Source organism: Thermoflavifilum thermophilum (assembly GCF_900116565.1).
In the GTDB taxonomy this organism is placed as follows: Bacteria; Bacteroidota; Bacteroidia; order Chitinophagales; family Chitinophagaceae; genus Thermoflavifilum; species Thermoflavifilum thermophilum.
This window is the reverse complement of record NZ_FPCJ01000001.1, coordinates 2,206,896-2,322,238: the sequence shown is the minus strand read 5'-3', so window position 1 is coordinate 2,322,238 and position 115,343 is coordinate 2,206,896. Positions and strand designations below refer to the sequence as shown.

The 115,343-nt window shown below is 45.5% G+C and carries 93 protein-coding genes and 1 tRNA gene (2 of these 94 cut by a window edge); 53 read left to right on the top strand and 41 right to left on the bottom strand.

The features are described 5' to 3' along the window. From BM367_RS09910 to BM367_RS09900, 3 genes are all read right to left on the bottom strand, one after another. Positions 1 to 1,323, bottom strand: partial view of an LTA synthase family protein gene (locus BM367_RS09910; protein ID WP_143104002.1) — the 5' portion only. It extends 681 nt beyond the left edge of the window; the window shows 1,323 of its 2,004 coding nt (coding positions 1–1,323); its start codon is at positions 1,321 to 1,323; the stop codon falls past the left edge of the window. A 92-nt stretch (positions 1,324 to 1,415) separates the two neighbouring features. Then, a complete protein-coding gene (gene lipA / locus BM367_RS09905) occupies positions 1,416 to 2,309 on the bottom strand; it encodes a lipoyl synthase (RefSeq protein ID WP_092460161.1) in 894 nt (297 codons plus the stop codon). Positions 2,310 to 2,358: 49 nt separating this feature from the next. Further along, entirely contained in the window at positions 2,359 to 3,165 is an 807-nt protein-coding gene (locus BM367_RS09900; RefSeq protein ID WP_143104001.1) for a hypothetical protein, read from the bottom strand. A 390-nt stretch (positions 3,166 to 3,555) separates the two neighbouring features. Here BM367_RS09900 and BM367_RS09895 point away from each other — a divergent pair, with 390 nt between their 5' ends. Beyond that, entirely contained in the window at positions 3,556 to 3,981 is a 426-nt protein-coding gene (locus tag BM367_RS09895; protein ID WP_092460159.1) for an OsmC family protein, read from the top strand. Here BM367_RS09895 and BM367_RS09890 read toward each other — a convergent pair. Both BM367_RS09890 and BM367_RS09885 read right to left on the bottom strand, forming a co-directional pair. Beyond that, positions 3,966 to 5,315 carry a DUF2851 family protein gene (locus BM367_RS09890; protein WP_092460158.1) on the bottom strand — a complete coding sequence of 450 codons (1,350 nt, stop codon included), beginning with the start codon at positions 5,313 to 5,315 and terminating at the stop codon, positions 3,966 to 3,968. The two genes, BM367_RS09895 and BM367_RS09890, sit on opposite strands and share 16 nt — an antisense overlap. Before the next feature lie 64 nt (positions 5,316 to 5,379). After that, positions 5,380 to 6,273: an AraC family transcriptional regulator gene (locus BM367_RS09885; RefSeq protein WP_092460157.1), complete on the bottom strand. Its 894-nt coding sequence runs from the start codon at positions 6,271 to 6,273 to the stop codon at positions 5,380 to 5,382. Positions 6,274 to 6,379: 106 nt separating this feature from the next. Here BM367_RS09885 and BM367_RS09880 point away from each other — a divergent pair, with 106 nt between their 5' ends. From BM367_RS09880 to BM367_RS09870, 3 genes are read left to right on the top strand one after another with little or no spacing between them, the layout of a single operon-like run. Next, complete coding sequence (locus BM367_RS09880) at positions 6,380 to 7,516, top strand: glycoside hydrolase family 26 protein (RefSeq protein WP_092460156.1); 1,137 nt, start codon at positions 6,380 to 6,382, stop codon at positions 7,514 to 7,516. Between the two features lie 24 nt (positions 7,517 to 7,540). After that, complete coding sequence (locus BM367_RS09875; RefSeq protein ID WP_092460155.1) at positions 7,541 to 9,385, top strand: sodium:solute symporter family protein; 1,845 nt, start codon at positions 7,541 to 7,543, stop codon at positions 9,383 to 9,385. Beyond that, on the top strand, positions 9,372 to 10,544 hold the full coding sequence (locus tag BM367_RS09870) for an AGE family epimerase/isomerase (RefSeq protein ID WP_092460154.1): 1,173 nt from the start codon (positions 9,372 to 9,374) through the stop codon (positions 10,542 to 10,544). The genes BM367_RS09875 and BM367_RS09870 overlap by 14 nt, the downstream gene beginning before the upstream one ends. An 85-nt stretch (positions 10,545 to 10,629) precedes the next feature. Here BM367_RS09870 and BM367_RS09865 read toward each other — a convergent pair whose 3' ends face one another. Genes BM367_RS09865 through BM367_RS09855 form a run of 3 tightly spaced genes read right to left on the bottom strand, consistent with a single transcriptional unit; the run spans position 10,630 to position 16,531 of the window. Next, positions 10,630 to 11,658: an IPT/TIG domain-containing protein gene (locus tag BM367_RS09865; RefSeq protein ID WP_143104000.1), complete on the bottom strand. Its 1,029-nt coding sequence runs from the start codon at positions 11,656 to 11,658 to the stop codon at positions 10,630 to 10,632. 35 nt (positions 11,659 to 11,693) lie between these two features. Next, the gene (locus BM367_RS09860) at positions 11,694 to 13,313 is read right to left on the bottom strand and encodes a RagB/SusD family nutrient uptake outer membrane protein (RefSeq protein ID WP_245759959.1); all 1,620 of its coding nucleotides are present in this window, start codon (positions 13,311 to 13,313) and stop codon (positions 11,694 to 11,696) included. Positions 13,314 to 13,339: 26 nt separating this feature from the next. Then, positions 13,340 to 16,531 carry a SusC/RagA family TonB-linked outer membrane protein gene (locus tag BM367_RS09855; protein WP_092460151.1) on the bottom strand — a complete coding sequence of 1,064 codons (3,192 nt, stop codon included), beginning with the start codon at positions 16,529 to 16,531 and terminating at the stop codon, positions 13,340 to 13,342. A gap of 305 nt (positions 16,532 to 16,836) precedes the next feature. Between BM367_RS09855 and BM367_RS09850 the strand changes: the two genes are divergently transcribed. The 9 genes from BM367_RS09850 (at position 16,837) to BM367_RS09815 (ending at position 27,299) form a co-directional block, all read left to right on the top strand. After that, complete coding sequence (locus BM367_RS09850) at positions 16,837 to 17,880, top strand: LLM class flavin-dependent oxidoreductase (protein WP_092460150.1); 1,044 nt, start codon at positions 16,837 to 16,839, stop codon at positions 17,878 to 17,880. A 216-nt stretch (positions 17,881 to 18,096) separates the two neighbouring features. Further along, positions 18,097 to 20,172 (top strand): type I restriction-modification system subunit M, encoded by a 2,076-nt coding sequence (locus tag BM367_RS09845; protein WP_222842614.1) that lies wholly within the window; start codon positions 18,097 to 18,099, stop codon positions 20,170 to 20,172. A 37-nt stretch (positions 20,173 to 20,209) separates the two neighbouring features. Further along, positions 20,210 to 20,731: a transposase gene (locus BM367_RS09840; RefSeq protein WP_222842613.1), complete on the top strand. Its 522-nt coding sequence runs from the start codon at positions 20,210 to 20,212 to the stop codon at positions 20,729 to 20,731. Continuing rightward, positions 20,712 to 21,269, top strand: a complete 558-nt coding sequence (locus BM367_RS09835; RefSeq protein WP_092460148.1) for a transposase — start codon at positions 20,712 to 20,714, stop codon at positions 21,267 to 21,269. The genes BM367_RS09840 and BM367_RS09835 overlap by 20 nt, the downstream gene beginning before the upstream one ends. Continuing rightward, on the top strand, positions 21,250 to 21,441 hold the full coding sequence (locus BM367_RS12210; RefSeq protein WP_222842612.1) for a hypothetical protein: 192 nt from the start codon (positions 21,250 to 21,252) through the stop codon (positions 21,439 to 21,441). The genes BM367_RS09835 and BM367_RS12210 overlap by 20 nt, the downstream gene beginning before the upstream one ends. A gap of 195 nt (positions 21,442 to 21,636) precedes the next feature. Further along, positions 21,637 to 21,864, top strand: coding sequence for a hypothetical protein (locus tag BM367_RS12330; RefSeq protein ID WP_222842611.1), 228 nt, complete (start codon positions 21,637 to 21,639; stop codon positions 21,862 to 21,864). Next, on the top strand, positions 21,861 to 23,261 hold the full coding sequence (locus tag BM367_RS09825; RefSeq protein ID WP_092460147.1) for a restriction endonuclease subunit S: 1,401 nt from the start codon (positions 21,861 to 21,863) through the stop codon (positions 23,259 to 23,261). The genes BM367_RS12330 and BM367_RS09825 overlap by 4 nt, the downstream gene beginning before the upstream one ends. After that, complete coding sequence (rhuM, locus tag BM367_RS09820; RefSeq protein WP_222842610.1) at positions 23,254 to 24,288, top strand: virulence RhuM family protein/type II toxin-antitoxin system death-on-curing family toxin; 1,035 nt, start codon at positions 23,254 to 23,256, stop codon at positions 24,286 to 24,288. Before BM367_RS09825 ends, rhuM begins: the two co-directional genes overlap by 8 nt. 2 nt (positions 24,289 to 24,290) lie before the next feature. Then, the gene (locus tag BM367_RS09815; protein ID WP_092460146.1) at positions 24,291 to 27,299 is read left to right on the top strand and encodes a type I restriction endonuclease subunit R; all 3,009 of its coding nucleotides are present in this window, start codon (positions 24,291 to 24,293) and stop codon (positions 27,297 to 27,299) included. Between the two features lie 307 nt (positions 27,300 to 27,606). Here BM367_RS09815 and BM367_RS09810 read toward each other — a convergent pair whose 3' ends face one another. Then, a complete protein-coding gene (locus BM367_RS09810) occupies positions 27,607 to 28,467 on the bottom strand; it encodes a tyrosine-type recombinase/integrase (RefSeq protein WP_092460145.1) in 861 nt (286 codons plus the stop codon). 151 nt (positions 28,468 to 28,618) lie between these two features. Here BM367_RS09810 and BM367_RS09805 point away from each other — a divergent pair, with 151 nt between their 5' ends. The 5 genes from BM367_RS09805 (at position 28,619) to bglX (ending at position 34,733) form a co-directional block, all read left to right on the top strand. Next, positions 28,619 to 29,032, top strand: a complete 414-nt coding sequence (locus BM367_RS09805; RefSeq protein ID WP_092460144.1) for a hypothetical protein — start codon at positions 28,619 to 28,621, stop codon at positions 29,030 to 29,032. Between the two features lie 171 nt (positions 29,033 to 29,203). Next, the gene (locus BM367_RS09800; protein ID WP_092460143.1) at positions 29,204 to 30,166 is read left to right on the top strand and encodes a hypothetical protein; all 963 of its coding nucleotides are present in this window, start codon (positions 29,204 to 29,206) and stop codon (positions 30,164 to 30,166) included. Between the two features lie 773 nt (positions 30,167 to 30,939). After that, complete coding sequence (locus BM367_RS09790; protein ID WP_092460142.1) at positions 30,940 to 31,230, top strand: DUF6958 family protein; 291 nt, start codon at positions 30,940 to 30,942, stop codon at positions 31,228 to 31,230. Positions 31,231 to 31,399: 169 nt separating this feature from the next. Beyond that, positions 31,400 to 32,113, top strand: a complete 714-nt coding sequence (locus BM367_RS09785; RefSeq protein WP_092460141.1) for a nuclear transport factor 2 family protein — start codon at positions 31,400 to 31,402, stop codon at positions 32,111 to 32,113. 334 nt (positions 32,114 to 32,447) lie between these two features. Continuing rightward, the gene (gene bglX / locus BM367_RS09780; RefSeq protein WP_092461010.1) at positions 32,448 to 34,733 is read left to right on the top strand and encodes a beta-glucosidase BglX; all 2,286 of its coding nucleotides are present in this window, start codon (positions 32,448 to 32,450) and stop codon (positions 34,731 to 34,733) included. Between the two features lie 75 nt (positions 34,734 to 34,808). Here bglX and ilvA read toward each other — a convergent pair whose 3' ends face one another. From ilvA to ilvD, 5 genes are all read right to left on the bottom strand, one after another. Beyond that, positions 34,809 to 36,068 carry a threonine ammonia-lyase gene (gene ilvA / locus BM367_RS09775; protein ID WP_177224187.1) on the bottom strand — a complete coding sequence of 420 codons (1,260 nt, stop codon included), beginning with the start codon at positions 36,066 to 36,068 and terminating at the stop codon, positions 34,809 to 34,811. Between the two features lie 138 nt (positions 36,069 to 36,206). After that, entirely contained in the window at positions 36,207 to 37,247 is a 1,041-nt protein-coding gene (gene ilvC, locus BM367_RS09770) for a ketol-acid reductoisomerase (protein ID WP_092460140.1), read from the bottom strand. A 39-nt stretch (positions 37,248 to 37,286) separates the two neighbouring features. Beyond that, on the bottom strand, positions 37,287 to 37,577 hold the full coding sequence (locus tag BM367_RS09765; protein WP_092460139.1) for an ACT domain-containing protein: 291 nt from the start codon (positions 37,575 to 37,577) through the stop codon (positions 37,287 to 37,289). 18 nt (positions 37,578 to 37,595) lie between these two features. Beyond that, positions 37,596 to 39,335, bottom strand: a complete 1,740-nt coding sequence (gene ilvB, locus BM367_RS09760; protein ID WP_177224186.1) for a biosynthetic-type acetolactate synthase large subunit — start codon at positions 39,333 to 39,335, stop codon at positions 37,596 to 37,598. After that, a complete protein-coding gene (gene ilvD / locus BM367_RS09755) occupies positions 39,301 to 40,983 on the bottom strand; it encodes a dihydroxy-acid dehydratase (RefSeq protein WP_092460138.1) in 1,683 nt (560 codons plus the stop codon). The genes ilvB and ilvD overlap by 35 nt, the downstream gene beginning before the upstream one ends. A gap of 287 nt (positions 40,984 to 41,270) precedes the next feature. Here ilvD and BM367_RS09750 point away from each other — a divergent pair, with 287 nt between their 5' ends. After that, positions 41,271 to 43,691 carry a glycoside hydrolase family 31 protein gene (locus BM367_RS09750; protein WP_092460137.1) on the top strand — a complete coding sequence of 807 codons (2,421 nt, stop codon included), beginning with the start codon at positions 41,271 to 41,273 and terminating at the stop codon, positions 43,689 to 43,691. 145 nt (positions 43,692 to 43,836) lie between these two features. After that, entirely contained in the window at positions 43,837 to 44,883 is a 1,047-nt protein-coding gene (locus BM367_RS09745; RefSeq protein WP_092461007.1) for an NAD(P)-dependent alcohol dehydrogenase, read from the top strand. A gap of 75 nt (positions 44,884 to 44,958) precedes the next feature. Here BM367_RS09745 and BM367_RS09740 read toward each other — a convergent pair whose 3' ends face one another. From BM367_RS09740 to nhaA, 3 genes are all read right to left on the bottom strand, one after another. After that, the gene (locus BM367_RS09740; RefSeq protein ID WP_222842609.1) at positions 44,959 to 45,444 is read right to left on the bottom strand and encodes a hypothetical protein; all 486 of its coding nucleotides are present in this window, start codon (positions 45,442 to 45,444) and stop codon (positions 44,959 to 44,961) included. A gap of 89 nt (positions 45,445 to 45,533) precedes the next feature. Beyond that, complete coding sequence (locus BM367_RS09735; protein WP_092460136.1) at positions 45,534 to 46,040, bottom strand: hypothetical protein; 507 nt, start codon at positions 46,038 to 46,040, stop codon at positions 45,534 to 45,536. A gap of 56 nt (positions 46,041 to 46,096) precedes the next feature. Continuing rightward, positions 46,097 to 47,290 carry a Na+/H+ antiporter NhaA gene (gene nhaA, locus BM367_RS09730; protein WP_092460135.1) on the bottom strand — a complete coding sequence of 398 codons (1,194 nt, stop codon included), beginning with the start codon at positions 47,288 to 47,290 and terminating at the stop codon, positions 46,097 to 46,099. Between the two features lie 136 nt (positions 47,291 to 47,426). Between nhaA and BM367_RS09725 the strand changes: the two genes are divergently transcribed. Beyond that, positions 47,427 to 47,642 carry a YtxH domain-containing protein gene (locus tag BM367_RS09725; RefSeq protein WP_092460134.1) on the top strand — a complete coding sequence of 72 codons (216 nt, stop codon included), beginning with the start codon at positions 47,427 to 47,429 and terminating at the stop codon, positions 47,640 to 47,642. A 65-nt stretch (positions 47,643 to 47,707) separates the two neighbouring features. Here the strand turns inward: BM367_RS09725 and BM367_RS09720 are convergent, their stop codons facing one another. Next, a complete protein-coding gene (locus tag BM367_RS09720) occupies positions 47,708 to 48,784 on the bottom strand; it encodes a dipeptide epimerase (protein ID WP_092460133.1) in 1,077 nt (358 codons plus the stop codon). Between the two features lie 191 nt (positions 48,785 to 48,975). Here BM367_RS09720 and BM367_RS09715 point away from each other — a divergent pair, with 191 nt between their 5' ends. Next, positions 48,976 to 49,167 carry a cold-shock protein gene (locus tag BM367_RS09715; RefSeq protein WP_092460132.1) on the top strand — a complete coding sequence of 64 codons (192 nt, stop codon included), beginning with the start codon at positions 48,976 to 48,978 and terminating at the stop codon, positions 49,165 to 49,167. A gap of 79 nt (positions 49,168 to 49,246) precedes the next feature. On the opposite strand, the gene ribD is transcribed toward BM367_RS09715, so the two are convergent. Further along, complete coding sequence (gene ribD / locus BM367_RS09710; protein ID WP_245759958.1) at positions 49,247 to 50,350, bottom strand: bifunctional diaminohydroxyphosphoribosylaminopyrimidine deaminase/5-amino-6-(5-phosphoribosylamino)uracil reductase RibD; 1,104 nt, start codon at positions 50,348 to 50,350, stop codon at positions 49,247 to 49,249. Between the two features lie 43 nt (positions 50,351 to 50,393). On the opposite strand from ribD, the gene prmC reads away from it, so the two are divergent. Then, positions 50,394 to 51,257, top strand: a complete 864-nt coding sequence (prmC, locus tag BM367_RS09705; RefSeq protein ID WP_092460131.1) for a peptide chain release factor N(5)-glutamine methyltransferase — start codon at positions 50,394 to 50,396, stop codon at positions 51,255 to 51,257. Between the two features lie 54 nt (positions 51,258 to 51,311). Further along, entirely contained in the window at positions 51,312 to 52,256 is a 945-nt protein-coding gene (locus tag BM367_RS09700; RefSeq protein WP_092460130.1) for a bifunctional riboflavin kinase/FAD synthetase, read from the top strand. Positions 52,257 to 52,274: 18 nt separating this feature from the next. Here the strand turns inward: BM367_RS09700 and BM367_RS09695 are convergent, their stop codons facing one another. The 3 genes from BM367_RS09695 to galK are packed head-to-tail and all read right to left on the bottom strand — an operon-like array spanning position 52,275 to position 54,844. Next, positions 52,275 to 52,874, bottom strand: a complete 600-nt coding sequence (locus tag BM367_RS09695; protein ID WP_245759957.1) for an NUDIX hydrolase — start codon at positions 52,872 to 52,874, stop codon at positions 52,275 to 52,277. A gap of 36 nt (positions 52,875 to 52,910) precedes the next feature. Next, the gene (locus tag BM367_RS09690) at positions 52,911 to 53,672 is read right to left on the bottom strand and encodes a hypothetical protein (protein ID WP_143103999.1); all 762 of its coding nucleotides are present in this window, start codon (positions 53,670 to 53,672) and stop codon (positions 52,911 to 52,913) included. A 23-nt stretch (positions 53,673 to 53,695) separates the two neighbouring features. Continuing rightward, a complete protein-coding gene (galK, locus tag BM367_RS09685; RefSeq protein WP_092460128.1) occupies positions 53,696 to 54,844 on the bottom strand; it encodes a galactokinase in 1,149 nt (382 codons plus the stop codon). 178 nt (positions 54,845 to 55,022) lie between these two features. Here galK and BM367_RS12200 point away from each other — a divergent pair, with 178 nt between their 5' ends. The 5 genes from BM367_RS12200 (at position 55,023) to BM367_RS09660 (ending at position 59,557) form a co-directional block, all read left to right on the top strand. Continuing rightward, positions 55,023 to 56,933, top strand: coding sequence for an MFS transporter (locus BM367_RS12200; protein ID WP_092460127.1), 1,911 nt, complete (start codon positions 55,023 to 55,025; stop codon positions 56,931 to 56,933). Further along, positions 56,905 to 57,867, top strand: a complete 963-nt coding sequence (locus BM367_RS09675) for an ROK family protein (protein WP_092460126.1) — start codon at positions 56,905 to 56,907, stop codon at positions 57,865 to 57,867. The genes BM367_RS12200 and BM367_RS09675 overlap by 29 nt, the downstream gene beginning before the upstream one ends. Before the next feature lie 65 nt (positions 57,868 to 57,932). Then, on the top strand, positions 57,933 to 58,439 hold the full coding sequence (locus tag BM367_RS09670; protein ID WP_092460125.1) for a DUF1572 family protein: 507 nt from the start codon (positions 57,933 to 57,935) through the stop codon (positions 58,437 to 58,439). Continuing rightward, positions 58,436 to 58,870 (top strand): hypothetical protein, encoded by a 435-nt coding sequence (locus BM367_RS09665; RefSeq protein WP_092460124.1) that lies wholly within the window; start codon positions 58,436 to 58,438, stop codon positions 58,868 to 58,870. The genes BM367_RS09670 and BM367_RS09665 overlap by 4 nt, the downstream gene beginning before the upstream one ends. A 12-nt stretch (positions 58,871 to 58,882) precedes the next feature. Further along, positions 58,883 to 59,557: an HAD family hydrolase gene (locus tag BM367_RS09660; RefSeq protein ID WP_092460123.1), complete on the top strand. Its 675-nt coding sequence runs from the start codon at positions 58,883 to 58,885 to the stop codon at positions 59,555 to 59,557. A gap of 145 nt (positions 59,558 to 59,702) precedes the next feature. Here BM367_RS09660 and BM367_RS09655 read toward each other — a convergent pair whose 3' ends face one another. Then, a complete protein-coding gene (locus BM367_RS09655; RefSeq protein ID WP_092460122.1) occupies positions 59,703 to 60,731 on the bottom strand; it encodes an isoaspartyl peptidase/L-asparaginase family protein in 1,029 nt (342 codons plus the stop codon). Positions 60,732 to 60,787: 56 nt separating this feature from the next. On the opposite strand from BM367_RS09655, the gene BM367_RS09650 reads away from it, so the two are divergent. The 4 genes from BM367_RS09650 (at position 60,788) to BM367_RS09635 (ending at position 69,083) form a co-directional block, all read left to right on the top strand. Beyond that, entirely contained in the window at positions 60,788 to 62,443 is a 1,656-nt protein-coding gene (locus BM367_RS09650) for an amidase (RefSeq protein ID WP_092461003.1), read from the top strand. 91 nt (positions 62,444 to 62,534) lie between these two features. After that, positions 62,535 to 67,331 carry a translocation/assembly module TamB domain-containing protein gene (locus BM367_RS09645; RefSeq protein ID WP_092460121.1) on the top strand — a complete coding sequence of 1,599 codons (4,797 nt, stop codon included), beginning with the start codon at positions 62,535 to 62,537 and terminating at the stop codon, positions 67,329 to 67,331. After that, a complete protein-coding gene (gene pepT / locus BM367_RS09640) occupies positions 67,318 to 68,568 on the top strand; it encodes a peptidase T (RefSeq protein ID WP_092460120.1) in 1,251 nt (416 codons plus the stop codon). Before BM367_RS09645 ends, pepT begins: the two co-directional genes overlap by 14 nt. 116 nt (positions 68,569 to 68,684) lie before the next feature. Continuing rightward, positions 68,685 to 69,083: a hypothetical protein gene (locus BM367_RS09635; RefSeq protein WP_092460119.1), complete on the top strand. Its 399-nt coding sequence runs from the start codon at positions 68,685 to 68,687 to the stop codon at positions 69,081 to 69,083. Positions 69,084 to 69,094: 11 nt separating this feature from the next. Here the strand turns inward: BM367_RS09635 and BM367_RS09630 are convergent, their stop codons facing one another. The 4 genes from BM367_RS09630 to BM367_RS09615 all read right to left on the bottom strand — a co-directional run bounded on the left by BM367_RS09630 (position 69,095) and on the right by BM367_RS09615 (position 74,243). Continuing rightward, a complete protein-coding gene (locus BM367_RS09630) occupies positions 69,095 to 69,751 on the bottom strand; it encodes a hypothetical protein (protein WP_092460118.1) in 657 nt (218 codons plus the stop codon). Between the two features lie 44 nt (positions 69,752 to 69,795). Continuing rightward, the gene (locus BM367_RS09625; RefSeq protein WP_092460117.1) at positions 69,796 to 70,575 is read right to left on the bottom strand and encodes an enoyl-CoA hydratase/isomerase family protein; all 780 of its coding nucleotides are present in this window, start codon (positions 70,573 to 70,575) and stop codon (positions 69,796 to 69,798) included. 59 nt (positions 70,576 to 70,634) lie between these two features. Beyond that, positions 70,635 to 72,500, bottom strand: a complete 1,866-nt coding sequence (gene yidC / locus BM367_RS09620) for a membrane protein insertase YidC (protein WP_092460116.1) — start codon at positions 72,498 to 72,500, stop codon at positions 70,635 to 70,637. Positions 72,501 to 72,587: 87 nt separating this feature from the next. Further along, positions 72,588 to 74,243 carry a CTP synthase gene (locus tag BM367_RS09615; protein ID WP_092460115.1) on the bottom strand — a complete coding sequence of 552 codons (1,656 nt, stop codon included), beginning with the start codon at positions 74,241 to 74,243 and terminating at the stop codon, positions 72,588 to 72,590. Positions 74,244 to 74,442: 199 nt separating this feature from the next. Between BM367_RS09615 and BM367_RS09610 the strand changes: the two genes are divergently transcribed. Next, positions 74,443 to 74,997: an acyl-CoA thioesterase gene (locus BM367_RS09610; protein ID WP_092460114.1), complete on the top strand. Its 555-nt coding sequence runs from the start codon at positions 74,443 to 74,445 to the stop codon at positions 74,995 to 74,997. A gap of 13 nt (positions 74,998 to 75,010) precedes the next feature. Here the strand turns inward: BM367_RS09610 and BM367_RS09605 are convergent, their stop codons facing one another. Together BM367_RS09605 and rpsA are read right to left on the bottom strand one after the other, a co-directional pair. Further along, positions 75,011 to 75,676, bottom strand: a complete 666-nt coding sequence (locus BM367_RS09605) for an alpha/beta fold hydrolase (RefSeq protein WP_092460113.1) — start codon at positions 75,674 to 75,676, stop codon at positions 75,011 to 75,013. A gap of 151 nt (positions 75,677 to 75,827) precedes the next feature. Further along, positions 75,828 to 77,723, bottom strand: coding sequence for a 30S ribosomal protein S1 (gene rpsA, locus BM367_RS09600; protein ID WP_092461002.1), 1,896 nt, complete (start codon positions 77,721 to 77,723; stop codon positions 75,828 to 75,830). A gap of 140 nt (positions 77,724 to 77,863) precedes the next feature. Here rpsA and BM367_RS09595 point away from each other — a divergent pair, with 140 nt between their 5' ends. Further along, positions 77,864 to 79,099, top strand: a complete 1,236-nt coding sequence (locus tag BM367_RS09595) for a 4-hydroxy-3-methylbut-2-enyl diphosphate reductase (protein ID WP_092460112.1) — start codon at positions 77,864 to 77,866, stop codon at positions 79,097 to 79,099. Positions 79,100 to 79,291: 192 nt separating this feature from the next. Here BM367_RS09595 and BM367_RS09590 read toward each other — a convergent pair whose 3' ends face one another. The 4 genes from BM367_RS09590 to BM367_RS09575 all read right to left on the bottom strand — a co-directional run bounded on the left by BM367_RS09590 (position 79,292) and on the right by BM367_RS09575 (position 85,451). Beyond that, positions 79,292 to 80,062, bottom strand: a complete 771-nt coding sequence (locus BM367_RS09590; RefSeq protein WP_177224184.1) for a LytR/AlgR family response regulator transcription factor — start codon at positions 80,060 to 80,062, stop codon at positions 79,292 to 79,294. A gap of 4 nt (positions 80,063 to 80,066) precedes the next feature. Further along, positions 80,067 to 82,055, bottom strand: coding sequence for a tetratricopeptide repeat protein (locus tag BM367_RS09585; protein ID WP_092460110.1), 1,989 nt, complete (start codon positions 82,053 to 82,055; stop codon positions 80,067 to 80,069). Between the two features lie 39 nt (positions 82,056 to 82,094). Further along, positions 82,095 to 82,802 (bottom strand): (d)CMP kinase, encoded by a 708-nt coding sequence (cmk, locus tag BM367_RS09580; protein WP_092460109.1) that lies wholly within the window; start codon positions 82,800 to 82,802, stop codon positions 82,095 to 82,097. A 93-nt stretch (positions 82,803 to 82,895) separates the two neighbouring features. Next, positions 82,896 to 85,451, bottom strand: coding sequence for an ATP-dependent Clp protease ATP-binding subunit (locus BM367_RS09575; RefSeq protein WP_092460108.1), 2,556 nt, complete (start codon positions 85,449 to 85,451; stop codon positions 82,896 to 82,898). Between the two features lie 154 nt (positions 85,452 to 85,605). On the opposite strand from BM367_RS09575, the gene BM367_RS09570 reads away from it, so the two are divergent. Continuing rightward, on the top strand, positions 85,606 to 86,010 hold the full coding sequence (locus tag BM367_RS09570; protein WP_143103998.1) for an STAS domain-containing protein: 405 nt from the start codon (positions 85,606 to 85,608) through the stop codon (positions 86,008 to 86,010). Positions 86,011 to 86,014: 4 nt separating this feature from the next. Further along, positions 86,015 to 86,956 carry a ribonuclease Z gene (locus tag BM367_RS09565; RefSeq protein WP_092460106.1) on the top strand — a complete coding sequence of 314 codons (942 nt, stop codon included), beginning with the start codon at positions 86,015 to 86,017 and terminating at the stop codon, positions 86,954 to 86,956. Here BM367_RS09565 and dapA read toward each other — a convergent pair. Both dapA and BM367_RS09555 read right to left on the bottom strand, forming a co-directional pair. Then, a complete protein-coding gene (gene dapA, locus BM367_RS09560; protein ID WP_092460105.1) occupies positions 86,920 to 87,822 on the bottom strand; it encodes a 4-hydroxy-tetrahydrodipicolinate synthase in 903 nt (300 codons plus the stop codon). The genes BM367_RS09565 and dapA overlap by 37 nt on opposite strands. Before the next feature lie 51 nt (positions 87,823 to 87,873). After that, positions 87,874 to 88,830 carry an acetyl-CoA carboxylase carboxyltransferase subunit alpha gene (locus tag BM367_RS09555; RefSeq protein ID WP_092460104.1) on the bottom strand — a complete coding sequence of 319 codons (957 nt, stop codon included), beginning with the start codon at positions 88,828 to 88,830 and terminating at the stop codon, positions 87,874 to 87,876. A 213-nt stretch (positions 88,831 to 89,043) separates the two neighbouring features. Between BM367_RS09555 and BM367_RS09550 the strand changes: the two genes are divergently transcribed. Further along, a tRNA-Asp gene (locus BM367_RS09550) sits at positions 89,044 to 89,117 on the top strand. A 230-nt stretch (positions 89,118 to 89,347) separates the two neighbouring features. Here the strand turns inward: BM367_RS09550 and BM367_RS09545 are convergent. Continuing rightward, positions 89,348 to 90,709, bottom strand: a complete 1,362-nt coding sequence (locus tag BM367_RS09545; RefSeq protein ID WP_092460103.1) for a pyridoxal-phosphate dependent enzyme — start codon at positions 90,707 to 90,709, stop codon at positions 89,348 to 89,350. A 134-nt stretch (positions 90,710 to 90,843) separates the two neighbouring features. Here BM367_RS09545 and bioD point away from each other — a divergent pair, with 134 nt between their 5' ends. From bioD to BM367_RS09500, 9 genes are all read left to right on the top strand, one after another. Further along, positions 90,844 to 91,500: a dethiobiotin synthase gene (gene bioD / locus BM367_RS09540; RefSeq protein WP_092460102.1), complete on the top strand. Its 657-nt coding sequence runs from the start codon at positions 90,844 to 90,846 to the stop codon at positions 91,498 to 91,500. Then, complete coding sequence (ftcD, locus tag BM367_RS09535) at positions 91,497 to 92,642, top strand: glutamate formimidoyltransferase (protein WP_092460101.1); 1,146 nt, start codon at positions 91,497 to 91,499, stop codon at positions 92,640 to 92,642. The genes bioD and ftcD overlap by 4 nt, the downstream gene beginning before the upstream one ends. Positions 92,643 to 92,730: 88 nt before the next feature. Further along, a complete protein-coding gene (lpxK, locus tag BM367_RS09530) occupies positions 92,731 to 93,852 on the top strand; it encodes a tetraacyldisaccharide 4'-kinase (RefSeq protein WP_092460100.1) in 1,122 nt (373 codons plus the stop codon). A 56-nt stretch (positions 93,853 to 93,908) separates the two neighbouring features. After that, on the top strand, positions 93,909 to 95,951 hold the full coding sequence (gene rnr, locus BM367_RS09525; RefSeq protein WP_092460099.1) for a ribonuclease R: 2,043 nt from the start codon (positions 93,909 to 93,911) through the stop codon (positions 95,949 to 95,951). A 20-nt stretch (positions 95,952 to 95,971) separates the two neighbouring features. After that, entirely contained in the window at positions 95,972 to 96,943 is a 972-nt protein-coding gene (locus BM367_RS09520) for a polyprenyl synthetase family protein (RefSeq protein ID WP_092460098.1), read from the top strand. 7 nt (positions 96,944 to 96,950) lie between these two features. Then, positions 96,951 to 98,717: an amino acid permease gene (locus BM367_RS09515; RefSeq protein ID WP_092460097.1), complete on the top strand. Its 1,767-nt coding sequence runs from the start codon at positions 96,951 to 96,953 to the stop codon at positions 98,715 to 98,717. A 154-nt stretch (positions 98,718 to 98,871) separates the two neighbouring features. Then, positions 98,872 to 99,660 carry an ABC transporter substrate-binding protein gene (locus BM367_RS09510; protein ID WP_245759956.1) on the top strand — a complete coding sequence of 263 codons (789 nt, stop codon included), beginning with the start codon at positions 98,872 to 98,874 and terminating at the stop codon, positions 99,658 to 99,660. A 38-nt stretch (positions 99,661 to 99,698) separates the two neighbouring features. Continuing rightward, entirely contained in the window at positions 99,699 to 100,118 is a 420-nt protein-coding gene (locus BM367_RS09505; protein ID WP_092460096.1) for a QcrA and Rieske domain-containing protein, read from the top strand. A gap of 135 nt (positions 100,119 to 100,253) precedes the next feature. Further along, entirely contained in the window at positions 100,254 to 102,116 is a 1,863-nt protein-coding gene (locus BM367_RS09500) for an LTA synthase family protein (protein ID WP_092460095.1), read from the top strand. An 80-nt stretch (positions 102,117 to 102,196) separates the two neighbouring features. On the opposite strand, the gene BM367_RS09495 is transcribed toward BM367_RS09500, so the two are convergent. Next, a complete protein-coding gene (locus BM367_RS09495; RefSeq protein ID WP_177224183.1) occupies positions 102,197 to 103,354 on the bottom strand; it encodes an N-acetylmuramoyl-L-alanine amidase family protein in 1,158 nt (385 codons plus the stop codon). 139 nt (positions 103,355 to 103,493) lie between these two features. Here BM367_RS09495 and BM367_RS09490 point away from each other — a divergent pair, with 139 nt between their 5' ends. After that, positions 103,494 to 106,145 carry a putative LPS assembly protein LptD gene (locus BM367_RS09490; protein ID WP_092460093.1) on the top strand — a complete coding sequence of 884 codons (2,652 nt, stop codon included), beginning with the start codon at positions 103,494 to 103,496 and terminating at the stop codon, positions 106,143 to 106,145. Here BM367_RS09490 and BM367_RS09485 read toward each other — a convergent pair. Together BM367_RS09485 and ung are read right to left on the bottom strand one after the other, a co-directional pair. After that, entirely contained in the window at positions 106,127 to 106,915 is a 789-nt protein-coding gene (locus BM367_RS09485; protein WP_092460092.1) for a lysophospholipid acyltransferase family protein, read from the bottom strand. The two genes, BM367_RS09490 and BM367_RS09485, sit on opposite strands and share 19 nt — an antisense overlap. 19 nt (positions 106,916 to 106,934) lie before the next feature. After that, positions 106,935 to 107,609: a uracil-DNA glycosylase gene (ung, locus tag BM367_RS09480; protein WP_092460091.1), complete on the bottom strand. Its 675-nt coding sequence runs from the start codon at positions 107,607 to 107,609 to the stop codon at positions 106,935 to 106,937. Between the two features lie 157 nt (positions 107,610 to 107,766). On the opposite strand from ung, the gene BM367_RS09475 reads away from it, so the two are divergent. The 5 genes from BM367_RS09475 (at position 107,767) to BM367_RS09455 (ending at position 114,460) form a co-directional block, all read left to right on the top strand. Further along, a complete protein-coding gene (locus tag BM367_RS09475; protein WP_177224182.1) occupies positions 107,767 to 108,753 on the top strand; it encodes an MlaD family protein in 987 nt (328 codons plus the stop codon). Positions 108,754 to 108,884: 131 nt separating this feature from the next. Next, positions 108,885 to 110,516 carry an OstA-like protein gene (locus tag BM367_RS09470; RefSeq protein WP_177224181.1) on the top strand — a complete coding sequence of 544 codons (1,632 nt, stop codon included), beginning with the start codon at positions 108,885 to 108,887 and terminating at the stop codon, positions 110,514 to 110,516. A 32-nt stretch (positions 110,517 to 110,548) separates the two neighbouring features. Beyond that, positions 110,549 to 111,652, top strand: coding sequence for an AI-2E family transporter (locus BM367_RS09465; protein WP_092460088.1), 1,104 nt, complete (start codon positions 110,549 to 110,551; stop codon positions 111,650 to 111,652). A gap of 275 nt (positions 111,653 to 111,927) precedes the next feature. Next, a complete protein-coding gene (locus tag BM367_RS09460; RefSeq protein ID WP_092460087.1) occupies positions 111,928 to 112,596 on the top strand; it encodes a metal-dependent transcriptional regulator in 669 nt (222 codons plus the stop codon). After that, positions 112,583 to 114,460 (top strand): Nramp family divalent metal transporter, encoded by a 1,878-nt coding sequence (locus tag BM367_RS09455; RefSeq protein WP_245759955.1) that lies wholly within the window; start codon positions 112,583 to 112,585, stop codon positions 114,458 to 114,460. Before BM367_RS09460 ends, BM367_RS09455 begins: the two co-directional genes overlap by 14 nt. Here the strand turns inward: BM367_RS09455 and BM367_RS09450 are convergent, their stop codons facing one another. Continuing rightward, positions 114,461 to 114,736 (bottom strand): Rdx family protein, encoded by a 276-nt coding sequence (locus BM367_RS09450; RefSeq protein WP_092460085.1) that lies wholly within the window; start codon positions 114,734 to 114,736, stop codon positions 114,461 to 114,463. A 12-nt stretch (positions 114,737 to 114,748) separates the two neighbouring features. Continuing rightward, on the bottom strand, positions 114,749 to 115,343 hold the 3' portion of the coding sequence (locus BM367_RS09445) for an acyl-CoA dehydrogenase family protein (RefSeq protein ID WP_092460084.1). It continues 524 nt past the right edge of the window; 595 of the gene's 1,119 nt are visible here — the last part of the coding sequence; its start codon lies beyond the right edge, outside the window — the gene reads right to left on this strand; the stop codon is at positions 114,749 to 114,751.

The following is a 115,343-nucleotide window of genomic DNA, read 5'->3' as shown; positions in this document are numbered from 1 at the left end:
ATGATTGTCAGATGTTTGAATGATAGCAAAGAAAGGCTTTGTTTGTTGGCGCAATACTTTGTTGGCCTCTAAAAATAAATTCTTATCGCTAATGCCCCACACATCCAGCCGTGGTGAAGAATAATCTTTTTCTTCATAAATGTGCAAACTATCAATATTGTTATCAAGCAAGCCACGAATGTTTGCCCAACTGGTGCTTCCGCCAATAAAATAAAAGCGACGATATCCTTTGAATGCATTGATAATGGTGTGCTGATCTACAATCTGCGGGTTGCGGCTGGCTGTTTTATGTACTTCCACATCGGGCAATCCCGTGATTACAGCCCACACACCTCTTGCTGTACCAAAACTGGGGGTAAAACAATGATCGAAAAAGATTCCATGCTGCGCAATGCTGTCAATAAAGGGCGTTGTATTTAATGGATTCCCCCACAAGGAACTTTTATAACCGCTGAAACTTTCACAAATCACCAGCACAATATTGGGATGCCGTGCAGGTCGGGCGGTGTCTTCCGGAAAATAACGTTCATAGTTTAAATGCACACTATCGGGATGATCCACGCCCAGATAAGCAGCCATCATGCGATAATAGTATCTGGCTTTTTCCGTATCAAAGGTGGAATTGCGGAAAGCAAGCGTGCTGAAAAAACTTTGAAACGGGTTTAAAGCAATTTGTGCATTGAAATCACCTTTCAGCGTGAATGCATCACTCCAGCGGAGAGGAAATTGTCCTATGCGACCAAATATCCATCCTCCAAAAAACAGAAACAAGATTACAGATCGCACCCATCGGAAACGTTTTTCTACTTCGGGCTGAACTGCAATTTTGTGAAATGTATATCGAACATACGCAAAACATAACGCCACAAAAACAATCACACCCAATAACATCCATATAACCGGATACGTTTCCCAGACCATGCCCATCGAAGTACGGAAATTCTGCAGAAGATCCAGTACATGTGCATTTAACCGCACATGCAGGTAAGCAAAATGGGCAACATCAACCGTGTAGAAAACAGCAAAAACAATCAGCGCCAGTAACCATAATGCAAAGTGTAACCAACGGCCAAACCTGCTGTAAAAGGGATGCCAAGAGGGAATAGCACTGAGCAAAATCATCAAGACCGCCATGATACTTATTTCCCGCATATCATAGCGAATGCCCATCCACATCACACGCAGGAATTGTTGCTCACCGATGGAGATATGCCGGAAATACAGATACATGGCCAGCCTGGCCAGCGACATGATCAGCAAAAAAAATAGGGACAATGCAAAAATCCAGCGCTGCAGACGCGAGAACAGTGGCTTTCCTTTCATGAGTTCAAAAGCAGATGGTGCATCAAATGAAAACGGATGCAAAATACAACATTACCTGCTGAAAAGCAGATTGTTAACCAGATGAAAACAATTCAGGAATGAGGTGCCGACTTACGAGGATATACATGCCTTTCGGCGTGATAAGAAGAACGCACCAACGGGCCGCTTTCCACATAATCAAATCCCATCTGGTAACCAATTTCCCGATATTCAGCAAATTCATCCGGATGTACATATCGTTCCACTGGCAAATGATGTGGGGTGGGTTGCAGATATTGTCCCAATGTAAGTACATCGCAGCCATTGTTGAGCAAATCCTCCATAGCCTGCAGCACTTCATCCCTGGTTTCACCCAGGCCCAGCATAATGCCGCTTTTGGTACGCATGCCTGCCTGTTTCAGCCGGCGAATCACTTCCAGGCTCCGATGGTATTTGGCCTGAATGCGCACTTTCCGGGTAAGCCGTTCCACGGTTTCCAGATTATGGGAAACCACTTCAGGCGCAGCGTCAATAATGCGTTGCAGATTATCCCAATTGCCCTTGAAATCAGGAATCAGGGTTTCAAGCGTGGTTTCCGGATTCAATGCACGAATGGCGCGAATGGTATTGTACCAGATAATGGAACCACCGTCGGGCAATTCATCGCGATCTACAGAAGTGATAACGGCATGTTTGATCTTCATCAGATAAATGGCTTCCGCTACCCGTTGCGGTTCATCCCAATCTACCGGCAAAGGTCGGCCTGTGGCCACCGCACAAAATCCACAGCTGCGGGTGCAGATATTGCCCAAAATCATAAATGTGGCTGTACCTGCACCCCAGCATTCACCCATGTTCGGACAGTTGCCGCTTTCACAGATGGTGTGCAGTTTATGCGTATCCACAATTTGTCTGACACGACGGTAATTTTCACCCACAGGTAATTTCACCCGCAACCAGTCTGGTTTTTTCTTTTTAGGTTCTGCCTGTACTTGTGTTGTTTCCATATCTCCATGAGTTTAACCCATAACCTGCAGGCAAGCCTGCAGACAGTATTTACCATTTCTTTCCAAACATCAGTCCCACTGAAGCATTGAAAAAGAATTTCTGTGGCTTATTATCCACCATGATGCTTATATCCTGAAAATAATATTGCCCACTGACACTCACTTCCAGTGCACTGACAAGGGAATTGAATGCGGCCCAGTCAAACCGCATGCCCACCCGGGCATACAACCCAGGTACCCATTTCAATTCATCCCAACCCTTCTGCAAACCGGTTCCTCCCAGAATATTGTATGTATCGAGAAACTGGGTTTTATTGGAGCCTGTATAGCGGATATACTCCGTGGCATTGCTGGAAGAATCCACATATACCTGCAGATAGTAAGGCCGCAAAATGCCCATGGAAAAGCCTCCCAGATAAAGGGCCGATACTTCCACGCCATTTTTGTTGGCCTTGCTGCCAATCAGGTATCGCTGCCCAAGGCCCAGCCTTGCCTGATAAAATATATTTTGCTTGCCATACACATAAGGGTGAGTGGTATACACATTGCCAAAGAAGTCCACCCCGATGGGATTGGCCGATTTGCGTTCCTTGGGCGATTTGGTTTCGCCTACTTCAAATTGATAGATATTGGTAAACAGCTCGTTTTTCCGATGACCCAGTTCCAGAAAGGCATTCCAACCATTGGTATTCAGCCGAAAGCCTCCAGAAAATTCATGGATATAAACCTCCTGTCCGTCCCGGTTGTAAAGCAGATAATTTTTGCTGGGTTTCCCTACAATCGGAGCAGGATTATTCTGGGCATAAGCTGCTATGACCGGCAGTATGCTAAAAAGAATCAAAATGTATGTGCGCACTACAAAAAATTTTAACCCATCAAACGTGATTTTCGGGCTCCTATTGCTGCTACTAACCGATATTTTCATCGCCCATCCGAAGTTACTGAAATTTTTTATCTGCCACATCCTTCCATTTGAGTAGGATAAAACTGCAAGTTAGTGCATCGAAACTGAAGAAAAATGGGTTGCCTGTGGTCGATATAAAAATGATAAAACGGTGATGAAACGATACAAGAAAAAGCTTTCAAAAAGGAAGAAAAAATTTTTGGGAGTATCAGCTAATGTTGTTACACTTGCAATAATCTGAGATGCGGCGTGGAGAGACTTTCGTCGGCTACAAGCTTGCGGAGTTTTTTAAAAACTTATATCCTACCCTATCGATAGAAAGCTTCATTATTTGATACTATTATGGCTCATTTTCAGGTTTATTATCAGGGACATTTGCGATGTGTAGCCACCCATCTGGCTTCCGGCTCGGAAATCGAAACAGATGCACCTGTTGACAATCATGGTAAGGGTGAACGGTTTTCACCAACGGATCTGGTGGCTACAGCACTGGGCGTTTGTATGATGACTGTGATGGGTATTGCTGCAGAGGATAAACAAATTTCGCTAGAGGGGACGCGCCTGGATATTGAAAAAACAATGGCTGCCTCGCCTCGCAGGATTGTGAAAATCCGCGTGGAGATTTATTTCCCCGAGCAACTTCGCCTTTCTGAGGCCGATCGGGCTCATTTGGAGAGAGTTGCCCGCAATTGTCCTGTTGCCAAAAGCATTCATCCCGATATCGAACAGGATATTCATTTTCATTGGCCTTCTCAGGAAGTTGCATAAGCTTTCCTCAGCAGATGATGCCCAATCGCACAAGTCAGGCAGCGTCGGTGCAAACAATACTGCTGGTAAAGCTGGTATAACGCCTGGCTATCGGCCGCATGCAGAGCGGGAATGGCATGTTGTTTCCACATCCGGATGATCTGATTGTGCTCGGGCGGCAGAGCCTGCATCCAGTCCATGGCTTTTTGCTGCAAGTCATCCCGGAGTCGCAGCTTGCCATACCACCAAACCAGCGGCGCAATGGCATTCAGAATCAGATGATCCATCATATCTTTTCCGATAGCAGAAATTGCACTGGTGAGGCTTCTGCCGGATGGTGAGTCATGGTGGCCGAAAGTTTGTTCAACAGGCACATCAAAACGATAATGTTGTTGCCAGTAGTCGGGCAATTTGACCTGCAACAGACTTCGCAAATCTTCCACTGTAGAAGCTTCCAGCCAGCGGGAAAACAGGTGTACCGATTGCTCCATCAATGCTGCGAGCTGAGCCAGGCGAATAGTCGGAAAATTGGCTGGGCGCAAGCGCTTCCACTGCCAGCCGGATGGATCAAGAGGATGCAACCGATACTTGTATTGCAAGGCAGCATACAATTGTTGCAAATAACGCGGATAATCGTCCCGAAACCGGCCCCGCAAAAGGCCAGCCTGGCCAAACAGCAAGGCTGCCGTGGCGCCTGGTATATGGCGGTTACGGGCAAACAGGCGCCGCGGTGTGTGTACAGCAAGTGCTTCAAACATGTCAGCATTCCGGTTCATCCCAAAACTTCGCGCTGTGAGGATGTAGGCAACCTCTTCCCAGTCCTCCTGCGTATGGTGCAACCATTGACGAATGCGCCTTCCCTTATCCTCCTCCCATCGCTCTGCCAGCAATCTTTCCTTCCAGCTGGTCCAGATCAGCTGAGGTACATCGGCAGGACCTGTAAGCGAGCCGGCACAAACCACAGGCTGTAGCTGCTGCATCCAGGCTTCATACTGCCGAATCATGCTGCGGGATATCCTCCCCTTCAGCTCCACACAAGAAAAACGCTGCAACAAAGAATCTTCATCGGCCAAATCCTGTTCATATACCACATGTAAAATCAGTTTCTGATAATGCACATCCGCAGCATGCTGATGCCTGTACCAATCTGAACTCCGCACATGAATTTCCACATCACCTACCCACAAGGTAGATCCGATGCGAATCCGGGCTTCCTGAAAATCAGGCCCCTGCCCGTCCTGATTCCATATCCCCGGATGCAGAATCTCAACGACCTCTCCCTGTACCGTATGCAGCGATTGATGTTGAAAATAGCGATACAGCCAGATGAAATGCAGTAATTTTTCTGATATCATGATGCAAGGGTTTTCAACATAGGGCTATGCTTTTTTGAAAAGGGCATCCGGAAGGATATGATCATCAGATGAATATGCGGCTTACTTCACTGTATCGCTCCCGATACTCACGAGGGGTACAACCTTTCCTGCGTTTGAAAATACGATTAAAATTGGAAATATTGTTAAACCCGCATTTGTAGGCAATTTCCGCAATTGTGAGATTGGTTTCCATCAACAAGCGGCTGGCATGTGCAAGTCTCTTTTCCGTCAGGCTGTCAATAAACGTCATCCCCGTCTTGTTGCGAAAATAACGGCTGAAGGCCGTTTCTGTCATATTATTCAGCTTCGATACCTCGGCAAGTGTAATGGGCTTGTTAAAATGTTTATCAATGTATTCCAGTGTTCGTTCAATACGCGGTGGCGTGTGCTGTGAAAAACGCAGAGACTGAAAACTATCGCTCGATAGCAATCGCATGTTTCGCGAAGTGGATAAATCATGCAGTACAGACATAAGTTCCAGCACCGAATCAAATCCTTGTTTCTGATTCAGATGCATGATACGGGGCATAATGTGCTCAATGGTTTCCCGGGAAAACAAAATGCCTCTCAAGGATTTTTCAAACATCATCCGGATGAAACTTAATTGATTGCGCCGCAAAAACTTCTCATCAAACAAATCTTTATGAAATTGAATAGTTATCTCCCGAATTTCTTTACTGGTACAACGATGGGTAAACCATGCATGAGGCAAATTCGGCCCCACCAGCACCAGCTCCAGGTCATCAATTTCTTCGATATGATCGCCCACCACACGCTGCGCTCCTTTGGCATTCATAATGAAATTCAATTCATATTCTTCATGATAATGGAGAGGAAAATGAAAATTGGATTTCACCCGGATGGCAATGGTAAAACAATCCGTTTGCGTGAGCGGGGTAATTTCCTTCATGATCTGATCATACAAGCTGTCACGCATGCAAAGCGCATTTTGAATGTGTGTAAATATACTTAAAAATGATTTTTACCCAATCAAACCTATTTGCTCAACCAGATGCAGGTAAATATTATTTTTATGGTAAATTATGCGCATGAAACTATTCAACTCTGTTTTATCATGTTTTTGTATCATTTGCGGACTGATGATACAAGAGTTATATGCCCAGGTTGATAAACATTGTACCGCAGAGACGCGAAGTTTATATGTACACCTGAAGCAGATGAGCAATCGGGGTAAAATGCTTTTTGGTCACCAGGATGATGTGTATTATGGCGTGGGATGGGCTTATGTACCCGGACGAAGTGACGTGCGCGAAGTGGCGGGTGATTACCCGGCCTTACTGGGTGGCGATCTCAGCAGTGTGGAGCTGGGCGATAGCCTGAACATTGATCATGTACCCTTCCGGCTCATCAGACAAGCTGCAATTGAGCAATTTCAGGCAGGCGGAGTGGTTACTTTCAGCTGGCACATGCATAATCCGGTTACCGGTTCATCAGCCTGGGATACTACCGGTGGGAATGTGGTAGCTGCCATATTGCCCGGCGGACGGGATCATGCCCTGTATGTGCAATATCTGCAAAGAGGCGGTGCATTTCTGAATAGTTTGAAAACCTCAACCGGCAAACAAATTCCGGTTATTCTCCGGCTGTTTCACGAATTAAATGGAAACTGGTTCTGGTGGGGACGTTCCCATTGCACCGCTGCAGAAATGAAAGCCCTCTGGCAGTTTACCGTTCAATACCTTCGCGACAGCTTGCATCTGCATCATTTGCTATTTGCCTGGAATACTGACCGGTTTGCCGATGCCGATGCTTATCTGGAACGCTATCCAGGCGATGCATGGACAGACATTATCGGATTTGATATTTATCAGGCTTATGATATCACTTCCAACCAGGCTTTCAGCTATCAATTGAGCCATATGTGCCATCTGCTCGACAGTATTGCCATCAGCCATGACAAAATACCTGCCCTTACGGAATTCGGATACAACACCATTCCAGACAGTAGCTGGTGGACACAGGTGCTGGGGGCAACAATTAAACCTTATCATCTGGCCTACCTGCTCGCCTGGCGGAATGCGGGAAAAGAAGCGAATGGCAGGCAGGAATTTTATGTGCCTTATCCTGGACAAATTTCTGCAGATGATTTCCGGCAATTTGTTGCTTCGGGGCGTATTCTTTTGCGAAAACAGGCTGCTATGCTGCATCTTTATCCATAACGCATGTATTTGTAGAAAATTTCCATGGGATTGAAACCAGCCGATAGCCTGATTCTTATCACTTACCTAATGCTTACAGTCATTGTAGGCTGGCTGTTGCGTCATCGAGCGCGACGTAGCAAGGAAAGCTATCTCATGGCAGGGAAATCATTGCCCTGGTATTTACTGGGTTTGAGCAATGCATCCGATATGTTTGATGTATCGGGCACGATGTGGCTGGTGAGTGTGTGTTTTGTATATGGTTTTAAAAGTGTCTGGCTGCCCTGGCTCTGGCCGGTATTCAATCAGATTTTCATGATGATGTATTTATCAGGATGGCTGCGGAAATCCCATGCCACTACTGGTGCAGAATGGCTGCAGACCCGCTTTGGCAACCATGTACCTTATGCCCGGGCATCCCATCTCATCATCGTAATATTTGCGCTCATCACGTGTTTGGGTTATATGGCCTATGGCTTTATCGGCATGGGTAAATTTCTGGCTATTTTCTTCCCGTGGGAACAAATATCTGCTCATTTGCCAATACAAGTTCCGCTACACTGGGCAATGGCTGTTTATGGGCTGCTGTTTAGCCTGTTTGCCTTGTTTTATGCTGTGATGGGTGGCCTGCACAGCATTGTGATCAACGATGCCATTAAGTACGGAATCATGCTAACGGCCTGCACGGGATTAGGTATCCTGGTATTTCGTGAAACATCAGTGCATACCTTGCCCGTTCCCCGCGAATGGTTCAGCATCGGTTTTGGCTGGCATCTGCACATGCATTGGACTGATGCGTTATCGGCCGTGAATGAAAAAATACAATCCGATGGATATCAGTTATTCGGAATCTTTTTCATGCTCATGTTGCTGAAAGGTATATTGGCCAGCATGGCGGGACCTGCACCCAATTACGATATGCAAAAAATCCTCAGCACCCGAAATGCGCGGGATGCAGCCAAAATGAGTGGGTCTGTGAGCGTTATTTTATTGCCCCTTCGATATACACTGATCATGTCGCTTACACTCCTTGCCCTGATACACGATCGTGATTTAAACCTGCATTTGTTGGGTACAAAACAAATGGATTTTGAAGTAATATTGCCTGCTGTCATTCAGCATTTGCTCCCTGCCGGATTATCAGGTTTGTTGTTAACAGCCTTGCTGGGTTCATTCTTGGGTTCCTTCAGCAGTACCATCAATGCGGCTCAGGCATATCTGGTCAATGATATTTATTTGCGTTACATTCACCCACACGCATCCCGCAAAACAGTGATTCGCATCAGTTATGCATCTGGCATTTTAGTAGTAACTGCAGGCATCCTGCTCAGCTTAGTAATCAAAGATATCAACAACATTCTGCAATGGATTGTTTCCGCTCTATATGGCGGATATATTGCTGCCAATGTATTGAAATGGTACTGGTGGCGCATGAACGCAGGCGGATTTTTCTGGGGTATGCTGGCTGGTATTTGTACAGCTTTGCTGTTCAGTGTATTTTTTAAAAATGCTGGGTTTTTATATGCTTTCCCATTGCTGTTTCTCATCTCTCTTATCGCATGCATCATTGGTTCCTACAGCCTTCCGCCCACTCCTCAACCCGTGCTCACTTCATTTTACATCCAGGTGCGGCCCTGGGGTTTCTGGAAACCAGTGCACCAGCTTGCCATGCAACAGGCACATGATTTGCAGCCAAACAAAAATTTCAAACATGATATGATGAATGTGGCATTGGGCATAACAGCCCAGCAATGTCTGACCTTAATGCCCATGTATTTGCTGATTCATCGTATGCATGCCTTCATCATAACGGCGTTCATATTGATCATTATCTCAATTATTTTATGGAGAACCTGGTGGAAACCTTTGCATACCGATGCATACAACTGAAACATTTCAGCAATTAGCCGAAGAATGGGAAATGGCTTGCCAGCGTATTCTTCAATGGTGGATGGAATATGGCATCGATCCGTCAAAAAAATTCTTTTACGGGGAAGTCAGCAATTCCAACAAACCTAATCTTGCTGCATCCAAAGGATTGGTGATGCATGCCCGCATCATGTGGAGTTTTGCCGAAGCCTACTGCTTTTTTCAGCTAACTGATTATTTACAGATCGCCCTGCAAGTCGAACATATCATAGATCAGTTTTTTCATGATGCTGTGTATGATGGATATTACTGGAAAATAAACAGCATCCATCAGCCGGAAGATCATCGCAAAATGCTCTACGGACAGGCGTTTGTATTATATGCGTATGTGTCGCTGTACAAAGCCACACACGAATCCCGTTTTCTGCATCGGGCATTGTCTATTTTTCACTGCATAGAAACCCATGCACATGGTAACTATTATTACGAAGAAGCATTTGATCAACGTTGGAAATTGCTTCCTGATGCAAGGCTGGATGAACAAGAGCCGATTTTTGTTTATAGCCTAAATGCACATTTGCATTTGATGGAAGCTTATACTGCTTTATACACAGTTTACCATGATGCTTATCTTCTCTCGCGTTTGCTGCATATCGCCGCCATCATTCAGGAAAAATTCTATCAAAATGGTCATCTGATTCTGTGGATGCAGCAGCAGGATAAACCAGCTTCCTATCGTATTTCGCCCGGACATGAAATTGAAACCGCCTGGCTGATGTTGGATATGATGAAAATAACGAGTTATGAAAATGTCGAATGGCGTGATATGATCAATGAGCTTGGTCAGCAAGTGTTGAAACATTTTTATACACACAACGGATTGCTGGAACCCATGCATCCTCCTGAAAAACAATGGTGGGCACAGGCTGAGGCTATGACTGGATTTTTGTATGTATATTATTTTTCCCGAAATGAAATGTTTCTAAAAGCTTGCGTGGATATCTGGAAATGGATTCAGGAATATTTGATTGATGAACACCAGGGAGAATGGTTCTGGGGAACAGATGCGCACAATCGGATATTGATGCACCGCTACAAAGCTGGCTTCTGGAAAGGGCCCTATCATGCAGTGAGAGCCCTGATACAAAATATCACATTATCACAAAAATTACATACCTAATAAAAATGGCGGCTGAAAAGCCGCCATGGGGTGCAACCTTGTTGATTCCTTTACCCAATCAACAACCTGCCAATAGGCAGAAAAATTATTTGACCAGCAAAATATCATCCACATAAAGGGTAGCACTGTTGTTCCCATTGGGTCCATGAATCTGAAAATCCAAACGTTCAATTGGAAATCCGGAAATAAAATCGGTTTTCAACTTATAGTAAGTCCACACATTTGCAGGAACAGTGATGGTTTGTGTGGTGCCCCCATTTTCCGAACGCACATCCATCTGCACATCCTGATTGGGATCACCTTTAATCCAGAATGTGTAATAGGTATATTGTGAAGCATCTATTGTAGGATCGCAATGCAGGCTGATGGCTTGCCAGCTACCGGGTGCAAACACAGCTTTGATGGCATGTGTGCCCAGTACGGCGTAATCGGTTGACACACTCACCGTTGCCCAAGACCAGTTATAAATACCCGTTCCAAAATCCTCTGTGAACAATTGTTTTGCGTTATCAACACTTATCAGTTCCTGCTGCGTGGTTATGGTACCCGACGAGTTCGTAATATCCAACCGGGCACGGCTTACGGTGGTAGATGGCATTTGGATCACCAATGTTTTGCGGTCCTTCGACACAATGGTAGCCTGATCATTTGTGCCGTGCAGTATAACTTGTGTAACATCATCCAGATTATTTCCTGTAAGCGTAATCTTTGTGCCGGTTGTGAACTCGGGCAATGAAACACTGGTAATGGTTGGTAATGCAATTACAGTGAATGGAATCACCACAGAATCGCCTTTTGTATTTGTAATAATGATTTGCTGAGGGCCGCCAAAAGCCGTATCGGGCACACGAAAGATCAATGCATGATCTGTATTAAATTCCGGATTAAATGGTGCAGGTACTCTTCCTTTGTCAAAAATTATGGAACGAATACCCGACAAGCCTGATCCGGTAATGTACACCACATTATTGCCTGCTGCAGAATCGGGAAAAATCTTTGACACCACCGGTGTAGAGGCAGAATTTTTTTTACAGGATGAAAATAATATACCGCTTGCTGACAGCATGATGGCTATTAAAATCAGCTTATCGTGGAATAATTTAAAACTACGCATAGCAAACAGTTTTTGCAACTACAAATGATTTGAATTTAAAACGTATAATGCACGGGAGGCTTTGCCAGTTCAGGATCAGCCAGTACCTCATCAGAAGGAATAGGCATAAACAACTGATTCGGATTTTGCAGATTTCCACCCACATGATTGATGCTGCCATCACTATTCAGTGTGCCTCTTTCCTGTGCATTGATAATTTGCTGAGCTTTGGCAAAACCCTGACGCTGGATATCAAACCAGTAATCCCCTTCAAATGCAAATTCGACTCTTCTTTCATGCATAATCATATCTTTTGTTAAACTATTCACTGGAGGCAAACCGGCTCTTTCATGCACCGCATTAAATGCAGCCAGGGCTGAAGGATCGGAAGTGGATGCCTGTGTGCCCAACACAGCTTCTGCATAAATCAACAACACATCGGCATAACGCAAAATATAAATTGGCATGTCGTTGCCACCCTGGCTATCAAAATTGAATCCGGTACTCTTGGGACCTATCACGTATTTCAATGAGTTGGAACGCGTGCCTGTGGTGATGTGATAAGCATCATCGGGCTGGCCTCCCGGCATGGTATCGTAGGTAAATCCATTAGGGAAATTTACGTTTTTCCAATCCGGACGGTAAAATCCTTGTTGCATAACCGACCATGATTTCCGCAAATCGCCCGACTGATAGGCATTTAGTAAATCTAATGTAGGTATCACGGAAGAATATCCGGTATTGAAATCAGGTTTCAGCAAAGGTGCGGGAGCAGCATAAGCTTGAATGGCATTGGCATAGGAATAACCTCCCGATGCTACCCATTGCAGGGCAAACAAAGTCTCCTTGCTGGCTTTGGCAATATCGGGATTGGTAAACATGCCCAGATAATCGGGATTCAAAGCAATGTTTCCCGTTGCCTGTGCATAGTCAATTACCTGTTTTGCTTTGGCAGCCGCGCTATCGTAATATTGAGGCTGATTAAAAAACGTGGCAAGATATAAAAACAACTTAGCCTCCATGCCAATGGCCGAATATTTGGTTACCCGACCCGGCTGATAAGGTGTTTCCGGCAATCCAGCTTCTGCAGCTTCTAAATCAAGTAAAGCAAATTTTAATACATCTTCCTGATAATATCTGGGTACGTTGAAATTGCCTGAATCGGCTAAAGCCACCGGATCAGTTATAATAGGCGCATCACCATACACCCTGCCTATAAAAAAATAGGCAACACCACGAATAAAACGCGCTTCGGCAATGCCCTGATCCAGATAAGCCGAATTGCTTACCTGCGATTTTTTCTGCAGAAAGGTATTGATCAACACATTGGCATTACCCACCACTTTGTAAAATGCATTCCAGGCATTCAAATCCTGCCCGTCAGTAGCCTGCACGGTCATATACACATAAGTATTATTCCCATAATTCGGATCACCCGCTGAGGTCATCATATTGCCACTATACACTTCTCCAATACAGTGAAAAGCTTTATCAATGAAATTATACCACACCTGATTGTATAACAGGCTGGTAGCGCCATTCACTTCATCGGGGGTATTGTAATAGGTATCAAGTGTCGGATTATTCAATGAAGGGCGATCCAGAAAACTTTTATTACACGATGCAAACAAAAACGATATACAAAATGCTGCATATAAAAAATGAGTACGTTTCATATTCATCCGTTTTTAAAGAATCATTATTAAAATTGTATGCTGGCTCCTGCCGTAAATGAACGCGGAACCGGATAATGACCATAGTCCACATTCATCAGCAATACATTGTTGTTAAATGCACCCAATTCAGGGTCGTAGCCTGAATATCGAGTAAAAGTATACAGGTTATGGGCCGATAGATATACTCTTGCACTGCTCATTTTCAAATGCGCAATCCATTTTTCAGGAAAAGTATATCCGATAGTCAGATCCTGAATACGCAGATACGATCCGCTTTCAATGAAACGATCTGATATTTTCAGGTTATTGTTGTTCCATTGATTGTAACGCGGAAGTTTGCCATTGGGGTTGGATGCAGTGTACCGGTCCATCACCGTATTAAGTTGATTTTGGTAAACATTAAACAGCGATTCAGTAAGCATGCGAGAGTAATTATAAATCTGATCGCCATACACACCATTTAAAAACAAGGTCAGGTCAAATTGTTTGTATTGCAAGGTATTGCTGATACTATAGGTAAATTTCGGATTGGGATTTCCGATAAAAGTTTGATCAACATTGGTAATTTTTCCATCCCCATTTAAATCTTTATATCGAATATCGCCCAGCCAGGTACCTGTTGGACTGATGGGTAGCATAGGCTGAGGACCTTTATTCAGATCATCCATCGTACGATACAGGCCATCTGTGACAAACCCGTAAAAACTTCCCACGGGATGACCTGCTGTTGTCACCGTTAGTGTTTGCGGAGCAAAGTCCATGCTTTTCCCATACAATGCTGCTTGTTGCGTGGTTAAACTGTTCAGGATATTGTGATAATGACTAAAAATTAGTGTGGTATTCCATTTCAAGTTGGATGTTTGAATGTTATGCGAAGTGAGCGATACATCCACACCCGTATTGGTCATTTTACCTGCATTTACTACGGGCGGTTCTATATCCTGATAGCTGTTGTTGGGTGGATTGGGATCGAGTCCCGCAAAGCCAGGCAACACCACGGAAAGAATGGTTTTGGAAGTAGTTTTCTTATACACGTCTACCGTGAACTCAATTCTGTTTTGCAATAACCCACCATCCAGGCCGGCATTGTAGGTGATGACCGACTCCCAGGCCAGTGCCGGATTGCCGGCATTGGCAGGCACGCCAGGTGCGCTGCTTTGCCCGAACAGACCAATGGCATTGGTAGCCAGCCGAATGTTGGTGCTATACGCATTTTGCACAGGAGAGTTTTGATTGCCTACTGCACCACATCCTGCACGCAGCTTTAGATAACTCAGCATTTTCCAACTGCGGGCAAAAGATTCATTGGTAACAGTCCAGGCTGCCGACACGGCCGGGAAATTGCCCCAACGCTTTTCCGGGCCAAATGAAGAAGAACCATCTCTTCGCAACGACAAGCTCACGCTGTAACGATTATCATACGTATAATTTGCACGAGCAAAATAGGATTCCATGGCCCATTGATACTTACCTCCACCCGTTTGCGAGGGATCGATGGTTCCTGCAGCCAGCGATTCAATATTGAGCGTAAGATCCGTAACTGTTACCCACGAACCATCGTAGTTTGACTCCTGGGCTTCATGCCCGGCTACAATATTCACCTGATGTTTGCCAAATGCATGATTGTAGGTAAGATAGCTTTGCAAGCCCCAGTACAGGCTCACACCACGATCTTCTCTCAGGCGGCTGGGACCAATAATTAAATTGCCATACGGATTAAAGATATTGGGCTGGAAAGCCGTATTTTGGGTCAGTTGATAATCGTAATTGAATTGATTGCGAAAACCCAAATCGGGTGTAAACTGAATATCTACATACGCATTTCCGAATGCTTTCTGCTGGCGGGCACGCACATCGCGCAATAAAGCCAATGCTACCGGATTGATCTGGTCGCCGAAAGGAACTCCCTGAATATTGGTAGTAGTGAGATAATTCCCATTCAAATCTTTTACAGGCGTTGCCGGACTGTTGTATAACATTACACTTATTACTGACTGTTGCCCATCGGTGAGTGTTACTTTTTGTTCTGTTTTGGAAAGATTGCTGCTAAAACCAGCTTTCAACCAGCTTTTCACCTGCTGATCAATACTGATGCGGCCCGCATAGCGCCTGAACCAGGAGCCAATTACTGTGCCGGTTTGATTAAAATAATTACCGGAAAAGAAATAAGTAGTGCGATTATGGCTTCCGGAAAATGACAATTGATGATTTTGTACATGTCCGGTTTGAAAAATGGCATCCTGCCAGTTGGTCCCTTCACCCAGCAATTCAGGATATTTGAATTCCCCAATTGAATCCAGCGTGCCCACCTGGCTGGGCGCTACCTGATGCATATAGTTAAAATCGGCAATCACGGAATTGTAATAACGAGCGTATTCCTGCAAATTCATCAAGGGAAGTTTTTTCGCGACATCATTCCATCCGGTATAAACATCATAGCTGATCCTGCCTTCCTGACCGGGGAGTCCATGTTTGGTTGTAATCAGAATCACGCCATTTGCACCTAACGAACCGTAAATAGCTTGCGCCGAAGCATCTTTGAGGATATCGATCGAGGCTATATCATTGGGGTTCAATGTAGCCAATACGCTCTGCACATTTTGTCCGGGCACTCCCCCCAGCTGATCCTGGCTTGTACTGGTGGTACTGGTAAGAATGGGTACCCCGTCAATCACATACAGCGGATTGCTGCCATTCACAGAAGTAATGCCACGAATGCGTACCGCCACGCCCCCACCCGGCTGCCCTGTATTGGCCGAAACTGTAACGCCTGGCACTTTCCCTTGCAACATCTGATCTACTCCTGCTTCAGGAATACCCTGAATAGCTGATGCTTTTAATGACGCAATCGAAGAACTCACATCTGCTCTCTTTTCAGTGCCGTAGCCAACTACCACCACGTCAGACATCAAATGAGAAGCGGGTTGCAGCGTAATGGTGAAATGTTCCCTGTTTTCAATCGGTGCTTGCCATGTTTGCATGCCTATGTAACTGACCACCAGCGTCTTGCCTGTCTGTGGGACCTGTAGCTGAAAATGTCCCTGCGCATCGGTAATCGTTGCCAGATTGGAGATTTCCTTGATTCGTACGGTAGCCCCCGGGAGCGGATTGCCATCTTCATTGTTTACCGTGCCGGAAATCGTTCGGGTTTGCGCTTGGGAAAAGAGTGGAAACATCCATAGCCCGGCCAGGATAATAAGGAGTAAGCATCTGTTCATGATAAAACCTGTTTTGTTCAATTTTTTATATCAACTTTCCGCACAACAATCATCCTCATCTGTGAACAAAATTCTGCTGTTTTTTTATATGATTTTTACACTTTATTATCCATTTTTGATATTTTATTTGCAAGATTCCTCATAGGAAAATATGATTATATTGCTTTCTTTTATCCATTTACCATGCAAATCCTTCCCATTTTTTAAATACACAGCTCACGCCGATGACTATGTTTCCCCAATTTGTATGCTTTAATCAGAAATTAAACCTCAAAAACAGTTAAATTTGTTGTAACAAAAATGATATGGAAATCGGGATCTATACTTTTGGTGAGCGTACTACTGATCCGGAGACCGGACAACTGATTTCGCCGGCCGAACGTCTGCGGCGCCTGATGGAAGAAGTGAAGCTGGCCGACGAGGTGGGGCTCGATGTATTTGCCGTGGGCGAACATCACCGGCCCGACTTTGTGGTGTCGGCACCGGCGGTGGTGCTGGGTGCGGCAGCCGTGCACACCCGCCAGATCAGGCTCAGCAGCGCCGTGGTAGTGCTTAGCTCCGACGATCCGGTGCGCGTATTTGAACAGTTTGCCACGGTCGATCTGCTGTCGCAAGGAAGAGCCGAAATCATGGTGGGACGTGGTTCTTTCATCGAATCGTTTCCTTTGTTTGGCTACGATTTGCGCGACTATGATGTCTTGTTCGACGAAAAACTGGATTTGCTGCTGAAGATCCGGGAAGAAGAACGAGTGACCTGGTCCGGCAAGTTCCGTCCGCCCCTGCATAACCAGGGTATCTATCCACGCCCCATTCAACATCCCCTACCCGTGTGGGTGGCAGTGGGTGGAACGCCCGAGTCGGCTGTGCGGGCAGGCTCACGGGGATTGCCCATGGCCATAGCCATCATCGGCGGGCTGCCCGAACGGTTTGTGTATTTAGCTGAGCTCCACCGACAAGCAGCTGAGCAAGCCGGCCATCCCATCCCCAAACTCAGTATCAATTCACACGGCCTGGTGGCAGACGATTCGCAAACGGCCTTCCGGGAAGCCTTTCCCGCATTTAAGCTCATGATGGACCGCATAGGTCGGGAACGTGGCTGGCCGCCCATGACACGCGAACAGTTTGCATTTTCCGTGTCCCTGCGAGGAGCCAATTTTGTGGGCAGTCCGGATCAAATCATCGAAAAAATTTTATACCAATACGAGCTATTTCACCACGATCGATTTCTGTTGCAAATGACCGTGGGCACCCTCCCTCACCGCACCGTATTGCGCTCAATTGAACTGCTGGGTACCCGGGTAGCACCCGCAGTCAAAAAAGCGATAAGCACGCCACAATCCGCAAAATAATTTAGCTAAGCAGCAAGTTCCATCCACCCAACGGCCGCGTGAAGCTGCTGCAAGATTCCCATGCCCTTTGCGAATCGGAATAATAGCTGTATTTTTTCCTGCCTGAAACGAGCCATCACATCCGTTTTAAAATACATTGCCTTACATTCGATGGGCATTTAGCAGATGCGAAAACAGGGAGCCTACATGATTATAAAATAAAAGCAAACACAAAATATGGCAAAAACAAATCAGAATACCAATGGCGCCAGCAACGGTATGACGATGAATTCCCCACAATTGAGCTGGATTGTAAATTTCATCTGGGGTATTGCCGACGATGTATTGAGGGATTTGTATGTGCGAGGTAAATACCGCGATGTGATCCTGCCCATGACCGTTATCCGGCGGCTGGATGCGGTACTTGAGCCCACCAAACAGGCAGTCCTCGCAATGAAAGAGAAATTGGACAAGGCGGGCATAACCAATCAGGAAGCGGCTTTGCGTCAGGCAGCCGGTCAGGCGTTCTACAACACTTCAAAATTCACATTAAAAGATCTTAAATCCCGCGCCAACCGCCAGCAACTGGAAGCCGATTTCCGTGCCTATTTGGATGGATTCTCCGCTAACGTGCAGGATATTATCAACAACTTTGAGTTTCGTAATCAAATTGCCCGCCTCTCAAAAGCGGACGCGCTGGGAACACTCATTGAAAAATTTCTGGATCCGGCCATTAATCTCAGCCCGTATCCCATCCTTGACAGCAATGGAAATGTGATCAATCCAGGACTTGACAACCACGCCATGGGAACCATCTTTGAAGAGTTGATACGACGGTTCAACGAAGAAAACAACGAGGAAGCGGGTGAACACTGGACACCGCGCGATGCCGTGAAACTGATGGCACGGCTGATTTTTGAACCTATTGCCGATCAAATTCAGGATGGAACCTACCTCCTCTATGACGGCGCATGTGGAACTGGTGGTATGCTCACCGTTGCTGAAGAAACACTGCTGGATTTAGCAAAGAAGAAAGGCAAAAAAGTTTCTGTACACCTGTTTGGACAAGAGATAAACGCCGAAACCTATGCCATTTGCAAAGCCGATCTGCTTCTGAAGGGTGAAGGTTCGGCAGCTGATAATATTGTGGGAGGACCTGAGCATTCAACGCTTTCAAACGATGCCTTCCCCGACAAAGAATTTGACCTCATGCTTTCCAATCCACCCTATGGCAAAAGCTGGAAGAGCGATCTGGAACGCATGGGGGGCAAAACCGGCATCAAAGACCCTCGTTTTTTAGTACAACACAGAGGCGAGGAACTCTCGCTTCTCACCCGTTCCAGCGATGGGCAATTGCTTTTCCTTGCCAATAAGGTGGCAAAGATGAAGCATCATACCTCACTGGGCAGCCGTATTGCAGAAGTGCATAATGGTTCCTCCTTGTTTACGGGTGATGCTGGACAGGGGGAGAGCAATATCCGGCGCTACATCATCGAAAACGACTGGCTCGAAGCCATCGTGGCCCTGCCGCTTAATATGTTCTATAACACCGGCATTGCCACCTACATCTGGGTACTTTCTAACCGAAAGCCCGAACATCGCAAAGGGCTTGTCCAACTCATTGATGCCACGCAGTGGTACACCCCGCTCCGCAAAAACTTAGGCAAGAAAAACTGCGAACTTTCCGAAAACGACATCCGCCGGATTATGGATACCTTTCATGCCTTCAAAGTAACCAATCAAAGCAAAATTTTCCCCAATGCCGCCTTTGGCTACTGGAAGGTGACGGTAGAACGCCCCCTGCGACTGAAAGGTATTGACAGCCAGAGAGAATACAGCGCAAAAGAGATAAAGGAATTAAAGGAAACAGCAGAACGTGCAGAAGACGCACCGCCTGTGATCAAAAAGATTCACAAACCCGGCACCAAGTCCGATCCTTTGCGCGGGTTGTTTGAGGTGATTATTGATGGCAAACCGCGCGTGGTAGAGTACGAACCCGACACCGAACTTCGCGACAGCGAGCAAATTTCCTTTCTTGAATGTCCTGCTTGTCACCAGCCCGGCTATCTGCCCACCGATGCCGATACGCAGGCAGCAATCGAAACCTTCCTGCGCTGCGAGGTGCTACCCTATGCCCCGGATGCCTGGTACGACCCGGCAAGCATGAAGATTGGTTATGAAATCAGTTTCAACAGATATTTCTACAAGCCCAAAGCCCTCCGCACCCTTGAGGAGATCCAGGCCGATTTGCTGGCAATGGAAAAGGAATCGGAAGGGTTGTTGGAGGAAATTTTGAAAAATCAATCATCATGAAATACAACCCAACATACATCATCGCCGTTCCATACGGTTGCGCGGATACGATTATTCGTCGGCGGGGGCGTATTTTATCACCATTTGCACCCACAACCGCGAATGTTTATTCGGTGATATTGTGGATGGGGAAATGCGGTTAAATGAATGGGGACGTATTGTTGAATGGACATGGTATGATTTACCCAACCATGTTGCAAATATAACGTTGGATATATTTGTGGTGATGCCCAACCATTTTCACGGAATTATCATCATTACCGATACCGTTGTTGGGGCGGGGTCCGTAGGGGCGGGTTCCGTAAGGGCGGGTTCTGAACCCGCCCCAACACCGGCCAACACCATTCAAAAACGATACGGTTTACCGGAAATCATTCGACAATTCAAAACATTTTCGGCACGACGCATCAACGAACACCGCCAAACACCCGGCCAACCCGTCTGGCAACGCAATTATTACGAACACATCATACGCGACGATGATGATTTAAACCGCATACGTGAATATATTATCAATAACCCATTAAAATGGGAATCGGATGAACATTATTCAAAATAATAACATCCACCACCGCCGTTCCATACGGTTGCGCGGATACGATTATTCGTCGGCCGGGGCATATTTTATCACCATTTGCACCCACAACCGCGAATGTTTATTCGGTGATATTGTGGATGGCAAAATGCGGTTGAATGAATGGGGCGAAATTGCCCAACAATGTTGGTTGCAAATACCGAATCATTTCACGAATACATCGTTGGATGAATTTATGATAATGCCGAATCATATGCATGGGATTATTACAATAAATGGCAATACCGTAGGGGCAATTCATGAATTGCCCCTACAAAATGAATTGCCCCTACATTCGGATCCATACCAACTGCGAAAAATGTTATTGCCCAAAATAATTGGTTATTTCAAAATGAACGTGGCAAAACAAATCAACGAACACCGCCAAACACCCGGACAACCCATGTGGCAACGGAATTATTACGAACATATAATACGCGACGATGATGATTTAAACCGCATACGTGAATATATTATCAATAATCCATTAAAATGGGAATCGGATGAACATTATTCAAAATAATAACATCCACCACCGCCGTTCCATTCGGTTGTCCGGATACGATTATTCGTCGGCGGGAGCGTATTTCATCACCGTTTGCACCCACAACCGCGAATGTTTATTCGGTGATATTGTAGATGGCAAAATGCGGTTGAATGAATGGGGCGAAATTGCCCAACAATGTTGGTTGTAAATACCGAATCATTTCCCAAATACATCGTTGGATGAATTTGTGATAATGCCAAATCATATTCATGGGATTATTATGATAAACGGCAATATCGTAGGGGCAATTCATGAATTGCCCCTACAAAATGAATTGCCCTTACATTCGGATCCATACCAACGGCGAAAAATGTTATTGCCCAAAATAATTGGTTATTTCAAAATGAACGTGGCAAAACAAATCAACATTTCCCGAAATACACCCGGCCAACCCATCTGGCAGCGGAATTATGATGCCTACCCCGATGCAATCGGGGAACACATTATCCGTAACGACAAATCTCTGCACCGGATCCGCCAATACATCATCCAAAACCTCATTCGCTGGCAAAACGACCAGGAAAATCCGGATAATCAATTGGTTACATTAAAGAAAAAAAGAACCCCATGAAAAATTTAAAACCCTACCCCGCCTACAAAGACACCTCCATCCCATGGCTCGGCAAAGTGCCGAAACATTGGGAGGTGATGCCAAATAGAGCGTTATTAAAAAAACGCAAAAAACTTGTTGGAAACAGATACTCTGATTATCAAATGTTATCCTTAACAAAACAGGGAATCATAATCCGAGATCTAACTAATCTCAAAGGCAAGTTTTCTTCTGATCTTGGAACTAGCCAAGAAGTAAGACCAGGGGACTTGGTATTTTGTTTATTTGATATCCCTGAGACACCACGCACAATTGGCCTTTCCCGATATTTAGGCATGATAACCAGTGCCTATACGATTTTCGAACCAATTGGCATATGCCTCGGTGAATTCATTGAACGATTCTATATTGCAATGGATGATCGCAAACTTCTTTCACCCCTATACACAGGGCTTAGAAATACGATTCCCACCTCAGTATTTCTTCAAATAAAAACCCCCCTCCCCCCACTCTCCGAGCAAACCGCCATTGTTCGTTTTCTGGACTACATGGATAGTCGGATACGCAAGGCCATACGCCTGCGAAAAAAACGCATCAGTTTGCTGGAGGAATACAAGCAAGCCCTGATCAGCGAAGTGGTTACCGGCAAGCGGGAAGTACGGCGGACCCATGATCCCCAAAAACCTTACGAACTCCATACCCGCCCACCGAAAATGATGAAAGACTCTGGCATCCCATGGCTCGGCCAAGTGCCAAAGCATTGGGAGGTGAGGAGGCTGAAAAGTGTCTGTTTTTTCATTTATGGAGATTCTTTACCGGGTGAATCAAGAGATCAAGGCTCAGTGCCAGTTTATGGTTCTAATGGGTGTGTAGGATATCATTCAACACCTAACACATTAGCACCATGTATTATAATTGGTAGAAAAGGATCTTTTGGAAAAGTGCGGTATTCGACTTCTCCTGTTTTTGCTATTGATACAACTTTTTTTATAGATTCAAGACATACATCTGCTGACTTACGTTGGCTTTTCTTTCTACTTGGATGTTTGCGACTTGATGAGATATCTAAAGACTCGGCTGTTCCTGGTCTAGATCGAGAAGACGCTTACAAAAATTACTTACCCCTTCCCCCACTTTCCGAGCAAACCTTCATTGCAGAATATCTCGACTATCAGATCGCAAAAATTGAATCTGCCATTGCATCGGACAAAAGAATCATGGAACTGCTGGAAGAGTACCGCACCCGCCTGATTGCCGATGTGGTAACCGGCAAGGTGGATGTGCGCGATGTTGCAGCACAATTGCCCGAAGCATTGCCTGAGGATGGTACAGCCGATGAAGAAATGGCAGATGAGGAAACAGATCCCCATCTGCCAGTAGACGTTGATACAATATCAGAGCAAGAAAACGATGACTAAAAAGAAAAACATAGAAAAGAAATCCCAACCGGGCACGACCATCACGCAGGGCATGGGCGGCGAGGTGGTGATTTACGAAGACCCTGAACACCGGGTACGGGTAGATGTACGGCTGGATCAGGACACCATCTGGCTCAGCCTTAACCAGATAGCTGCATTGTTTGAGCGGGATAAATCGGTCATCTCTCGCCATTTGCGCAATATCTATCGGGAAAGAGAACTTGACCGGGAATCAACTGTTGCATTTTTTGCAACAGCTCAGCTGGAGGGTAAGCGCGAGGTTGTACGGCAGGTCGAGTACTACAACCTCGATGCCATCATTTCCGTCGGCTACCGGGTGAATTCCAGGCGGGGCACGCAGTTTCGCATCTGGGCCACGCAGGTGCTGCGCGATCATCTGGTGAAGGGTTACACCGCCAACGCTCGCCGCCTGCAGGAGTTGCACCAAACCATCCGGGTAGTGGCCGGCGTGACCGAACAGCGCCTGCTGACCGGCGACGAAGCGGCATCCCTGCTGCGGTTGGTACGAGATTATGCTGATTCGCTGATGCTTTTGGATGACTACGATCATGGGCGACTAACAGCTATTGCAGGACGTACAAGCGGGGCACAGCCACTGATGATTGATGAAGCAAAGCAGCTCATTGCTGCCATGAAAACTCAAATCGGCGCCGGTGAACTGTTTGGCCGTGAACGTGAACCAGGCCTGCTGGAAGGTATCCTATCAACCGTGTTTCAAACCGTTTTAGGGCAGGATGCTTACCCAACCCTGGAAGAAAAAGCGGCTCACCTGTTGTATTTCATAGTTAAGGATCATCCCTTTGTTGACGGCAATAAGCGTATCGGAGCGGCGTTGTTTCTTCGTTTTCTGGACAAAAATCAGTTGCTCTATACTGCCGAAGGTATGCGACGAATAGCAGATGAAACGATTGTGGCGCTAACCCTGTTGCTGGCAGAAAGCGATGCTCAACATAAGGAAGCACTCACGCATCTGGTAGTGGCTTTACTCAATCGTTTATCAAAATAAATATGAAACCCACAGATATATCCGAACACGGGCTTGAAAGACACATCTGCCGGGCACTCACCGGAACAGACTGTCTGCCTCCTCAGACAGCTCCTGCTCCGGCTGTATCCGAAGACAAACCCTCTTATGGCGGTGCGGGCTGGCTACCCGGCAATCCATCGGACTACAACCGCGAATACTGCGTGGATTTGGTTCAACTCTCCCTGTTTCTCAAAGCCACACAACCAAAAATTGCCGAAACCCTTGATCTGGATAACGATAGTCCCACACGGCGCAGCTTCCTTGCCCGTTTGCAGGGAGAAATATCCAAACGGGGCGTTGTCAATGTGCTACGAAATGGCATTGAGCATGGCCCGCATCATATTGAATTGTTTTACGGCACACCGTCCGAAGGCAACGAACAGGCAAAAGCACTGTATGAACAAAACCGGTTTACTGTTACGCGTCAGCTTCGCTACAGTCGTGAAGAAACACAGCGGGCGCTGGATTTGGTTTTATTTATAAATGGATTGCCGGTTTTTACGTTTGAACTGAAAAATTCTCTCACCAAGCAAACCGTACATGATGCCATAGAACAGTATAAACGCGACCGCAATCCACGCGAGAAGCTGTTTGAACTGGGCCGCTGCATTGCCCATTTTGCCGTGGATGACAACGAAGTGTGGTTTTGCACCGAACTCAAAGGCAAAGCCTCCTGGTTTCTGCCTTTTAATAAAGGTTACAATGATGGAGCAGGCAACCCGCCCAATCCCAATGGTATTAAAACCGACTACCTGTGGCGGGAGATACTTACCCGTGAGAGTGTGGTCGATATCATTGAACATTACACGCATCTGGTCGAATCCAAAGAAGAAAAAACAAACAAAAAAAGACGGGTTCAAATCTGGCCCCGTTTTCATCAACTGGATGTGGTGCGAAAGCTTTTAGCCGATGTTCGCAAAAACGGGGTGGGACAGCGTTACTTAATCCAGCATTCTGCGGGCAGCGGTAAGTCCAATTCCATCGCCTGGCTGGCCCATCAGCTCATCGGTGTGCAAAGAGCAGGGAAATCTGTTTTTGATTCTATCATTGTGGTAACCGACAGGCGCATTTTGGATAGACAAATTCGTGATACAGTCAAACAATTTGCCCAGGTAAGCGCTACGGTGGGACATGCTGAACGTGCAGGAGATTTGCGGAAGTTCATTGAAAGCGGCAAAAAGATCATCATTACCACCCTGCAAAAATTCCCTTTTATTCTGGATGAGATCGGCAATGAACATCGCAACAGGAATTTTGCCATTATCATTGACGAAGCCCATTCCAGTCAGGGTGGCCGTACCACGGCCAAAATGCATCAGGCTTTGTCGGCCGCGGTGAATAACGATGAGGATGAGGAAACCTTTGAAGATGAAATCAACCGGCTGATGGAGGCAAAAAAACTTTTGCCTAATGCCAGTTATTTTGCTTTTACTGCCACTCCCAAAAACAAAACCCTTGAGATTTTCGGTACTCCTGTGCCTCAGCCCGATGGTAAAGTAAAACACATCCCATTTCACAGCTATACCATGAAACAAGCCATTCAGGAAGGATTCATCCTCGATGTGCTGGCTAACTATACCCCGGTAAAAAGCTACTATCACCTGGTGAAAACCATTGAAGATGATCCGGAGTTTGATAAGAAAAAAGCACAGAAAAAGCTCCGTCGTTTCGTTGAGAACCACGAGCATGCCATACGGCTGAAAGCGGAAATTATGGTAGACCATTTCCATGAACAAGTTCTGGCGAAAGGGAAAATAGGCGGAAAAGCAAGGGCAATGGTGGTTACAGGCAGTATTGCCCGTGCCATTGAATACTTTCATGCTATTCAACAATACCTGCAGGAGCGTAAAAGCCCCTACAAAGCTATTGTAGCATTCTCAGGAGAACATGATTATGGAGGCAAAAAAGTCAGCGAGGCCAGTCTGAATGGTTTTCCTTCCAATATGATTGCCGAAAAAATCCAGCAGGATCCATACAGGATTTTAATCTGTGCAGATAAATTTCAAACCGGCTACGATGAACCTTTGATGCACACCATGTATGTAGATAAAACGCTTTCCGGAGTAAAAGCCGTACAGACACTTTCTCGGCTCAATCGTTCCCACCCGCAGAAGTACGACACCTTTATTCTGGATTTTGCCAATGATCCTGAAACCATTCGCAAAGCCTTTGAACCATACTACAGAACAACTATCCTTTCTGAGGAAACGGATCCCAATAAACTTCACGATCTCAAAGCAAATCTGGATGGTTATCAGGTGTATGGACAAGATAACGTGGAAGATGTGGTGCGTATGTACCTGGGAGGAGCGGAGAGAAATCATCTTGACGTTATGCTGGACCGGTGTGTAGAAGAGTATCTGAATCTGGATGAAGATGGACAAGTAGATTTTAAAAGTAAAGCAAAATCTTTCGTTCGTATCTATAATTTTCTTTCTACGATTTTGCCATACACCAATGCTTCGTGGGAAAAGCTCTCTGTTTTTTTGCAGCTTCTGGCTCCCAAACTACCTGCACCAAAGGAAGAAGATTTATCAAAAGGCATATTAGAGGCAATTGACATGGATAGCTATCGGGCTGAAAAGCAGCAAACCATGCGTATTGCACTCAACGATGCAGACGGAGAGATAGAACCTGTTCCCACTGTCGGCATCGGGTATAAACGTGAGCCAGAGCTGGATCTTCTGTCAAACATCATCCACTCATTTAATGATCTTTTTGGCAATATTGAATGGACAGACAAAGATCGCATTCAAAAGCTGATTACCGAAGAAATACCTGCCCGTGTGGCTGCTGATGCTGCCTACCAGAATGCAATGAAAAATTCTGACGCACAGAATGCCCGCATTGAACACGATAAAGCACTGGAGAGAGTGATGACCGCCATTCTGCAGGACGATACAGAACTTTTCAAACAATTCAGCGATAATGAATCATTCCGCCGATGGCTAAGGGAGACTGTATTTTCATTAACTTACCTGCATCAATAACCACATCTTCATCCGCATAAAAAATCGGCCTCGAAATCACAAAATATTGAAAAGAAAAAACTGTACACAGGCATAGCACATATATTCGGATTAGTAGTTGAATCCTCCAAAGATGGGGTGAATCAATTTGAAAATGATAATTAATAAAACAGGAATTAGATTCATTGCTTTTCACAACTGCGTTGATCGTATCCCCATACTTTATAGCAGGAAAGGATACATGATGCAATACATTGTGTTGTTGTGTTTATAAAAAATCATACGGCTAAGCTCAGCCTGCACTTATTGCACCAGTTACCAAACCATATTAGTCAATTGTCATCCACCCATCATCCAGTGGGTTGTGAAGTTTTTGCATGGTAAATTTGCTTATCTGTGTATAAATCTGTGTGGTTTTTATATTGCTATGACCCAACAATGCCCGAACAATGTGAATATCCATACCGCTTTCCAACAGGTGCGTGGCATAAGAATGCCGCAATGAGTGCACAGTAGCATTTTTCTGAACACCTGATTTTTTTAATGCTATTTTGAAAGCATTTTGAACGCTTCTTGAAGCATACTTTTCCCCTTTCTGTCCCTCAAACAAATAATGTTTTGTCCTGTGCATTTTCCTGTATGCACTGATTAGCTTCCACAAATTTTTCGATAAAGGTACGTATCGAACCTGCTTCCCATTAGATTGTGTGATTCTTACAAGCATACGCTGCGAATCAATATCCCTAATAGTAAGATTTAAGCATTCGGATAACTTTAATCCTGCACCATAAATCGTCGCCAGTATGGCTTTGTGTTTGATGTTATTACAGGATTGAATAATTTTTTGTACCTCTTCTTTCGATAAAACAACAGGTAATTTGTATTCCCTACACCTGGGATATAAATCATTCAGCTGGTAATTTTTACACCACACGTGGTTATACAGAAACTGAACAGCACCCGCCAGAACTTTTTGATAAGAAGGAGATATGTTGTTTTGGTTGATTTTTGTATGTAAAAAATATTTAATATCATGGATTGAAATTTGCTCCGGGTCTATATCGGGCAATGCATCCAGGAATTGGGATATGGCATTCTTGTAAGAGCGAATGGAGGAGGGCGCATAGCCCGTCGTCACCATAAGTTTAGTAAAATCTTGCAGGATTTTCTGTTTCAAGGCAGATTGCATAAAAAGTAAGATTTTGGTAGGTTTTCCGCAATAAATATACGAAAAAAGAAATTGTTACGTATACTATAATAAATATTAGCGGTCAGTTAGATATGACTGACAGCAAAAGAAAATAATATTTGAAATTTATGACAATTTTAAATTTAAAAATATGAAAAAAGCTCTACTAACAATTTTGTTCGGAATTGCAAGTCTAGTAATTTTCGGACAAGCAAGAATAGGCTATACTGCGACACAAATCAAAAACGAATTTTGGGAAAGTGAATATAACCTACACAGCGGTTATGACGAGGATGGAAACTATTACATTTCTATTACAACTGAACGAGCAGATGTATTCTACCTTTTTAATTCCGATAAAGTTTGCTATTCAACAGGAATATTTCCTCACACTCAGGGTGATTTGAATTTCTATGTAGAATTATTTAACAAAATGTATGTGATAGTATCACCTACCAAATGGAAGTGGTATTCCAACAAAGGAATTGTTAATATAAATTTGATTTATCCAGAAGACGGCGGCAACTGCTTTTTTTTATTCTCTATTGAGTCCTTAGAAAGATAAGATCAAAACCGTGATGGATAGTGGAGGACAGTTATTTACAATTAGTTCTGAAGCAGGCTTAATTTCTTTACACTCGAATAAATAAAAAACGTCTTACAACATTGTATAAGAATCGTTAAATATACCGCTTATGCTAACAATTATCGGCCATTTAAAGACAATATTGAAACAATGAACCTTACAGTAGAATATAAAGATACCAGGGGGACAATTACTTGTCAGAGACATCATTTGACTAGACCTGCTTTTGCAAAACATTTAGCCATAGCTGGACAAGGTTATTCTCCAAAACCGAAAAAACTTATTCGGACAATTGCTATGTTTTTTCATTATTGTAATTATATACAACCACAGGCATTTAATAATGATAGATTCTCAGAACCACCAGTTGAACTATCTGATCCGACAGAAAAAGGACATTTTTCAAATCTAGCAGGCAAAGCAATTGCAGACTTTCTTTCTAAACGCATTAACAAAAGCATATATACAGTGAATCATGAAGCTGCAATGCGGATGAACAATTCACCTATTCCGCTTTTTGTAAACGGCAGACAAGTAAAAAGACCCGATTTATTAGCATTTACGAAAAATTCAATATTTGCAATTGAGGCAAAAGGATTTTCTGGTAGTTATGGAGATATGAACAATCATAAAAAACAATCCCAGACAGGTGGCATTCGAGTAAATTTTACGATTGCTTCTGTTTCATATGACTTATATAATCAAGTAAAATGTAAATACCACGACCCTTTTAATGATAATGTTTCATACGACAACGAATTATTAAGACGGTTAACAAAAGAATATTATAGCGGATTATCAGAATTCTTAAATGAAAAGTATTTTAATATTCGTGAAATTCAGATTCAAGGTGAAAAATTTTATGAGATTGAACTTTCATCTAGAAAGTTTGATAGATTATTTCATAATAAATCTCCGTTTATAAACCTTTCCTTTTGGATATTCGAGTTCCTTGAATATTACAGGCTAAGAATTATTTTACCGTCCGTGGTTAGATATTATGCTGAAAACGGTATTACGAATGAGACTAAACCTTTCATATTTGAATCAAAAGAACAGGACCAAAATACTTATATAGACAATGACAGAATTGGACTACGAATTAGATTATAGAAAAATACCGGGCAACTAGAATTTTGCATCAGGGAGGCTGATTTGTAAACTTGAAGTTGAGTACTACTATCAAACTTATGTGCAAGTTGAGAGTGAAGTAATCCGAAACTCGTCAAACGCAAAGCAAGAAACCATTACCTGCTATTTTAAGACCAACACACTCAAACAAAAAAACGCGACTTTTATCTCTTTTCTGAAATGCTAGTCCTCGCAAGGTCGAAGAATTAAATTTAAAAAATGAAAGAATTTGCGCTAATCTCTAAAGTAAAAGAGATTGCCGATTTTAAACCATCTCCTGAATTAATGCAGGAAAGGAGAAATTGGTCAGTTAGTATTGCAGCACAGGACAAATAGGTTGGCAAAGGCAACACATTTTTGCCCTTTCCGGGAAGGGCGAAAAACCGTAAAACCTAGCGAACTGGTCACGGAAAGGCCTTACACCGAAATCAAAGAATTTATTAGCGGTTACGTTGTTATTAAAGCGAACTACATTGTTAAAACGATAGAAATTGTAAAAGTCAATCCGATTCTTACTTAGATATTCAGATACATTGAAGTAAGAAAAGTTTTAAAGCGTGATTGATAAAAATTACATGAAGAACTTTTAACTCCCTTATTCTGAAAGGAATGTAATAAAATGAAAGATTTTTATGCCGTTATTTTGAGCATTTAACAAGTATAAATATTAAAATTAAATTCTTACATTTGAATCCTAACACCAAATAATTCAAATTACCATTCACCATTCAACCTGCAACATAAATTTTAAAACCATGGGAGAAAAAATTCAGCTTAAACATCCTGCTGGTAAAAAAGCAATCAGCATGGACAAAGAAAAATATGAAATCATAAAAACGCATTTTCTGGCACATTTGAAGGAAAAGGGGCCATCTACCCACACAGAATTGCTTCGTTCAATTACAAATCGCATACTCGAAGAGAAAATAAAGTTTACTGGCTCAATAGAGTGGCACATGGAATGGGTGAAGCTGGATTTGGAAGCCAATAAAATAATCAAACGCATGGGAGACAAACCACCCATCAAATTCGCCTTAATCAAATAATCATGATGAAGCAAAGGCATTGTTGAGATTTGCTGGCTGAAACATTTCTGGGATTGCATACAGTCCTGGTTTTGGATTTACGCAACATTCTAATTCATTGTTTAAGCAGAAGTTCAACTGCCCACTGCACAATAAATGCAATTTGTTCACTACCAAAACATATTTTAGCATGGCTTATTTGCACAAACGCAAAATAGGTATATTTGTAGACGCTTGCCCCCAGAAAAGAGTGTTGGCGATTTTGAAAGATAAAAAACACATAGTCTTGTTAATACATAATTCAATGATAAGAAAAAAATATATCCTTGTATTCGGTTTTTGTTTATTATGCCTCACATCTTATTCGCAGGTAAATAAGCAAATAAATGAAGTCTTTAAGAGATTTCAGTATGGTTATACAAAACGAGATACCAGCTTTGTAGATGCATTTGTAAATGATCTATGTGCAAAAGATATTCAAATTCTGGGAACAGGTGAAGATGAATTGCTGCAAGGAATGAATGCAGCCAAAAATTTTTTTAAGAACGACTGGCTTTACTGGTTTGATTTGAAATTAGACACATCGACATTGAAAGTAACAACGATAGGAGATGTTACACTTTTTTTAATGAATGGAACCGCATCAATGACATTTCCTGATAAAGAAAAAGCTTACGACTTTGCTTACAAGCGACTTCAACAATTGGTAAATACAGAAAAAACAAGTGGTGCCAAATTACTTTCCTATTCAAGTGAAGCGGCGAACCTGATTCAGCAAATTGAAAGCGGAGGTTTAGAAATAAAATATTCCATTCGCCTCTCAGGTGCAATTGTACGGCAAGATAACAGGTGGTTATTTAAGCAGTTGGTATTTTCGTTTCCATATCCAATGTCAAGAAAATAAAAATAACTACGAATAATTAAGCAAACAAATCACAAAGCACCCTTGTTTTGTGGAAGTGTGACAAATTAAGCATAACATTTTATCATTAGTGAATCAAAGAATGAAATGATCAAGGTATTTTCAGATCGGAGAATGATGGGCTGACCTGCATGCTGATGCATCTGCAATTGAAAAACAAGTAACCCATCACACAAGAGTTGTCTCACATATCCATTCCTGCTCTGTCGATTCTCATTTTTTTGAGAATTTGATCTTGCTGATGCTATTGTTTTTCATCCGCTTGCCTTATTTTTGATCGGCAATGCTTATGTTTACAATTTCATATTCCCAAGCTATGCGATCTATACTTCGTTTACTCCTGTTTTTCGGCCTGATTTCAGGCATCGCTGTTCCCGGATTTTGCCAGCAGGCAAGCGATTCGGCCATGTATGCCTTTGTGAATCATCTCATCAGTCAGATGACGCTCGATGAAAAGATCGGCCAGCTGAATCTGTTGACCAGCGATATGGCTGTTACGGGTCCCACCATGCGCAAAGAATATCTGGACGATATCCAGGCTGGCCGCTGTGGGGGTATTTTCAACGCATTTGGCCCGGCGTACGTGCGTAAGCTGCAGGAGATTGCCGTAGATAGCACCCGGCTGCACATTCCGCTGTTGTTTGGTTTTGATGTGATCCATGGGCATAAAACCATCTTTCCCATACCGCTGGGCATGGCCTGCAGCTGGGATACGGCAGGCATTGAGCAGGCAGCCCGCATAGCTGCTACCGAGGCTGCAGCCGATGGGCTGAACTGGGTCTTCTCGCCCATGGTGGATCTGGCGCGGGATCCGCGCTGGGGGCGGGTTGCTGAAGGTGCCGGTGAAGATCCCTATCTGGGCTCACTCATCGCCCGGGCTTATGTGAAAGGCTATCAGGGCAATAACCTGGCCGATAGCAATACGGTGATGGCTTGCGTGAAGCATTATGCCCTGTATGGCGCCGTGGAAGCGGGCCGGGAATATAATATTGTGGATATGAGCCGCAGGCGCATGTTTGAAGATTATCTGCCCCCCTACAAAGCCGCTATTGATGCCGGTGTAGGTTCAGTGATGAGCGCTTTCAACGAAATCAACGGCGTTCCGGCTACCGCTAATCACTGGCTGCTGACCGAGCTGCTGCGCCAACAATGGCATTTCAAGGGTTTCGTTGTGACCGATTATGATGCGATTCCCGAGCTCATCAACCATGGCATTGCCGCCGACACCGCCGAAGCCAGCAAACTGGCTTTCCAAGCCGGTGCAGAAATGGATATGCAGGGACTGGCCTATATTCATCATCTAAAAACACTGGTTGAAGAGGGGCAAATCAGCGAAGATGCTATCGATCAGGCTGTGCGCGACATCCTGATTGCCAAATATAAGCTTGGGTTATTTCAAAACCCATACAATCGCATCGATGAAGGGAGAGCACAAAGAGAAATCATGAGTCCCGACAAGCTGGCTTTTGCCCGCCAGATGGCCCGGGAATCTATCGTGTTGCTGAAAAATGAGCATCAGCTGCTGCCGTTAAAAAAATCGGGCACCATCGCGGTGATTGGCCCGCTGGCCAATGACCAGCGCGATATGATTGGCTGCTGGTCGGGTGCGGGTGATTGGCACAAGGCGGTGAGCATCCTCCAGGGCATTCGCGAAGCCGTGGGCAATCAGGCGAAAATCTTATATGCCCTGGGCGCCAACATCACCGATGACACTTCCATGCTACGCCAGCTGAATGCTTTTGGCGGCGATATTCATCCTTCCCCGCTTTCACCCCAACAGCTTATCCGCGAGGCAGTTGCCACTGCCCGGAAAGCCGATGTGGTGGTGATGTGCCTGGGTGAATCGGCCGGCATGAGCGGCGAAGCAGCCTCCCGCGCCGATATCCATATCCCCGAAAATCAGCGCGAGCTGCTGAAAGCTGTTTACGCAACCGGAAAACCCATCGTGCTGGTACTTTCCAATGGCCGGCCACTGGTGCTGAAATGGGAAGGCGAACATATCCCGGCCATCCTGGAAACCTGGTTCCTGGGTACGGAAGCGGGCCATGCCATTGCCGATGTACTGTTTGGCGACTCCAATCCTTCCGGAAAGCTGACTATGTCGTTCCCCTACGCCGTAGGGCAGATTCCCGTGTATTACAACCACAAAAACACAGGCCGGCCCGGCAATCCGAATGTGAAGTGGACTTCAAAATACATGGATATTCCCAACGATCCCCTGTATCCCTTTGGCTATGGATTGAGTTATACCCATTTTACCTACGGTCCCCTGCAATTGGATAAACCCGTGCTGATGCCGGGCGATAAACTGCATATTCGCGTTACCCTGACCAATGATGGAGATCGCGACGGCACAGAGATTGCTCAGCTGTATATCCGCGACCGGGTGGCCGATGTAACTCAGCCCGTGAAAGTGTTGAAAGGATTTCAGCGGGTATTCCTGAAAAAAGGGGAAAGCAAAACCATAGAATTTACACTCACGGCCGATGATTTGCGTATCTACGACCAGCATATGCAGTACCGGTATGAACCCGGAGTTTTTGACGTGTATGTAGGCGGGAACAGCCGCGATGTGCAGCAGGCAAGTTTTGTGTTGAAGTGAAAAAGTGAAGGCTTTCCCCCCGATTATCCGGAAAAAAGCTGATGAGGAAATCCAATCAGCTAACCAACGAGTGGTTCATACAATGAACCCAAACAGCGTATCGTCTTTGTTCAATTCGGTATAGACGATATGGCGTTTTTTCATGCGCTCAATGAGGGCTTCATAATCCTGCGGATCTTTCAACTCGATACCAACCAGTGCGGGGCCGGTTTCTTTGTTGTGCTTTTGCATATATTCAAACCGCACAATATCGTCGTTAGGGCCCAATACTTCATTCACAAACTCACGAAGAGCACCCGGGCGCTGGGCAAAACGAATGATAAAATAATGTTTCAGGCCTTCATACAGCAGGGAACGTTCTTTGATTTCCTGCATACGATCTATATCGTTGTTGCTGCCACTCACAATACAAACCACATTTTTGCCCTTGATCATTTCCCGGAAATCGGGTAAGGCTGAAATGGCCAGTGCGCCCGCGGGTTCCACTACCATGGCTTCTTCGTTATACAACCGCAAGATGGTGGAACAGATGCGACCTTCGGGCACCAATATCATATCATCGAGCACCTGCCGGCAAATCTGAAAGGTAAGCTCGCCCACCTGCTTAACCGCAGCCCCATCCACAAAATTATCGATATGATCAAGCCGCACGGGATGCCCAGCCCGAAAGGCTTCTACCATAGAAGGAGCGCCTTCGGGTTCTGCGCCAATCAGTTTCGCCTGAGGCCTGTGTTGCTTGACATACAACCCTACTCCCGATGCCAGTCCTCCCCCGCCCACTGGAATGAATATGTAATCCACATCGGGCAGGTCTTCGAGGATTTCCACACCCACCGTACCTTGTCCTTCGATGATTTTGGGATGCTCAAAAGGAGGAATGAACGTCATGTGATGGGTTTCGGCGAAAGCCAGTGCAGCTGCCTGGCAATCATCAAACGTATCGCCGGTAAGCTGGATATCAATCCATCCATCGCCAAACATCTGCACCTGATGGATCTTTTGCTTGGGCGTAGGAGACGGCATGAAAACCACGCCTTTCACCTGAAGATGGGCACAGGAATAGGCAAAGCCCTGGGCATGATTACCCGCACTGGCACACACCACGCCCCGTTGGAGCTCCTTTGCCGGGAGGCTGCTCATTAGGTTAAAAGCGCCTCTGATCTTGTAGGAGCGCACCACCTGCAGGTCTTCGCGTTTCAAGAAAATATTGGCCTGGTAACGCCGCGAGAGGTTTTGATTCCACATCAACGGCGTGTGCGACACCACAGGGCTAAGCCTTTTACGGGCCGCTTCAAAATCCAATGCTGGTAAGGCTTTTGCTGTTGTATCGGTCACTTTGGTCTGGTTTAAAATACCATTTTCAGGTTTCTGCTAAGCATAGTCTGAAAGAACAGCAAACAGGAAAGCAGAGCTGCTTGATCCTGCAGCTCTGCTGAACGGTGAGTTAAAGGTTTTAAGCTTAGCTTCATGATTTTATCCTTTTGGGCGCAGTTTGCGAACGGCTGCCCCTGCCTGCCACATTTCACTTTCCCGCAGCTCTTTCAATTCTGCCTCCAATTTTTCCCGATAATCGGGTTGGCTGTTGGCAGAGATAGCACGCGCAGCTTCTTTTCCACTGGCCACACTCCGGTACAGTTCGTCAAACACGGGCTGGGTAGCTTCTTTAAAGCGTTTCCACCAGTCGAGCGCACCCCGCTGGGCTGTGGTAGAGCAATTGGCATACATCCAGTCCATGCCGTTTTCAGCCACCAGAGGCATCAGCGATTGGGTAAGTTCTTCTACCGTTTCATTGAAGGCTTCAGAGGGTGAATGGCCGTTGCGGCGCAGGGTTTCATACTGCGCAGCAAAAATACCTTGAATAGCCCCCATCAGCGTGCCCCGCTCGCCGGTAAGATCGGAATACACTTCCTTTTTAAAGTCGGTAGGAAACAGATATCCCGAGCCGATGCCGATGCCCATGGCAAGAGCCCGCTCACGGGCGCGGCCCGTAGCATCCTGATGCACAGCAAAACTGGAATTGATACCCTGGCCGGCCAGGAACAGCCTGCGCAGCGAGGTTCCCGAACCTTTTGGAGCAACCAAAATCACATCCACATCAGCCGGAGGCACAATGCCTGTCTGGTCACTGAAGGTAATCCCAAATCCATGGGAAAAATAAAGAGCCTTACCGGGTGTCAGGTATTTCTTTAATGTAGGCCACAGGGCGATCTGGCCAGCGTCGGAGAGCAGGAAAGCAATGATAGTACCCTTTTGCGCTGCTTCTTCAATTTCAAACAAAGTTTCTCCAGGTACCCAGCCATCGGCCACAGCCTTATCCCAGGTGCGACCTTTGCGCTGACCTACAATCACGCGAAATCCGTTATCGCGCAGATTCAACGCCTGGCCCGGCCCCTGTACGCCATAGCCGATCACGGCAATGGTTTCATCTTTCAAGACCTGTCGAGCTTTTTCCATGGGAAATTCTTCCCGGGTTACTACTTCTTCTGGTACTCCTCCAAAATAAATGGTTGCCATCGGTGTGTAAAGGTTTTAAAACTGTGAACAAATAAAAGTTTATTTCTCTACGGAAAGCTGTTGCAGATACTGGTAAAAAGCCGCCGTGCCCTCTTCATAATGGGCATGATCCACCTCAATGAATTTTTCAATCTGAGGTTTCACCTTACGCATCATATCTTCAGTGGTATAAAGAATGAATCCGGCCGAACCCGTATGCGGATTTTGCTCATCTTCGCTGGCCATGAGCGTGCGTATACGAATACGCCTGCGATTAAAAGCATTGATCATGCGATTCAGGATACCGAAACTATTTTCGGCATATACAATAAATGTGAAATCTTTTTTCATGGCTGATTTTGTTATTGCTTAAACTTCCAGAATCATATCCGATACGGCAGCACCCGCTGGCACCATGGGAAACACATTATCTTCCTTTTCGACTTTTACTTCCAGGAAACGGGGGGCTGGCGCAGACAGGAATTCCTGCAATGCATCTCGAAGATGATCCCGCTCGGTTACGCGGGCAGCCGGAATGCCATAGGCTTCCAGCAATTTCACAAAATCGGGATTCACCATTTCGGTAAATGAATACCGGCTTTCGTGAAACAGTTGCTGCCATTGGCGCACCATGCCCAAGAAAGAATTATTTAATACGAGTATTTTCACTGGAATATGATACTGTGAAATGGTGCCCAGCTCCTGCAAAGTCATTTGAAAACCGCCATCGCCAATGATGGCAATGACTTGTTCGTGTGGAGCTCCTAAAGCAGCGCCCATGGCTGCCGGCAAGGCAAATCCCATCGTGCCCAATCCACCCGAAGTGATATGGGTGCGGGGTCGTTTGAAAGCGTAATAACGGGAAGTAACCATCTGATGCTGGCCCACATCGGTGACAATGATAGCCTGACCCTGTGTGAGCTCGGATAGCTGATGGACGACTTCTCCCATTTTAATCAATCCTGTGGCTGGAAACCAGTCTTTAGAGACAATTTTTTCAAACTCCTCCTGTTGGTATCTGCGAAAGCTGGCAATCCATTCGGAATGCCGATTGGGTTTAACCAGCGGCAAAAGAGCTTCCAGGGCTTCCTTCGCATCGGCATGGACAGCCACATCGGCTTTGATAATTTTGTTGATTTCGGCTTCATCCAATTCAATATGAATAATCTTTGCCTGGCGGGCATATTTGCTTACATCACCGGTTACCCGGTCATCGAAACGCATACCCACGGCAATCAGCAGATCGCATTCATTGGTATTGCGATTGGTGCTGTAGTTGCCATGCATGCCCAGAAAACCTACGTACAGCGGATGATCAGCCGGAAATGAAGACAAACCCAGTAATGTATTGGCCACAGGGATATCCGCTTTTTCGGCCAATGCCTTCAAGGCTTCCACGGCGCCGGAAAGCAACACACCCTGTCCGGCCAGAATATAAGGCCGGGCTGACTGGTTGATGAGTTCAGCTGCAGCCCGCACCGCTTCCATGTTAAGCTGGGGTTTGGGGTGGTAGGTGCGTAACCCGTGGCAGGGTTCATAATGAAAGGGAGCTTTGCCAAACTGGGCATCCTTGGTGATGTCAATCAACACGGGTCCGGGGCGCCCGGTCCGCGCAATGTAAAAGGCTTTGGCCACAGCTGCCGGAATATCTTCGGCACGGGTAATTTGCACGCTCCATTTCGTAACGGGTATGGTAATATTCATCACATCGGTTTCCTGAAAAGCATCGGTACCCAACAGATGTGAAGCCACCTGCCCGGTGATGCAGACCACCGGTGTAGAGTCGATCATGGCATCGGCCAGGCCGGTTACCAGATTGGTGGCACCCGGGCCGGAAGTGACAAACACCACACCCACCTTTCCGCTGGCACGGGCATAGCCCTGAGCTGCATGAATAGCTCCCTGCTCATGGCGCGTGAGGATATGATTGAGACGCTGGCCGTAAAGATACAAGGCATCATAAACCGGCATGATGGCTCCTCCCGGATAGCCGAAAATGGTATCCACCGATTCGGCAATCAGGCTCCGGATCAGGGCTTCTGCGCCTGTAATGGGCAGTTCACTATCGAGCCGATCAGTCTTCATCTGTAACGCAGCCTTCTGTTGCATTTTTAACCAGTTTAGCAAATTTGAATAATACACCGCGGCGGGCACGCAGAGGCGGGCGTTTCCATTGTGCCCTGCGCTGCTGCAATTCCGTGTCGGTGAGTTTTACTTGAATCAGATGGCGAACCACATCAATCTCAATGATATCGCCATCCTGCACCAGGGCCAGGTTGCCACCCTCATAGGCCTCCGGCGCAATGTGGCCCACGACAAAGCCGTGAGTACCTCCCGAAAAGCGCCCATCGGTAATCAGGGCTACTTTGTCGCCCAATCCGGCGCCAATGATGGCGGCCGTAGGCTTTAGCATTTCCGGCATGCCCGGAGCTCCTTTCGGACCGGCATAGCGAATCACTACCACATCGCCGGCCTGGATTTTTCCGGCTTCGAGCGCGGCAATCATATCGGCTTCATGATCAAAAACCCGCGCAGGTCCTTCAAAGCGCTCCCCTTCCTTACCGGTGATTTTCGCTACAGCTCCGTATTCTGCCAGATTGCCTTTCAGTATCTGCAGATGGCCTGTTTTTTTCAACGGTTCCGATACCGGATGCACAATTTTCTGAGACTGAAAATCAAGATCAGCGGCCGACTCCACATTTTCTCCCAATGTTTTGCCGGTCACCGTGAGGCAATTTCCATCGAGAAGCCCTTCTCGGATCAAGTACTTGTGGATAGCCGGCAATCCCCCAATACGATGCACGTCTTCCATCAAATATTTTCCACTGGGCTTGAAATCGCTCAGCACGGGTACCCGATCGCTGATCCGCTGAAAATCATCGAGTGTAAGCGGTACATCGGCAGCTTTGGCCATAGCAATCAGGTGCAAAACAGCATTGGTGGAGCCGCCCAGCACCATTACCATAGCCAGAGCATTTTCGAACGATTGTTTGGTGAGGATGTCCTTGGGCTTGAGATCTTTCTCCAGCAGGATTCGCATTGCCTTTCCTGCTTCCAGGCATTCCCTGCGTTTTTCCTCACTCACTGCCGGATAAGATGAACTGTAAGGCAAAGAAAGCCCGAGTGTTTCAATAGCCGTGGCCATGGTGTTGGCTGTGTACATGCCTCCACAGGCTCCAGCACCGGGGCAAGCATGTTGGATGATGCCTTTAAAATCTTCTTCGCTAAGCTTACCGGCAATCTTTTCACCCAAAGCTTCAAAAGCAGAAACAATATTCAGCTCCCGCCCCTTGTAATGTCCGGCTGCAATGGTGCCACCGTAAATCATCAAAGAAGGCCTGTTCAGCCGGATCATGGCAATTACCGATCCGGGCATGTTTTTATCGCAACCCGGAATGGTGATCAGTCCATCATAATATTGTGCCCCACAAACGGCTTCAATGGAATCGGCAATAATTTCCCGGGAAACCAGCGAATAGCGCATGCCTTCCGTGCCCATACTCATGCCATCACTCACGCCAATGGTGTGAAAAATCAGTCCCACCATATCTTGTTCCCATACGCCCTTTTTCACCAACTGGGCTAAATCATTGAGATGCATATTGCAGGTATTACCATCATACCCCATGCTGGCAATGCCTACCTGTGGCTTTTCCAAATCTTTTTCCGTAAGGCCAATGCCATATAACATGGCCTGAGCTGCAGGCTGTGTGGGATCCTGCGTAAGTATGCGACTGTATTTGTTGAGAACTGCCATGCTGACGAACGAATTAAAACAGTTTCAAACCTACATGAATATGCTCTCCTGCTTAAATCCGTTTTCTCTGAAGTTACGGTGTGAAAGAAAAAAATATTTTAATTAAATATACTGATAATCAATTTGTTATAGTATAATTTTCTACAATTTCTAAGTTTATTTCTGATTGAAATAAATTGGCTCATTTACCGGCTAATGGGACATAAAAGCGCTGATTTTGGGGATTTTATCCTACTTTGCGTAAGTATAACGCATTTTACTTCCTTTACCCTTTAAAACCGTTTGCCATGCGTAAATTTCAATGGGCCATCTTTTCCATGTTTCTGTGCTTATATTCGGCTTCCTATCCGCTACAGGCACAAGATCTCTTGATGCCACATAGTATCGCAGCTATTGTGAAAACAGACAAAATCCAGGGTGGAATCCGATTTACGACGAGTGATCAGCATATAGTTTGGATTACTACCTATTCTCCCACCATCATCCGGGTAAGGGTTACAGACTTGAAACCCACACCAGATGAATCCTATGCAGTGATCGGCCAGGTGAAACCAGCTTTTACCGCTATCCGGGAAAGCGCTACCGAATGGATTTTACAGACGGATTCACTGGAAGTGCATGTCCAGAAAAAGCCTTTGAGAATCGCGTTTTACCACCGCGATGGTACATATCTCGATGGTGATGATCCTCAACTGGGGATTACCTGGCAAGGCAGTCAGGTTTATAGTTACCGCAAACTACAAGATCCAGAAAAATTTGTGGGTCTGGGTGAAAAAACGGGACCGCTGAACCGGCGTGGCTTATCGTACGTAAACTGGAATACCGATGCTGGCTATCAAACCTACAGCGACCCGCTCTATGCTACCTATCCTTTTTACATAGGCATTTTGCCCCGTCATGTATTTGGATTGTTTTTCGACAATACTTTCAAATCGTTTTTCAATTTCGGTGGATCGACCGACGACCGGATGTATTTCTTTGGTGCGGAAGGGGGTGAGATGAATTACTATTTTTTCGGAGCATCTACCGTGGCCGGTATTTTACAGGATTATACGGCGCTCACCGGGCGCATGCCTATGCCGCCCTTGTGGAGCCTGGGCTACCAGCAATGCCGCTACAGCTACATGAGCCAGCAACAGCTGCTGGATGTGGCCCGCCGCTTCCGGCAAGACAGTCTTCCCTGCGATGTTATTTATTGTGATATTGATTATATGCGGGGCTATCGGGTCTTCACCTGGAATCCGAAAACCTATCCCGACCCCAAATCCATGACCGATACCTTGAAAAAACTGGGCATGCACCTGGTAACGATCATTGATCCAGGTATCAAGATTGACTCCAATGGGTATGAACCATACCTTTCTGGCCTGGCTCATGGATATTTTGCCCGCTATCCGGACGGTAAGCCCTATACCGGAAGTGTGTGGGCCGGCCGCAGCCATTTTCCGGATTTTACCCGCGAAGATGCACGCCAATGGTGGGGCGAACAGTTTCAGGTACTTGTAAACAGTGGCGTTACCGGCTTCTGGAATGATATGAATGAACCGGCTGCATGGGGACAAAATATTCCTCCTGTAGTGGAATTTGGCACGGGCAATCATGTCGCTACCATCCAGCAGGTGCACAATGTATATGGCATGCAAATGGCCCGTGCTACTTACGAGGGAACCCGCAAGTTGCTGAATGGCATGCGACCTTTTGTGCTGACCCGTGCAGCTTATTCGGGTGTTCAGCGTTATTCCGCCGAATGGACGGGCGATAATTTCGCAACCGACGACAATATGATCATGGGCTATCGGACCCTGAACAGCATGGGGCTGAGCGGCGAATCGTTTGTGGGGATGGATATTGGTGGATTCAATGGTAATCCGACCCCTGAATTGTATGTACGCTGGATGTCGCTGGGCATTTATACGCCGCTGCTCCGCAACCACACAGCCAAGGGCAATACCTCACACGAGCCCTGGGCCTGGGGCGAGTTCAATGAGGCTATCGTCAGGCGTTTTCTCCAAACCCGTTACCGCTTATTGCCTTATCTGTATTCCTGTTTTTATGAATCCCACACCACCGGCATGCCCGTCAACCGCAGCCTGGCTATTGATTATACATACGATGAACACATCTACGATCCCCGGTTTGACGCCCAATTTCTTTTCGGACCGTTCATGCTAGTAGCTCCGGTGGTTTCCTCGCAACAGGCTTGTGAAGTATATCTTCCGCATGGGCAATGGTATCGTTTCAGTACCGATCAGCTGTATGCAGGTGATACCAGCTGGTGGGTGCCCGCACCCCTGGACGATTTGCCCGTGTTTGTGAAAGCCGGCGCCATCATTCCCATGCAAAATGCAGTGGAAAGCACAGCCAACCCTGGCGATGGTGTGCTGCGCATTCATGTGTGGTATGGGCCAGACAGTACGTCCTTTACCTATTACGAAGATGATGGACAAACTTACCAATATGAACAGGGGCAATATCTGGTCCGCCAGCTGAAATTCAGTCCCGAAACGCGCCAGTTTGAGATAGGTCCGGCAACAGGTTCATATACTTCCCGGTTTAAACAAATTGAATGGATTGGCCATCATTTTCCAGCAAATGCACAGTTTACTGTCAACGGAAAACCGGTAACCGTGAAACATCTGCCAAATGACCTCACTATCCTGACATTGCCAGATGCAACCGGATCAGCCACCATTCAGTGGGAGCCCTGAGTGGCCTTTTCAGCGTTGCAACCCTTGATACAGGATCATGAGCGGAATAATTGGGGGTGTAATGTTTTTTTTTCAATGCATTCATCCTGTATTTTTGATTCTTGTAGATGTTGAAAAATCTTCACAACACCAAAATCGTTTTCCTATGCTTCCTACAAAAGGTTACGCAGCTCACAATGATCATGATCCGCTGGTCCCGTTTGAATTTTCCCGCCGCGATCCGGGTCCGCATGATGTGCTCATCGAAATCTTATATTGCGGCGTTTGTCATTCCGATTTGCATCAGATTCGCAACGAATGGCATGAAACCATTTATCCCATTGTACCTGGCCATGAAATTGTTGGCCGTGTGGTGCGCACGGGAAATGCCGTAACCCGATTCAAGCCAGGTGATCTGGCCGGTGTGGGTGTTTTTGTAGATTCCTGTCGGGAATGTGAAAATTGCAGGCAAGGCCTGGAACAATATTGTGAACATGGCATGATTGGCACCTACAACAGTTGGGAGAAAGATGGCAAACACTATACTTTCGGTGGCTATTCCAATCAGATTGTGGTGGATGAACATTATGTTTTACACATACCCGAAAAACTCGATTTAAAAGGTGTTGCACCTTTATTGTGTGCCGGCATCACTACCTATTCACCCCTCCGTTACCTGAAAGTAGGAAAAGGTACCCGGGTAGCCATTGCCGGGCTGGGCGGATTGGGACACATGGGGGTCAAATGGGCAGCAGCTATGGGTGCGGAAGTAACGCTGCTAAGCTCTTCCCCCTCCAAAGAAGCCGATGCCAGACGGCTGGGAGCTCATGAATTTGTACTGATAAGCGATGAACAAGCTTTGAAAAAAAGAAAAGCCTATTTCGATGTGATTCTGAATACCATTTCGGCTCCACATGATTACAACCGATATCTGAAATTATTACGGCTCAATGGCACGATGGCCGTTGTGGGGCTGCCACCGGCACCTCAACAGGTGGAAGTTTTTAACCTTACCAGCTTCCGCCGCAGCATCATGGGCTCACAAATAGGCGGTATTCGTGAAACACAAGAAATGCTTGATTATGCAGCCGAAAAGCAAATCACTGCAGATGTAGAAGTCATTGCCATCCATGAAATCAACACAGCACTCGACAGGCTCGCGCGCAATGATGTGAAATATCGTTTTGTAATTGACATGTCAACCCTTTCATAAAGGAATTGTACATTCCTGTTTAAAATAAAAAAGCTGTAACGGTTGTTACAGCTTTTTTTATCATCAAACCATTTTTTACCGCCCAAATGTATATCGAACTGATAATCCAAATTCCCCCCCGAAGAAACCAGCAAAGGGTGTCAGATTAATCATAGGTTTCCAATCCAGGCTCACGTTCAAAGGTGCACCCGGAATCGTGTAGTCCAATCCCAGAATACCATCTACACCCAAAATAAAAGCACCGCTGTTGTAGTGTTTGTTGCTGTAATCATATCCCCCATTCAATCCTCCAATATGTGCACCTCCGCCCACATACCATCCCAGGCCCTGGGGATCACTGAAAGGCTGATGTAATTCATATAAACCCGTTAATGTAAACCAGTCAGGACCCAATCCGAGAATACCTTCCAGTGCAGAGCTTCCGTCAATATAATGCTGCACCGTAATGCCACTTGGATTGCCCAGTCTCACACCCAGTGCAGTCTGGTAATTTTGAGCAAAACTGCGAACAGAAGCAATACACAACATGCATATAGATATGAAAAATAATTTTTTGATCATGGTAAAATCTTTATGTAAATGAAGAAATGAATTATAACAAAAGTAATAGCCTTTTCCCAAATTAAATAACAAATCGAGAAAAATATTTTTCAGAAAGCAAACCGAAAAGCAAACTGAAATCGACCAGCTATAGAACCCGTTCCGTGAGTAAATTGAATATAAGGCCGCCAGTCAAATGCCATATTCAAAGGTGCGGATGGAATTTTGAAATCCATTCCCAATACAGGTCTCACACCAAAATCTGTTTCATTTTCATCAAAAAACAATTGCGGCCCCATACCCAAATACCATTTTAAACCCGGTGCTCCAGCAATATATCCATGATATTCGTACAATGCATTTAAGCCAGTCAGGTTTCCTGGAAAAAATAACAGATTGGCTTCACCTACATCATGCGCCGTAAAAAAATGTTTTGCAGAAATACCTACACCAGTTGCCCCATCTCCAAAATCTACACCCAACCCAATAGCAGTTCGGTAATCACCACCTCCGCGATAAGCACGTTGGGCCAGAAGAGGAGAAAACCAACCGGAGACAGACAGAAAAAATACCGGTAATATCATTAGGCGAAGAAAAGAAACAAATGAACTTTTCATAACATACAGGTTTTGATGAAAAATTTATTTTGATCATAACATTTATTGTGCCAAATTTATTTTTTGCTTCGTATTCTGGGTTCAGTGTATCTCAGGTAGAAATAACCAATCAATCCGGATACTAAAGAGCTAATCATAATAGATAATTTTGCAATCAACTGCCAATCATCCATATCAAATGCAAGCATAGTAATGAAGATCGACATGGTAAATCCAATGCCAGCCAGTATACCAACACCAGCAATATGCTTCCACCTGACCAAAGAAGGCAAACGAGCCAGCTTTGTTTTTACAAGTAAGTAACTGGTAAGGAATATACCCAATGGCTTGCCTAATGCAAGTCCCAACATAATGCCCCACCCCAGGGAAGAAAATAATTCATGCCCAACGCTTGCTGGTAACTCAATTGCTGTATTGGCCAGTGCAAAAAGTGGAAGTACAATAAAATTAACCGGCACATGCAACGCTCTTTCCAGTTTTTCAAAAACAGATAAGGGTAAACTAAATGCAGCAAGTACACCCGCTATTGTAGCGTGCACTCCCGAATTCAGCATGCAGTACCATAAGATTAGAGATGGCAGCAAATATATCGCAATACGTTTCACCCGCATCAGATTCAATCCGACCATGATTAACACCATCACAAATGCAGCTGCTAAATAAAGAAAATGAATTTCTTCTGTATAAAAAACTGCAATCACCAGAATAGCGCCCAGATCATCCATGATAGCCAATGCAGCTAAAAATATTTTCAGCGAATTCGGAATCCGTTTGCCCAGCAACGAAAGAATACCCAAAGAAAAGGCAATATCGGTAGCCATGGGAATGCCCCATCCATGATGATAGGGAGTATGATAATTAAAAATCAGATAAATGATAGCAGGAAACAACATACCACCCAAAGCAGCACCAACCGGCAAAATGGAACGTTTAAAAGAAGATAACTCACCTTCCCAGAGCTCTCTTTTGATTTCTAATCCTACCAGAAAAAAGAACAAAACCATCAACCCATCATTAACCCATAATAACCAGGTATGAGGTAAATGACCAACAGGAACCTCAATATTCATGGGTTGATGCCAGAATACCCGGTATGATGCAGCGCCGGGCAAATTGGCAAACAAAAGAGAAAATGCTGTACAGCATAACAACAAAACACCCACAGCTCTTGAACTACGAATGAAATCCTGAAATACCTTCGTAAGCCGATTGCTTAACAGAGCTTTGCTAGCAAAAAAATTTATAAGCATCTACCATGATTTTTTATGCAAAGATTGAAAATACACTAAAATTATCTTAAAATAAACTTAAGTTCCAGCCTGTTGGCACGATTCTTTATGGATATAAGACTGAAACATTTTTATTAACCACTAAAATTTTTTTCTTATGAACAAGAAAAATGCATACCTCGTCGGATTAATTGCTGCCGCTGCAGCAGGACTGATAGCTGGATTGCTGCTGGCTCCCAAAAAAGGTAAAGAATTAAGAAAAGACATCAAGGAAAAAGCAGATGAATTTTCTGAACAGCTGAAGCGCGTAGTGAAGAAAGGAAAAGAAAAAGCGCAGGAAGCTGAAGATGAGTTTGAACGTGCTATTGGATGATGTTAATTAAAAGCCTCTTATAGAGGCTTTTTTTCATGCAAGAATGGCACTGTGCATCATATCTGTCATGAAATCCTATCAGGTATCAAATATTCATGGATTGCTGGAAGCAGTTCCACACCACTTCCAGGAGCATTTGCATATTGAATTTTTCCATTTTCATAACGAATACCATTGGCAATAGGTGCTTTCAGCAACAGAGGACCATCCAGGTCAGCCTCATCTACAAGCGGCAACAGATGGGCTGCCACAGAGGTGCCCACTATGCTCTCATTCATGGAGCCAATCATAATTTGCAGTTGCAAGGCTCTGGCCTGCCGGATCATGCGCAAAGCAGGCGTGATGCCTCCGCACTTTGTAAGCTTGATGTTGATGCCCTGAAAATATCTGGCACAGGTAATCACATCATTTTCCGTGACACAACTTTCATCGGCCATCAGCGGTAAAGCAGGATCCACCGGAAATCCATCCAGCAGCGCATTTTCAGCTGCCGGCAAGGGTTGTTCAATACATTCAACCTGCAAATTTCTGCATAAAGGATAGTATGTGCTGAGCTGATCCAGGCTCCAACCAGCATTTGCATCAATGCGTATCCGTGCGTTTGTATGTTTTCGGATTGTGGTTAATATTTGTATGTCTTCTTTTGTGCCTACCTTAATTTTATACACAGGCCAGGGATGAGCCTGCATCTTTTGCAGCATCACTTCCGGTTTGTCAATACCAATGGTATAATCTGTCTCCGGACGAGGCACGGGTTCATTGCACCAGAAGCGATACAAAGGCTTTTGATGTTTTCTGGCGTACCAGTCCCACAAAGCCATATCTACTGCGCACAAAGCAAAGTACAACAAATGGGAATGATGCTTGCATTTCTCATGCAAAGCATGTTTTAATTGCGCCCACCAGATATCCGGATCTGTGAAGCTGGTTTGTTCTATGAATTCCTGCATGCTTTGCAACAGAGCCACAAGGTCACGCAATTGCACCTGATAGTAGGCATTCTCGGCCGTTTCGCCATAGCCCGTAATTCCATCCCTCGTGTAAGCCACAATCAACAAGGGCTGTACACGCTTGGAATGCCGGGAAATCGTAAAATCATATTCAAAGGGAACAACAACCGGAAAAAGTTCAAGCTTAGCCACGTTTACCTCCGCAGCGAAACTACAACAAATTGGTTAACAGTCGCATTTGCTATTAGGCATAGTTTTTACACCTTCGGAAAATATTGCCCAGCTAAAATGCCACATGGAATATTTTCAGAAAAAGAAAAAATATCCGGGGGAATTTCCATACCTTTGTTCATTATTGTTTTATTTTAATTTTTGAATTGATCATGAAAACAGGAACCGTTAAGTTCTTTAATGAAAGCAGAGGATTTGGCTTCATTAAGGAAGATGACACCCAACAGGAAATCTTTGTGCATGTGAGCGGCATCAAGCAGCCCCTGCGCGAAGGCGACAAAGTAACTTTCGAGGTGTCGCAAGGCAAAAAAGGCCTGAATGCAATTAATGTAAGAAAAATTTAATTTTCATTATATTAATTACATCGTGCCTGATCCCGTCTGGCTATCCAGGCGGGATTTTTATTTGCCTGTAGCCATACAATCATTTTTGAGAACGAACATGCTGATACCAGCAAATGCGATCGGTTCCGCAAGGCATTTCATCCAGAAGCTGAGCATGTTGCAATACAGGAGCTGGCAACCCATCCCCCAACAAAGTTGAGCTGTAGATCACACGGGCTTCATCCCATAATCCGGCATCTAAAAAATGCTTGAGCGTGGCCGCTCCGCCTTCTACTATCAACGACTGCAGCTGATTTGCATAAGCGTAGGCCAGCACCTGTTCTACTACGGATGCATTCGGTTGCAGCCTGATCCAGTGCGTATTTCCTTCTTGGCGGGATTCCAGAAAGTTGAAAATCCACGTAGGCATGCTTTGATCAAAAATATGATGCGTGCCAGGGACCTGCAAATGCGGATCTATGACCATACGTACAGATCGGCCGGTATCGGATGCAGATGGCTGAGCTATTGCATACCAGTAGCGGTTATTCAGCCGGGGATTATCGTGCAGTGCCGTTCGGGCACCCACCAGAATAGCTGCTTCCTCAGCCCGCCAGCGATGCACCCAGTAACGCGTGTATGGATGCGAAATCTCCATCCTCTGCCGATTGGGCGGAGCCAGATAACCGTCGCGGCTTTGTGCCCATTTCAGGATCACGTACGGACGATGATGCTGATGAAACGTAAAAAAACGCCGGTTTAACCATCCGCATTGCTTTTCCAGCACGCCTACCTGCACCTGCACACCCGCTTGCTGCAAACGGGCAATGCCCCTGCCCTGCACTGCCGGAAATGGATCCACCTGCCCGATAACTACCCGGGGAATGCGATGCGCAACAATGAGATCCGCACAGGGTGGCGTTTTCCCGTAATGCGCACAGGGCTCCAGATTTACATAGAGTGTGCTTTGAGAAATCAGATGTCGCTGTGAAGCAGGTACGGATTGCAGGCAATTGACTTCGGCATGCGGGCCGCCAGACTGCTGGTGATAGCCTTCGCCGATGATACACCCCTGATACACCAGTACAGCCCCCACCATGGGATTGGGCGCAACCCGGCCAGCCGCCTGTATGGCCAACTCCAGGCAACGCCACATGTATCGTTCATCATCCGAAAAAACTTGATCCACCTTCAGCAGATCCATGTCAACCGGTTTATCTTCGCCATAAAAATACGGGAATATCGGCATGACACTCCGCGAAGCGCTGGAAGAGGGCAAACAGCATTTAATCAACAGCCACCACTATGATATGCGGGAAGCACGCATCGTGTGTGAATGGCTCATGGAAGCCCTTGTCGGATGGAACAAAACCCAGCAATTGCTGCATGATAATTATGCCCTTTCTGCTTCACAGGAGCAGCAGTGGAACCAATGGCTGCAACGCGCTGAGCAAGGTGAACCCGTGCAATATATCCTGGGAAAGGCCTGGTTCTGCGGGATGGAATGGAAAGTAACACCCGATGTGTTAATCCCCCGCCCGGAAACCGAACAACTCGTTCACTGGGTGATAGAAAATCATCAACACGACTGCGTTTCGATACTCGATATCGGAACTGGGAGCGGCTGCATTGCCATTAGCTTGCAACAACAAATGCCGCAGGCAAAAGTGTATGCGTTGGACGTGGATGAAAAAGCACTGCAGGTGGCTCGTGAAAATGCAATCCGACATCAATCGCCTGTATCCTTTATCCAGGCCGATATTCTTAGCCCCAGTACATGGAAGGAATTACCCGAAACGGACATCATCGTCAGCAATCCGCCTTATGTATCCATGGCCGAGCGCAAGCAAATGCCCATCCGGGTTTCGCGCTACGAACCAGCCAGAGCCCTGTTTGTGCACGATCAGGATCCGCTGCTGTTCTACCGCGCAATAGCTCGTTTCATACAAAGCCGGAAAAAGCCTGCTGAATTGTATCTGGAGATACACGAAGAACGCGCCGAAGAGGTGGCCGACTTGCTGCAGGCAGCAAAATTTTCATCAATCGAAATCAGGAAAGACTGGTTTGGGAAAAATCGCATGATAAAGGCAGCATATTTCAGTCACCCATGATAAGCCCGGTGATACTTATCTTTACACGACGGAATTGCAGAATTGTTTCACCATATGCATGTATATCGATCTCCAGAAGAACTGCTTGCAAAGGGGTTTGCTCAGACAGTCATTACCATTGGCACTTTTGATGGCGTACATAAGGGACATCAAACCATTTTACATCAACTTAAAAACAAATCTCTTGAAAAAAGATTGCCTGGTGTAGTCATTACTTTTGATCCGCATCCACGCGAAGTGCTGCATCCCGAACAACCGGTTCAGTTATTGAATACACTTGAAGAAAGAATTCAGCTATTCGAACAGCAGGGCATTGAACACCTGGTGATTGTGCCTTTCACCAAAGCATTTTCTGAACTATCAGCCGAAGCTTATGTAAAAAAATTTCTTATCCATTATTTTCATCCGGCTGTGATCATCATTGGTTATGATCATCATTTCGGGCATGATCGCAAGGGCGATATTCATCTGTTGGAAAACCTGCAACAGCAATATGGATATACCCTCGAAGAAATTTCACCTCAGGTGGTGCAGCAGGTAACCATCAGCTCCACCCGCATCCGCCAGGCTTTGGTTAACGGTGAAATTGAACTGGCCAATACACTGTTGGGATACAATTATAGCCTTGCCGGAACAGTAGCGAGAGGCGATCAGATAGGAAGAAAGCTGGGTTATCCTACAGCCAATCTGCAGCTCGGCGATCCACGCAAATTAATCCCTGCAACAGGTGTATATGCTGCTACCGTCCAAATAGATGAGAAACCCATTCATCTGAAAGGCATGCTGAATATTGGCTACAGACCTACTTTCCAGGGCAAAGAGTTGCGTATTGAAATACATATTTTCGATTTCTCGGATAACATTTATGGTCACACCATGCGCATTTACCTGCACGCCTACCTGCGGCCCGATCAATATTTCGAAAACGCAGAAGCTCTGCGCCGGCAAATGGATCAGGACAAAATCATGGCCCTGCAAAAGTTGGCATCATTCACGTGAATCATATCCATGATCTCATCACAATTGTTTCCCGGAAAACAGGTGGGTTGCCCATTGCAAATCACCGGTACGCAACAATCCATACAGCAACGTGGTTACATGCAGAGCCTGCCAGATTTCATTTTTTATGATGAGTTCACGAAGCTCCGCTTTGCTTACGAGCACTACTTCTATTTCTTCATTCGGGTCAAGTGATTGCGAATGTGTTTTCTTTCCGCCTGTAGCCAGAAAGGCAAAACACAGATTGGATTGTGTGGAAGGATTGGGTGAAATACGGCACAGAGGTTCAATTTGCTGAAAAGTATATCCGGTTTCTTCCCGCAGTTCGCGTTCAACAGCTGCCAATGGGGAAGCATCCGTATCATCTACTACACCGCCGGGCAATTCGAGAATGGTTTTTCCCAATGCATGCCGGTATTGACGTATCAGGATGACCTGTTCATCTTCGGTGAAAGCCAATGCATTGACCCAATTAGGATATTCCAGCACATAATAAGGATCTACAATTTTCCCGGAAGGGGTTTCACATCTGTCTCTCCGCGCTGTAAACCAGTTATCACGATACAGATAGGTGGAAGAGAGCACCTTCCACTGCATATGATCCTGATGTTGCTGCATGATTTTTACTTGTTTTCAAGTGTAAAGAAAATAAATTTACTTTCCTCCATTAGCTTCCAGATCATGCACACAATTGTTGTCGAGTGAAGGTACCTGGCTGCCTATTAGGAATCCAAACAAATCACTGGTTTCGGTTTGATAATACATGAGACAATTTGAATTATTGCAATGATGGGGATGCGAAGCATCTTCGTGCGGGGTTTGCATGGGACTGCCGGTGTTGACCAGACCTAACATATGTCCGAATTCATGTTCCAACACTGTGGCTTCAACGGCACTGCGACTGGCTTGCCCGATTCCTCCGCTGTTATCGTGAATCGTTTTAGCAAAAATACACATGGAAGTATTCAGGTAAGTAATTCCCAAGACCTGAGGATCGGTGTATTGTCCGTTTACATACAAAATAAACACGGCTATCTGATTACCGGTTGTAAACTGCGTGCGATAGCTTGATTCCAGTTGCATCACATCCTGCAGGCTATACGTGCTTTTCCCTGCATCAGGAATCTGATGAACGGTGATATGTATTCCGCCGGATTTATGCAAATAGGTTTGTAAAAAACTTTGCAGCTGTTGCTGTGCCTGATTATCCGGCTGATAACCGGGCATATAGGCAATTTCAATCTGCAGGGAATCATAAGGTGTATCGCTCAGCAAATCGTGTGCTGAAGATCCCACGGCCTGATGATTGGCTGAAGGAATATTACCAGAAGTAGATGGACTCTCTTTATGGCAGGAAAGCAACATCATGCCCATGCTGCATAGGATCCACCAGGCGGTACGGATATGGCCGTTCATGTTTGCTAAATTTAATATTTCTGTTAATCTACTACATGCACACCATCCACAATTTGCCCCACGTATATTTCCGGCACGCGATGAAATTTCTTTTCGTATGCTGAAACGATATATTCTTTGAAATCATCCACTGCATCCTTATGTACAATATTAATGGTACATCCGCCAAATCCACCACCCATCATCCTTGCACCTATAACATCTTCCCGATTCATCGTCAGTTCAACCAGATAATCGAGTTCTTCACAGCTTACCTCATATTGCTTCTGCAAACCAATGTGTGAGGCATACATCAGATCACCGAATTTTTCCAGATCACCTTCCTGCAAGCAGGTTCCTGCAAGCAATACCCGTTCATTTTCTTCCACCACATACATGCAACGCATATACACTTGCGGAGGGATTTCCTGGATATGTTCATGTAACATGGCAGGACTCGCATCCCTGAGGGTTTTCACTTCGGGATGATATTTCTTCAGGATAGATACACCTTCTTCACACTGCCTGCGGCGCTCGTTGTAGGCCGATGAAGCCAGGGAATGATGCACCATGCTGTTGCAAAGTACAATGGAGTAATCAGGAAAATCAAAAGGCAGGTATACATGCTGCAAACTTCTGCAATCAAGCCTGATCAATTGATTGCGCCGTCCGAAAATATTGGCATATTGATCCATGATACCACATCGTACGCCCACATAATGATGTTCAGCCTGTTGGCCAATGAAAGCCATTTCAAGAGGAGTAAGCTGAAGGCCGAACAACTGATGAAGCCCAAAACTAAAAGCTCCTTCCAGCGCGGCTGAAGAAGAAAGTCCAGAACCCATGGGAATATCGCCGCCAATCATGGCATAAAAACCCTGCACGGCGTACCCTTTTTGCTGCAAAAAATACACGACACCGCGCACATAATTCTGCCAGCCCTCTCCCTGGCTGATATGCGATACATGGAACCGATCTGTTTGCTGCAGGTTCAAGGCATGCACTTCACAAAGGTCGCTGCCCGAAGGCGCGATGGCCAGTAGTACAGCCTTATCAATAGCTCCTGGCATCACATATCCCTCATTGTAATCAGTATGTTCACCAATGAGATTAACGCGCCCAGGTGAAACAATCAATAGGGGTTCAGTTTGAAAATAGCGAAGGAACGCTCTCCGCAGGTCATCTAACTGCATAACACTCTCCTTAAAGATTGGGTGTATGGGAAATAAGGTACGAAAACAAAGCTAAAAAAGTTTTTCATTATGCCATGAGTGGTTTATCCGGGTCATTTGGCTAATTTTTGTTTTGATTATTGTAAAATATTTTACTTTAGTTGCTCATTTACCCATAAGACCAAAAATTTATTTCAGTATGGCTGAACCCACTTCTGCTTCTTCAAGAGGATTGCATCCTGCTTTTTTTGTATTGATTACTGTGTTTTTCTTCTGGGGTTTTTTGGCAGCATCCAATGGGGTATTCATCCCCTTTTGCAAATCACATTTTAACCTTACCCAGCTGCAATCCCAGCTGATTGATTTTGCGTTTTACAGTGCTTATTTTATCGGTTCCTTGATTCTGTACCTGCTATCGGCTGCCAGCCGGATGGATATTTTAAACAAAATTGGCTACCGAAAAGGTATCATCTATGGATTGCTGATATCGGTGGTGGGGGCATTGGTCATGATTCCCTGTGTGGACAAGGAACAGGTTGTGCCCATACAGGCTACCCAACAGCGAATTGCAGAATTAACCATCGGACAGGACATTCAAACTTCCGATCATTTGTTTCGTTTTCATCGGGCCGAAGATGGCTATTATTTGTTTGTACAACCTGCTGCGCGTGCTGATTCCATCATTCATCGGGCTGAATGGAATTCCCTGTTAAACACGAATTTCACTTACAATGCCAAAGAAGATGCATATGAAGCCCGCTTTGATGCCAAACAACTGCCGGCGTTATTGCAGTTTTTGGAACAACAATACCATGAAACTGTAACCTTTGGCTATTTCGGATTGATCCTGATGGCTTTGTTTATTGTAGCACTGGGCTTTGCATTGCAGCAAACTGCAGCCCAACCGTTTGCTGTTGCGCTGGGCGACCCGGCTACCGGCGCACACAGGCTGAATCTCGCGGGCGGATTGAATTCTTTTGGTACTACCATTGGTCCGCTTATCATCAGCCGGCTGCTGTTTGGCCCGGGTAAAGGCTCTGCAGCTGCTGCCAATATCCACGCTGTGAATGAAATGTACATATTGATTGCAGGATTGTTCCTGGCTGTGGCTCTGCTGTTCATCTTTGCCAAAATGCCCGAAGTAACCAGCCATGAAGAATTTGAGCAAACGCGCAAAGCCACGGGAGCTATGAATGTGATTACAGCTTTCTTTTTGCTGATTGTGCTGGGCATTGTGCTGAACTTCAGGTTACCTGTCTTTATCCTCGGTATTGTGGGCATCCTGTACGTGCTATTTCATGCTAACCACGCTGCACAGCGAAACAGTGAAGGATGGGGAGCCATGCGCTATCCTCAACTTGTACTGGGCATGATCGGCATATTCGTGTATGTGGGCGTGGAAGTTACCATCCAGAGCAACCTGGGTGCCTTGCTCGAAAAGCCAGGCTTTCTGACACCCGACGGATTGGATGCGTCAAAAATAGATCCCTATATTTCGTTGTACTGGGGAAGCCTCATGATTGGCCGCTGGACAGGCGCTATCACAGCCTTTAACCTTTCACGCAATACCCGCAAAATATTGATGGTCATCGTCCCCTTCATCGCCTATGGCGTGATTCTGCTGGTGAATCATATCAAACAAAACAATGTGGGTGAATTATTGCCCTACATTCCCTGCATTGTGATTCAGATTATCGGATTTTTCTGGGGTCAGGAAAAACCAGCCAAAACATTGATGATCTTTGGTGTGCTGGGTATGCTGGCTATGTTTATCGGTCTTATTACCCATGGTTATGTAGGAACTTTTGCTTTTATCAGCGGGGGCCTGTTTTGCTCGGTGATGTGGCCCAGCATCTTCGCCCTGGCTATTACCGGACTGGGCAAATATACCAGCCAGGGATCTGCTTTCCTGATCATGATGATTCTGGGAGGTGCCTTGATTCCCCCCGTACAAGGTGGATTAGCCGACATTCCGGCTATAGGTATTCATTATTCCTACGTGATTCCTATTTTATGCTTTGCCTATATCACATTCTTCGGATATCGGGTCAGAAGCATTTTACAATCACAAGGACTGGATTATGAAGCAGCCATTAGCAGTGGGCATTGACATCGGAGGAACTAACACTACATTCGGAATCGTGGATCGACGGGGCAACCTCCTTTGTGATGGACATATCTCTACACGCGATCATCAGGAAGTAAGTTTTTTTATCCAGGCCCTGCACGAGCAGCTCGCTCCCCTGATTCATAAAGTAAGCCTGGAAGGTGGGGAAGTGAAAGGCATTGGGGTGGGGGTGCCCAACGGCAATTATTTTAAAGGCACCATCGAATTTGCACCCAATTTGCCGTGGCGGGGTGTGGTGCCATTGGCCAGCCTTATTCAAGAAGCATTTACCTTACCCACCGTGTTGACCAACGACGCCAATGCTGCTGCTATCGGAGAAATGACCTACGGCGCCGCCCGGGGCATGAAAGATTTTATCATGATTACGCTGGGTACCGGGCTGGGAAGCGGTATTGTGGTGAATGGACAGCTGGTGTATGGACACGATGGGTTTGCCGGAGAGCTGGGGCATGTCATTGTATTTCCCGAAGGCCGTCTCTGCGGCTGCGGAAGAAAAGGCTGCCTGGAAACTTATGTATCGGCCACAGGAATCGTGCGCACCATGCACGAACTGTTGCAAAGCCGACACGTTCATAGCCTGCTGCGGGATGTAAAGCCGGAAGAAATCACTTCAAAAACCATTCGCGATGCAGCTCTGCAAGGCGATGCCCTGGCCATCGAAGCATTTGAATTTACCGGAAAAATCCTGGGACAGCAACTGGCCAATTTCGTGGCCTTTTCCAGTCCGGAAGCCATCATCCTGTTTGGCGGACTCACCAAGGCCGGCGATCTTATCTTCCGGCCTACCATTCACGCCATGGAAGAAAACCTGTTGCAGATTTATAAAAATAAAATTAAAGTACTGCCTTCTGAACTGAAAGAAAATGATGCGGCTATCCTGGGCGCAAGCGCACTGGTCTGGGAAATCAAATCCTGAATTACCATTTTCACCTATTTTCATTAGCTTGCATCATCATTGTTCACTTCTTAAAATATTTTGTCATGAACCTGGCAGATGCTTTTCTGGACAGCATCCGGGCGCGTTTTCAAATGTACCGTGACCTGGCCGAAAAAACATTTGAACAACTCAATAACGAGGACTTTTATTATCGCCCTGATCCTGGTTCCAACAGTATTGCTATTCTCATTCAACACATGGCGGGTAACTTGCGCTCCCGTTTTACAGATTTCCTGAACAGCGATGGTGAAAAGCCCTGGCGCAACAGAGATCAGGAATTTGAAGATCAGCATCTGGATAGGAACGAGCTGATGCAGCAGTGGCAGCAAGGATGGAAATGCCTGTTTGATGCACTGGATAATTTGAAGGAACAGGATCTGGTCAAACATGTAACTATACGCGATGAACCGCTTACCGTCATTGATGCCCTGCATCGCCAGCTGGCCCATCATGCATACCATGTCGGACAAATCGTATATCTCGCAAAGGTGTTAAAGAAAAATCGCTGGAAAACACTTTCCGTTCCCAGAAAAAATTCACCTTCTGCATGAAAATCATGTTGCAGCAACAAGTTCTTCTGCTCCTGGGATTCGCACTGATCACAGGAATAATGGGGTGCGGGAAAGCGCATACACGCAAACTGCTATTGCATAAAACCTGGCATGTGATAAATGTAACGCCACCCGAAAATGGGAGTTTTGATATCGAAGCCACCCGCGCTGCAGAAGAAATGAAAAATGGTTTTTACAAAAATGCCAGCTTTACATTTCTGGATAATGGTTTGTTCTTTACTGATTTCAACGGTAAAACCGATACAGGTAGATATGAAATCAATCCGGGAGGAAAAATTATTTCCCTTTATCCCTTACACGGAAATAAAATATATGAACAAATCCGCATCCGCGAGCTGAACGATTCCATATTGAGCTTTACTACAGTGATGGCTAATTTTGACATGATGTTGCATTTAAAAGCTTACTAATCGCAATGTACTATGCATGCCTGGGGCATAATCTTCGACATGGATGGTACCCTGATGGATAATAATCCCTATCATCTGAAAGCATGGCAGGCTTTCTGTGAAAAAAGAGGTCGACGGCTTACAGAAGAAGAATATCTGCAACAAGTTAGCGGAAAAAATAATGAAGCCACCCTGCAATATTTATTTCCAAATGAGGAATGGAATCAGGAAAAACTATCTGCTGCAAAAGCTGAAAAAGAAAGCCTGTACCGCACTTTATATGCTCCTTATATCAAACCAATAAACGGCCTGGAGCATTTGATGCGCGACCTGAAATTGCATGATATTCCAATTGCAGTGGCTACTTCTGCTATGCCAGAAAATATTCAGTTTGCATGGGAACATTTGCCTATTACTCCTTACATCGATGTGATTGTGGACAGTTCACAGGTTAAACATGGCAAACCTGCGCCTGATTTGTACTGGCTGGCAGCAGAGAAAATAAAGGTACCACCCCAGAAATGTATGGTATTTGAAGATTCTCTTAACGGTGTGCAGGGTGCATTGGCGGCAGGTATGTATGTAGTTGCTATTACCACATCCCACGGAGCAGAAGCCTTTCCGCGTGCACATCAAGTTATTCATGATTATGTAGGACTTTCGCATGAAAAATTATACAACTGGATCAAACATCGTCTCCTATCCTGATTCCAGGAAATGATAAGTTATGCTTGAAGATAATTCAACAAGAAAATTTCTTTACGGGTTGTTGTTTTTATTGCATTAAACATCCGTTAAACCTCTCCCTGCACAATATTTCATCGCAGGTTAAATGTTTTGTTATAACCAAATTTTATTTGCTTTCATCCTGAAAAAAAGCAATGAAAATTTTACCAGAACGGGTTATATATCCGCGATACATACCGGAAGTATTGAAAGGCATAGCAAATTCACCGTTTTTATTGAGTGCAATGAGTCCACCATCACCACCCATGGGTTGGATAATATGAAATATCACGGTTTGTGCGGCTTGTTGTAAAGGCATGTGTTTATAAGCTATCAGATCACTAAGGGTTTTGGCTGCAAGGGATCGCATGAAATATTCGCCTGTTCCGGTACACGATACGGCGCAAGTTGTATCATTTGCGTATGTGCCTGCACCAATAATCGGGGAATCGCCAACACGGCCGGGTAATTTACCCATAATGCCTCCTGTGGATGTGCCCGCAGCCAGATGTCCTTGTTCGTCCAGCGCCACAGCTCCTACCGTTCCCCATTCATGAAGATCGTAATATGCATCTTTTGACGAAACTGGCACAAAGGCTTGTTTGGATGTGCGTTGCCGGTATCTTTCCCATTGGCGTTTCCGTTCAGGTGTATCAAAATAATCTGCCGGTGCCCATTGCACTCCATGTGCGAAGGCAAAATCTTCTGCACCCTTACCCACCAGCAACACATGCGGGGATTGGCGCATCACGGCAATGGCTGCATCTATCGGATTTTTAATATGGCTCACGGCAGCTACAGCACCTGCTTTCAGGGTAGCTCCATCCATGATGGCGGCATCCATTTCGTGTGTACCCGCAGAAGTATAAACCGCTCCTTTTCCAGCATTGAACAACGGAGAATTTTCCATGACATGAATAGCTGCCTGCACTGCATCTATAGCTGTATGATGTGCCTGCAACTGAGCGTAACCAGCCCGCAAGGCCTGTGTAAGCGCTGCCTGCAAACTGTCGCGCATAGCTGGTGAAAGCTGTTCGGGCCTGATGGTACCTGCTCCTCCATGAATAACGAGCACAACGGGATCTGCAACCTGTTGCTGGGCTGCCAGCATTTGAGAACAAAAACAACATGCAAGCAATAAAGATCTGATCTTCATAAATAAAGCATTTATCTGTTCGAATGATTAAATTTACAGGATTAAACACATTTCACATGCTTCGCCTTGCTTATGTCATAGGCCTTTGCACCTGCCTGCAGATTAACATTACATACGCACAACAAGATACAATTACTCCGGAAATTGTACACTCTGCCTCCCGTTTGATAGATATGCAATTTTCTGCTCCGGAAATAGACTCTATGCTGGATGGATTGCGTGATTACCGAAACGATTATCAACGATTTCACCAATACATGCTGGCAAATGCCGATGCATTACCACTCTGGTTTGATCCCGTTCTTCCGGGCATGAAGATAGATACAGCCCAAAAACCTATCCGGTGGAATATTCCGAAGGATGTACCGCTTCCTGTTAACCACAATGAGCTGGCATATTATTCAATTCTGCAGCTGGCGGGGTTGCTGCGCGAAAAGAAGATCAGCTCTGAGGAATTAACCCGCTTTTTCATAGATCGGTTGAAAAAATATGGCCCTTTGCTGCATTGCGTGGTATCGATCCCGGAAGAAATAGCCATGCAAGAAGCCCGCAAGGCCGATGAAGACTTTGCGAAGGGCATCGATCGCGGGCCTTTGCAGGGTATTCCGTATGGAGTGAAAGATTTGTTTGCCGTAAAAGGCACCTATACCACCTGGGGTACGCCCCCTTATCGGAATCAGCGTATTGATGAAACAGCTTATGTAGTGCAGAAGCTGCAGGCTGCCGGAGCTGTGCTGGTAGCCAAGCTTTCGCTGGGCGAGCTGGCTATGGACGATGTGTGGTTTGGCGGACTTACCCGTAATCCATGGGATACAGCCCATGGTTCGAGTGGCTCATCTGCCGGTTCTGCAGCAGCCACAGTGGCCGGACTGGTACCTTTTGCCCTGGGCACTGAGACCTGGGGCTCAATTGTATCACCCAGCACCGTCTGTGGTGCGCTTGGACTGCGTCCCACCTTTGGCAGCATCAGCCGCACCGGAGCGATGACGCTGGCCTGGAGCTCTGATAAAATCGGCCCTCTCTGCCGGACAGCCGAAGATGCGGCTATCGTATTTGCTGCTATCCATGGTACAGACGGCATTGATAAAGCCGCACGCTTTGCTGCTTTCAACTATCTTCCGAATGCCGACGTGCGCACACTTACCGTGGCTTACGCCAGCAACTGGATTGATACCCTGCCTGAAAATCATCATATCAAACAAGCCATGAGGGTATTTCAAAACATGGGTGTAAAGCTGATTCCCATTGTGTTTCCCGATTCCTTTCCAGCAGATGCAATTCTCGGAGTGATTGTCGGCGCAGAATCTGCTGCTGCCTTCGATCCTCTCACACGCAGCCATCGGGATAGCTTTATGGTACAACAGCGCAAATATTCATGGCCCAATCAATTTCGCACTTCCCGCTTCATTCCCGCCGTAGAATATATCAATGCACAACGACTTCGTTATCAGATCATGCAACAGGTGGATCCATCGCTCAATAAGTACTATGCGATTCTGGTGCCCACATTTGCCGGTCAACAACTGGCATTAACCAACCTCACGGGACATCCGGTGGTTTCAGTACCCGATGGCTTTCGTGCAAACGGAACACCCACCAGTTTTACCTTGATCGGTAAACTGTTTGGTGAAGCAGCTATTCTCGAACTGGCGCAGCAATACCAGCTTAAAAGCGGATGGTATAAGCATCACCCGCCTCTGTTCAGTAACTGATTGCATACATCCAGCAACAGTTAAGGCTTTATTCCTGTCCTTAGCTTTGAATATGGTATTTTTGTTGAAGGAATATGGATAGGGTTTTATCATGCGGGGATTTAAAAAATTTCTGAAGATTGTGGCATTTCTGGCGCTGGGGCTGGTTGCGCTGGCGTTGCTGCTGAATGTTGTGGTGAATATTCCAGCCGTTCAGAATTTTCTCGTGAAAAAAGTCACCGATCGACTGTCAGCTCAGCTTCGCACCCGCATAAGTATTGCCCACGTGCAACTCCAGCTTTTCAACCGGCTGCAGATAAGCCAGGCCTATGTGGAAGATCAACGGCATGACACCCTGCTGTATGCAGGCAATGTACAGCTGCGCATTACCGACTTCTTTTTCCTGAGCAAACATCCGGTTATTCATTTCCTGGCTTTGAAAGATGTAAAGCTTCAACTCACACGCCAGCCCGGCGATAGCATCTGGAATTATCAGTTTTTGCTGGATGCATTCTCGGCTGGACAAAGTTCTTCCACACCAAACCAACCGATGAATCTTCCCGATATCAGACGTGTTGCATTGACAAATATCCGTGTGGATCAGACAGACGGTTGGGCCGGACAGGATATGCATCTTAGCCTGGCTGCACTTGATATGCAGGCACAACGAACAGATTTTCGCCGACGGAAGCTGATCATCCGAAACCTAAGCCTTACAGATCCTTCCTTTCGTTTATATCAATATCCAGCCACAGCTCCCGTCGATACAACTTCTTCATCTGCATCCGCAACTACGTACACAGATCAATGGAATCCTGATCACTGGCAGGTGCTTGTCCGGTCTCTACACATACAAAATGGTTCATTCGCTATGGATGATACCAGCCGGCTGGTGGATGCTCCCTATTTCGATCCTGCACATATTCATATTCACCATATCATGCTGCAAATGGATAGTTTGCAATTGCAGCAAGATACTTTTACAACGCGTTTAAAACTCTCTGCCATAGAACGAAGTGGATTTCAAATCCAGTCGCTCAGCTGCAGGTTTAAGTTTTCACCGGTGATCATGGAATTTAGTCAGCTGGATCTGCACACAGACCACAGCCATCTGGGAGATTATTATGCTATGCATTTCAGACATTTTGCAGATATGAGCGATTACCTGCACCGGGTAACCATGGTGGCTCATATTCAACAAACCCGTTTGCATTCTGATGATATTGCCTACTTTGCTCCTGCTCTGCAAACATGGCATTCGCAAATAATTATCAGTGGTGATGCAAGGGGCACGGTGAATGATCTGCGTATCAGACACCTGGAGCTACAGGCCGGCAAACGCAGCCAGCTGCAAGCCAGCCTGCAAATCAACGGCTTGCCCGATATACAAGAAACTTTTCTGGATGCACAAATCACGCGCCTGACAACCAACAATTCGGATCTTCAACGTTGGATACCAGTGCTGAGTAATTCTTTGCCCGTTAATCTTACCGCACTTGGCACCATCAACTTCAATGGTAACTTCACGGGATTTCTGCACGATTTCGTTGCCTATGGCAATTTTTCCACTGCGATAGGATTTGTGCATTCTGACCTGAACATGAAACTGGGAAAACACCATACTCCCGTTTATTCCGGAAAACTCTCAGCCCGTGAATTTGATCTGGGTAAATTTCTCAACACCGAAGCGTTGGGGCCTACTACCTTTCAAACACAACTAAATGGGCAAGGGCTGAACCTGAACACGCTGAATGCCCGATTAACAGGCGATTTTACCAAACTCACCATTAAACAATATCCCTATCAGCACCTGCATATACAGGGAGTGTTTCAAAAAAAATTATTTGATGGTCAGCTTGCCCTCCGTGATACCAATGCCAATCTGGACTTCAAAGGAACCATTGACCTGAATGATTCTTTGCCACATTTTGATTTTCTATCGACCATTTACCATGCAGACCTCAGAAACCTGTTGCTGACAGATGATACCATTGCCTTTAGCGGACAGCTTGATCTGCATATGCAGGGAAATAAAATCGACAATTTTCTGGGTAGTATTCGATTGTACAATGTAAATCTGCTGAAAAACAAGCAACGGATTGCTTTTGACTCCTTGCATATAGAATCAAAAATGGACAGCGGCGATGCAAAATTGCTAACTGTTCAAGGCAATGAATTGAAAGGTTATCTGCAGGGACATTTTAATCTCCAACATCTGCCTGCAGCTTTTCAATTGTTTTTAAGCCAGTATTTCCCGAGTTATATTCAAAAGCCTACCGGATGGTTGCCTGATGAAAATTTTCGTTTTTCCATTCAAACCCAGCATGTGGATCCTTACCTCAAAGCTTTCACCCATGGTTGGACAGGCATGGACAACATGAATCTGAATGGTTCTATCAACATGCTCACAAATGCTTTGCAACTGCAGGCCGATATACCTTATTTTGCCTATCAATCCATGCAATGGCATAATGTGCATGTACATGCACAGGGTAATCTGCAAAAACTTTCGTTGCAAGCAGATATTGAAGCCATCATGACGGGTGATAGCTTGCTGGCTCCGCAAACCAGCATAGTGGCTCAGGCCGCTCATGATACTTCATTCATCTCGCTGCAAACCAGCCTGCCCCATTATCAGGTTAATGCAGAATTATATGCACGACTGGTTACCCGCCCAAGTTATTTGAAAATGCAACTGCTCAACGCAGCCATCCTGCTGAATGACAAAGAATGGTATGTAAATGAACAAAATGAAATCGATCTGCAAAACCAACAATTACGCATCCACAATCTCACATTCTATCAAAACAATCAGCAGATTCATCTGCAATCTGACAGCCTGGGCGAAACATACCACATTCATTTGCAGGATTTGATTGTAAGTGATTTTTCAAATCTGTTCATGCAGCAAACCCGGCTCGAAGGACTTGCAACAGGTGATATCATCATCAAACATCCATTCCAGCAGATGGAACTACAGGTGAATCTACAGCAGGCCGATACCCGGCTGAACAATCAGGTATTGGGTGAGGTGCAATTGCAAGCACAATATCAGCAATCCAATCAACTGCTGCAATTCCAGCTTTTATCTCCGCAATTTTCCGGAAAAGGAATGCTCGATTTTTCACATGCTGAAATAACTACAACAGGAAATTTATCCCTACAGTCGGCAAACCTTCGCACATTAAATCCATATCTTACAGATTATGTAAGCCAGGTTCAAGGATTTGCAACAGGCGATATCAGCTGGAATGGAACATTGAATACGCTCAATGTAACAAGCAATTTACGCCTGGATAGCCTGGGCATGAAAGTCAATTACCTGGGTACATCTTATGTATTTGCACCTTTTACGCTGCAAATTACTCCTCAGCTGATCCGGTTCTCACCTGCAAATTTGTTTGATGACAAAGGCAATCAGGCACAACTGAGTGGTGAAATTACGCATAATCATTTCCGCGATTTGCGGTTTAATCTGCAATTGCAGACGCAGCAGTTTCATTTCCTGCACACCACTTATTTTGATAATCAGTCTTACTACGGCGATGCTTTTGCTGCTGGGAGCATCAGCTTCACCGGCCCGCTGAACAACATGCAGATGATCATTCGTGCCACACCCATGCCAGGGACACATTTGTATTTACCTATATCAGACAGCAAAGACATTGGCCAGCATGATTTTATCATATTCAAAACCTATGGCAGTGAAATAACCCAGGTGAAACGTCCACCCAAAGATGTGGATCTCACCATTCACCTGCTGGCCGAAATGAACACCCATGCACAAATAGATGTTATTCTCGATGCCAATACAGGAGATGCCATCACAGCTACCGGTAACGGCACATTAAACATGAACATTTCACTGAACGGCAATATCAGTATGTATGGCACCTACACCATTGAAGAAGGCACCTATACATTCACCTTTCAGCGGTTAATCCCCAAACGTTTTCAGATTGATCCGGGCAGCACCATTACCTGGAACGGCAGCCCATACGATGCTTTCTTGAATGTTACTGCCGTGTATCATGTACCTGGAGGTGCAAGCCTTTATAACCTGCTGGCCGCTGAGGCAGCAAATAATCCGGGCTTATACGGGCCGGATCTAATGCGTACCCAGCGTGTGGATGTGAATCTGAAACTTACCGGTAAACTCACCAGACCTGATATCAATTTCAGCATTGATCTACCCGATGAAGAAGTGGGCGGCAGCTATGCCATTACCCGTCTGAAACAAATTACGCAAGATCCCAATCAACTGCTAAACCAGGTAGTGGGCTTGCTGATTTTCGGGCAATTTCTTCCGGAAGCCAATACCACAGCCAGCTCTAACACCAATTTGCTTCGCTCGGGAGGCCTCAGCAGCGTAGGTGCTATTCTTTCATCACAAGGCACTTCCCAGCTAAATAATTTGCTTAATCGAGTGCTAAAAGATAAAACCTTGGGCATACAATTAAATTATAATCCTTACTCAGCCAGTCTTTCCGAAGGAGATGCCCTGCAACGCAATGCGCTTTCGGTAGGCATTACCAAATCATTTCTCAACAATCGTATCCGCGTGGAAATAGGTCCCCAATGGGACTGGGGACGGAGCTATGGTCCGTATAACTATACGAGTTATTTTGATCCTATCGGCGACTTTCAGTTTGAATATTTCGTAACGCCCGACGGTCGCATCAGGCTTACAGCCTTCCGCAGAAGCAGTTATAATGTATTGCTGGAAAACGATCGTACCATTTATGGTATGGGCATCTCTTACAAACGGCAGTTCGATTATTTGTATGACCATTTCTTTGGTAAAAAACCCACGGACAGCTCACAGATGCCTGAATCTGATCATCCAGCCACTACCTATCCATCTGATTCAACAAACACAAAAAATTCTTCAATCAATGTACAGCCCTGATTTTTCGCATTATCATTTCACCGTTGCAGAACGGTTTCTCCGTTACGTGCAAATCAATACCCAGGCTGATCCCTTTTCATCGGCTACTCCATCCACACCCGGACAAAAAGATTTAGGACGACTGCTTCTGGATGAATTGCATCAAATGGGGCTCGAAGCCGAAATGGATGCATATGGCTATGTTTATGCAACTCTACCTTCCAATCAAACACACCCCGTACCTGTTATTTGCTTTTGTGCACATATGGACACATCTCCTGATTGCAGCGGCGAAGGCGTGAAACCTATTGTCCACCGCAACTATCAGGGAGAAGATCTGGTTTTACCTGACGACCCCGCACAGATCATCCGGATGGAGGATTTCCCCGAACTGCAACAACAAATAGGTAATGATATTATCACAGCATCGGGTACCACTCTGCTGGGTGCCGACGATAAATCGGGTATAGCCATCATCATGGATGCCCTGCATTATTGGATTTCGCACCCCGAACAACCTCATGGCGAGATTCGGATTCTGTTTACGGTTGATGAAGAAATCGGCCGGGGTGTGGATCATGTGGACCTGCAAAAATTACGTGCCGATGTGGCATATACGCTGGATGGTGAATCGGCCGGTCATCTGGAAGATGAAAATTTTTGTGCGGATCAGGTGGTGGTGCAAATACATGGCATATCGGCCCACACAGGCTATGCCTGCGGCAAGATGGTCAACGCAATGAAACTGGCAGCCGCCGTGATTGACAACCTGCCCGGCGAGCTATCCCCGGAAGCTACTTCAGGCAAACAGGGATTTATCCATCCCCTGCATATCGAGGGAAACGTGGAAACAACTACCATTCATTTTCTGATCCGACATTTTGAGGAAAACGGACTGAAAGCATATGAACAACTCCTGGAAGGGCTTGTCAAACAACAGGTAAACCGATTCCCCGGCGCCAAATATGAATGGAAGTGCCAGGAACAATACCGAAACATGAAATATGTGCTGGATCAGCATCCTGAAGTCGTTCGTTATGCAGAAGAAGCCATACGCCGCGCAGGCCTGCAACCCGTGCATCATGCCATCAGAGGAGGTACCGATGGAGCCCGGCTTTCTTTTATGAGTCTTCCCTGTCCGAACCTTTTCACCGGCCAGCACGCTTTCCACTCCAAAAAAGAATGGATCAGCATACAGGACATGCAAAAAGCTGTGCAAACCCTGGTGCACCTGGCCGAAATCTGGGCTACTCGTTGATAAATTGAAAAAAATATGACTGCCTGCATGGCAATAAATATCAGTTTTGCATGAAATTTGTAAGAAAATGTTAAAGAAAGTCGTACCTTTGCAACTAAAGGGTTAAACCCACGATCATGAAAAAATGGCCAGTAATCGGAATTTGTCTTGTTATCATCAGTTCACTGTTGCTGAGCCAGCATATATTTTGCAAAAACCATCGGGAAAGTCTTCACGATGTCCAACCATCAACCCGCGTAGCAAAAGATCCTCCAGCCGATACGCTTTTTAATATCTTTTCGCATCGCTCGCCATTGCTCATCTGGGGGCGTTACGATTCATTCAAGATTTTTCAGTTTAAAGGAAATTATTGGGAATCGATTCTTACACGCAACAACACCTTGTTTTTACACGGCATTACTACTTTTCAACGTGGCAATATTATTTACATTGTGCCAACGCATTTCACCCTCTCTACACAACCCTTACCCTCGCCAACAGCAGAAAAATCGGGTGCTCAGTTAAACAACAAATAAGATTTTATCCTTTATTGCATAAACTCATCAGGGTTCACTTCCCGATACCCTGAACGGGGAATATCGAATGTGCTCATGGGTACAGGAGCTAAATCAATTTTTTCTGCCGTAATTGTCATCTTCAGGTTTTGAATTGTCAACTGATATTCCAGCGGAAACCCCTTTAACCCAGTAAACATCTGATCTGCTGAATATTCGCCTTCAGGCATTAATTGCGTTGTATAATACACAGGAAAAGTAGTGCCATTGGGCAAATGAGCAATAGCCAGTTTACAGGGATAACCTGCAATGTTTTTACTACCAATTGTATCAGTAAAAGTGATGCCACGATAAGGATTCGGCCGTTTGCGTAACTGCTCGGCATTTAGTCTCATCATATACTTGTTGCCCATGGTTTCAATCAAAAAAGTATATGTGCTGTCCTGGGTGTTGATATAAATTTGTTGTTTCATCATTTTCAAATCCATATCAATACGGCGCCACTTGCCTTTTACATACAACGTGTACGTACTGCCCTGAAAGGTATTGGCAAGTTGCTGATTATTGTCGGGTGCATCCACTTTAATGGAGTAATAAATGGTACCATCTGTAAATACTTTCTGTGAAAAAGCATTCAGAGATAATACCTGTACAGATAAAAGTGTAAACAATAAAAGCAGATTTTTCATACTATAGGTTTTAAGCTTATGATAAACGAAAATCAGGCCATGATTTACCAGCGAATGGATTGTTTGTTCAGGAAAGCATCGATACCCCGATGACAATCAGGATGATTTCTCGCTTCCGCATTGGCTGCTATGGCCATTTTCAGCGCATCGCCGAGAGGGATGTCCTGGATCTGATGCAACAATTTTTTGGTTTTTGTTAACGAGAAAGCAGATGCACCATATAAAATATTTTCCAATCGCTCTCTCACTCTTTGCATAAATTCATTTGCAGGAAACACTTCGTTGATCAGGCCTATATCGGCAGCTTGCTGAGCCGATATGAGTTCACCGCTCAGCAATAATTCACGTGCCCTGCCTTCTCCGATTTTCTTTGTTACAAATACACTTACAATTGCCGGTATAAAACCTATTTTTACTTCAGTAAAACCAAACTTTGCTTCAGGCACGCTGTAACAAAAATCACATACTGCTGCAAGTCCACATCCGCCAGCAATAGCATGTCCCTGTATCCAGGCAATTACCAATTTATCGTGAAAATAAATTTTTTCATACAATTCACACAAGGCCTGTGAATCCTGGATATGTTGCTGATAACTGAAATGCCTCATGTGTTGCAAATGTTCCAGATCTGCACCAGCACTGAATGCAGGGCCATTGGCTTTCAGAACAATGAGTTTCACTGCTTCACTGTGTTGTGCATCGGTAAGTGCCTGTTTGATTTCTTCCACAAGCTGCGGATGCAAGGCATTTCGTTTCTCAGGCCTGTTCAAAGTAATATAGGCCACACGATCTTTTACTTCATACAGCAAATGGGAGAATGGCATTTTTTAATGAAAGGTAAACAAAAAGCCTGATTCATCAAAATGCCGTCATTTCACCAGCCTCATCGACCAGTTCTATTGCGTTGCTGTGCAGCTGTTTGTGCTTTCTGGATTTCTTCCAGGCGTTGTTGCCAGCGTGAGGTTTTGAGGGGTTTCTTTTTGTTTTCCTGAATCTGCTGGTGAATTTTTTCTTCATCAATAATGTAATGCTGAATAACCAGCTGAATAAGAATGGTAATAATATTTGACACAAGGTAATAGAGCGTTAATCCCGCTGCCAGGCTGTTGAAAAAGCCAAGGAAAAAAACTGGCAGAATGAATGGCATATATTTCATGAATGCCATTTCCTGACCACCGGTATTGCCGGCAGCTGCCATATTGTTTTTATTGTAAAATGCCATGATCAAACTGGTGATTGTCATCAACAGTGTAAGCAAACTCACATGATCACCGTATAATGGTATTTTAAAAGGTAAGTTCAGGATTGAATCATATGTACTTAAATCCTTTACCCAGAGAAAATGTTGCTGACGCAACTGAATAGCCGACATGAACAAACTATACAGGGCAAAGAAAATAGGTATCTGCAACAATGCCGGTACACAGCCACCCAATGGACTCACGCCTGCCATGCGAAACAGTTTCATCTGTTCCATGGCAAATTTTTGTTGATCATCTTTATACTTCCTGCGCAGCTCATCCAGTTCGGGTTTCAACACCTTCATCTTAGCCTGGGAAAGATAACTCTTGTATGTGAGGGGTGAAATCAGCAACCTGATTACAATTGTAAGCAACACAATCACTATACCCCAGTTGCCAATCCATTTACCCAGCAGCAAAAACACCGGAAGAATAATCCATTTGTTGATGTATTTTACAAAAGCATAGATACCATATCCCAGCGGAATAATATTTTCAATACCAATATGATAACTTTTTAACAATGCATAGTCATTTGGGCTGTACAATAATTGCAGGGAATAGGTTAGCTGCGGTTGGTGTGAATAGGGTAATTGAAGTACAGCCCGCATCTGCCCTACTATTTCCGGATCCTGTTCCGGCAATTGTGCCTGTACTGTTCCTCCGGTAAATGTTCCGGAAGTATTGATGATGCTTACATTAAAAAATTCCTCGCGCAAGCTAATCCATTGCAAAGGTTGATCGAAATTCTTTTGCTGAGTTTTGATAAAGCTGAAATAATCAATATCAGAATGTCCACCCACAGATGTTTTGAAATACAGCTGCAGATCGCGTCGTTCAACGGTAATATCTTTTTCCTGATGATTGGCCTGTGCCTGCCAAAGGAGTTGAATTTGCTGATCCGCAGGCGGAATAAACTGATTCATGCCTACACAATGAATCTGCCAACTGATGCGATAATCATGGGGGCGAATGATGTACACATACTCCAGATATTGATCTGGTTTTCCCAATGGTAAACGATACCGCAGCTGATAGGAATGATCGGCAAGTTGCTGAATCGTATCGGCTTGAAAATACAATTCGGATGTATGAAGCGGAAGCGCATTGGAAGCGGGAATTAGCAAGGATAGCTGATCGAAGTCATTGCCTTTCAGCAGCAGCGGTTTCCCGGTATAAGTCTGAAAATTTTTCAGTATCACCTGTTTGGGAACGGCTCCTTTATTGGTGAAAACAATCTGCATCACGCCATTGTCGATCGTGTCAAGGCGTTCCGTGACATTGCGATTGTTTGCGACCAATATTGCGGAACTATCACTCTGCAACTGGGTGGTGTCAATTTGCGGATGCAAACTATCTGGAGCTACTCCAGCAGCAGCTCTGGCCAATGAATCCTGTTGAGCCTTGAACCGCAAATATTTTTCCTGTGCCTGCTGATTGTAATACAAATAAGCTACTACCAGCAAGCTTAACAAAATGAACCCGATGACTGAATTTCTATCCATCATGTACAATATCCTTAAAATGGCCTGATTTTACATTTTTCCGGCTCAAATTTTTTGACCTGCAAAGGTAAGAAAAAGACGTTTGGTGGTTTATGCCGTATGAACAGAACTTTCCGCATGCAGGGGATTGGTTGCTTTTCGTTGTTCAGCGTATGTTTTGGCCGCTTTGATGAATGCCACAAAAACCGGATGGGGATTTTCAACCGTACTTTTTAATTCCGGATGATACTGACATCCAAAGAAAAAGGGGTGGTCGGGCAATTCAATAATTTCTACGAGACCCGTATCCGGATTCACTCCCGATGCAATCATACCGGCTTTTTCCATGGCTTCCAAATAACGATTATTGAATTCATAGCGATGCCGGTGGCGCTCACTGATGAGATGGGTGCGATAAATTTTCTCAGCCAGAGTACCCGGTTTAATCTGGCAGGGATAAGCTCCCAGTCGCATGGTGCCTCCTTTGGCGGTGATTTTTTTCTGTTCTTCCATCAAATCAATAACCGGATCGGGCGTATCGGGATTCATTTCAGTGGAATGGGCTTCAGGTAAGCCCATCACATGCCTGGCAAATTCAATCACAGCACATTGCATACCCAGGCAAATACCGAAAAAGGGAATTTGATGTTCACGTGCATAACGGATGGCTGCAATTTTACCTTCCACACCCCGATTGCCAAAGCCGGGTGCCACCAGCACACCATCCAATCCAGCCAGTTTTTCTTCTACATTTTCGGATGTAATAAATTCCGAATGAATATACTGCACCACTACCTTGCATTCATTCACTGCCCCTGCGTGAATAAACGACTCCAGAATAGATTTATAGGCATCTTGCAATTCCACATACTTCCCCACCAGGCCTATGGTAACTTTTGATTTGGGATATTTCAATTTATCCAGAAACTCCCTCCAGCGCGATAGTTCGGGCTCCTGGCGGATGGGAATGTGTAATTTCTGCATGCAGATCACATCCAGTTTCTCCCGCATCATCTCCAGCGGCACTTCATAAATGGTGGGCACATCATTGGCTTCGATAACCGCATCCACATTCACGTTGCAGAATAAAGCAATTTTCTTTTTCAGATCGTATGTCATGGGCTCTTCCGTGCGGCACACAATGATATCGGGATGCACACCATTTTCACTGAGCATACGCACAGAGTGCTGGGTGGGCTTGGTTTTCAGCTCTTTTGCAGCACGCAGGTAAGGAATCAGGGTCAGGTGTATCACCAGGCAATTTTCATTTCCCAATTCCCATTGCAACTGGCGTACGGCTTCAATGTAGGGCAGGGATTCAATATCTCCAACGGTACCCCCCACTTCCGTGATTACAATATCATACTGCCCATCATTGCCCAGCAGCAGCACCCGGCGCTTGATTTCATCGGTAATATGAGGAATGACCTGTACGGTTTTGCCCAGATAGGCACCTTCCCGCTCCTTGTTGATCACAGTTTGGTAAATACGACCCGTGGTTACATTGTTGGCCTGTGAAGTTGGGCAGTTTAAAAAGCGCTCATAATGTCCCAGGTCAAGATCGGTTTCGGCTCCGTCTTCGGTCACATAGCATTCGCCATGTTCGTATGGATTGAGGGTACCGGGATCAACATTGATGTAGGGATCAAATTTCTGAATGGTTACCCGCAGGCCCCTGGCTTGCAACAATTTGGCGAGAGAAGCTGCAATAATTCCTTTTCCAAGCGAAGAGGTAACACCTCCGGTCACAAAAATATATTTAGCCATAAGCAGAACGATTTCGCATCATGTATGTGACCTCAGGGAAAATATTCGAAAACTGAATACAGACGGAGGGTATTTTCCACGTGGTCAGACAAAATTACAACTTTTTCCTCCCCCACCAAATAAACCCCCTGGCATCTGAAAAGCGTGTGGATATCTGAAAAACTTCCAGTAGGTTTGCGCTGCATTTGAAAAAAGCTATATGGAAAGCACTCTTTCACCCAAAACTCCCAAAGACTCTCTCGTGGTGATGACAGAACTGGTTTTGCCCAACGATACCAACACGTTTGGCAATCTGATGGGTGGCCGGTTGATGTACTGGATGGATATTGCGGCTGCATTGGCTTCCATGAAACACTGCGGCAGCCCGGTAGTTACAGCTTCTGTGGATAATATCTCGTTTGAGAATCCCATCCGACTGGGAAATGTGGTGCATATTGAGGCCAAGGTATCGCGTGCCTTTCATACTTCGATGGAAGTGCATATTTCCGTGTGGAGTGAAGATACCCTGCAGCATTTCCGCTACCGGTCAAACGAGGCCTATTACACCTTTGTAGCCATTGACCCGAACGGAAAACCCAAGCCTGTACCTCCTCTGGAACCCGAAACAGAAGAAGAAAAGCGCCTGTATGAAGGGGCTCTGCGGCGCCGGCAGCTGCGGTTGATTCTCGGAGGAAAAATGAAACCCGAGGATGCCGATGAATTAAAGGCTTTGTTTCTAAGTTCCTCCCGTAATGAATCCTTCCCTGATAATTGACTGCGAAAGAGCTTTAAGGTGATGCAAAACAGGTATCAATGACCTGTTGCAGCAGCGGATTTATCTCATCAGCCCGATCCAGCACCATCAGGTGGGTGCCCCCGCGAATGACATGTTCCGGTTTTTTTACAAAACAGATAGGTAACATGTGATCTCTGTCGCCATGAATTTGGATACAAGGACATGCCATGGTGTGCATCCTCCAGCTGATCACCTGCTGCCAGGCCCAACGAAAAAATGTCTCATCCGTTTCGCGGATGATCTGCTTCAACAAGCGACAGGTTACATGTGTTTCCGGTCCAAACAACCATTGCCCCGGACCCGAGCCCAGGGCCTGCAACCAGCCATAAGGCAACCACCGATGCACGGGGAAAATATGCAGCAATTGAAAATAAGGGGGAAGTTCATGGGGCGATTTGACACTCGAAATCAGAATGATACCTTTTACTGCACGGATCTGGCTGATTTCAATGGCCATCATCCCACCAAATGACATACCGATCAGCACAGGATCCGGCACGGGAATCTGTTCACCCAGCCGCGCAGCATAGGCATGCATGGTTTCCCCTGGCAAGGGTCTGATCCAATGCACAGGGTGCAACCGGCATCGTTGCAATTGAAGCCGCTGAAAGATTCGCTGATCCGCGCCTAAGCCACTGATCAGATAAACATCAGGCATTATCCGTGGCAATGAAACAGAAAGTTAGGCTAAAATCTTTGATTTCCTGCCCGGGAAGAGGCCACACTCAGCTCCTCCCAAAATCGAAAGCCCCGGATGGGTACCTATCCGGGGCTAAAAGTATTGCATTCAAACGGAGAATCAGGTTTTCTCAGGATGCCGGCTTATCGCCCTCTTCAGGCTTTTGTTGTTTGTTTTCTTCTTCAGCCTGTTTCATTTTTTCCTTGATTTCAGCCAGCACACCCAAATCACCTAAGGTAGCCTTTTCGATCTTCGATTGTACGTTTTTCACGGCTTTGCGCGTTTTCTCGGCTTCGGCTTTCTTTTCCTTATGTGCAGCCTCTCTTTCCTGATGTTTCCGCTGTTCCCATACCTTGGTATGTGACACCACGATGCGCTTCTCAGCCCTGTCAAATTCCTGAATCATCACTTCAATCACATCGTCAACCTGGATGGTATGATCATCTTCGGTTTTCAGCTGACGGGCGGGCGCAAAAGCCTCCACACCATATTGCAACTGAATAAGTGCACCTTTTTCGTCTTTCTTCAACACTGTACCTTCATGAATGGAACCTACCGGGAAGATGGTTTCGAAGGTATTCCAGGGATCTTCTTCCAGCTGCTTGTGCCCGAGGGAGAGTTTGCGGCTTTGCTTGTCAATGTTGAGGATCACCACTTCAATTTCCTCTCCGGGTTTGGTGTATTCGCTGGGATGGTTGTACCGTTTGGTCCAGCTCAGGTCAGAGATATGAATCATGCCGCCAATGCCGGGCTCCAGTTCCACAAATACGCCATAAGGCGTAAGATTCTTAACGATGCCTTTATGACGGCTGTCAACAGGGTATTTCTCTTCAATATTTTCCCAGGGATCGGGCGTAAGCTGCTTGATGGAAAGACTCATCTTGCGTTCTTCCCGGTTGAGCGTAACAATCACTGCTTCATGCTCATCCCCCAGCTTGAAGAATTCCTTGGCATTGACCGGAGTAGATGCCCAGCTTACTTCTGAGACGTGCACCAAACCTTCCACACCGGGAAGGATTTCCAGGAATGCTCCGTAGTCTTCGATATTCACCACCTTTCCTTTCACACGGGCGCCCTCCTTGATATTTTCCGGCAGAGTATCCCAGGGATGTGGCATCAACTGCTTATAGCCCAGGCTGATGCGTTTTTTCTCATCGTCAAAATCCAGTACCACCACATTGATTTTCTGATCGAGCTTAAGCACTTCACTGGGATGAGAAATACGTCCCCAGCTGATATCGGTGATGTAGAGCAATCCATCAACACCACCCAGGTCAATAAACGCACCAAAATCGGTGATATTTTTGATGGTTCCTTCCAGCACCTGTCCCTTTTCCAGCCTGGAAATAATTTCCATGCGCTGCTGTTCAATATCGCTCTCAATCAATGCTTTGTGGGATACCACGGCATTCTTGATAGCTTCATTGATTTTCACCACCTTAAATTCCATGGTTTTGCCGACAAACTGATCGTAGTCGGTAATCGGCTTCACATCAATCTGAGAGCCGGGCAGGAAGGTTTCCATCCCGTGAATGTCCACAATAAGGCCACCCTTTGTTTTGCTGGTTACCGTACCGGTAATCACTTCACCGGTCTTGTAGGCTTCCACGATGCGTTCCCAGGCTCTGAGCAAACGGGCTTGCTTGCGGCTAAGAACCAGCTGGCCGTTACGATCTTCTTTTTCGACAACCAACACTTCCACTTCATCACCCACCTTGAGGCCGGGCATGTCGCGGAACTCGTTGAGGGAAACCAGTCCGTCAGACTTGTAACCGATATGGATGATGGCATCCGAATCGGTTAGCCCCACCACAGTGCCTTTGATAATTTCATTTTCTTCAATGTTGCGGAAAGTCTTCTCATAGGTCTTTTCATATCGTTCCCACTCTTCGGGGCTGTAGGTGGAAACGTGTTTCTTGTCAATGCTCCAGTCAAAATCATCATGTGCGGAGCTTTCTGCTTGAGTTGCAGAAACGGAAACAGACTGCTCCTGTGGCTGAGCAGCATTTTCCTGAGAAGATGACATAGATTGTTGCAATTCTTGATCTGCCAAGTTTAAGTCCTCCTTTTTGTGAAATTTTTTTGTCAGAAACGGATTGCAAAGATAGGGCAAATTTCGAATGCAGAAAATTTGTCCGTTATTTTGTAAAATGAAAAAGCTTGCCGATGAAACAGTTTGATGTGCCTCCCGCCTATCGCAGCCAGCTGATCAGCCAGATCAAACAACGCCGTCGCCAGGCCGACCGGATGAAAAAAGATTTTAGCCCCACCCGGCTGACGATCGACCGGATGACGGTATTGCTGGCCAGGCATTTTGGCTTTTGTTATGGAGTTGAAAATGCCATTGAAATCTCATTCCGGGCCGTGGAGGCGCATCCCGGGAAGCGTATTTTTCTGCTGAGCGAAATGATTCACAACCCGCTTGTGAATGCCGATCTGGCACGACGCGGTGTACAGTTTATCATGGATACACACGGGCGCCAGCTCATTCCCTGGTCAGAACTAAAGCCGGATGATATCGTCATTATTCCCGCCTTCGGCACCACGCTTGAAATCGCCGAACAGCTTCATCGCATAGGGATCTCATCTATTGCCTACAATACCACCTGCCCATTTGTGGAACGCGTCTGGAACAAGGCTTCCAGCATTGGAGAAAAGGGATATACCATCGTGATTCATGGTAAACCCCAGCATGAAGAAACCCGTGCAAGCTTTTCTCACAGCGCAGCCATAGCTCCTACCGTCATCATACGGGATATGCAACAGGCCCGTCAACTGGCTGAATTTATTACCCGGAAACGCCCGGCAGATGAGTTTTTTGAAGTATTTCACAATCAATATTCCAGCGGATTTAACCCGGAAACCGACCTGCAACGCATCGGCGTGGTCAACCAGACCACCATGCTGGCCAGCGAAACCCAGGCTATTGCCGATTACCTGAAGCAGGTAATCAAAATGCATTATCAACTCACCGATGAAACGATTGACAAGCATTTTGCAGATACGCGCGATACCCTTTGCTATGCTACCAACGATAATCAGACAGCCGTCATCCGTATGCTCGAGGAACAAGCCGATTTTGCCATTGTGGTAGGTGGCTACAACAGTTCCAACACATCTCATCTTGTGGAGCTCTGCACAGAAAAATTACCCACCTATTTTATCTGCGGACCTCAGGAAATCCAGGATAACGGAGATATCCATCATTGGGATATTCATCAAAAACAAAAAATAACATCTGCACAGGTAGTTCCTGCTGAAAAAGATTTTACGGTGATGCTCACCAGCGGTGCTTCCTGTCCCGATGCACTCGTCGAAGCAGTCATCCGCCGTTTAGCACAGGTTGCCAATATCCCTGAAAGCGCCTGGGAATCATTTCTGAATCAATCTGTTGTTGCATAAAAATCCGGCACCAGAATTTCCTGTGCCGGATGTCATAGGGAAGGGGAACACAAACAATGGAGAAAACTGTCAACCTTCAATGAGAAGTGAAACCGTAAACCTTGTGTTTCAAATGTAGGTCGAAAAACAATATCTATTTGCGAATTTTAGTAAGCGGGCTTTATGCTCCAAAAAGTGGTTGATTTTTACCTATCAGCGGTCAGCTCTTGAAATCAGCTGAATAAAATCCTGCAACCTGCGCCTTGCAACCTCAATCTCCGCTCCATCATCCATAATTACGTAGGAACGATTGCCTTTCACGAATTGATGAATATGCTGGTAATTAATCAAATGGGATTGATGAATACGGAAAAACTGATGATCTTCCAGTAAAAATTCAAACTCCTTCAAAGTGCGGCATACAACCAGATGTGGTAGCTGCGTAAAATGTACACGCGTATAACTACCCATCGCTTCGCATCGGATAATTTCCTTCACCTGCACAAACTGAAAGCCGCGTGCTATGGGGAGAGCAATCTTTTGCTCCTGGTTTTCCTGTTGATGCATGTTGTAAATCAAAGTAGCCAACTGGTCACCAAGGGGCTTTTGCAGTTGATATTTACGCACGCATTTCTCCACAGCCGCTTTGAGTTCTGCTGCAGAATAAGGTTTCAGAATATAATCCAGTGCATTAAACTTGATGGCTTTTAATGCATAATTTTCATAAGCGGTAACAAAAATCACATCAAATTGAGGATTTTGGAAAAATTGAAACAAACTAAATCCATTCATACGTGGCATCTCAATATCCAGCATCACCAGCTGAGGCTCAAACTGATGAATGGCCCGTACGGCCTGTTCCACGCTCTGGCCTTCAGCCACCACCTCAGCTTCCGGCACATGAAATTTCATCATGGCTTTCAGGGTATCAATGCATTCCTGCTCATCATCAACAATTAAGATTTTGATTTTTTTGGTTTGCATACGTTTATGAATAAGCAAATTCAACAGGTAATTCCAGTATGATTTTTGTTCCGCATGGTTCTTGGTTTCCATCAATCAAATCTACAATCTGAATTTGTTGGAGGTTAAAAGAAAAAGAATGCTGCAACAGCTTTAATCTTTCTTCCGTTAACCGCAAACCCATCGATACATGTTGTGGGCTTTTTTGCATCTTGATTTCTTCAGCTTTTTGTCTTCCTATTCCATTATCTTCTATTTCTACCCTTAATTTCTTTTGTTCATGCAACTTCATGGATATTTTCAGGATCCCACCTCCTTTTTTAGGTGCAAGGCCATGCCAGATGGCATTTTCTACAAATGGCTGAATCATCAGAGGTGCAATCATTACATCTTCCGTATCAATACCTTCTTCTATCTGAAGAAGAAATTCAAAACTATGATTGCAACGCAAATTTTCGAGTTCAACATAAATTGATAAAAATTCAATCTCTTTTGACAAAGGTATAAAATCACGTTCGCTGTTTTCCAGAATCATTCGTATTAATCTGGCAAATTTGGTTAAATAATCTGAAGCTTCTTCCGGCTGATTGGTCCAAATATATTTATGAATAGAATTCAGGCTATTGAAGATAAAATGTGGATTCATCCTCGATCTGAGGGATTGTAGCTCGAGTTGCAATGCTCGCTGGCGAATCTTTAGTTCACGGTGGTGAATGACAAAATAACCTCCAACAACGATTACCACAATTAGTGCCATTAGAGACAAAGCAAGGATCAGATTGCGATCTGATTCCAAGTCTTTCAGATAAGCTTCATTCTGAAGTAACTGAATTGTTGCATTTTTCTTGTCAAGCTGATATAAAACTTCAAGTTCGGCCATTCTGTTACTGATCTTATCATTGAGCAAACTATCTTTATAATTCAAAGCCTTTTCCAGCATTTCCATTGATTGTTTGAAATTACCCTTTCCCGCATAATATTCCTGCAGAGCCTGATAAGCCTTCATAATCAAGGATTTCGCTCCTATCGATTGAGCGATACTAAGTCCATGAGTTATATGATTATGGGCTTCAGGATATTTTTTCATTAACAAATAAGTATATCCCAGGCTGATATAACTATCTGCCACATCTATTACATCACCGATCTGATCGCTTAACTGGAGGGCCTTTGTAAAATAATCCAATGAGAGCTTATATTGGCCTAATTTCTGATAAGCCTGCCCAAGATTATTGTAAGAAATAAGTTTACCCTGAAGGTTGTCGATAAGCTGATTGTAAGAAAGAGATTTAATAAAATAATCAACAGCTTTATTGTATTGATTTTTTCCTTCCAGTGCCAATCCGATATTTGCATAATTGATGGCCAGTCCCAGATTGTTGTGATGTTGTTTTTCAATTTCAAGTGATTGCTGGAAGGAAGCGATAGCCTTATCATATTGTTCTGTGGATAAATAGATATTTCCGATGCTGTTGATAGCTATGGCCTGGCTGCGCCAGTTGCCAGATGCTTCTGCAACATGAAGTGCCCGCATATGATATTCAAAGGCCTGCTGGTTATCATCCAATCGCCTGTATGCTACGCCAATATTGTTTAGAATAGATGATAACAAACTACTATCCTTTGTGCCTGAAGCATATTCGAGTGCTTGCTTGCCATAATTGACAGCAAGCAGATAGCGAGCCACATTGCGTTGATCCACACACATCGCATTATATACCCTTGCCAGCTGAAGGGAATCGTTCATTTTTTCAGCCAGCTTCAGTGCCTGAGTTAAAAAGGGATTTTCTTGTTCACGTTTATGCCATTCATTCCGATAAATACTGCTTGCATTCAGCAGATAATGAATTTTAGCTGTATCGCTTTTAATGGATGTAATTGTATCAAGCTGATGCTGAACGATAGCTGTTGTATCCACATGAATTTTTGTTCCTGCAATACCGGCTAACCAGAGAAAACCGGCCACAAACATACATGTGCAGGAGGCAAAAATATGGGGATGAATAAGCTTCATTTCAGTTTAATAAAATTTATCAGCAATGTTGCAAAAGGCTTAGGAAATGGTTGTTTTTTCGATAGGAAGGTTGTGCATAATCTTTTGCACATAATCCATAGCCATCTGAAGCTGCTGGGGTTCTGTCAGATGGGAATTATCAATTACAAATGCATCAGCAGCTTTTCTGAGGGGGCTCACGGCGCGCTGGGTATCAAGCCGGTCGCGTTCAAGCAAATTTTTTTCCACTTCAGCCAGGCTGATTTCCGGATGGAGGGGTTGAAGTTCTTTCCATCTTCTTTGTGCACGAATCTTTACATCGGCCGTCATAAAAATTTTCACGTCTGCATCCGGAAACACCACCGTTCCGATATCCCGGCCATCCATGACGATTCCTCTCTGCTTACCCATCCTGCGCTGCTGAGCAACTGCAAATTCCCGCACTTCAGGAATAGCGGCAACCTGGCTCACAGCTTCTGACACCTCCCAGCTGCGAATGGCCTGCTCCACATCCTCACCATTGAGCAGTATCACCGAACGTCCGCTGGAAGGATCGTATTTAAAATCCAGATGGATATCTTTCAACACCTCGCGAATGGCAGCCAGGTCATCAAGATTTATTTTTCTACGAAGCAGCTCATAGGTAATGGCTCTGTACATGGCCCCGCTATCAATGTATTTGTATTGCAATGCAGATGCAAGTTGCCTGGCAAGCGTGCTTTTTCCACACGAAGAATAACCATCAATAGCAATAATCAGGGGGCGCATGCATAACAAAGTTAAGATTGTTTTTGTGATTTCATAAAAAAGGGATAGCGATTTGCTATCCCTTGGCATGTATGGTTATGCGAGAGGTGTAATTCAGCTTTTCTTTTCCGTAGCTGGAGAGGAAGCGCTGCTTACCTCGGGTTCGGATAATTTCAGCCGGAACTTCAAGGCTTGATTTTTTTCATCGAAGTCGGCAATAAGCACATCACCCTGCTTTACCTTCAGCATCAGGATTTCTTCTGCCAGCGGGTCTTCCAGATATTTCTGGATGGCCCGATGCAAGGGCCGGGCACCAAATTGGGTATCGTAACCCTTATCGGCGAGGAATTCCTTGGCAGCCTGGGTCAGCTCCAGTTTCACACCCATGTTTTCCAGCCGCTTGTGCACATCTTTCATGATGATGTCGATGATGGCAAAGATATGTTCTTTGCTCAGCGGGTTAAAGATCACCACATCATCAATCCGGTTCAAGAATTCGGGAGAAAAGGTACGCTTCAGAGCTTTTTCAATGACAGCCCGTGTATTTTCTTCCTCATTGGACCGTGCTGCCGTCACAAATCCCACACCCGCACCAAAGTCTTTCAGCTGCCGCACACCAATATTGGATGTCATGATGATCAGGGTGTTCTTGAAATCAACCTTCCTGCCCAGACCGTCGGTGAGATGGCCATCGTCGAGCACCTGGAGCAGGATATTGTAAATGTCGGGATGAGCTTTTTCAATTTCATCCAGCAATACTACGGAATAAGGCTTGCGCCTTACTTTTTCGGTGAGTTGCCCACCTTCCTCGTATCCTACGTAGCCGGGAGGAGCACCAATGAGCCGACTGACCGAGAATTTTTCCATGTACTCACTCATATCAATGCGGATGAGTGCATCTTCCGAATCGAACAAATACCGGGCAAGCGCCTTGGCCAACTCTGTTTTACCGACGCCTGTGGGCCCAAGGAAGATAAAGGAACCAATGGGTTTGCGGGGATCTTTCAATCCTACCCGATTGCGTTGAATGGCCTTGGTAACCTTCAGGATGGCTTCGTCCTGACCTACCACAGCCTGGCGAAGATCGTCGGCCATATGCAACAGCTTTTCCGATTCGGCCTGTACCATGCGCTTCACCGGGATTCCCGTCATCATGCTCACCACTTCAGCCACATCTTCTTCCGTTATGGGATAGCGGCGATGTTTGATTTCTTCTTCCCATTCGGCCTTGGCTCTTTCGAGCTCCTCGCCCAGCTTTTTCTCGGTATCCCGCAGGGCTGCAGCTTCTTCAAAACGCTGGCTTTTGACCACCCGATTCTTTTCCTGCTTGATTTCTTCAATTTTCTTTTCCAGATCCAGGATATGCTGGGGCACGTTGATATTTTTCAGATGCACCCGGGCACCTACCTCGTCCATCACATCAATAGCTTTATCAGGAAGGAAACGATCGGTGATATAGCGGTCGCTGAGCCTAACACAAGCCTGGATAGCTTCTTCGGAATAATCCACGTTATGAAATTCTTCATACCGGGATTTGATGTTCATCAATATCTGAATGGTTTCTTCCGGTGTTGGCGGATCAATCATTACCTTCTGGAAGCGCCGGTCGAGCGCTCCATCTTTTTCAATGTACATGCGGTATTCATCGAGTGTGGATGCACCGATGCATTGCAGCTCACCCCGTGCCAATGCGGGTTTGAAAATATTGGATGCATCCAGTGAACCAGAAGCACCACCAGCCCCGATGATGGTATGAATTTCATCAATGAATAAGATCACATCCCGGTTCTTTTCCAATTCATTCATGATGGCTTTCATCCGTTCCTCAAACTGTCCGCGATATTTGGTACCAGCTACCAGGGCAGCCAGATCGAGGCTCACTACCCGTTTGTCGAAAAGCACTCGCGATACCTTCCGTTGTACGATTCGCAAGGCCAATCCTTCTACAATAGCCGTTTTTCCAACGCCCGGTTCACCAATCAGAATCGGGTTGTTTTTCTTGCGGCGGGAAAGGATCTGGGATACACGTTCAATTTCCTTTTCCCGGCCTACAATGGGATCCAGCTGACCCAGCTCGGCCAGGCGGGTGATGTCACGGCCAAAATTATCCAGTACCGGCGTCTTGGATTTGGTGCTTGCCTGACGTGTTGTGCGCGAACTGTAGCTGCTTTTCCTTTCTTCATCAAACTCTTCTTCGCCGGTTTCATCGGAATATTCAGCCTTGGGATCGGATGATTTTACATATCCCAATTCACTTTTGAAGCTTTCATAATCCACATCATATTGCTTCAGCAGCTGGGTACAGATGTTTTCCTTGTTTTTCAGAATGGAAAGCATCAAATGTTCTGTTTCTACTGTGGGGCTTTTCATGGATTTGGCCTCCAGCACCGTCACCCGAATGACTTTCTCGGCCTGTTTTGTGAGAGGAAGACTATTAATATTGGCAATATTTTTACCTGTTTTGTCTCTCACGGCTGCCTCAACCTCTCGTTTCAATTCTTCAATATTCACGTTCATGGATTTCAGGATCTGAATAGCCGTACTCTCTCCCTCCCTGATGAGGCCCAGCAGCAGATGTTCAGTGCCAATGAAATCATTCCCCAACCTCAAAGCCTCTTCCCTGCTGAAGGATATGATTTCTTTTACCTGTGGTGAAAAGTTTTGATCCATTGTTTGTCGAATTTGATTTTGTTTATCCAATCAGCCTGCTTGAAAGCAAGGAGCTGATCAATACAATATTAGTAAATAATTTCGAATTATTTCTGCATCCGGATTTTCGGCCAAAATGCAGAATCATCCTATCTTTAACAAAAATTTATTCTTCATGTTCAAAATCGATACCAGAGAAAAATACCGGACAATACGCGTGGAAAAGGATCGGTTTGATGCTAATTTGACAGCCGAAATTACAACTGCATTACAAAATGCTGACGGAATGTTGCAGGGCAATCTCATCTGGGATCTAAGTGAAGTGAAACAGATTGATGAAGATAGTTTGTCCATCCTGGAAATTATTTATGAATCTTGTTATGCCAGCGGATATTCCTGTTGTATTGTTTGCGGGCGTTCACCTGTTTGCAACACCCTTAAAAAAAGGAATCGCGACTGGAATCTGGTACCTACATTGAGTGAAGCCGTTGATCTCATTGGCCTGGAAGAGATGGAAAGGCTCCTGCAGCAATCTTCCACAGAAGGCCAGGAAGAAGGTGAAACTGAGAAATTGTCATGAATGTATGCCTTTTGCAGTAACCATCCTTGGTAATAATTCGGCCATTCCTTCCCATGAGCGATTTCCCACCGCACAGGTTGTAACATATGAAGATGAGCTTTTCCTGATTGACTGCGGCGAAGGCACCCAAATGCAGCTGGCGAGATACAAAATCAGGAGAAACAAGATTTATCACATTTTCATCAGCCATTTGCATGGAGATCATTATTTCGGGCTCATCGGTTTAATTAATAGCTTTAACCTGCTGCAACGCACCGAACCGCTGCACCTGTATGCCCCAGCTGAACTGGAATCCATTATCTGGCGCCAGCTGGAATGTGCGGCTACCATCCTGCATTTCCCTCTTCATTTTCATCCGTTGCAGGTGTCCGGATTTCAACTTATCGCCGATCTTCCCCATCTGCGCATCAGCTGTTTCCCAACCAAACACCGGATTTTGTGTTTCGGATTTTTATTTGAAGAAAAGCCCCGGCATCGGAAAGTGATTCCCGAAAAAGCCCGGGAAGCAGGTGTTCCCCTGAGTTTCTATAAAAACCTGCAACAAGGAGAAGATTACGTATCGGCCACCGGTCACATCATTCCCAATGATGAGCTTACTTTACCTCCACCGCAACCCAGGAAATATGCCTACTGTGCCGATACCCTGTATGATGAAGGACTGATACCCTACATTGCTGGTTGCGATTTGGTTTACCACGAGACTACCTACCTCCAGCAGGATTTACATCGTGCTATTGAACGGTTTCATTCCACTACCTTGCAAGCTGCAACACTTGCCCGGAAAGCACTTCAGGATAAGGGCAAACTGCTGATCGGCCATTTTTCATCCCGCTACGAACGGCTGGAAGATTTTGAAAACGAATGCAGGAGTATTTTCCCAGAGACCTATCTAGCCCTGCAGGGAGCTACTTATTTCGTGGGCACTCCCTGGAAAGCACGCATGTAATCGCGGATTTGCTGATGCAGCGATGCCGACACCGGCACCAGCGGCAGCCGTAGCATGTTCTCACAAAGACCTGCTTCTGACATAAATGCCTTGATACCGGCCGGATTATTTTCAGCAAACATCATCTGGAAGGCATCCAGTAAACGATAATGCAACTGACGGGCTTCAGAAAATCGTTCTGCCAGGGCAAAACGTATCAATTCGCTCATTTCTCGCGGAAAACAATTGGCAGCCACGGAAATCACCCCCTCAAATCCGCATGCAATCTGTGCCAGAGCCAATGCATCATCACCGGAAAGCAGCAAAAAACCATGGGGCTTGTGTTTGGCAAGTTCCATGCACTGCTGCAAATCACCGGAGGCTTCTTTCACGCCGACAATATTATCCAGCTCAGCCAAACGCAATATTGTTTGCACGCTTACATTTCTGCCGGTACGGCCGGGAACATTGTAGATGATCACAGGTTTGGGAGAAGCTTCTGCAATGGCCTTATAATGCTGATACAGTCCTTCCTGGGAAGGTTTATTGTAGTAAGGCGATACACTGAGTACAGCAATAGCCTGATCAAGCGGACAGGTTTTCAATCGCTTGACTACATCGGCAGTATGATAATCGCCCAGACCTACCACTACCGGCACCCGCCCGGCTACTTTTTCAAAGGTAAAAAGAATGATCTCTGTTTTTTCTTCTGCAGAGAGGGTGGGTGTTTCACCGGTGGTGCCCAGGCTTACGATGTAATTAACGCCGCCCTGAATCACATATTCGATAATGCGTTCCAATGCAGGATAATCTACCTCGAGGCGTGCATTGAAAGGAGTTACAATAGCTACTCCCGTACCGCGGAGCATTTCCTGAATATCACTCATTGATGTGTATTTTAAAAAAGACCACGATTGTAAATTGTTTCAATGGCAGATTCATTCCACTTCTCTGAACACTCCCATCCGGGAAAATTTCTCAATCCGTTGGCGGATGCGTTCTTCTGGTGGAATCGGTTCCAGTTCATCAATAGCCTTCAGAATCCATCCTTTGAGTGTTTCAGCCATTTCATCTGGATTGACGTGAGCGCCGCCCAAGGGTTCGGGGATGATATCGTCAATCAAATGAAAAGATTTCATGTGGGCCGCCGTTAGTTTGAGCTGTTCAGCAGCCTGTTCTTTGTAGTCCCAGCTCCGCCACAGGATGGACGAACATGATTCTGGTGATATCACGCTATACCAGGTATTTTCCAGCATATAAATCCGATCACCTACGCCAATACCCAAAGCTCCACCCGAAGCACCTTCTCCGATCACAATGCAGATAACCGGCACTTTTAGCAACACCATTTCATAAAGATTACGGGCAATGGCCTCGGCCTGTCCACGTTCTTCAGCTTCCAATCCGGGAAAAGCGCCCGGTGTATCGATTAACGTAACAATGGGTTTGTTGAATTTTTCGGCCAGTTTCATTAGCCGCAAAGCTTTTCGGTAACCTTCCGGATTGGCCATGCCAAAATTGCGCAGCTGACGCATGCGGGTATTGACACCCTTCTGATGGCCAATGAACATGATGGTGCGATTGGCAATATCGCCAAAACCGCCAACCATGGCCTTATCATCTTTCACTTTCCGATCGCCGTGCAATTCGATGAAATGCCGGCACATCCTTTCAATGTAAGCCAGGGTATAAGGCCTGTTGGGATGGCGGCTCAGCTGCACACGCTGCCAGCTGGTGAGCTGTTGGGTGATTTCCAGCCGTTTCTGCCGGATTTTTTCTTCAATTTCCTTCACCGTAGCCGATACATCCACTTTGCTTTTTTCTCCTGCCTGCTTTACTTTTTCAAGCTGTTCATATAATTCAGCTACCGGTTGTTCAAAGTCTAAAAACTGCATGGTTGGAATGGCTTAGACCCTGTAAAGATACAGCCAAAATATTTTTTCCTGGTTGGTATGCTATTTTTCATAAAACTGCCTAACTTTGCAAGCCCTGAATGAAACACACCCGGCTATTGAGCTTGCAAGCGGAAAGGTAGGTTTTGCAGTGAAAAGCGGGGTTGAAGTTCGGGAGCTACATCAACTATATGTTCTTACATTTTGCGTGGTTACGGACCAGTAGTTCAGCTGGTTAGAATGCCGCCCTGTCACGGCGGAGGTCGCGGGTTCGAGTCCCGTCTGGTCCGCTATCCATCCTGATAGGTAAGCCTTCACCCTTCATTTGCTATTTATTTTATCCAAAGTCACCTTATTTATCCAAAATCAAACTTACCACCGGCAACCAACCTGGTTACTTACCATCAATTACTGCTCCAACCCCATTAGCGTATATTGGACGGCAAGCCACCCAGCCGCCTGGAAAACATTTTAAAAAAAATGGGAAGTGTTAATAAGGCTGATTCATCTTTTATAGCCTTCAGGCATTGGCAAGAGCTACAATGATGTCGTATTTGGTGATGATATGGTAATGGCCGCTTTCATCTTTGCAAAGCACGGCCCCATTGTCTTTATTGATATAAGCCGAAAGACGTTCAATGGGTGTATCCATGCCCACAACCGGGAAAGGCTTCTCCATGGCTTCTTCAGCTCTGGCATTGCGAATGTGTGGGTCGCGTAATAATTTGTTGAAAATGCCACTTTCAGATAAGGAGCCAATGGGTTCACCATTTTTCATAACCGGCAATTGCCCGATATCATGGTGCTGCATCAGCTCAATGGCCTGTGTAACTGGCTCATGAGCTTCTATGGCAATTAGCTGGTCGTGTACACGCGCATTCAGCATATCCTTTACGGTTTTTACATGCAGAAATCCGCGTTCCAGCATCCATTGATCGTTGTAAATTTTGCCCACATACCGGCTGCCATGATCATGGAAAATGACCACCACCAGGTGTTCGGGCTTCAGGCGATCTTTGAGCTGCAAAAGACCCGCCACCGCACTGCCAGCCGAATAACCCACAAAAATCCCTTCTTCCTTGGTAATGCGCCTCGCCATGATGGCTCCATCCTTATCGGTTACTTTCTCGAAATGGTCAATGACACTCATGTCGTAATTTGCCGGCACAAAATCTTCTCCTATTCCCTCCGTAATGTAGGGATACACTTCATTCATATCAATTTCACCGGTATCATGATATTTTTTGAGCAATGACCCATACGTATCAATAGCCCAAACCTGGATATTTGGATTTTTTTCTTTCAAAAACATACCCGTACCGGTAATCGTACCACCGGTGCCGGCGCCCACCACCAGATGGGTGATCTTGCCTTCGGTTTGTTCCCAGATTTCAGGTCCGGTGGTTTCATAATGAGCCTGCCGGTTGGAAAGATTGTTGTACTGGTCAATGTAAATGCTGTTGGGAATTTCTTTGGCCAGGCGTTTGGCTACCGAATAATAGGAACGCGGATCATCGGGTTCGACATTGGTCGGACAAACAATGACTTCAGCACCCAATGCTTTCAGGATATCGATTTTTTCCTTGGATTGCTTATCCGTGATGGTGAAAATGCATTTATATCCTTTTACGATGGCTGCCATGGCCAGCCCCATGCCGGTATTGCCGGAAGTACCCTCAATGATGGTGCCGCCGGGCTTTAGCAGACCAGCTTTTTCAGCATCTTCAATCATTTTCACGGCCATCCGATCTTTGATGGAATGTCCGGGATTGAAAAACTCCACCTTTGCCAGCACAGTACAGGGTAATTCAGCTGTGACCCGGTTGAGTTTTACCAGTGGGGTATGGCCAATGGTTTCCAGAATATGCTGATAATATGCCATGGATAATGCAACTGCAGATTTATTGCAAAGTAAATGAAAAATAGCCAAAGATGCGGATTGCGGCTTGTTTCAAAAAATTCTTTACGGCTGTGAGCTCTGTGTGATGTAGGTTTGCACCATAAACCAAAAACATCATGGCAGGTGTATTGTTTGTAACCGGCATTGGTACCGATGTAGGGAAAACGGTTGCCAGCGCAATGTTGGTGAAAGCTTTGCAAGCCGATTACTGGAAACCCGTACAATCGGGCGCCACGGAAGGTACGGATGCTCAACGCATTCAACACTGGCTGGGTTCATGGGTGAGGGTTCATCCGGAAGTATATCTGTTGCAAAAAGCCGTTTCGCCTCATCTGGCTGCGCGGGAAGAAGGAGTGCATATCCAATTGCAAACGATATACGAAGCTTTTCAGCACATCTACCATCCCGACAGATGGCTTGTGATAGAAGGAGCAGGAGGTTTGCTGGTGCCTTTAAACGAAGAACAAACTTTTCTGGATTTGATCAGGCTATTGCAGGTACCCGTAGTACTGGTATCCCGGCAATATCTGGGTAGTTTAAACCACACTTTGCTTACCATGCAGGTATTGCAACAGGCGAACATCGCAGTAGCCGGATGGATCTGCAACGGACATTATGAGAGCAATGAAGAGGATCTGGAAAAATGGCTGCCATGGCCTAAACTGGCTGCAATGGAATGGACGGAACAAATCACTGCAGCATGGTTTGAGAAGCAAGTGCAGCAGCTGAACACCCAACATGTATCTACCTTTCAATCTTCGCATTGCAGATGATTGCATCAGCACAAGATCAAAGCATTATTGAAGCTGTACCTAACTTTAGTGAAGGACGCGATCAGGCTATCATCCGGCAAATCACCGATGCCATGGCCCTCGACAAGGATGGCCGGCTTCGCGAAGGCATGAGAATCCTGCACGTGGATAGCGGAATCGCAGCCAACCGGACGGTTGTCACGCTGGCTGGTAGTCCGGATGCAGTCACGGAAGCACTGTTTGAGGGTATCCGGAAAGCCACAGAACTGATTGACATGCGCAGGCAGCAGGGCGTGCACCCACGCTTAGGCGCCACGGATGTATGTCCGCTAATTCCCCTGCAGCACGTTTCCATGCAGCAAACCGTACAACTGGCCAGAAAGCTGGCCAGGCGTGTAGGCGAAGATCTTCAGATCCCGGTATTCCTTTACGAAGCAGCCAGGTTAAGGGAAGAAAGAAAGCGTCTGGCAACCATCCGGAAAGGGGAATTTGAAGGATTGGCGCAAAAAATACAGGATGTGGCCTGGCAGCCCGATTATGGACCAGCAATTCCTCATCCCACTGCCGGGGCCATAGTCATTGGCGCCAGACCTTTTCTGATTGCTTTTAATGTACACCTGGATACCTCGGATGTACAGATTGCCAAAACGATAGCCAAAGCCGTTCGCGATACCGGTAGGCCAGAGCATTCTTCAACCAACAGCTCAAACCCTGTTAACCAGCAGGCAGGTTTAGCCGGCCTGCGTGCTATTGGATGGTATGTGGAAGAATATGGCCTGGCTCAGGTATCTATGAACATTACCGATGTGGTAAGAACGCCTTTGCATCTTGCTTTTGAATCCGTAAAACAAAAGGCATCAGAAATGGGCATTGGCGTAAAAGGCAGCGAAATCATTGGGCTTGTACCCCTGGCTTGCCTGCTCGAAGCCGGTACATTTTATGCCAGACAGAAGGGGATTCCTGCCGACAACCACCATGATGAGGAATCCCACCTGAAACTGGCTATTGAACAATTGGGGTTGCATCAGCTGCATCCATTCGAGCCCCGGCAAAAAATTCTGGAATATGTAATGCAGCAATATCCCGATGTATTTTCCCTGAAATCCGTACCCTTGCCTTTGGCGATGGATGTGGCTCCGGGCATTTATCCGCCGGAAGAGTAGCATAAGTGAACCGATTGTTTGATTCTGTGCATGCTACGGAAGCATTATTTATCGTCTCTCCTGCTGTTTTTCTTTACCTTGCTGCCCGATGAATGAACAAAAACCTGTTCAGGCTTATCATCTGCCATGGTATCGTTGGTTGTTATGGCCATTGGCTGCGCTGTATGGGTTGGGCGTGTGGCTGCGCAACCGGCTTTACGATATCGGCCTGTTATCGGCTGTGCAGTTTGATGTGCCGGTCATAGCCGTAGGTAATCTTGCCATGGGCGGCACAGGTAAGACGCCACACGTAGATTGGCTGGTTGAAATGTTGAAAGTTCACTATGAACCTGTAATCTTAAGCCGGGGATATGGCCGGAAGTCAAAAGGCTATGTGTTGGCTCAGCCACATACCACAGTGGATGATATCGGCGATGAACCTATGTTGTTACACCTGCATCATCGCGAGGTGCCGCTCGCAGTAGCCGAGCAAAGGGTATTGGCTATCCCCCAGCTGCTGATGGATGCAGCCGAACAGAAAGCTTTTTCAGACCATCGTTTTGTGGTGGTTCTGGACGATGCTTTTCAACATCGGAGCCTTAAACCCGGCATCAGTATTTTGCTAACTACCTGCAATCAGTTGTATGTGGATGACCGGTTGTTTCCCGTAGGTTATTTGCGGGACTGGAAAACTTCTGCCCGCCGGGCCGATATCATCATAGTAACCAAATGTCCGGATGATCTTACCCCTGCGCAGGCTCAGCAAATCCAGCACCGGTTACATCTGCTTCCCCATCAGCAGATTTTTTTTACCGGACTGCAATATGCCCATCCATACGATTTTTTTACCGGTCAACCTGTTGAACCGGATAAAGACACAGAGATTTTGCTGATAGCAGGAATCGCGCGCCCGCAAACACTTCTGCAAGCACTCTACCAACAGTTTACTCATATCCATCCCCTGTTTTTCCGGGATCATCATGTGTACCGGGAAAACGATATCCGCCGCATAGATGAGGCTTTCCAGCAATTGCCCGGACCCCGCAAAGCCATTCTCACCACAGAAAAAGATGCCGTGAAACTCTGGAAATTCAAGGACGACATACAGCAACGCCGCTGGCAGCTGCTGGTTCAGCCAGTGAAAATTTATTTCCTGTTCGATCAGCAACAGGCTTGCATGCAATATATTGGACAATATCTTTCGCATGCATCAGCCGGTTTTTTTGATTGAGCTTCAGCCGGAACTTGTATTTTTACACAATGCTTCCCGGGCAATAGCAAAATTTTATGAATAGAAGAAAAAGCGTAAAAAAGAAAAAATCAGCTACCGCAACCGGAAAAAAATACCAGGGCATTGTGGACATGACCCGCTCGGGTGTGGCTTATATCATGGTTGAAGGGTTAGAAAAAGATATCCGCGTTAGGCAGAAAAACCTCAACACCGCCATGCATGGAGATGAAGTGCTGGTGAAAATCATCCCCCAACGTAATAAAGGTGGACGCATGGAGGGTGAGGTATTACAGGTCATTAACCGGAAAAGAAACGAATTTACCGGTGTGTTGCAGATAGCGGGTTCGCGGGCATTTGTAGTACCAGACGATGAGCATCTGCCGCATGTACTCGTGGATGCTGATTACCTGCATGAAGCAAAGGCCGGTGATAAAGTGGTGGTTAAAATCCTACGCTGGAAAGGAGCCCATCGCCTGCCCGAAGGAGAAATTACCCAGATTTTGGATCCCGGCCTTACCAGTGCGAATGATGTCGCAATGAAAGAAATTCTGGTGAGCCATGGCTTTCCGCTGGTATTTCCAAACGATGTGATGCAGGAATTGCTGCATCTGCCTGACCGAATACCTGACTCAGAAATCAGCAAACGCAAAGATGTAAGAGATATCCTTACCTTCACCATCGATCCGATTGATGCACGCGATTTTGATGATGCACTTTCTTTCCGAATCCTGAAAAATGGTTACTACGAAGTGGGCGTGCATATTGCAGATGTAAGTCATTATGTACTGCCCGGAACAGCTCTTGATGAAGAAGCTTATCGGAGGGCCACTTCCGTTTATCTGCCCGATCGGGTGCTGCCCATGCTGCCGGAAAAAATTTCCAACGAATTGTGTTCCCTCAGGCCGCATGAAGACAAACTATGTTTCTCCGTAATCTTTCAGCTTTCACCCCAGGCAGAAATAAAAAAATTCTGGATTGGGAAAACAGTCATCCGCTCCGACCGGCGTTTTACCTATGAAGAGGTGCAGGAAATTATTGAAGCCCATCGTGAAAAAGAACCCGAAAGCTTTCTACATGCTTCAACTGACGAGCCTTTTGTGAAGGAATTGATGTTGTTGCACCACCTTGCTCAGCGATTAAGAAAAGAAAGAATTGCCAACGGTGCTATCAACTTCAGTTCGGCAGAAGTACGCTTTGTGCTCGATGAACGAGCTTTTCCCATCGGCATCGTAATCAAGGAAAGCAAAGAAGCCCATCAACTAATTGAAGAAATGATGTTACTGGCCAATCGCACCGTAGCCGAGTTTGCCTCCAAACACAGATACAAACAACAACCCATACCTTTCCCTTATCGCGTGCACGACCAGCCTGATGAAGAAAAACTGAAAATCTTTTCGGCTTTTGCATTGAAATTCGGACATCGGTTTGATTTATCCACCCCGCAAAGCATCGCCGCATCGTTCAACAAAATGCTGGCACTCGTACAGGGCCGACCCGAACAGCAGGTACTGGAATCACTGGGTATCCGCACCATGGCAAAAGCTGTGTATAGCACAGAAAACATTGGCCATTATGGATTAGGGTTTAACGAGTATTGCCATTTCACTTCTCCCATTCGCCGTTATCCCGATTTGATGGTACACCGGATTTTGCAACAATGCCTGGAAGGAAAAATTGTACCCGATCGGGAACTGGAAAAAAAATGCCGCCATTGTTCCGAAATGGAGCGGCATGCCATGGAAGCTGAACGAGAGGCTATCAAATACAAGCAGGTTGAGTACATGATGCAACATATCGGTGAAGTATTCGACGGCGTGATTTCCGGTGTTGCTCCCTTTGGATTCTGGGTTGAAACCATCGACACCAAATGCGAGGGCATGATTAGCCTGCAAAGCCTCGCCAGCATTGACGAATTCAGGTATTCAGAAACAGAATATGCATTGATTGGCATCCATACGGGCAAAAGATTTCGATTTGGTGACACTGTTACCATTTTGGTAGCTGCGGCAAATTTGCAAAAACGACAGCTGGATTATGAGCTGGTGGAAGTGCTGGAACAACCCGCTGGCCCACGAAAAAGAAAACGCAAAAAATCTTGAATGGTATTCAATTTGATCTTATGCACAGCTTTCGTGAGTTACTAGAAAAATTTGAAAAACGTTTTCAGGCTCAGTCATTTCCTGAACGGCCGGCCCGGCTTTATGATGCGGCCCGGCATATGTTGCAGATGCAGGGCAAGCGTATCCGCCCGATATTATGCTTAATGGGCAATGAATTGTTCGATGAAATTGTGGAAGATGCCTTTGAAGCAGCAGCGGCCATTGAATTGTTCCACAATTTTACCCTGATTCATGATGATATCATGGACAAGGCGCCGCTGCGAAGGGGACAGGTTACCGTGCATGAAAAATTCGGAGAGCCTACAGCCATACTGGCCGGTGATGTGATGCTGGTGCAAGCTTATGAGCACCTGAAATACATTTCATCCGATATTTTACCGGATATTTTGCACGCTTTCAATCAGGCCGCACGCCTGGTTTGCGAAGGCCAGCAACTCGATATGGAGTTTGAAGCGAGCCATCCTTCTGAAATTCCCATGGATGCCTATATTGAAATGATTACGCTGAAAACATCCGTACTGCTGGCTATGAGCCTGCAGATTGGCGCCCTGATCGGCGGTGCCGGTGATCGCAACATTCATCATTTGTATGAATTCGGCAAACACTTAGGTATTGCTTTTCAGATTCAGGATGACTGGCTCGATGCTTTTGGCGACCCCCAGCAATTTGGCAAACAACAGGGCGGCGATATTCTTGCCAACAAGAAAACCTTTTTGCTGGTGAAAGCCTATGAAATGGCCAATAGCCGGCAACGCGAACAACTTGATGAGGCTTTCAGGCTGAGCGGGGAAGAAAAAGTAAAACAAGTACTCGACTTGTTTGAAGCCCTGCATATCCGCGAATGGGCTGAGGCTGAAAAACAGAAATACACCGAAATTGCTCTGCATCACCTGGAAGAAATTGCCGTGATTTCATCCCGCAAAAAACCATTGGAAGAATTAGTGCATTATTTGCTGAACCGAACGTCATAAACAGCACATGAGTCGATTAAGCATCTATTTCAGAAGAAAGCCGGTTGACATCATTTTACAGGAGGCACAATCTGAAACCGCGAAAGAACAAGGACACCTGAAGCGAGAGCTGAATGTAGGAGACCTGACTGCCATGGGTATTGCAGCTGTGATAGGTGCAGGTATTTTCTCTACCATTGGTGAAGCCGCCTATCATGGCGGACCGGGCATTGCGCTGCTGTTTGTGATCACAGCCATCACCTGTGGATTTTCGGCCATGTGTTATGCTGAGTTTGCTGCCCGCATTCCTGTTTCCGGCAGTGCTTATACGTATGCCTATGCTTCCTTTGGTGAACTGATTGCCTGGATCATTGGCTGGGATTTATTGATGGAATATGCCATTGGCAATATCGCGGTATCTATTTCCTGGAGCGGATATTTTACCAATCTGCTGGCGGGTTTTCACATCCAATTGCCAGATTATTTCACTATGGATTTTTTATCAGCCTATCGCGGATATCACGAAGCATTGCATCAACTCTCTGCAGGAGCCTCATTGCAAAACCTGCCCGCACAGCTGCAACAAGCCTATCATGCCTGGATAGATGCCCCGGCTATCGGCCCCCTGAAGTTAATAGCAGATATTCCGGCACTGGCTATTGTGGTGTTTATCACCTATCTGGTGTACATTGGCATCAAGGAAACCAAGCAGGCTACCAATCTGATGGTGGCTTTGAAACTGGCTGTGATCATTGGTGTCATTGTGCTGGGATTTTTTTATGTACAGCCTGCAAATTGGTCGCCATTTTTGCCAAATGGACTTGGAGGAGTCATGAAGGGCGTGTCTGCCGTGTTTTTTGCCTACATTGGTTTTGATGCTATTTCCACCACTGCCGAAGAATGCCGCAATCCCCAGCGTGATCTGCCACGCGGCATGATCCTGGCTTTGCTGATCTGCACCGTCTTGTATATTCTGGTAGCCTTGGTATTAACGGGCATGGTTCCTTTTCAGGAATTGAATGTAAACGATCCGTTGGCTTTTGTGTTCCAACGTATCGGATTAAATCATATCAGCTATATCATATCCATCAGTGCTGTGATTGCCACGGCCAGCGTGCTGCTTGTATTTCAGATGGGACAGCCTCGTATATGGATGAGCATGAGCCGGGATGGCCTGTTGCCACCGGCATTTGCACGCATTCATCCCCGATTTGGAACACCTTCCTTTTCCACTATTGTAACAGGTATTGTAGTTGCTGTGCCTGCTTTATTCATGAATCTTCAGGAAGTTACAGATCTTACCAGCATCGGAACTTTATTTGCTTTCGTGCTGGTATGTGGCGGAATTTTGCTTTTACCTGAACCATCGATGCAGGAAAATAATTCTTCCGCTGCATCCGCCAAACGTTTTAAAGTACCTTATATCAATGGAAAATATATTGTTCCTGTTTTGTTTCTCACCGGAGTCGTAATTTTCAGAAATGCACTGCTTGGTTTATGCAAATTTGACGATTTGCATCCAATGAGTATTGGCGAACGATTACCTTATATGTTATTTGTGTTGGCGGCCTGTGTGATAGCCGTTTTTACCTATCTGAAAAACTGGTCATTGATTCCGGTACTGGGCTTTAGCAGTTGTTTGTACCTGATGACAGAGCTGGGATATACCAATTGGTTGAGATTTCTGATCTGGCTGGTAATCGGTCTGATCGTATATTTCACCTATAGCCACAAACACAGCAAACTGCATCGGGATAATCCTGCCGTTGTGCACCATCCTGCTTCATCAGATTAATCTAACACATTCATTCTCTTCCTGCAGGAGTAAAACCATGCAGGAATCCAGCCTGTACGGGAATATCTTTTTGCATGAGAAAATGCAGCGAATATGTTTATCTGTAACTTCGATGCATATGATGCATAAGGTTTTCAGAGATCAAACAGGACGAATGGTTCAGATACCATTCCCGCCTACTCGTATTATATCGTTGGTACCGTCCCAAACGGAATGGTTATATGATCTGGGATTGGAAGAAGAGGTGATTGGAATTACCAGATTTTGTGTACATCCGCAAAAATGGTTTCACACCAAAACACGGGTGGGTGGTACCAAACAACTACATCTGGAAAAAATCCGCCAGTTGCAACCTCATCTGATTCTCGCCAACAAAGAAGAAAACGAAAAAGCACAGCTGGAACAACTGATGCAGGAATTTCCTGTTTGGATCAGCGATATCCATACATTTACAGAAGCCTTGGATATGATGCAAATAGTTGGCAGGATGACGAACCGGGAATCAAAAGCTATTGAAATCATTCATCAGATAACAACTGCATTTGATCATCTGCAAACATACATTACAACGCTGAAAGCCAATTATAATCCAAGAGCAGCTTATTTCATTTGGTATAATCCCTGGATGGTAGCAGCCAGTAATACTTTCATTGATGATATGTTGCAACGATGCAGGCTTCAGAATGCATTTACACATCTTACCCGATATCCGCAGATAACTGAATCGGATATTCAACGAGCTAATCCTGATATCATTTTGTTATCATCAGAACCTTTTCCTTTCAAACCCAAACATCAGCAACTATTGCAAACCATTTTGCCACATGCAAAATATTATTTTGTGGACGGAGAAATGTTTGCCTGGTATGGCAGCAGGCTGTTGTATGCGGCTGATTATTGCCGGAAACTGATTGAAAAAATTTTCTGCAAAAGCAACCTGTAATCCATTTGTGCCGATGGATATAAAAAAGATTTTGTTGTATGGAAAGAAGGCAGTTTTTGCAATTGCTGGGTATTACGGCTGCTGCTACATGCGCCGGTTGCTTAATTTCCTGCTCAAAATCAGGAAATGGAATTTCACCTGGGGGAAATTCCAATCCATCAGCTGTTTCTGTGGATCTGAACAGCCAGCTGCTGCAAGTAGGTGATTATATCGTTACCAATGGCATCATCATAGCCAGGCTATCATCGGGTAATACACCATCTGATTTTACTGCACTATCAGCCTTTTGTACCCATCAAGGCACCATAGTGAGCTATGTAGCAAGTCAAAATTTATTTTATTGTCCGGCACATGGCAGCGAATTTTCCACGAGCGGAACAGTTTTGAGAGGCCCGGCATCAGCACCATTAAAACAATATACCGTGCAGATCAACAACAACATACTCACAGTTGGTTAATTCGCTGTTAATCAGATTTTTAACCCTCTTCCCATCAAGAAAACCTCTCCGGTTCAATTTGTTTACAGCTGATGTATTGATAATTTCCCATTTGCTGCTGAAGGCTTAATTTTGCGCGCCTGATGCAATAGCCTGATGGGACAGATTATCCGCTGGCTGGTGAAATTATTTTTATTCTGGTTGTTGGTGTTTGCTTGCAACCGGATGCTGTTTTTCGTGGTGAATCATGTACAGGTAGCTAATTTTTCTTTTCGGGAATTATTGTTATCATTCCGATATGCATTGCCGCTCGATATTTCCACCGCTTGCTATTCGATGGTTATCCCGTTCCTGCTGATGCTCGGTGGATATATGACGGGCAAACATGTATTGAAACAGATCTCTCTTTTTGTTGTTTTATTCTTCCTATTCATACACGGAAGCATTGCTTATGGAGAGGCTGCGGTATATACAGAATGGCAGTCGAAATTAAATTATGAAGCGCTTGCTCATTTCAGGCATCCCTCGGAAGTGTTTCATACTGCCTCGTGGCAGCTCACGTTTTTGTTTTTCGGATGCACCATTTTGCTGGATGCAGTATATGCATGGATATACATCCGTTATGTACACATCCGCACCTTGCATATATCCAACAGCATTGCCCACAGGGTAGGTATAGGTTTGCTATCATTAGTCAGCATAGGGTTTCTATTGTTTACAGGCATTCGCGGAGGCTGGAAGCGCTTCCCCATCAGTGAAAGCATTAGTTATTTTTCTACACACAGCATGCTGAATGATGCAGCCGTAAATCCCACCTGGAATCTGGTTAGAAATCTGCTGAGCCATTACAGCCATGAACGTTATAATCCCTACCATTACTTCTCTGATGCCGAAGCGCATCAAATTGTGGATAGTTTGTACGCGGTTCCGAAAGATACTATCCCAACCATTCTCACCACTTCCCGACCAAACATTATACTCATTATCCTGGAAAGCTTTACAGCCGACGGAGTGAATCCTGTGATTACGCCTACATTAGATAGCCTCATTCAACAGGGAATTTATTTCGATAGTTTATATGCCAGCGGACATGTATCAGACCAGGGAATTCCCGCCATCCTGAGTGCATTTCCAGCCACAAGTGGTGTATCAGTATGCGATGATCCGCAGATGACCGTGCATTTGCCGGGTATCAATGAAGATCTGCAACGTGTGGGATACCATACTGGCTTTTTGTATGGCGGACAGCTTGATTTTGGGAATTTAAGGGCCTATGCCTTTAATAAACATTTTGATTGGGTACGGGATGGACACGATTTGCCAGCAAGCCTGCCCAGAGGGGCATTGGGCATTCCCGACGGCATCATCTGGAAAATTTTGCTGCAACAGCTGCAACAAACAGATACTCCGTTTTTTTACTGCTGGTATACTTTGAGTTCACATATTCCGTATGATATTCCTGCACCGGACACCCTGCAGGTATCGCCCTATCAGATTCCGTTCATCAATTCCATGCATTATACAGATGCTGCCTTGGGTGCTTTGCTGCATGCGACACAACATGAAACATGGTTTAAAAATACCTTATGGGTGCTGGTAGCCGACCATAGCCATGAATCTCAGTTTCCCAGGGCATTGGAAGAGAAACTGCGACATCGGATTCCATTGATTTTTGCCGGTGAAGTCATCAGCCCGCAATGGCGGGGCATCGTGATGCACAGAATCAGTTCTCAGCTGGATATTGCCGCCACCTTGCTCAATCAGCTGCATATTCCGGCTCACAAGCGCTATCCCTGGAGCAGAAATTTATTCAATCCATATACACCCGAATTTGCCGACTATAATTTTTTCACAGGCACTGGCTTTGTAACGCCTCAGGGTTATGTAGCATTGCTGAACAACAACCCCCGATATGTGATGGCTGAGATCAGCGACAGCAGCTTGATTCCGGCTTATATTCGTCTGGCTCACGCCATTCAGCAGGTAGCTTACGATGATTTTCTGAAGCTGAAACCCTGAATAGTCGGGAAGCAGATAATGCACGCCAAAGGCTTCTGCACTATTTCATCATTATGATTATCAAAATATGATGATCTGCTTCAGGGATTTACACGACTGCCCTGTTGATAAACTACGATAAAAGCATCTTTAAAGCCAATCTGGCGGACAAAGTCAAGTTTTTGTTCTGCTGAGTCGCGTTGCAGAAAACGACCTGTGAGATAGCGATATGCTTTTTGTTGATTCAAAGTTGTGTCTTCAATATCAACTGGCATACCCAGATGCTGAAAAATGCGATCATCAGGCCGGTAGTAATGGTTGCTCACCAGCAGCTGAATGCGATATACAGGTGCCGCCGGAGCATCTGTTGCAAATGATTCTTGCACTGTATTAACAAGTGAACGATATTTCCATACTGCCTGCTTGTATTTTTCAATAGCCCGTGCAATACATTGGGCTATTTCCAGCTGACCTTCCGGCGAATTCAAATATTTTTCTTCCCGCGGGTTGTTGATAAACCCGGTTTCCACCAGCACGGCAGGCATGGCCGTACCGGCCAGCACAGCCAGCCCCTTTTGCTTAACACCGCGGCTGGGACGACCCACCCGTTTGAACTCCTGTTCCACACTATCGGCAAAAGCAATGCTTTGCGACAAATAAGCTGAGGAGTGCAATGCCAGCAGAATATAGGTTTCCGGTTTACTGGGATCAAAGCCACCATAATTTTGCTGGTAATTTTTTTCATGCACGATATAGGCATTTTCTCGTGCTTCCACGTCATTGCTGTCAGCCTCCATTTCACTTTCTATGGCCTGTGTTTTTTGTCCCATGCGATGCAGGCCCAGCACATAAGTTTCTGTACCTGTTTCCGAATCGGAACGGACCATTTTGTAAATAGGCACACGCACACGTTTGCCATTGCGCCTCACATATCGGTGCCCCACAAGTACGCGATGATAAGGCATAGAGTTGCAATGGATGGAAATAAACAAATCTGCATGTACTTTGTTGGCGAGATCTGCTCTTTCGTAAAGAGCAGGATATGTATCTGTGGTTCGGGTATAAACCACTTTTACATCGGGCTGGGTTTGTTGCAGCAGTTGACCCAATTTCAATGTAATTGCCAGCGCCACATTTTTCTCGAGTGAAAAACTACCCCGTGCGCCCACGTCGCTTCCTCCGTGACCTGCATCAAGTACGACAATAAATTTCCGGTCAGTATCAGCCTGGGCAAAACTGCGGGAAGGAAACATCCACATGCACCAGCTTATCCATAACACAATTCCGGAACATATCATTTTAAAACCCGGCATGCACAAGAAGTTAAAATTTTTTAAAAAATAATGTGGCATCACGGAAATCCCCGAATAATGCCGGATATACCTAATTTTGTCCACCATGGCTTTACTCAGCAAAAATAACGGAAAATCATCAGTTATCGGGCTGTTGCTATGTTTGCTGAGTAGCCATCTGCTGTCTGCACAACAAACTTCTACCCTGTCTGCCTCTGCTAACGCAGGCAAGGATACTTTATTGCCAGCTATTAGGCCGCTGCAAACGGGTTCCGTATCCGATACCCTGAAACCCGATACTTCCCTTATTCGCTTCTCCAAAGATGCACTGGATGCACCGGTACAATACCAGGCACATGATTCGATTGTGATGGATATGCAATCACAAAAAATTTATCTCTATGATCAGGCCAGAACAACTTACAAAAATTATGAATTAAAAGCCGATCGGATTAATCTGGATCAACATACTTCCATCGTTACGGCTTATTATGTGCTCGATAGCCTCGGATTACCGCATGAAGCACCTGTATTCAAAGATGGACAACAAACTTTTTTATCGGACACTATTAAGTATGATTTCAAAACCAAAAAGGGCATCATTTTCAATACCACCACACAACAGGGAGAAGGTTTTCTGCACAGTGAAAAATCGAAGATAGTAAACAACAATACGGTGTTTGGTGCCAATGGCTGGTACACCACCTGTGATCTGGATACACCTCATTTTGCCATTCATATTGGACAAGCCAAGGTGATTGCCAATAAACTTATCGTAGCCCGCAATGCAGAACTGGAATTTGAAGGCGTGCCTACACCGTTGTATTTGCCGTTTTTCATTTTTCCACTTTCCACCGGCCAACGCACCGGCTTGCTGCCACCCGCATATACTGTTACCCAGCAAAAGGGTATTGGCCTTACAGGATTGGGATATTATCTGGGCATGGGACCTTATTTTGATATGACCATTCGCGGCGATGTGTATTCGTATGGAAGCTGGGATATTACCATCAATCCTACCTATCGGAAACGTTACCGCTACAGCGGAAGTATGAACCTGAGCATTGCCAACACCCGTTTTGGTGATCCCAAAACACCGGATTTTCAGCACTCGAAAGATTTTCGTATCATGTGGTCGCACAGCATTGATCCCAAAGCACATCCCGGGATCAATTTTTCGGCGAGCGTGAATGCAGGTACTTCAACCTACAACCTGTATAATGTAACAGATCCACAAATCAGGCTAAACAATACACTTAACTCATCTATTGCATTTTCCAAAACCTGGCAGGGCTCACCCTTCAACCTCACGTTGAGTGCCAACCACAGCCAGAACACATCAACCCGCCAGGTAAACATTGCTTTCCCGCAGCTGACGTTTACCATGAACACTGTTTATCCGTTTCAATCCCGTAATTTTTCAGGTATCCCCAAATGGTATCAGAAAATTGGCGTCGGATACAACATGCAGGCATCCAACAGTGTAAGTTTTATTGACACGGAATTTCTGAAACCCAGCTTTTTCAAAAAATTTCAAAGCGGTATTCAACACAGCATCCCCATCAGTCTGTCACTGCCGGCTTTCAAATATTTTACATTTTCACCCAGCATAGGGCTGAGCCAAACGTTTTATACCCGCAAAATGTTTTTGCATTTTGATCCAAAATTAAACAAGCTCGACAGCACTTATCAATACGGCTTTTTCCCGACCACCCAGCTTACAACTGGTGCTTCCTTCAGTACCCGATTATATGGTCTGGTACAGTTCAAACATGGAAAAATCAAAGCTATCCGACACGTGCTTACGCCTACCATAGGGGTGTCATATCAGCCTGATCTCGGAAGCAAATATTACTACCTGGTGCAGGTTGATACCAACGGATACAAGCAACAGGTTTCTGTATTTGATGGCTCGATATACGGACCTCCCGCCTATGGCCGGTTTGGGGGATTAAACTTTGGAATCAATAATAATCTGGAAATGAAAGTATTTTCCAAAAAAGATACCGTGAATCATGAAAAGAAAATTCAACTTTTAAATACATTTAGCATTAACAGCGCCTATAATTTTTATGCTGATTCCCTGAAACTAAGTCCATTCAGTCTTTCAGCCAGTACGACTCTGTTTGATAAAATTAATTTATCCGCATCCGGTATCATCGATCCTTATGTACAGGATTCCACTGGCAGAGATATTAATCGCTATGTATGGCAAACGGGCAGATATTCGCCCGGTAAACTCCGAAGCGGAAACATTGCACTAAGTACTTCCTTCCGTTCACAATCGAATGAAAAAAAATCTGCAAACCAGCCAACCCAAGAAAATGCCACAACAGAAGTAACCACTTTGCAGCAGGAGCAGGAAATGCTTGCCAGGCCAAGAAATTTTGCAGACATGGTTGATTTCAGTATTCCCTGGAGCCTGAATATGAGTTACAGTTTGAGTTTTAACCGCACGCGAACTCCCGATTACAAGCGCGATACTACTATTTTCAATCAGTCGCTTATTTTCAGCGGCGATTTTAATCTCACTCCCAAATGGAAGGTAAGCATCAGCAGCGGATTTGATTTTCGTCTCAGGCAACTCACTTATACCACCATCAATCTTACACGTGATCTACACTGTTGGCGGATGAACATCAGCATCATTCCTTATGGTTTCTACAAATCATTTAGCATCACCATCAATCCGGTGGCTGGAGTATTGCATGATCTGAAGTTTAACCGCACAAGACAGTTTTACGATTTATTCCAGTGAGTGTGCTGAAGGCATTGCACGTAATATTGTTTCATGAGTGAAAATACTTGCTGCTTCAACTCCTGTACCTGATTGCGGTCGTAGCCCTCTACTGATACGGGTGGCAAAAAATGCAGTTCTATTCGATGCGGTCGGAAATACAGGCCAGCACCGGGCGGAAGAATCTTTTCGGTGTGAAACAACACGGCGGGTACGATGGGCCGTTGGGTTTCAATGGCCAGGGCGAAAGCACCATCTTGAAAAGGTCGCAAGGGCTCAGTAGTCGTATTGCGTGTGCCTTCAGGATAAATGATCATGTGCATACCCTGCTGCAACACTTCTTTCATGGCTTCGTAGCTTTTTGCACGGCTGGCAGGATTTTTCCGATCAACCAAAACAGATCCTGCACGATAAATTAAACTGAAAACAGGTATGGAAGCAAATTCTTTTTTGGCTAATGTTTTGTTTACTCCGGGTACAAAAGGTGTCATCACCAGAATATCTACAAAGGAACGATGGTTGGCTACCACCACAAAAGGCCCTCGTCCTTTCAGTCTTTCCCGGCCGCGAATGCGGATTCTGCATCCGGCCAGCGGCAAAAAAATACTCATCCACACCCGATAACCTTTCAGCACCATGGCTGTGCGGCGCGGTTCGTGAAAACATAAATAGCAAATGGCCACATACAAAGCAGTCAGCAACATCGTGACAAGAAAAAGCAATGCCACATATACAGCAAATGCACCAAAAATTACTCTTTGCCAGTATGGAATGGTACGACGTTCAATCATCAAACACAATTTTGTTTCGTTAATGCAACCGCCAGTCAATAGGCGATTGTTTTTGCTGTATCAAAATAGCATTGGTTTTTGAAAAATGCCGGCAACCGAAAAAACCCCGCTCTGCAGAGTAAGGCGACGGATGAGCAGCCTTGAGCACATGATGCTTACTTGTATCAATCAACACTTCTTTGCTTTGTGCGAAGCGCCCCCAAAGCAGAAATACAACGCCCGATTTCAGTTCGGATATTTTGCGGATCACTGCATCCGTAAAGCGTTCCCAACCTATTTTGCTGTGTGAAGCCGGTTCTCCTGCACGCACGGTAAGGATAGCATTGAGCAGCAAAACACCCTGCCTGGCCCATGGGCTTAGATCGCCGCTTCTGGGTACAGGCACACCCAAATCATCCTGCAACTCCCGAAAAATGTTTACCAGCGAAGGCGGAAAAGCTACTCCCGCGGGTACGGAAAAACATAAGCCATGCGCCTGTCCCGGTCCGTGGTAAGGATCTTGCCCCAGCAACACCACCTTCACCCGATCAAACGGTGTCTGTTCAAAAGCATTGAAAATTAGCCTGCCCGGCGGATAAATGGTTTTACCCATCTGCTTTTCCGTTTTCAGATGGTTTGCAATTTGTGCAAAATAAGGTTGCTGGAATTCTTCATCCAGCAATGCTTTCCAGCTGGGTTCGATCTTCACATCCATGGGTTAAAGATAATTTACGATTTGCAATGAAAAAGCGGGAATTTCATTATTTCCAGCCGGCAAAATTATCCTGAAGTGTGGATTACGATCCGGGACTGTTTCCTGCCCAGTCAGGATTTTTCTGTATGTTTGTTTGGTAAAACATAATTGGCATCCCGTGAAAATATCCAACGAAACCAAAATCGGCGCTCTAACAATTGTAAGTGTTACCTTGCTGATCATTGGCTTTAATGTGCTGAAAGGCAGCAATTTGTTTGGCTCGGGCAGAAACCTGTATGTAAAATATCACGATGTGCAGGGATTGAATATCTCCAGCCCGGTTGTGGTGAATGGATTGCTGGTGGGCCGGGTTACGGGCATGCAGCTTTCACCGCGTGAGCCTGATGTGGTGATCGTAAAACTGAATCTCAATAAAAATGTGCGCATTCCTGTCAATTCCACGGCCAGTATCTATAGCCCTGATCTGCTAAGCCCCAAAAGCATCCGAATTGATATGGGCGATGCTCCCCAATGGCTAAAAAACGGTGACACCCTGCAAAGTGCTCCACCCAGCTCATTAACCGGTGAACTTACCCGGCAGCTTTCTCCTCTTTCCTTGCAACTGCAGCACACATTGGCTGAAGTAGATACCGTGCTGCTGGATGTCCATGCCCTGCTATCGCCCGCTACCCGGCAAGATTTACAGGCTTCCATCGCCTCTCTGAAAAACACTCTTGCCCATCTGGATGAGGCCACCGCCCAAACCCGTCAGATCATACAACAGGTGAATCAGTTTGTAGCCGGCTTAAATTCACAAAAAGATACCCTGCATGCTATCCTTGCCAACACCCAACAACTTACCGGTCAACTGGCAGCTGTGCATTGGCAACAGCTGACCGATCAACTCAATCATTCGCTGAATGACCTGCAGCAAATTCTCGATAAAATCAACCGTGGCCAGGGATCGCTGGGAGCCCTGCTCAACAATCCCCAGCTATATCATAACCTGGAACAATCTACCGCCAACCTAAACCGCCTGCTGGAAGATTTGCGGCTTAACCCTCACCGCTATGTCCATTTTTCGATCTTTGGTGGCCGGCAAAAAATACAACCCTTGACGCCAGATACTATTTACATGATAACTCCTTCGTCAGATCATCGGTAAATCTGCATCCAGTAGCTGCTATTTGATTCCACACCGCATAGACAACTCCATTTTACAAATCCTGAAATTCACGATCAGGCTTATGCTACTGTAAATTCCCTTAACTTGCCAGCCTGCTTATGCCTTTTGCAATGAATCGAATAATTAGCATAGGACTCATTGCGTGGATGGGTTGCATTGGCCTTTCTCGATCAGCATACGCTCAACAGCCGGCTGCCCGCAGCGATAGTGTGAAAATTATTTACATCATTCATGCAGATTCCCTGATTGGCATTCAGAAAAAAGATTCTGACATCACCAAACTGATGGGGCACGTCATGCTGCAACAGGGCAACACGCTCTTTTCATGCGACAGTGCTTACAAAAACAACACCATCAATGTGGTGGATGCTTATGGCCATATCCATATCAACCAGGCCGATAGTGTGCATGCTTATGGTGATTATCTGCATTATCTGGGAAATGAAAAACTGGCCACCCTTTCAGGACATGTGCGCCTGCAAGATGCACAGATGACCTTGTACACCGAAACCTTAACCTATGATTTGAATAAACATGTTGCCCAATATCAGCAAGGTGGCAGGCTGGTGAGCCAGCAAACCACTCTTACCAGCCAGTCAGCAACTTATTATACCGATTTGCATCAGGCGTTTTTTCAGCATCGGGTGAAACTGAAAGACCCGCAATATACTTTAAGCACAGACACGCTCGTATATCATACCGATACCCATACTGCCTATTTTGTGGCACCTACCGTGATTCATCTGCAGGACAGTGCTACTGTTATTCATACCCGCGATGGTTATTACAACACCGATCTGGGCGAAGCTATGTTTGCCAGCCGATCGGTAATCTCAGACAGCAGCCAGATGACGACCGCCGACAGTTTGTTTTATGTCAGAGAAAAAGGCATAGGCATGGCTAAAGGAAATGTGATATGGCGTGATACATCCCGCAAAGTAACCGTGGTGGCGGGTTATGCCGAAACACATGACCAGACACATACCTTGCTTGCCACCCAACAGCCTGTGTTGATTTATGAAATGAAAAATGATACCCTCTATACGGCTGCAGATACTCTTTTTTCAGGCATTATTCCCCGGACGGATGCGATGCTTCACCATGCAGATTCAGCACAACAAGATAGTTCAGAAATAAGATATTTCAGTGCATTTCATCATGTACGTATCTACAGTGATTCCCTGCAGGCCGTAGCTGATAGCATGTATTATTCTTTTGCCGATTCCACATTCCGCTTTTATATCCAACCAGTGGTGTGGATAGGTGATTATCAGCTGAGTGGCGACAGTATATACCTGAGCACCCAAAATCAGCAGGCAAAAGAGCTGCAACTAATTGAAAATGCCATCATCGTGAATCAGATTGGAAAGGGAATGTTCAACCAGGTAAAAGGCAGAACGATTTACGGATATTTTCACGATAATCACCTCGATTGGATGCATGTGAACGGCAATGCCGAAAGCATATATTATGTGCAGGATGATACAGGTGCATTCATTGGAATCAATAAAGTATCTTGTGGTGTGATTGATATTTATTTCAGAGATCAGAAGGTTTATCGCGTTGCTTTTCGGGATGAACCCTCTGGCTCGATGAGTCCAATAAAAAATGCTAACCTGCAAGAATATTTCTTGCGCAATTTTTCCTGGCAAATAGATCGTCGCCCGCATAGCAGGGAAGAATTGCTTCCAGCCTCCCATCCGGTATGGAACTTCCTGCAGGTGTATAAAAATATGCCCTGAAGTTTTTATATTCACCCTACAAGCGTTCTCATATGAACACGTCTCCTCTTCCCTTTTTTGTCAGGCTGGCTGCCATATTGCTTAGCATTGTGCTGATAGGTTATCTGGTGTACATCGGGCAGCCCCTGCTCTCTCCGCTGTTGTTTGCATTTTTATTTTCCATGATGCTTTTGCCGGTAAATCGTGTGCTGGAAAAAATGCATGTGCCCAGAAGCCTTGCCGTACTCATTTCAATTGTATTGTTCATTGCCGTATTGCTGGCTGTTTTGTATTTTGTAGCTTCACAGGTGCGGGTGATGGCGGGCGACTGGCCTGCGCTGCAACAGCAACTGAATATTACACTGCAACAATTGCAGGAATGGCTGCATCAACATCTGCACATGAAAATACAAAGCAGAGAAGACCTTATTCAGATTGCCACACAAAATATTTCATCCAGTGCCATCATCGGGCATACGGTTGTGTCGGTATCCACTACCCTGCTATTTATTATTTTCGTTCCGATTTACATGTTTCTGCTTTTGTATTATCGTCGTTTGCTTACGCGTTTTCTGATGCAGCTATTCAAGGAGCCCCATCGTCCGCGCGTACACGCCACACTTAGGCAAATTGAACGGGTAGTGAAACGATATGTATTGGGATTGCTGATGGAAATTGTAGCCATTGCCATCTTGCTTGGAAGCATTTTCTGGATTTTGGGCATTCCCTATGCCTGGCTGCTGGCAGTTATTACGGCTATACTGAATATCATTCCCTATGTAGGTATTTATTCTTCTCTGGTACTTTGCGCATTGATTACGTTTGCCAGTGGAAGCATAAGCAAAGTGCTTGCTCTGGTAATCACCATGGTGGCTGTGCATACTTTCGATGCCAATTTTCTGATGCCCAGGATTGTGGGTTCGCAGGTAAAAATTAATGTACTCATCACCATTATAGGAGTAGTCATCGGCGAAATGATGTGGGGCATTGCTGGGATGTTTCTGGCCATTCCTACCATTGCCATTATGAAAATTGTTTTTGACCAGATTGAAAGCATGCAGGCCTGGTCAACTCTGCTAAGCGACGATACCCACCCCGTGCAGGTAAAAAAAATAAAACTCAAAAATAACAGGAAACAAAAACAATCCGTTTCCTGAAATTTCAAAAATCAATATACAGCTTTTAAAAAAAACTTCCTGCATCCTTTATATCCATGCATACCCACATAGATGCAAACCGCATGCTTTCGAAAAACATAAGTTGCATGTAATAATCCTTCCTGGGAATAAAGTGATTCATGGATATACAAACTGAATCACTTTTTCAAAATTAGAAAATAATAATTCACATGAGTTGAAATCAATTATTTAGTTACATAAAAACTGATTTTGAAAAATATAAAAATTATTTTTAAGTTTGCTTAAAAAAATAAATGAAATTAACGGTTGCCGAAGAGAATTACATCAAAGCCATTTACAAGCTGGAGAGCCAACACACCAAAGCTACCACAAATGGTTTGGCTGCTATGCTGGAAACCAGTCCAGCGGCTGTAACAGACATGGCCAATAGATTACAGAAGAAAAAGCTCATTTCATACGAAAAATATTATGGACTGAAACTCACGCCCAGCGGAAAGAAGCATGCCATGCACATCATCCGCCGGCATCGGCTATGGGAATGCTTTCTGGTTGAAAAACTGGGATTTGGCTGGGACGAGGTGCATCACCTGGCTGAAGAACTGGAACATATCCGCGATGAGCGACTGATTGAAAGGCTGGCTCATTTTCTGCAATATCCAAGCTTTGATCCTCATGGTGATCCGATTCCCGACGCGGCGGGAACCCTAAAAACAGCGCCCCACATACCCTTAAGCCATGCCCCGGTTCAACAACCTCTGAAGGTTTCCGGCGTGGCTGACCAGTCGGCTGCATTGCTCAGGTTTTTACAACAAAAAGGTATTGCTCCGGGTACAAGGCTTCGAGTATTGCATATCTATGAATACGATGGTTCTGTGGAAATAAAATTGCTGAAACAATCGTCCTTTACCCTGAGTCAGCAGGTTGCAAACAATATTTATGTCCAGACCTATGGAAAAAACTGAAATTCTTCATCCCTCCCTCCAGGAAGTGCATCAGTCGGTTGACACCACCCGGCCGGGTTCTTTATGGAAAAAGATTTTCGCCTTTTTCGGCCCCGCCTATCTGGTGAGTGTGGGTTATATGGATCCCGGGAATTGGGCTACTGATCTGGCCGGAGGTAGCCAGTACGGGTACACCCTGCTTTGGGTATTGTTGATGAGCAATTTAATGGCTGTATTGCTGCAAACGCTGAGTGCAAGGCTGGGCATCGTGCGGGGCCGGGATCTCGCACAGGCCAACCGGGAAATGTATCCCTCCGCGCTTAACTTTATTTTGTATCTGCTGGCCGAAGTGGCTATTGCTGCTTGCGATCTGGCCGAAGTACTGGGTATGGCCATTGGCCTCCAGCTGCTGTTTCAGATACCCTTGTTGACAGGTGTGCTTATCACAGCTCTGGATACTTTGCTGATTCTTTTTTTGCAGCGATGGAAAATTCGCCGGCTGGAACTGTTCATCATCAGTCTTATTTCCATCATTGGTATTTCATTGTTCATCGAATTGTGGATGGCGCGCCCCCATCCAATCGAAATTGCAAGTGGATTTATTCCTCATTTGCCGGATGAAGCAGCTCTTTACATTGCAGTGGGCATCATTGGCGCCACGGTGATGCCACATAATTTGTATTTGCACTCGGCTTTAGTACAGACGCGCAAAATTCATCGTGATGAAGCAGGCATTCGGCGGGCCTTGAAATTAAATTTTCTGGATAGCTTCATTGCCCTCAATCTGGCGTTTCTGGTGAATGCTGCCCTGCTGGTATTGGCTGCAGCCGTGTTTTTCCATTCAGGACATACGGAGGTAGCTGAAATACAGGATGCTTACCATCTGCTGGAACCCTTGCTGGGCAATCATCTGGCTCCCATCCTGTTCGGTATTGCGTTGATTGCTTCCGGACAAAGCTCTACCATCACGGGTACCATGGCCGGTCAGATCGTGATGGAAGGTTATCTTCAGTTGCGCATCAACCCAATGCTGCGCCGTTTCATCACCCGGATGCTGGCTATCATACCCGCCGTGATCTTGATCAGTATTGCCGGTGAGCATGCGGTGGGGCAACTTCTAATCCTCAGCCAGGTAATCCTGAGCATGCAGCTGAGTTTTGCGATTATTCCGCTGATTTATTTTGTAAGCGACCGGCAAACCATGGGAAAGTTTGCTCTTTCCACACCCATAAAAATGCTGGCCTGGTTGGTGGCAATTGTACTGATATATCTGAATGTGCGTATGGTGGTTGAGCAAATCTCTGGCTATATTATTCAATCTGATAGCATCATTGGTAAAATATCTGCCATAGCGGGCGGAGCTGGTTTTATGATATTGCTGCTCATCACCTGGCTATATCCTATCCGTCGAAAATCCCTCGTCCAGAAAGGTTATCATTTGCATAAACCTCAAACTCCCACGCCTGTCATGCCCATACATCCCTATCACAAGATTGCGCTGGCATTGGATTTCAGCGAAAAAGACCATGCCATCCTGGCTCATGCATTTGCACAGGGCAATCCGAATACAGAATATTTGTTGATTCATGTGGTTGAAAGCGTATCAGCTCGCATACTGGGCAAACAAAGTTTTGATCAGGAATCCCAGCAGGATCAGCAACAGTTAGCCGCGTATGTGCGCATGTTTGAAGAAAAAAATCTCAAAGCAAAGGGTGTTCTCGCCTATCATCGCCGCGGAAAAGAAATTGCACGTATTGTGAATGAAGAACAGGCAGATCTGCTGATTATGGGCGGCCATGGCCATCGTGGCATGAAGGATTTAATTTATGGTGAAACCGTTAATTACGTGCGGCATCATGTACATATCCCTGTGCTGATTGTATAATCAGCGATCTGCGTGGCCCAGGCTTTTCTGCGGATTGATCTGGTCGCGAACTCTTTGTTTCAGGATTTTAATCTCAGGGAAGCCATCTTCCTGTTTGCGATCAAAAATCAATACATCATCAACCCGGATTTGATACGTACCACCTGTTTCACTGGGGACAAGCGTTACGCTCTTGAGCTCATCCTGAAAAGTGGTAAGCATTTCCTGAGCCATCCATGCGGCCCGCAGCAACCATCCGCAACGGGGACAATATTCAATGGTTAATGTGTGTTTCATATCACATGCAAATTACGTTTCGGCATGATATAAAGGAGATACCAGCTGATGTTGAGATGCCACATGTATATCGCGCCAGATGCGGTTCAGCGGGTGCTGAAGATAAATGGAGGTCATCCCACAAAACCGATACAGTTTTTCCACACCCTGCAAAGATGCCTCGGCAAGCCCACCAGCGGCCTGCTTCATGGCTTTAAGCTGATCAGCCTGTAAGCTACGGCTTTCTACATGCACACACCAGATATTTTCCAGCGTTTGATAAAAGTGAGTCCGTGCATGCTGAAAGCGCGTCTGAACATCATGCCAGGTACGTTCCACAATCGGAATATTTCCCAGCAATTGATCAAAACCCGTTGGCTTTTTTTGTCGTGATAATGCATCAAACTCATCCAGGAAATGCAGGGCCATGCCCGATAACATTACCGAAGTGGTGATTTCAGCAAAAGTTAAAAAAGGAAAACTGTACAAAGGGCTTTGATGAAATGGAGAAGGATGCAGCAGATCAAACTGATGCAAAGCAGGCACCATGACACCGTTTACGGCAAAATCATCACTGGAAGTGGCTTTCAGCCCCATTACCTGCCAATTGGAAATGATTTTAACCTGT

What these genes read in the sequence shown, in the direction of transcription:
- lipA (WP_092460161.1), bottom strand. Translation starts at nt 2,309, where the DNA reads ATGGAAACAACACAAGTACAGGCAGAACCTAAAAAGAAAAAACCAGAC.
- BM367_RS09895 (WP_092460159.1), top strand. Translation starts at nt 3,556, where the DNA reads ATGGCTCATTTTCAGGTTTATTATCAGGGACATTTGCGATGTGTAGCC.
- BM367_RS09890 (WP_092460158.1), bottom strand. Translation starts at nt 5,315, where the DNA reads ATGATATCAGAAAAATTACTGCATTTCATCTGGCTGTATCGCTATTTT.
- BM367_RS09885 (WP_092460157.1), bottom strand. Translation starts at nt 6,273, where the DNA reads ATGCGTGACAGCTTGTATGATCAGATCATGAAGGAAATTACCCCGCTC.
- BM367_RS09880 (WP_092460156.1), top strand. Translation starts at nt 6,380, where the DNA reads ATGCGCATGAAACTATTCAACTCTGTTTTATCATGTTTTTGTATCATT.
- BM367_RS09875 (WP_092460155.1), top strand. Translation starts at nt 7,541, where the DNA reads ATGGGATTGAAACCAGCCGATAGCCTGATTCTTATCACTTACCTAATG.
- BM367_RS09870 (WP_092460154.1), top strand. Translation starts at nt 9,372, where the DNA reads ATGCATACAACTGAAACATTTCAGCAATTAGCCGAAGAATGGGAAATG.
- BM367_RS09865 (WP_143104000.1), bottom strand. Translation starts at nt 11,658, where the DNA reads ATGCGTAGTTTTAAATTATTCCACGATAAGCTGATTTTAATAGCCATC.
- BM367_RS09860 (WP_245759959.1), bottom strand. Translation starts at nt 13,313, where the DNA reads ATGAAACGTACTCATTTTTTATATGCAGCATTTTGTATATCGTTTTTG.
- BM367_RS09855 (WP_092460151.1), bottom strand. Translation starts at nt 16,531, where the DNA reads ATGAACAGATGCTTACTCCTTATTATCCTGGCCGGGCTATGGATGTTT.
- BM367_RS09850 (WP_092460150.1), top strand. Translation starts at nt 16,837, where the DNA reads ATGGAAATCGGGATCTATACTTTTGGTGAGCGTACTACTGATCCGGAG.
- BM367_RS09845 (WP_222842614.1), top strand. Translation starts at nt 18,097, where the DNA reads ATGGCAAAAACAAATCAGAATACCAATGGCGCCAGCAACGGTATGACG.
- BM367_RS09835 (WP_092460148.1), top strand. Translation starts at nt 20,712, where the DNA reads ATGAACATTATTCAAAATAATAACATCCACCACCGCCGTTCCATACGG.
- BM367_RS12210 (WP_222842612.1), top strand. Translation starts at nt 21,250, where the DNA reads ATGAACATTATTCAAAATAATAACATCCACCACCGCCGTTCCATTCGG.
- BM367_RS12330 (WP_222842611.1), top strand. Translation starts at nt 21,637, where the DNA reads ATGAACGTGGCAAAACAAATCAACATTTCCCGAAATACACCCGGCCAA.
- BM367_RS09825 (WP_092460147.1), top strand. Translation starts at nt 21,861, where the DNA reads ATGAAAAATTTAAAACCCTACCCCGCCTACAAAGACACCTCCATCCCA.
- rhuM (WP_222842610.1), top strand. Translation starts at nt 23,254, where the DNA reads ATGACTAAAAAGAAAAACATAGAAAAGAAATCCCAACCGGGCACGACC.
- BM367_RS09815 (WP_092460146.1), top strand. Translation starts at nt 24,291, where the DNA reads ATGAAACCCACAGATATATCCGAACACGGGCTTGAAAGACACATCTGC.
- BM367_RS09810 (WP_092460145.1), bottom strand. Translation starts at nt 28,467, where the DNA reads ATGCAATCTGCCTTGAAACAGAAAATCCTGCAAGATTTTACTAAACTT.
- BM367_RS09805 (WP_092460144.1), top strand. Translation starts at nt 28,619, where the DNA reads ATGAAAAAAGCTCTACTAACAATTTTGTTCGGAATTGCAAGTCTAGTA.
- BM367_RS09800 (WP_092460143.1), top strand. Translation starts at nt 29,204, where the DNA reads ATGAACCTTACAGTAGAATATAAAGATACCAGGGGGACAATTACTTGT.
- BM367_RS09790 (WP_092460142.1), top strand. Translation starts at nt 30,940, where the DNA reads ATGGGAGAAAAAATTCAGCTTAAACATCCTGCTGGTAAAAAAGCAATC.
- BM367_RS09785 (WP_092460141.1), top strand. Translation starts at nt 31,400, where the DNA reads ATGGCTTATTTGCACAAACGCAAAATAGGTATATTTGTAGACGCTTGC.
- bglX (WP_092461010.1), top strand. Translation starts at nt 32,448, where the DNA reads ATGCGATCTATACTTCGTTTACTCCTGTTTTTCGGCCTGATTTCAGGC.
- ilvC (WP_092460140.1), bottom strand. Translation starts at nt 37,247, where the DNA reads ATGGCAACCATTTATTTTGGAGGAGTACCAGAAGAAGTAGTAACCCGG.
- BM367_RS09765 (WP_092460139.1), bottom strand. Translation starts at nt 37,577, where the DNA reads ATGAAAAAAGATTTCACATTTATTGTATATGCCGAAAATAGTTTCGGT.
- ilvB (WP_177224186.1), bottom strand. Translation starts at nt 39,335, where the DNA reads ATGCAACAGAAGGCTGCGTTACAGATGAAGACTGATCGGCTCGATAGT.
- ilvD (WP_092460138.1), bottom strand. Translation starts at nt 40,983, where the DNA reads ATGGCAGTTCTCAACAAATACAGTCGCATACTTACGCAGGATCCCACA.
- BM367_RS09750 (WP_092460137.1), top strand. Translation starts at nt 41,271, where the DNA reads ATGCGTAAATTTCAATGGGCCATCTTTTCCATGTTTCTGTGCTTATAT.
- BM367_RS09745 (WP_092461007.1), top strand. Translation starts at nt 43,837, where the DNA reads ATGCTTCCTACAAAAGGTTACGCAGCTCACAATGATCATGATCCGCTG.
- BM367_RS09740 (WP_222842609.1), bottom strand. Translation starts at nt 45,444, where the DNA reads ATGATCAAAAAATTATTTTTCATATCTATATGCATGTTGTGTATTGCT.
- BM367_RS09735 (WP_092460136.1), bottom strand. Translation starts at nt 46,040, where the DNA reads ATGAAAAGTTCATTTGTTTCTTTTCTTCGCCTAATGATATTACCGGTA.
- nhaA (WP_092460135.1), bottom strand. Translation starts at nt 47,290, where the DNA reads ATGCTTATAAATTTTTTTGCTAGCAAAGCTCTGTTAAGCAATCGGCTT.
- BM367_RS09725 (WP_092460134.1), top strand. Translation starts at nt 47,427, where the DNA reads ATGAACAAGAAAAATGCATACCTCGTCGGATTAATTGCTGCCGCTGCA.
- BM367_RS09715 (WP_092460132.1), top strand. Translation starts at nt 48,976, where the DNA reads ATGAAAACAGGAACCGTTAAGTTCTTTAATGAAAGCAGAGGATTTGGC.
- ribD (WP_245759958.1), bottom strand. Translation starts at nt 50,350, where the DNA reads ATGGATCTGCTGAAGGTGGATCAAGTTTTTTCGGATGATGAACGATAC.
- prmC (WP_092460131.1), top strand. Translation starts at nt 50,394, where the DNA reads ATGACACTCCGCGAAGCGCTGGAAGAGGGCAAACAGCATTTAATCAAC.
- BM367_RS09700 (WP_092460130.1), top strand. Translation starts at nt 51,312, where the DNA reads ATGCATGTATATCGATCTCCAGAAGAACTGCTTGCAAAGGGGTTTGCT.
- BM367_RS09695 (WP_245759957.1), bottom strand. Translation starts at nt 52,874, where the DNA reads ATGCAGCAACATCAGGATCATATGCAGTGGAAGGTGCTCTCTTCCACC.
- BM367_RS09690 (WP_143103999.1), bottom strand. Translation starts at nt 53,672, where the DNA reads ATGAACGGCCATATCCGTACCGCCTGGTGGATCCTATGCAGCATGGGC.
- galK (WP_092460128.1), bottom strand. Translation starts at nt 54,844, where the DNA reads ATGCAGTTAGATGACCTGCGGAGAGCGTTCCTTCGCTATTTTCAAACT.
- BM367_RS12200 (WP_092460127.1), top strand. Translation starts at nt 55,023, where the DNA reads ATGGCTGAACCCACTTCTGCTTCTTCAAGAGGATTGCATCCTGCTTTT.
- BM367_RS09675 (WP_092460126.1), top strand. Translation starts at nt 56,905, where the DNA reads ATGAAGCAGCCATTAGCAGTGGGCATTGACATCGGAGGAACTAACACT.
- BM367_RS09670 (WP_092460125.1), top strand. Translation starts at nt 57,933, where the DNA reads ATGAACCTGGCAGATGCTTTTCTGGACAGCATCCGGGCGCGTTTTCAA.
- BM367_RS09665 (WP_092460124.1), top strand. Translation starts at nt 58,436, where the DNA reads ATGAAAATCATGTTGCAGCAACAAGTTCTTCTGCTCCTGGGATTCGCA.
- BM367_RS09660 (WP_092460123.1), top strand. Translation starts at nt 58,883, where the DNA reads ATGCATGCCTGGGGCATAATCTTCGACATGGATGGTACCCTGATGGAT.
- BM367_RS09655 (WP_092460122.1), bottom strand. Translation starts at nt 60,731, where the DNA reads ATGAAGATCAGATCTTTATTGCTTGCATGTTGTTTTTGTTCTCAAATG.
- BM367_RS09650 (WP_092461003.1), top strand. Translation starts at nt 60,788, where the DNA reads ATGCTTCGCCTTGCTTATGTCATAGGCCTTTGCACCTGCCTGCAGATT.
- BM367_RS09645 (WP_092460121.1), top strand. Translation starts at nt 62,535, where the DNA reads ATGCGGGGATTTAAAAAATTTCTGAAGATTGTGGCATTTCTGGCGCTG.
- pepT (WP_092460120.1), top strand. Translation starts at nt 67,318, where the DNA reads ATGTACAGCCCTGATTTTTCGCATTATCATTTCACCGTTGCAGAACGG.
- BM367_RS09635 (WP_092460119.1), top strand. Translation starts at nt 68,685, where the DNA reads ATGAAAAAATGGCCAGTAATCGGAATTTGTCTTGTTATCATCAGTTCA.
- BM367_RS09630 (WP_092460118.1), bottom strand. Translation starts at nt 69,751, where the DNA reads ATGAAAAATCTGCTTTTATTGTTTACACTTTTATCTGTACAGGTATTA.
- BM367_RS09625 (WP_092460117.1), bottom strand. Translation starts at nt 70,575, where the DNA reads ATGCCATTCTCCCATTTGCTGTATGAAGTAAAAGATCGTGTGGCCTAT.
- yidC (WP_092460116.1), bottom strand. Translation starts at nt 72,500, where the DNA reads ATGATGGATAGAAATTCAGTCATCGGGTTCATTTTGTTAAGCTTGCTG.
- BM367_RS09615 (WP_092460115.1), bottom strand. Translation starts at nt 74,243, where the DNA reads ATGGCTAAATATATTTTTGTGACCGGAGGTGTTACCTCTTCGCTTGGA.
- BM367_RS09610 (WP_092460114.1), top strand. Translation starts at nt 74,443, where the DNA reads ATGGAAAGCACTCTTTCACCCAAAACTCCCAAAGACTCTCTCGTGGTG.
- BM367_RS09605 (WP_092460113.1), bottom strand. Translation starts at nt 75,676, where the DNA reads ATGCCTGATGTTTATCTGATCAGTGGCTTAGGCGCGGATCAGCGAATC.
- rpsA (WP_092461002.1), bottom strand. Translation starts at nt 77,723, where the DNA reads ATGTCATCTTCTCAGGAAAATGCTGCTCAGCCACAGGAGCAGTCTGTT.
- BM367_RS09595 (WP_092460112.1), top strand. Translation starts at nt 77,864, where the DNA reads ATGAAACAGTTTGATGTGCCTCCCGCCTATCGCAGCCAGCTGATCAGC.
- BM367_RS09590 (WP_177224184.1), bottom strand. Translation starts at nt 80,062, where the DNA reads ATGCAAACCAAAAAAATCAAAATCTTAATTGTTGATGATGAGCAGGAA.
- BM367_RS09585 (WP_092460110.1), bottom strand. Translation starts at nt 82,055, where the DNA reads ATGAAGCTTATTCATCCCCATATTTTTGCCTCCTGCACATGTATGTTT.
- cmk (WP_092460109.1), bottom strand. Translation starts at nt 82,802, where the DNA reads ATGCGCCCCCTGATTATTGCTATTGATGGTTATTCTTCGTGTGGAAAA.
- BM367_RS09575 (WP_092460108.1), bottom strand. Translation starts at nt 85,451, where the DNA reads ATGGATCAAAACTTTTCACCACAGGTAAAAGAAATCATATCCTTCAGC.
- BM367_RS09570 (WP_143103998.1), top strand. Translation starts at nt 85,606, where the DNA reads ATGTTCAAAATCGATACCAGAGAAAAATACCGGACAATACGCGTGGAA.
- BM367_RS09565 (WP_092460106.1), top strand. Translation starts at nt 86,015, where the DNA reads ATGCCTTTTGCAGTAACCATCCTTGGTAATAATTCGGCCATTCCTTCC.
- dapA (WP_092460105.1), bottom strand. Translation starts at nt 87,822, where the DNA reads ATGAGTGATATTCAGGAAATGCTCCGCGGTACGGGAGTAGCTATTGTA.
- BM367_RS09555 (WP_092460104.1), bottom strand. Translation starts at nt 88,830, where the DNA reads ATGCAGTTTTTAGACTTTGAACAACCGGTAGCTGAATTATATGAACAG.
- BM367_RS09545 (WP_092460103.1), bottom strand. Translation starts at nt 90,709, where the DNA reads ATGGCATATTATCAGCATATTCTGGAAACCATTGGCCATACCCCACTG.
- bioD (WP_092460102.1), top strand. Translation starts at nt 90,844, where the DNA reads ATGGCAGGTGTATTGTTTGTAACCGGCATTGGTACCGATGTAGGGAAA.
- ftcD (WP_092460101.1), top strand. Translation starts at nt 91,497, where the DNA reads ATGATTGCATCAGCACAAGATCAAAGCATTATTGAAGCTGTACCTAAC.
- lpxK (WP_092460100.1), top strand. Translation starts at nt 92,731, where the DNA reads ATGAATGAACAAAAACCTGTTCAGGCTTATCATCTGCCATGGTATCGT.
- rnr (WP_092460099.1), top strand. Translation starts at nt 93,909, where the DNA reads ATGAATAGAAGAAAAAGCGTAAAAAAGAAAAAATCAGCTACCGCAACC.
- BM367_RS09520 (WP_092460098.1), top strand. Translation starts at nt 95,972, where the DNA reads ATGCACAGCTTTCGTGAGTTACTAGAAAAATTTGAAAAACGTTTTCAG.
- BM367_RS09515 (WP_092460097.1), top strand. Translation starts at nt 96,951, where the DNA reads ATGAGTCGATTAAGCATCTATTTCAGAAGAAAGCCGGTTGACATCATT.
- BM367_RS09510 (WP_245759956.1), top strand. Translation starts at nt 98,872, where the DNA reads ATGGTTCAGATACCATTCCCGCCTACTCGTATTATATCGTTGGTACCG.
- BM367_RS09505 (WP_092460096.1), top strand. Translation starts at nt 99,699, where the DNA reads ATGGAAAGAAGGCAGTTTTTGCAATTGCTGGGTATTACGGCTGCTGCT.
- BM367_RS09500 (WP_092460095.1), top strand. Translation starts at nt 100,254, where the DNA reads ATGGGACAGATTATCCGCTGGCTGGTGAAATTATTTTTATTCTGGTTG.
- BM367_RS09495 (WP_177224183.1), bottom strand. Translation starts at nt 103,354, where the DNA reads ATGTGGATGTTTCCTTCCCGCAGTTTTGCCCAGGCTGATACTGACCGG.
- BM367_RS09490 (WP_092460093.1), top strand. Translation starts at nt 103,494, where the DNA reads ATGGCTTTACTCAGCAAAAATAACGGAAAATCATCAGTTATCGGGCTG.
- BM367_RS09485 (WP_092460092.1), bottom strand. Translation starts at nt 106,915, where the DNA reads ATGATTGAACGTCGTACCATTCCATACTGGCAAAGAGTAATTTTTGGT.
- ung (WP_092460091.1), bottom strand. Translation starts at nt 107,609, where the DNA reads ATGGATGTGAAGATCGAACCCAGCTGGAAAGCATTGCTGGATGAAGAA.
- BM367_RS09470 (WP_177224181.1), top strand. Translation starts at nt 108,885, where the DNA reads ATGAATCGAATAATTAGCATAGGACTCATTGCGTGGATGGGTTGCATT.
- BM367_RS09465 (WP_092460088.1), top strand. Translation starts at nt 110,549, where the DNA reads ATGAACACGTCTCCTCTTCCCTTTTTTGTCAGGCTGGCTGCCATATTG.
- BM367_RS09460 (WP_092460087.1), top strand. Translation starts at nt 111,928, where the DNA reads ATGAAATTAACGGTTGCCGAAGAGAATTACATCAAAGCCATTTACAAG.
- BM367_RS09455 (WP_245759955.1), top strand. Translation starts at nt 112,583, where the DNA reads ATGGAAAAAACTGAAATTCTTCATCCCTCCCTCCAGGAAGTGCATCAG.
- BM367_RS09450 (WP_092460085.1), bottom strand. Translation starts at nt 114,736, where the DNA reads ATGAAACACACATTAACCATTGAATATTGTCCCCGTTGCGGATGGTTG.